108 protein-coding genes, 3 tRNA genes and 1 riboswitch (1 of these 112 only partly in view) are annotated in these 112,554 nt (G+C 63.7%); of the genes, 67 read left to right on the forward strand and 44 right to left on the reverse strand.

Annotation, left to right across the window (positions count from 1 at the left end; translation table 11 throughout):
- From ACLB6G_RS13955 to pdeM, 6 genes are all read left to right on the forward strand, one after another.
- Nucleotides 1–897, forward strand: an 897-nt coding sequence (locus ACLB6G_RS13955) for an Ig-like domain-containing protein (protein WP_410356811.1), incomplete at its 5' end; no start/stop codon positions are given.
- Nucleotides 898–992: 95 nt separating this feature from the next.
- Nucleotides 993–2,483: a TolC family protein gene (locus tag ACLB6G_RS13960; protein ID WP_410356812.1), complete on the forward strand. Its 1,491-nt coding sequence runs from the start codon at nt 993–995 to the stop codon at nt 2,481–2,483.
- An 81-nt stretch (nt 2,484–2,564) separates the two neighbouring features.
- A complete protein-coding gene (locus ACLB6G_RS13965) occupies nt 2,565–3,665 on the forward strand; it encodes a hypothetical protein (protein ID WP_410356813.1) in 1,101 nt (366 codons plus the stop codon).
- Nucleotides 3,666–3,753: 88 nt separating this feature from the next.
- Nucleotides 3,754–4,752 (forward strand): methyltransferase, encoded by a 999-nt coding sequence (locus tag ACLB6G_RS13970; protein WP_410356814.1) that lies wholly within the window; start codon nt 3,754–3,756, stop codon nt 4,750–4,752.
- Nucleotides 4,753–4,790: 38 nt separating this feature from the next.
- Nucleotides 4,791–7,316 (forward strand): ligase-associated DNA damage response DEXH box helicase, encoded by a 2,526-nt coding sequence (locus tag ACLB6G_RS13975; RefSeq protein WP_410357149.1) that lies wholly within the window; start codon nt 4,791–4,793, stop codon nt 7,314–7,316.
- A gap of 1 nt (nt 7,317) precedes the next feature.
- Complete coding sequence (pdeM, locus tag ACLB6G_RS13980) at nt 7,318–8,040, forward strand: ligase-associated DNA damage response endonuclease PdeM (RefSeq protein ID WP_410357150.1); 723 nt, start codon at nt 7,318–7,320, stop codon at nt 8,038–8,040.
- Nucleotides 8,041–8,052: 12 nt separating this feature from the next.
- Here the strand turns inward: pdeM and ACLB6G_RS13985 are convergent, their stop codons facing one another.
- From ACLB6G_RS13985 to ACLB6G_RS14000, 4 genes are all read right to left on the reverse strand, one after another.
- Nucleotides 8,053–8,526 carry a DUF3429 domain-containing protein gene (locus ACLB6G_RS13985; protein ID WP_410356815.1) on the reverse strand — a complete coding sequence of 158 codons (474 nt, stop codon included), beginning with the start codon at nt 8,524–8,526 and terminating at the stop codon, nt 8,053–8,055.
- A gap of 7 nt (nt 8,527–8,533) precedes the next feature.
- Complete coding sequence (locus tag ACLB6G_RS13990) at nt 8,534–9,328, reverse strand: TIGR02186 family protein (RefSeq protein ID WP_410356816.1); 795 nt, start codon at nt 9,326–9,328, stop codon at nt 8,534–8,536.
- Complete coding sequence (locus ACLB6G_RS13995) at nt 9,328–10,251, reverse strand: sulfite exporter TauE/SafE family protein (RefSeq protein WP_410356817.1); 924 nt, start codon at nt 10,249–10,251, stop codon at nt 9,328–9,330. Before ACLB6G_RS13995 ends, ACLB6G_RS13990 begins: the two co-directional genes overlap by 1 nt.
- Nucleotides 10,252–10,402: 151 nt before the next feature.
- Complete coding sequence (locus tag ACLB6G_RS14000; protein ID WP_410356818.1) at nt 10,403–14,245, reverse strand: peptidoglycan-binding protein; 3,843 nt, start codon at nt 14,243–14,245, stop codon at nt 10,403–10,405.
- Nucleotides 14,246–14,665: 420 nt separating this feature from the next.
- Here ACLB6G_RS14000 and ACLB6G_RS14005 point away from each other — a divergent pair, with 420 nt between their 5' ends.
- The 10 genes from ACLB6G_RS14005 (at nt 14,666) to ACLB6G_RS14050 (ending at nt 24,917) form a co-directional block, all read left to right on the forward strand.
- Nucleotides 14,666–15,124, forward strand: coding sequence for a MerR family transcriptional regulator (locus ACLB6G_RS14005; protein WP_410356819.1), 459 nt, complete (start codon nt 14,666–14,668; stop codon nt 15,122–15,124).
- A gap of 211 nt (nt 15,125–15,335) precedes the next feature.
- Nucleotides 15,336–17,132 carry an acyl-CoA dehydrogenase C-terminal domain-containing protein gene (locus tag ACLB6G_RS14010; RefSeq protein WP_410356820.1) on the forward strand — a complete coding sequence of 599 codons (1,797 nt, stop codon included), beginning with the start codon at nt 15,336–15,338 and terminating at the stop codon, nt 17,130–17,132.
- An 81-nt stretch (nt 17,133–17,213) separates the two neighbouring features.
- Complete coding sequence (locus ACLB6G_RS14015; RefSeq protein ID WP_410356821.1) at nt 17,214–18,386, forward strand: acyl-CoA dehydrogenase family protein; 1,173 nt, start codon at nt 17,214–17,216, stop codon at nt 18,384–18,386.
- Nucleotides 18,387–18,412: 26 nt separating this feature from the next.
- On the forward strand, nt 18,413–19,621 hold the full coding sequence (locus ACLB6G_RS14020) for an acetyl-CoA C-acetyltransferase (RefSeq protein ID WP_410356822.1): 1,209 nt from the start codon (nt 18,413–18,415) through the stop codon (nt 19,619–19,621).
- Between the two features lie 20 nt (nt 19,622–19,641).
- Entirely contained in the window at nt 19,642–21,861 is a 2,220-nt protein-coding gene (locus ACLB6G_RS14025; RefSeq protein ID WP_410356823.1) for a 3-hydroxyacyl-CoA dehydrogenase NAD-binding domain-containing protein, read from the forward strand.
- A gap of 21 nt (nt 21,862–21,882) precedes the next feature.
- A complete protein-coding gene (locus tag ACLB6G_RS14030; protein WP_410356824.1) occupies nt 21,883–22,437 on the forward strand; it encodes a thioesterase family protein in 555 nt (184 codons plus the stop codon).
- An 83-nt stretch (nt 22,438–22,520) separates the two neighbouring features.
- A complete protein-coding gene (locus ACLB6G_RS14035; protein WP_410356825.1) occupies nt 22,521–23,147 on the forward strand; it encodes a 2-hydroxychromene-2-carboxylate isomerase in 627 nt (208 codons plus the stop codon).
- 69 nt (nt 23,148–23,216) lie between these two features.
- Complete coding sequence (locus ACLB6G_RS14040) at nt 23,217–23,855, forward strand: S24 family peptidase (RefSeq protein WP_410356826.1); 639 nt, start codon at nt 23,217–23,219, stop codon at nt 23,853–23,855.
- Between the two features lie 8 nt (nt 23,856–23,863).
- Entirely contained in the window at nt 23,864–24,562 is a 699-nt protein-coding gene (locus ACLB6G_RS14045; RefSeq protein ID WP_410356827.1) for a thermonuclease family protein, read from the forward strand.
- A gap of 46 nt (nt 24,563–24,608) precedes the next feature.
- Nucleotides 24,609–24,917, forward strand: coding sequence for a polyhydroxyalkanoic acid system family protein (locus ACLB6G_RS14050; RefSeq protein ID WP_410356828.1), 309 nt, complete (start codon nt 24,609–24,611; stop codon nt 24,915–24,917).
- 9 nt (nt 24,918–24,926) lie between these two features.
- Here ACLB6G_RS14050 and ACLB6G_RS14055 read toward each other — a convergent pair whose 3' ends face one another.
- A complete protein-coding gene (locus ACLB6G_RS14055) occupies nt 24,927–26,582 on the reverse strand; it encodes a lysine--tRNA ligase (protein ID WP_410356829.1) in 1,656 nt (551 codons plus the stop codon).
- 164 nt (nt 26,583–26,746) lie between these two features.
- Here ACLB6G_RS14055 and ACLB6G_RS14060 point away from each other — a divergent pair, with 164 nt between their 5' ends.
- Together ACLB6G_RS14060 and ACLB6G_RS14065 are read left to right on the forward strand one after the other, a co-directional pair.
- Nucleotides 26,747–27,160, forward strand: coding sequence for a tellurite resistance TerB family protein (locus ACLB6G_RS14060; protein WP_410356830.1), 414 nt, complete (start codon nt 26,747–26,749; stop codon nt 27,158–27,160).
- Nucleotides 27,161–27,247: 87 nt separating this feature from the next.
- Entirely contained in the window at nt 27,248–28,111 is an 864-nt protein-coding gene (locus tag ACLB6G_RS14065; RefSeq protein WP_410356831.1) for a sterol desaturase family protein, read from the forward strand.
- Here ACLB6G_RS14065 and ACLB6G_RS14070 read toward each other — a convergent pair.
- Nucleotides 28,082–28,936 (reverse strand): transporter substrate-binding domain-containing protein, encoded by an 855-nt coding sequence (locus ACLB6G_RS14070; RefSeq protein WP_410356832.1) that lies wholly within the window; start codon nt 28,934–28,936, stop codon nt 28,082–28,084. The two genes, ACLB6G_RS14065 and ACLB6G_RS14070, sit on opposite strands and share 30 nt — an antisense overlap.
- Before the next feature lie 202 nt (nt 28,937–29,138).
- Between ACLB6G_RS14070 and ACLB6G_RS14075 the strand changes: the two genes are divergently transcribed.
- The 3 genes from ACLB6G_RS14075 (at nt 29,139) to ACLB6G_RS14085 (ending at nt 32,062) form a co-directional block, all read left to right on the forward strand.
- Nucleotides 29,139–29,876, forward strand: coding sequence for a helix-turn-helix transcriptional regulator (locus ACLB6G_RS14075; protein ID WP_410356833.1), 738 nt, complete (start codon nt 29,139–29,141; stop codon nt 29,874–29,876).
- Nucleotides 29,877–30,017: 141 nt separating this feature from the next.
- Complete coding sequence (locus ACLB6G_RS14080) at nt 30,018–30,155, forward strand: hypothetical protein (RefSeq protein WP_410356834.1); 138 nt, start codon at nt 30,018–30,020, stop codon at nt 30,153–30,155.
- A gap of 11 nt (nt 30,156–30,166) precedes the next feature.
- Entirely contained in the window at nt 30,167–32,062 is a 1,896-nt protein-coding gene (locus ACLB6G_RS14085; RefSeq protein WP_410356835.1) for a glycosyltransferase, read from the forward strand.
- Here ACLB6G_RS14085 and ppk2 read toward each other — a convergent pair.
- Nucleotides 32,016–32,930, reverse strand: coding sequence for a polyphosphate kinase 2 (ppk2, locus tag ACLB6G_RS14090; RefSeq protein ID WP_410357151.1), 915 nt, complete (start codon nt 32,928–32,930; stop codon nt 32,016–32,018). The two genes, ACLB6G_RS14085 and ppk2, sit on opposite strands and share 47 nt — an antisense overlap.
- 117 nt (nt 32,931–33,047) lie before the next feature.
- Between ppk2 and ACLB6G_RS14095 the strand changes: the two genes are divergently transcribed.
- Together ACLB6G_RS14095 and phoU are read left to right on the forward strand one after the other, a co-directional pair.
- On the forward strand, nt 33,048–34,271 hold the full coding sequence (locus ACLB6G_RS14095) for an ATP-binding protein (RefSeq protein WP_410356836.1): 1,224 nt from the start codon (nt 33,048–33,050) through the stop codon (nt 34,269–34,271).
- A gap of 157 nt (nt 34,272–34,428) precedes the next feature.
- A complete protein-coding gene (phoU, locus tag ACLB6G_RS14100; protein WP_410356837.1) occupies nt 34,429–35,142 on the forward strand; it encodes a phosphate signaling complex protein PhoU in 714 nt (237 codons plus the stop codon).
- Nucleotides 35,143–35,172: 30 nt separating this feature from the next.
- Here the strand turns inward: phoU and ACLB6G_RS14105 are convergent, their stop codons facing one another.
- Nucleotides 35,173–35,709, reverse strand: a complete 537-nt coding sequence (locus ACLB6G_RS14105; protein WP_410356838.1) for a GcrA family cell cycle regulator — start codon at nt 35,707–35,709, stop codon at nt 35,173–35,175.
- 405 nt (nt 35,710–36,114) lie between these two features.
- Here ACLB6G_RS14105 and ACLB6G_RS14110 point away from each other — a divergent pair, with 405 nt between their 5' ends.
- Genes ACLB6G_RS14110 through ACLB6G_RS14120 form a run of 3 tightly spaced genes read left to right on the forward strand, consistent with a single transcriptional unit; the run spans nt 36,115 to nt 39,229 of the window.
- Nucleotides 36,115–37,293 (forward strand): aspartate aminotransferase family protein, encoded by a 1,179-nt coding sequence (locus ACLB6G_RS14110; protein ID WP_410356839.1) that lies wholly within the window; start codon nt 36,115–36,117, stop codon nt 37,291–37,293.
- Nucleotides 37,294–37,325: 32 nt separating this feature from the next.
- Nucleotides 37,326–38,249 (forward strand): ornithine carbamoyltransferase, encoded by a 924-nt coding sequence (argF, locus tag ACLB6G_RS14115; protein WP_410356840.1) that lies wholly within the window; start codon nt 37,326–37,328, stop codon nt 38,247–38,249.
- Nucleotides 38,250–38,251: 2 nt separating this feature from the next.
- On the forward strand, nt 38,252–39,229 hold the full coding sequence (locus ACLB6G_RS14120) for an Hsp33 family molecular chaperone (protein WP_410356841.1): 978 nt from the start codon (nt 38,252–38,254) through the stop codon (nt 39,227–39,229).
- A gap of 15 nt (nt 39,230–39,244) precedes the next feature.
- Here the strand turns inward: ACLB6G_RS14120 and apaG are convergent, their stop codons facing one another.
- Nucleotides 39,245–39,637 (reverse strand): Co2+/Mg2+ efflux protein ApaG, encoded by a 393-nt coding sequence (gene apaG / locus ACLB6G_RS14125; RefSeq protein ID WP_410356842.1) that lies wholly within the window; start codon nt 39,635–39,637, stop codon nt 39,245–39,247.
- Between the two features lie 123 nt (nt 39,638–39,760).
- Between apaG and ACLB6G_RS14130 the strand changes: the two genes are divergently transcribed.
- On the forward strand, nt 39,761–40,375 hold the full coding sequence (locus ACLB6G_RS14130) for a CDP-alcohol phosphatidyltransferase family protein (RefSeq protein WP_410356843.1): 615 nt from the start codon (nt 39,761–39,763) through the stop codon (nt 40,373–40,375).
- A 5-nt stretch (nt 40,376–40,380) separates the two neighbouring features.
- Here the strand turns inward: ACLB6G_RS14130 and ACLB6G_RS14135 are convergent, their stop codons facing one another.
- The gene (locus ACLB6G_RS14135; protein ID WP_410356844.1) at nt 40,381–41,571 is read right to left on the reverse strand and encodes an O-succinylhomoserine sulfhydrylase; all 1,191 of its coding nucleotides are present in this window, start codon (nt 41,569–41,571) and stop codon (nt 40,381–40,383) included.
- 42 nt (nt 41,572–41,613) lie between these two features.
- Nucleotides 41,614–41,692: riboswitch (SAM riboswitch) on the reverse strand.
- 78 nt (nt 41,693–41,770) lie between these two features.
- Here ACLB6G_RS14135 and ACLB6G_RS14140 point away from each other — a divergent pair.
- Nucleotides 41,771–42,856: a 2'-deoxycytidine 5'-triphosphate deaminase gene (locus ACLB6G_RS14140; protein WP_410356845.1), complete on the forward strand. Its 1,086-nt coding sequence runs from the start codon at nt 41,771–41,773 to the stop codon at nt 42,854–42,856.
- Nucleotides 42,857–42,937: 81 nt separating this feature from the next.
- Nucleotides 42,938–43,516, forward strand: coding sequence for a hypothetical protein (locus ACLB6G_RS14145; RefSeq protein ID WP_410356846.1), 579 nt, complete (start codon nt 42,938–42,940; stop codon nt 43,514–43,516).
- Nucleotides 43,517–43,565: 49 nt separating this feature from the next.
- Here ACLB6G_RS14145 and ACLB6G_RS14150 read toward each other — a convergent pair whose 3' ends face one another.
- The 7 genes from ACLB6G_RS14150 to ACLB6G_RS14180 form a co-directional block, all read right to left on the reverse strand.
- Complete coding sequence (locus tag ACLB6G_RS14150; protein ID WP_410356847.1) at nt 43,566–45,482, reverse strand: GtrA family protein; 1,917 nt, start codon at nt 45,480–45,482, stop codon at nt 43,566–43,568.
- Nucleotides 45,479–46,246, reverse strand: a complete 768-nt coding sequence (locus ACLB6G_RS14155) for a class I SAM-dependent methyltransferase (RefSeq protein WP_410356848.1) — start codon at nt 46,244–46,246, stop codon at nt 45,479–45,481. Before ACLB6G_RS14155 ends, ACLB6G_RS14150 begins: the two co-directional genes overlap by 4 nt.
- On the reverse strand, nt 46,218–47,207 hold the full coding sequence (locus tag ACLB6G_RS14160) for a glycosyltransferase family 2 protein (RefSeq protein WP_410356849.1): 990 nt from the start codon (nt 47,205–47,207) through the stop codon (nt 46,218–46,220). Before ACLB6G_RS14160 ends, ACLB6G_RS14155 begins: the two co-directional genes overlap by 29 nt.
- 337 nt (nt 47,208–47,544) lie before the next feature.
- Complete coding sequence (locus tag ACLB6G_RS14165; RefSeq protein WP_410356850.1) at nt 47,545–48,660, reverse strand: hypothetical protein; 1,116 nt, start codon at nt 48,658–48,660, stop codon at nt 47,545–47,547.
- A 4-nt stretch (nt 48,661–48,664) separates the two neighbouring features.
- Nucleotides 48,665–48,913: an acyl carrier protein gene (locus ACLB6G_RS14170; RefSeq protein ID WP_410356851.1), complete on the reverse strand. Its 249-nt coding sequence runs from the start codon at nt 48,911–48,913 to the stop codon at nt 48,665–48,667.
- Entirely contained in the window at nt 48,903–49,394 is a 492-nt protein-coding gene (locus ACLB6G_RS14175; RefSeq protein ID WP_410356852.1) for a GNAT family N-acetyltransferase, read from the reverse strand. The genes ACLB6G_RS14170 and ACLB6G_RS14175 overlap by 11 nt, the downstream gene beginning before the upstream one ends.
- Nucleotides 49,384–50,889 (reverse strand): AMP-binding protein, encoded by a 1,506-nt coding sequence (locus ACLB6G_RS14180; RefSeq protein WP_410356853.1) that lies wholly within the window; start codon nt 50,887–50,889, stop codon nt 49,384–49,386. Before ACLB6G_RS14180 ends, ACLB6G_RS14175 begins: the two co-directional genes overlap by 11 nt.
- A 254-nt stretch (nt 50,890–51,143) precedes the next feature.
- Here ACLB6G_RS14180 and ACLB6G_RS14185 point away from each other — a divergent pair.
- Nucleotides 51,144–51,218: transfer RNA gene (locus ACLB6G_RS14185), tRNA-Gly, on the forward strand.
- A gap of 145 nt (nt 51,219–51,363) precedes the next feature.
- Here the strand turns inward: ACLB6G_RS14185 and ACLB6G_RS14190 are convergent.
- Nucleotides 51,364–51,858 (reverse strand): hypothetical protein, encoded by a 495-nt coding sequence (locus ACLB6G_RS14190; RefSeq protein WP_410356854.1) that lies wholly within the window; start codon nt 51,856–51,858, stop codon nt 51,364–51,366.
- Nucleotides 51,859–51,958: 100 nt separating this feature from the next.
- Here ACLB6G_RS14190 and ACLB6G_RS14195 point away from each other — a divergent pair, with 100 nt between their 5' ends.
- Both ACLB6G_RS14195 and ACLB6G_RS14200 read left to right on the forward strand, forming a co-directional pair.
- The gene (locus ACLB6G_RS14195; RefSeq protein ID WP_410356855.1) at nt 51,959–53,470 is read left to right on the forward strand and encodes an alginate export family protein; all 1,512 of its coding nucleotides are present in this window, start codon (nt 51,959–51,961) and stop codon (nt 53,468–53,470) included.
- Nucleotides 53,451–54,791, forward strand: coding sequence for a serine hydrolase domain-containing protein (locus ACLB6G_RS14200; protein ID WP_410356856.1), 1,341 nt, complete (start codon nt 53,451–53,453; stop codon nt 54,789–54,791). The genes ACLB6G_RS14195 and ACLB6G_RS14200 overlap by 20 nt, the downstream gene beginning before the upstream one ends.
- Nucleotides 54,792–54,885: 94 nt before the next feature.
- Here the strand turns inward: ACLB6G_RS14200 and ACLB6G_RS14205 are convergent, their stop codons facing one another.
- On the reverse strand, nt 54,886–55,395 hold the full coding sequence (locus tag ACLB6G_RS14205) for a hypothetical protein (RefSeq protein ID WP_410356857.1): 510 nt from the start codon (nt 55,393–55,395) through the stop codon (nt 54,886–54,888).
- 72 nt (nt 55,396–55,467) lie between these two features.
- Here ACLB6G_RS14205 and ACLB6G_RS14210 point away from each other — a divergent pair, with 72 nt between their 5' ends.
- Nucleotides 55,468–55,737, forward strand: coding sequence for a DUF6460 domain-containing protein (locus ACLB6G_RS14210; protein WP_410356858.1), 270 nt, complete (start codon nt 55,468–55,470; stop codon nt 55,735–55,737).
- 12 nt (nt 55,738–55,749) lie between these two features.
- Here ACLB6G_RS14210 and ACLB6G_RS14215 read toward each other — a convergent pair whose 3' ends face one another.
- Nucleotides 55,750–56,658 (reverse strand): histone deacetylase family protein, encoded by a 909-nt coding sequence (locus ACLB6G_RS14215; protein ID WP_410356859.1) that lies wholly within the window; start codon nt 56,656–56,658, stop codon nt 55,750–55,752.
- 79 nt (nt 56,659–56,737) lie between these two features.
- On the opposite strand from ACLB6G_RS14215, the gene ACLB6G_RS14220 reads away from it, so the two are divergent.
- Complete coding sequence (locus tag ACLB6G_RS14220; RefSeq protein ID WP_410356860.1) at nt 56,738–58,084, forward strand: MATE family efflux transporter; 1,347 nt, start codon at nt 56,738–56,740, stop codon at nt 58,082–58,084.
- Between the two features lie 4 nt (nt 58,085–58,088).
- Here the strand turns inward: ACLB6G_RS14220 and ACLB6G_RS14225 are convergent, their stop codons facing one another.
- Together ACLB6G_RS14225 and ACLB6G_RS14230 are read right to left on the reverse strand one after the other, a co-directional pair.
- The gene (locus ACLB6G_RS14225) at nt 58,089–59,174 is read right to left on the reverse strand and encodes a quinone-dependent dihydroorotate dehydrogenase (RefSeq protein ID WP_410356861.1); all 1,086 of its coding nucleotides are present in this window, start codon (nt 59,172–59,174) and stop codon (nt 58,089–58,091) included.
- 3 nt (nt 59,175–59,177) lie between these two features.
- Nucleotides 59,178–59,528, reverse strand: a complete 351-nt coding sequence (locus ACLB6G_RS14230) for a DUF952 domain-containing protein (protein ID WP_410356862.1) — start codon at nt 59,526–59,528, stop codon at nt 59,178–59,180.
- A gap of 128 nt (nt 59,529–59,656) precedes the next feature.
- Between ACLB6G_RS14230 and ACLB6G_RS14235 the strand changes: the two genes are divergently transcribed.
- Nucleotides 59,657–60,085: a hypothetical protein gene (locus ACLB6G_RS14235; protein ID WP_410356863.1), complete on the forward strand. Its 429-nt coding sequence runs from the start codon at nt 59,657–59,659 to the stop codon at nt 60,083–60,085.
- Nucleotides 60,086–60,090: 5 nt separating this feature from the next.
- Here the strand turns inward: ACLB6G_RS14235 and ACLB6G_RS14240 are convergent, their stop codons facing one another.
- Genes ACLB6G_RS14240 through ACLB6G_RS14250 form a run of 3 tightly spaced genes read right to left on the reverse strand, consistent with a single transcriptional unit; the run spans nt 60,091 to nt 63,697 of the window.
- Entirely contained in the window at nt 60,091–60,900 is an 810-nt protein-coding gene (locus ACLB6G_RS14240) for a thioesterase family protein (RefSeq protein ID WP_410357152.1), read from the reverse strand.
- Between the two features lie 5 nt (nt 60,901–60,905).
- Nucleotides 60,906–61,892, reverse strand: a complete 987-nt coding sequence (locus tag ACLB6G_RS14245) for an alpha/beta hydrolase (protein WP_410356864.1) — start codon at nt 61,890–61,892, stop codon at nt 60,906–60,908.
- Nucleotides 61,889–63,697 carry a hypothetical protein gene (locus tag ACLB6G_RS14250; protein ID WP_410356865.1) on the reverse strand — a complete coding sequence of 603 codons (1,809 nt, stop codon included), beginning with the start codon at nt 63,695–63,697 and terminating at the stop codon, nt 61,889–61,891. The genes ACLB6G_RS14245 and ACLB6G_RS14250 overlap by 4 nt, the downstream gene beginning before the upstream one ends.
- A 189-nt stretch (nt 63,698–63,886) precedes the next feature.
- Between ACLB6G_RS14250 and ACLB6G_RS14255 the strand changes: the two genes are divergently transcribed.
- Entirely contained in the window at nt 63,887–64,546 is a 660-nt protein-coding gene (locus ACLB6G_RS14255) for a response regulator (RefSeq protein ID WP_410356866.1), read from the forward strand.
- Nucleotides 64,547–64,561: 15 nt separating this feature from the next.
- Here the strand turns inward: ACLB6G_RS14255 and ACLB6G_RS14260 are convergent, their stop codons facing one another.
- Nucleotides 64,562–68,053: a PAS domain-containing hybrid sensor histidine kinase/response regulator gene (locus tag ACLB6G_RS14260; protein WP_410356867.1), complete on the reverse strand. Its 3,492-nt coding sequence runs from the start codon at nt 68,051–68,053 to the stop codon at nt 64,562–64,564.
- A gap of 239 nt (nt 68,054–68,292) precedes the next feature.
- On the opposite strand from ACLB6G_RS14260, the gene mscL reads away from it, so the two are divergent.
- From mscL to ACLB6G_RS14275, 3 genes are all read left to right on the forward strand, one after another.
- Nucleotides 68,293–68,721 (forward strand): large conductance mechanosensitive channel protein MscL, encoded by a 429-nt coding sequence (mscL, locus tag ACLB6G_RS14265; RefSeq protein WP_410356868.1) that lies wholly within the window; start codon nt 68,293–68,295, stop codon nt 68,719–68,721.
- A 201-nt stretch (nt 68,722–68,922) separates the two neighbouring features.
- Nucleotides 68,923–69,987, forward strand: a complete 1,065-nt coding sequence (gene galE, locus ACLB6G_RS14270) for a UDP-glucose 4-epimerase GalE (RefSeq protein WP_410356869.1) — start codon at nt 68,923–68,925, stop codon at nt 69,985–69,987.
- Nucleotides 69,988–70,237: 250 nt separating this feature from the next.
- Nucleotides 70,238–71,440 (forward strand): mandelate racemase/muconate lactonizing enzyme family protein, encoded by a 1,203-nt coding sequence (locus ACLB6G_RS14275; RefSeq protein ID WP_410356870.1) that lies wholly within the window; start codon nt 70,238–70,240, stop codon nt 71,438–71,440.
- A 30-nt stretch (nt 71,441–71,470) separates the two neighbouring features.
- Here ACLB6G_RS14275 and ACLB6G_RS14280 read toward each other — a convergent pair whose 3' ends face one another.
- Together ACLB6G_RS14280 and ACLB6G_RS14285 are read right to left on the reverse strand one after the other, a co-directional pair.
- Nucleotides 71,471–72,172, reverse strand: coding sequence for a 5-formyltetrahydrofolate cyclo-ligase (locus ACLB6G_RS14280; RefSeq protein WP_410356871.1), 702 nt, complete (start codon nt 72,170–72,172; stop codon nt 71,471–71,473).
- A gap of 28 nt (nt 72,173–72,200) precedes the next feature.
- Nucleotides 72,201–72,644: a group III truncated hemoglobin gene (locus ACLB6G_RS14285; RefSeq protein ID WP_410356872.1), complete on the reverse strand. Its 444-nt coding sequence runs from the start codon at nt 72,642–72,644 to the stop codon at nt 72,201–72,203.
- Nucleotides 72,645–72,731: 87 nt separating this feature from the next.
- On the opposite strand from ACLB6G_RS14285, the gene ACLB6G_RS14290 reads away from it, so the two are divergent.
- The 3 genes from ACLB6G_RS14290 to ACLB6G_RS14300 all read left to right on the forward strand — a co-directional run bounded on the left by ACLB6G_RS14290 (nt 72,732) and on the right by ACLB6G_RS14300 (nt 73,750).
- Entirely contained in the window at nt 72,732–73,148 is a 417-nt protein-coding gene (locus tag ACLB6G_RS14290) for an RrF2 family transcriptional regulator (RefSeq protein ID WP_410356873.1), read from the forward strand.
- An 81-nt stretch (nt 73,149–73,229) separates the two neighbouring features.
- Nucleotides 73,230–73,463: a hexameric tyrosine-coordinated heme protein gene (locus ACLB6G_RS14295; protein ID WP_410356874.1), complete on the forward strand. Its 234-nt coding sequence runs from the start codon at nt 73,230–73,232 to the stop codon at nt 73,461–73,463.
- Nucleotides 73,460–73,750 (forward strand): DUF6522 family protein, encoded by a 291-nt coding sequence (locus ACLB6G_RS14300; protein WP_410356875.1) that lies wholly within the window; start codon nt 73,460–73,462, stop codon nt 73,748–73,750. Before ACLB6G_RS14295 ends, ACLB6G_RS14300 begins: the two co-directional genes overlap by 4 nt.
- A gap of 73 nt (nt 73,751–73,823) precedes the next feature.
- On the opposite strand, the gene ACLB6G_RS14305 is transcribed toward ACLB6G_RS14300, so the two are convergent.
- Nucleotides 73,824–74,666 (reverse strand): LysR family transcriptional regulator, encoded by an 843-nt coding sequence (locus ACLB6G_RS14305; RefSeq protein ID WP_410356876.1) that lies wholly within the window; start codon nt 74,664–74,666, stop codon nt 73,824–73,826.
- Between the two features lie 119 nt (nt 74,667–74,785).
- Between ACLB6G_RS14305 and ACLB6G_RS14310 the strand changes: the two genes are divergently transcribed.
- Both ACLB6G_RS14310 and ACLB6G_RS14315 read left to right on the forward strand, forming a co-directional pair.
- Nucleotides 74,786–75,019, forward strand: a complete 234-nt coding sequence (locus ACLB6G_RS14310) for a hypothetical protein (RefSeq protein ID WP_410356877.1) — start codon at nt 74,786–74,788, stop codon at nt 75,017–75,019.
- A gap of 78 nt (nt 75,020–75,097) precedes the next feature.
- A complete protein-coding gene (locus tag ACLB6G_RS14315; RefSeq protein WP_410356878.1) occupies nt 75,098–75,406 on the forward strand; it encodes a hypothetical protein in 309 nt (102 codons plus the stop codon).
- Nucleotides 75,407–75,723: 317 nt separating this feature from the next.
- Here ACLB6G_RS14315 and ACLB6G_RS14320 read toward each other — a convergent pair whose 3' ends face one another.
- A complete protein-coding gene (locus ACLB6G_RS14320; protein WP_410356879.1) occupies nt 75,724–76,785 on the reverse strand; it encodes an MBL fold metallo-hydrolase in 1,062 nt (353 codons plus the stop codon).
- Nucleotides 76,786–77,172: 387 nt separating this feature from the next.
- Here ACLB6G_RS14320 and ACLB6G_RS14325 point away from each other — a divergent pair, with 387 nt between their 5' ends.
- From ACLB6G_RS14325 to ACLB6G_RS14355, 7 genes are all read left to right on the forward strand, one after another.
- Nucleotides 77,173–78,300, forward strand: a complete 1,128-nt coding sequence (locus tag ACLB6G_RS14325) for a TRAP transporter substrate-binding protein (protein WP_410356880.1) — start codon at nt 77,173–77,175, stop codon at nt 78,298–78,300.
- A gap of 75 nt (nt 78,301–78,375) precedes the next feature.
- Nucleotides 78,376–78,960, forward strand: a complete 585-nt coding sequence (locus tag ACLB6G_RS14330; protein ID WP_410356881.1) for a TRAP transporter small permease subunit — start codon at nt 78,376–78,378, stop codon at nt 78,958–78,960.
- Nucleotides 78,957–80,372: a TRAP transporter large permease gene (locus ACLB6G_RS14335; RefSeq protein WP_410356882.1), complete on the forward strand. Its 1,416-nt coding sequence runs from the start codon at nt 78,957–78,959 to the stop codon at nt 80,370–80,372. Before ACLB6G_RS14330 ends, ACLB6G_RS14335 begins: the two co-directional genes overlap by 4 nt.
- A complete protein-coding gene (locus tag ACLB6G_RS14340; protein ID WP_410356883.1) occupies nt 80,365–81,711 on the forward strand; it encodes an amidase in 1,347 nt (448 codons plus the stop codon). The genes ACLB6G_RS14335 and ACLB6G_RS14340 overlap by 8 nt, the downstream gene beginning before the upstream one ends.
- A 17-nt stretch (nt 81,712–81,728) precedes the next feature.
- Nucleotides 81,729–81,890, forward strand: coding sequence for a hypothetical protein (locus ACLB6G_RS14345; RefSeq protein ID WP_410356884.1), 162 nt, complete (start codon nt 81,729–81,731; stop codon nt 81,888–81,890).
- A gap of 4 nt (nt 81,891–81,894) precedes the next feature.
- The gene (locus ACLB6G_RS14350) at nt 81,895–82,854 is read left to right on the forward strand and encodes a 2-hydroxyacid dehydrogenase (protein ID WP_410356885.1); all 960 of its coding nucleotides are present in this window, start codon (nt 81,895–81,897) and stop codon (nt 82,852–82,854) included.
- 12 nt (nt 82,855–82,866) lie between these two features.
- Nucleotides 82,867–83,091: a hypothetical protein gene (locus ACLB6G_RS14355; protein WP_410356886.1), complete on the forward strand. Its 225-nt coding sequence runs from the start codon at nt 82,867–82,869 to the stop codon at nt 83,089–83,091.
- Nucleotides 83,092–83,846: 755 nt separating this feature from the next.
- Here the strand turns inward: ACLB6G_RS14355 and ACLB6G_RS14360 are convergent.
- From ACLB6G_RS14360 to ACLB6G_RS14420, 13 genes are all read right to left on the reverse strand, one after another.
- Nucleotides 83,847–84,599, reverse strand: coding sequence for a hypothetical protein (locus ACLB6G_RS14360; RefSeq protein WP_458543558.1), 753 nt, complete (start codon nt 84,597–84,599; stop codon nt 83,847–83,849).
- Nucleotides 84,600–84,826: 227 nt separating this feature from the next.
- On the reverse strand, nt 84,827–85,561 hold the full coding sequence (gene istB / locus ACLB6G_RS14365; protein WP_410356887.1) for an IS21-like element helper ATPase IstB: 735 nt from the start codon (nt 85,559–85,561) through the stop codon (nt 84,827–84,829).
- Nucleotides 85,561–87,060, reverse strand: a complete 1,500-nt coding sequence (istA, locus tag ACLB6G_RS14370; RefSeq protein WP_410356888.1) for an IS21 family transposase — start codon at nt 87,058–87,060, stop codon at nt 85,561–85,563. The genes istB and istA overlap by 1 nt, the downstream gene beginning before the upstream one ends.
- Before the next feature lie 170 nt (nt 87,061–87,230).
- The gene (rnhA, locus tag ACLB6G_RS14375; protein WP_410356889.1) at nt 87,231–87,680 is read right to left on the reverse strand and encodes a ribonuclease HI; all 450 of its coding nucleotides are present in this window, start codon (nt 87,678–87,680) and stop codon (nt 87,231–87,233) included.
- Nucleotides 87,681–87,992: 312 nt separating this feature from the next.
- The gene (locus ACLB6G_RS14380; protein ID WP_410356890.1) at nt 87,993–88,553 is read right to left on the reverse strand and encodes a recombinase family protein; all 561 of its coding nucleotides are present in this window, start codon (nt 88,551–88,553) and stop codon (nt 87,993–87,995) included.
- Nucleotides 88,554–88,812: 259 nt separating this feature from the next.
- Nucleotides 88,813–89,742 carry a restriction endonuclease gene (locus ACLB6G_RS14385; protein ID WP_410356891.1) on the reverse strand — a complete coding sequence of 310 codons (930 nt, stop codon included), beginning with the start codon at nt 89,740–89,742 and terminating at the stop codon, nt 88,813–88,815.
- Nucleotides 89,739–90,623 carry a GIY-YIG nuclease family protein gene (locus ACLB6G_RS14390; RefSeq protein ID WP_410356892.1) on the reverse strand — a complete coding sequence of 295 codons (885 nt, stop codon included), beginning with the start codon at nt 90,621–90,623 and terminating at the stop codon, nt 89,739–89,741. Before ACLB6G_RS14390 ends, ACLB6G_RS14385 begins: the two co-directional genes overlap by 4 nt.
- Nucleotides 90,624–90,662: 39 nt before the next feature.
- The gene (locus tag ACLB6G_RS14395; RefSeq protein WP_410356893.1) at nt 90,663–90,911 is read right to left on the reverse strand and encodes a winged helix-turn-helix domain-containing protein; all 249 of its coding nucleotides are present in this window, start codon (nt 90,909–90,911) and stop codon (nt 90,663–90,665) included.
- Nucleotides 90,911–92,332, reverse strand: coding sequence for a restriction endonuclease subunit S (locus ACLB6G_RS14400; protein ID WP_410356894.1), 1,422 nt, complete (start codon nt 92,330–92,332; stop codon nt 90,911–90,913). Before ACLB6G_RS14400 ends, ACLB6G_RS14395 begins: the two co-directional genes overlap by 1 nt.
- Nucleotides 92,329–93,780: a class I SAM-dependent DNA methyltransferase gene (locus ACLB6G_RS14405; protein WP_410356895.1), complete on the reverse strand. Its 1,452-nt coding sequence runs from the start codon at nt 93,778–93,780 to the stop codon at nt 92,329–92,331. Before ACLB6G_RS14405 ends, ACLB6G_RS14400 begins: the two co-directional genes overlap by 4 nt.
- A gap of 63 nt (nt 93,781–93,843) precedes the next feature.
- Entirely contained in the window at nt 93,844–97,257 is a 3,414-nt protein-coding gene (gene hsdR, locus ACLB6G_RS14410; protein ID WP_410356896.1) for a type I restriction-modification system endonuclease, read from the reverse strand.
- Nucleotides 97,258–97,326: 69 nt separating this feature from the next.
- Nucleotides 97,327–99,024, reverse strand: a complete 1,698-nt coding sequence (locus ACLB6G_RS14415) for a DUF6538 domain-containing protein (protein ID WP_410356897.1) — start codon at nt 99,022–99,024, stop codon at nt 97,327–97,329.
- A gap of 84 nt (nt 99,025–99,108) precedes the next feature.
- Nucleotides 99,109–99,183 (reverse strand) — tRNA-Thr (locus ACLB6G_RS14420).
- A gap of 143 nt (nt 99,184–99,326) precedes the next feature.
- Here ACLB6G_RS14420 and ACLB6G_RS14425 point away from each other — a divergent pair.
- The 12 genes from ACLB6G_RS14425 (at nt 99,327) to ACLB6G_RS14480 (ending at nt 107,351) form a co-directional block, all read left to right on the forward strand.
- Nucleotides 99,327–99,515 (forward strand): hypothetical protein, encoded by a 189-nt coding sequence (locus tag ACLB6G_RS14425; protein WP_410356898.1) that lies wholly within the window; start codon nt 99,327–99,329, stop codon nt 99,513–99,515.
- A gap of 136 nt (nt 99,516–99,651) precedes the next feature.
- A complete protein-coding gene (murA, locus tag ACLB6G_RS14430; protein WP_410356899.1) occupies nt 99,652–100,944 on the forward strand; it encodes a UDP-N-acetylglucosamine 1-carboxyvinyltransferase in 1,293 nt (430 codons plus the stop codon).
- A 112-nt stretch (nt 100,945–101,056) separates the two neighbouring features.
- Nucleotides 101,057–101,506, forward strand: coding sequence for a DUF2948 family protein (locus ACLB6G_RS14435; RefSeq protein WP_410356900.1), 450 nt, complete (start codon nt 101,057–101,059; stop codon nt 101,504–101,506).
- Nucleotides 101,507–101,520: 14 nt separating this feature from the next.
- A complete protein-coding gene (hisD, locus tag ACLB6G_RS14440) occupies nt 101,521–102,825 on the forward strand; it encodes a histidinol dehydrogenase (RefSeq protein ID WP_410356901.1) in 1,305 nt (434 codons plus the stop codon).
- Entirely contained in the window at nt 102,825–103,307 is a 483-nt protein-coding gene (locus ACLB6G_RS14445) for a UPF0262 family protein (protein WP_410356902.1), read from the forward strand. Before hisD ends, ACLB6G_RS14445 begins: the two co-directional genes overlap by 1 nt.
- A gap of 12 nt (nt 103,308–103,319) precedes the next feature.
- Nucleotides 103,320–103,769, forward strand: coding sequence for an arsenate-mycothiol transferase ArsC (locus ACLB6G_RS14450; RefSeq protein WP_410356903.1), 450 nt, complete (start codon nt 103,320–103,322; stop codon nt 103,767–103,769).
- Between the two features lie 82 nt (nt 103,770–103,851).
- Nucleotides 103,852–104,070, forward strand: a complete 219-nt coding sequence (infA, locus tag ACLB6G_RS14455) for a translation initiation factor IF-1 (protein ID WP_094075588.1) — start codon at nt 103,852–103,854, stop codon at nt 104,068–104,070.
- Between the two features lie 47 nt (nt 104,071–104,117).
- Entirely contained in the window at nt 104,118–104,750 is a 633-nt protein-coding gene (locus tag ACLB6G_RS14460) for a Maf-like protein (protein ID WP_410356904.1), read from the forward strand.
- Nucleotides 104,747–104,959: a DNA gyrase inhibitor YacG gene (gene yacG, locus ACLB6G_RS14465; protein WP_410356905.1), complete on the forward strand. Its 213-nt coding sequence runs from the start codon at nt 104,747–104,749 to the stop codon at nt 104,957–104,959. The genes ACLB6G_RS14460 and yacG overlap by 4 nt, the downstream gene beginning before the upstream one ends.
- The gene (locus ACLB6G_RS14470; protein ID WP_410356906.1) at nt 104,949–105,122 is read left to right on the forward strand and encodes a hypothetical protein; all 174 of its coding nucleotides are present in this window, start codon (nt 104,949–104,951) and stop codon (nt 105,120–105,122) included. Before yacG ends, ACLB6G_RS14470 begins: the two co-directional genes overlap by 11 nt.
- A gap of 71 nt (nt 105,123–105,193) precedes the next feature.
- A tRNA-Phe gene (locus ACLB6G_RS14475) sits at nt 105,194–105,269 on the forward strand.
- Nucleotides 105,270–106,025: 756 nt separating this feature from the next.
- On the forward strand, nt 106,026–107,351 hold the full coding sequence (locus tag ACLB6G_RS14480) for a calcium-binding protein (RefSeq protein ID WP_410356907.1): 1,326 nt from the start codon (nt 106,026–106,028) through the stop codon (nt 107,349–107,351).
- A 118-nt stretch (nt 107,352–107,469) separates the two neighbouring features.
- Here the strand turns inward: ACLB6G_RS14480 and ACLB6G_RS14485 are convergent, their stop codons facing one another.
- A complete protein-coding gene (locus ACLB6G_RS14485) occupies nt 107,470–109,791 on the reverse strand; it encodes a cytochrome P450/oxidoreductase (RefSeq protein WP_410356908.1) in 2,322 nt (773 codons plus the stop codon).
- Nucleotides 109,792–109,897: 106 nt separating this feature from the next.
- Here ACLB6G_RS14485 and ACLB6G_RS14490 point away from each other — a divergent pair, with 106 nt between their 5' ends.
- From ACLB6G_RS14490 to ACLB6G_RS14505, 4 genes are all read left to right on the forward strand, one after another.
- Nucleotides 109,898–110,596: an IclR family transcriptional regulator gene (locus tag ACLB6G_RS14490; RefSeq protein ID WP_410356909.1), complete on the forward strand. Its 699-nt coding sequence runs from the start codon at nt 109,898–109,900 to the stop codon at nt 110,594–110,596.
- 317 nt (nt 110,597–110,913) lie between these two features.
- Nucleotides 110,914–111,216, forward strand: coding sequence for a hypothetical protein (locus tag ACLB6G_RS14495; protein ID WP_410356910.1), 303 nt, complete (start codon nt 110,914–110,916; stop codon nt 111,214–111,216).
- A gap of 111 nt (nt 111,217–111,327) precedes the next feature.
- Entirely contained in the window at nt 111,328–112,059 is a 732-nt protein-coding gene (locus ACLB6G_RS14500; protein WP_410356911.1) for a hypothetical protein, read from the forward strand.
- 75 nt (nt 112,060–112,134) lie between these two features.
- Nucleotides 112,135–112,554, forward strand: the beginning of a protein-coding gene (locus ACLB6G_RS14505; RefSeq protein ID WP_410356912.1) for a hypothetical protein. It continues 735 nt past the right edge of the window; 420 of the gene's 1,155 nt are visible here — the first part of the coding sequence; the start codon lies at nt 112,135–112,137; the stop codon falls past the right edge of the window.

The raw sequence follows: 112,554 nt of genomic DNA on the forward strand, positions 1-112,554 counted from the left end.
GCGCCGCTGGAGCCGACCGGCGTCACCGCGACACCCAACGATGACGGCACGCTGTCGGTGACGGGTTCCGGCGAGCCGGGCTCCGAGGTCACCGTGACCTTCCCGGACGGTTCGACGGGCACCGCGACGGTGAACCCGGACGGGACCTGGGGCCCGGTCACCTCGACCGCGCCGCAGACCTCCGGTGACGTCACGGCGAGCCAGGAGGACGAGGCGGGCAACGTGTCGGGCGAGACTGGCTTCTTTGTCCTGGTGCCGCCTCTTGGTTCCGGGCCCGGCTCGAGCCTTCCGGAACTGCCCTCCGGTGAACAATCGGGCGGGACCGGGACGGCCGGCACCGGGGCTGGCGAGGATGTAAGACGCGCCTTCAGCAATGAAGGGACGATCGCCGGCACACTGCGCTGGATCGACAACCTTGGTTCGGACGAGCGCGGCACCGGGCATCCGGCCGGTTTCGAAGCATCCGGATTGAGCGGGGGCGGTCTTTCGATATCCCTCGGCGATGGATCCCAAGGCGCGGAAATCACCACCTTCGGCAGGGATGGACGCACCTATCTGACGGTCGGTCTCGACGGATCCGGCTCGGTGGAATGGAGCGTGACCGGACCCGGCGGCGGGGGGCTTCCGGCGTGGGTTGTCCGCCAGTCGGATGAGCAGGTCCTCATTCTCTGGCCGGCTGACGAGGCCGATGTGGCGCTGGAGATCAGGATCCGCAAGGGAGACGGCACGGAAGCGGTCATTCCGGTGAGTGTCGACAGGGTCTCCGGAGAGGTGATCCAGACCGGCGCAACGCAACTCGTGCTCGATGCATCCGCCGCAGTCGAGGACCGGTTGACGTTCCTGTCAAACCGCGCGGCGAATGAAACAGCCAGGCTTCTCCAGGCACTGAAGGAATAACGATGGCAGGCGTCATCAGAAATCGGCTTGGCCGGATATGCAACCTTGAGGGGATTAAGATGGAAAATGCACATAAAGCGAGTGGAGCCCGTTCTTTGCCGGGCCGCCGGCTTGCCCTGGCAGCGGTGGCGGTATCCGGCCTGCTGTCGGGTTGCGCCGTGACGGCCGTACCATTGACGCAAGCCGAGATCGCCAGCAAGGCGGCGGCGAACATGGACAGCCTTGACCGGGGCCAGGAACCGGTCACCAAGCCCATCGGTCTCTACGAGGCCATGGCAAGGGCGGTGAAGTACAATCTCGATCATCGCGTCGAGATGATGCGGGTGACGCTGTCCCAGAAACAGTTGCGCAATGCATCCGCGCAGATGCTGCCGCAACTCGTGGCCAATGCAGGCTATGCCGGGCGTGACCGCTTCGACGCCAGCTACTCGCGCACCCTGTTTTCCGGCACGCGTTCGGCCGAACCGAGCACGTCGTCCGAAAAACAGACCCTGGCCGCGGACCTGACTTTCTCCTGGCATGTGCTGGATTTCGGCCTGTCCTATGTCCGCGCGCAGCAGGCCGCCGACAAGGCGCTGGTTGCCGAGGAGCAGAAGCGCAAGGTGGCCAACCAGATCATGGAGGACGTTCGCACCGCCTACTGGCGTGCGATCAGCGCCGAGCGCCTGCTCAATGGCCTCAATGCCCTTGAGGCCCGTGTCCATGAGACCCAGCGCAAGAACCGTGCCCTGCGCAGCGCCGGGCAGACCTCGCCGCTGGTATCGCTCACCTACGAGCGGGAACTCGTCGATATCAAGCGCAAGATCCAGAAGCTGGAACGCGAACTGACCACTGCGCGCCACAAGCTGGCGGCGCTGATGAACCTGAAGCCGGGCACGAAGTTCACGCTTGTCGTCCCCAGGCGCGAGATGGTGGACCTGAAGCTAGCGGCATCGCCGGATGAAATGATGACGGTGGCCCTGCGCAACCGTCCGGAATTCCGCGAGGCTCTCTATCACGGCCGCATCAACCAGAAGGAAGCCCGCGCCGCGCTTCTTGAAGTCCTGCCCGGTGCGCAGCTCTATGCCGGTCTGAACATCGATACCAACGACCTGCTGTTCAGCACCGACTGGGTGAACTGGGGCGCCAAGGTCGGCTGGAACCTGATGCGGGTCATGCAGTATCCGGCGGCCAAGGCGTCCATCGAGGCAGACGGCAAGCTGCTCGACGCACAGGCAAAGGCCTTGACCATGGCCATCATGACGCAGGTCTTCGTGGCAAGGACGCGTTACGAGCACCTGCGCAGGGAAGCGGCCACCGCGGCCGAATACTACAATGTTCAGCGCAAGATCCTCGGACAGCTCAAGGCGCAGGCGAATGCCAACGCAACCAGCGAACAGAACCTCATCCGCGAGGAAATGAACACGCTGATTGCGGCTGTCGAGTTCGACATCGCCTATGCCGACATGCAAAACGCATTCGGCGCCGTCTATACATCGCTTGGCGCCGACCCGGTCGACACGCCGATCGACACCGGCGCGCCGGTCGACAATATCGCCTCCGTCCTGCGCGATACCTGGCGCAAGCGGGGCGACATGGAGGGCTGACAGCCATCCGGTCCGCAAGCCGGTTGATCCTGTCAGGCCCCGCAGCTAACGTCTGGACAGGATCAACCGGGGGACTCGCTGTTGGACCCGATCGAGAAGGCGATTCGCGCCGCGCTGGAAAAGGGCGATGCTTCCGACCCGAAGCATCGCGAGCGCGTTTACCTGTCGGCGTTGTCGGCGCTCGAACGGTCGCTGAAATCCGGTCCGGACATCCCGGCGGAAACCGCCGCCAGAAGGCGCGACGCCCTGCGTCAGCGCATCCGGGCCATCGAGACGGAATTCCGCCCCGCCATCGAACCGGAACCGGAACCGGTACCCGAACCCGAAGCCGGTCCGCCCGTGGAGCCCGCCGTTCCGCCCGTGCGGGAACCGGGCGCCGGCGTGCACGCGGCGGCGCCGCCTGTCGGGATTGACACACCGCAGGGCACGGCGCGCGAAACGGATTTCGTGTCGCAATTGCGGGTGGACCGCCGGGATGACGGGCTGGAGTCCGCGCCTGGCGACGATCCGGGCAGCGTGGAACGCCGGCCGCGCCGGCGCCGCCCCTTCGCCCGACTCCTGACGGTGAGCCTGCTGCTTGTCTTCGTTGGCATCGGCGCCTGGTGGCTCTATTCCAGCCAGGCCCTGGTACCCTTGTCTGTGCGCGATGGCGCGGTGCCCAACCCGCCGGCCCGTCTGAACGAGGACGAGTTCAGTCCCGCTGCGCCAGACGGCGGCCGGCTTGGCGAGGTGCCGCAGGGCGGAAGCTGGATCACGATCTTCACGCCCGACGACCCGACGACCGTGAGCGCCCCCTCTGGGACGACGGTCGACATCGCCGGAGAAGGGCGCGACAAGGCATTGCGCATCACGCCCAGCGCGCCCGATTCGGCCGCCGTCTTCGATCTGGGCGAAGGCGTGCTGGCACAGCTTGCCGGCCGGCGCGTCACCTTCGATGTCAATGCCGCCGCGCCGGAAGGCGAATCCACCCAGATGTCGATCCGCTGCAACCTTGCCGAACTCGGCGATTGCGGGCGCAAGCGGTTCGACGTGGAGGCCTCGCGGCGGGATTTCCTTTTCGAGGTCGAACTTCCGGACCGGCAACCGGGCTCCTTCGGCTCGATCAGCCTGACGCCGGACATCTCGCAGGGCCGGGTGCCCGTGGACATCTTCGGCATCAGGGTCTTCATCCCCGATTCCTGATCCCGGGGCGCTGGCGTGAAAAGGCAGTTGATTTCGCCCGCGTTCGGCGCCATTAGCGCTTGTCCGTCCTTTCCGGGTCCCGTCCTTCATGAAACCTGTCCTGTTATCGTCCGGCGACGTGCTTGCCGACCGGCGCGCCGAATATGGCGAAATGCTCCTGCAAGCCGGCGATGCCCCCGCCGCTGCCGATCTCTTCCGGCAGGCCCTCGAACGCGCTCCCGGCTGGGCGGCCGGCTGGTTCCGGCTGGGCGAAATCGAGGAAGCGGCGGGCAACCTCCCGGCTGCGTTCGAAAGCTGGCGGCGCGCGCTCGGCCTCGATCCGGCCGATCCCTTCGGCGTGACGCTGAAGCTGAAACTCGCCGGACAGGCCGGCGATGCCGCCGTCATGCCGTCCGCCTTCGTCGAAACACTGTTCGATGCCTATGCCGATGATTTCGACCATGCGCTGGTCGAGCGTCTCGGCTACGCCGCGCCGGACCGCCTTGTCGAAGCCATTTCGGAGGTGCATGGCACCGGTTTTGCCAAGGCGCTGGATCTGGGTTGCGGTACCGGCCTGATGGGCGCGCGCCTGAGAGCCATCACCAGCCACCTGGAAGGCGTGGACATCTCCGCGGAAATGCTGCGCAAGGCAGCGGCGAAGGGCATTTACGACCGGCTCGAACAGGCGGACCTGACCTTGCTTGAACCATGGCCGGGCATCGCACCCGATCTCGTCACGGCGGCCGATGTCTTCATGTATCTCGGCGAGCTCGAGCGCGTCTTCCAATGGATCGCCGCGACGTTGGCGCCGGGCGGCTTGTTCGGCTTCACCGTCGAGGCGGCACCCGCCGAAGAGGATATCGTGCTGCGGCCGTCGCTGCGCTATGCCCATGGCAAGGCCTATGTCTGCAAGCGGCTTGAATCCTGCGGGCTCGACCCCGTGTCGATGACGCGGCACACGATCCGCATGGATCGCGGCGAACCGGTCGAGGGCCTCGTCGTGGTGGCAATGAAGCCGGCAATGCGCCCGTCCGCACTTCCGGGCTGGACTTCCGCGGTGCTGCCCGACGAGGAGGCCGCGAAGGAACGCCTGCCTGCAATGCATTGACGCTTGGCCGGACGCTTGCCGGACCCTATCTTGCCGGCGTGACAGAGCAATCCGATCATGAGCCGGACGATCCGGGACAGCCGGTTCTGCCCCCGGCCTTTCAGGCATGGTTCGACAGCCGTGGCTGGACGCCGCGTCCCCATCAGCGTGCGATCCTGTCCCTGGCGAGGGCCGGACGATCCGCGCTCCTGATCGCGCCGACCGGCGCGGGAAAGACGCTGGCCGGTTTCCTGCCAAGCCTGATCGCGCTGGCAAGTCGCAAGCCGTCCCGTCCCGGCGCGCCCAAGCGCGGCATCCACACCCTCTACATCTCGCCGCTCAAGGCGCTGGCTGTCGACATCGAGCGCAACCTGGCCCGTCCGGTCGCCGAAATGCGGCTCGGCATTGCCGTCGAGACGCGCACCGGAGACACGCCGGGCCACAAGCGCCAGCGCCAGAAACTCGCGCCGCCCGACATCCTGCTGACGACGCCGGAACAGCTCGCGCTCCTGCTCGCCTCGAAGGATGCCGCGCGCTTCTTCGCCGATCTGGAAACGGTGGTGCTGGACGAGTTGCATTCGCTGGTCACCTCCAAGCGCGGCCATCTTCTCGCCCTCGGTCTGGCGCGCCTGCACCGCCTGCGTCCGGGTCTGGTGACCATCGGCCTGTCGGCTACCGTGGCCGATCCGGACGGGCTGCGGCGCTGGCTGGTACCCCAGTCGCCCCCCGGCGCCATGGCCGGCATCGTCGAGGTCGAGGGTGGGGCGAGGCCCGTCATCCGCATCCTGGAATCCGAGGAGCGCATTCCCTGGTCAGGGCATTCCGCCCGCTATGCCATCGCGGATATCTACAACGAAATCCGACGGAACCGGACAACCCTGATCTTCGTCAACACCCGCAGCCAGGCCGAGATGGTCTTCCAGGAATTGTGGACCATCAACGAGGACAGCCTGCCGATCGCGCTTCACCACGGTTCGCTGGATGTCAGCCGCCGCCGCAAGGTGGAGAAGGCGATGGAGACCAACAGCCTGCGTGCCATCGTGGCCACCTCCACGCTCGATCTCGGCATCGACTGGGGCGACGTCGACCTGGTCATCCATGTCGGTGCCCCGAAGGGCGCCAGCCGGCTTGCCCAGCGCATCGGCCGGTCGAACCATCGCATGGACGAGCCGAGCCGCGCCATCCTGGTGCCCGCCAACCGCTTCGAGGTGCTGGAATGCCGCGCCGCGCTCGATGCCAATTACCTGGGCGCGCAGGACACGCCGCCGCTGGGGGAGGGCGCGCTCGACGTGCTGGCCCAGCATGTGCTCGGCATGGCCTGCGCCGCGCCCTTTCGCGCGGACGAACTCTACGACGAGGTCCGGCTGGCCGAACCCTATGCCCGGCTGGCGCGGGAGGATTTCGACCGGGTGGTCGCCTTCGTGGCGACCGGGGGCTATGCCTTGCGCAGCTATGAGCGCTTCGCCCGCATCCGCCAGACGGCTGACGGGACATGGCGCATCTCGCATCCCTCGGTCGCCCAGCAATACCGCCTCAATGTCGGGACGATCATCGAGTCGCCCATGCTCACCGTGCGCCTGGCGCGATCCGGCGGGCGCGGCGGGCCGTTGCGCGGCGGGGCGGTTCTCGGCCAGGTGGAGGAATATTTCCTCGAACAGCTTGCCCCCGGCGACACGTTCCTGTTCGCCGGCAAGGTGCTGCGCTTCGAGGGCATCCGCGAGAACGAGTGCTTCGTCTCCCCGGCCGCCGATACGGAGGCCCGCATTCCCGCCTATGCCGGCGGCAAGTTTCCCCTGTCCACCTATCTCGCCAGCCAGGTCCGCGCCATGCTCGCAGACCCGGATAGCTGGTCGAAACTGCCCGGCCAGGTGGCCGGCTGGCTGCGCCTGCAACGCGAGAAGTCCCTTCTGCCGGATCGCGACAACCTGCTCATCGAGACCTTCCCCCGCGCCGGCCGGCATTACATGGTCTGCTATCCCTTCGAGGGGCGGCTGGCCCACCAGACGCTTGGCATGCTGCTGACCCGGCGGCTGGAGCGGATCGGCGCGCGCCCGCTCGGCTTCGTGGCGACGGACTATGCGCTGGCGGTCTGGTCGCTCGGCGACATGGGCGCCATGGCGGGCAATGGCCGCCTCTCCTGGGCTGCCCTGTTCGAGGAGGACATGCTGGGCGACGACCTGGAGGCCTGGCTGGACGAGAGCTTCATGCTCAAGCGCACCTTCCGTTATTGCGCGGTCATTGCCGGCCTGATCGAGCGCCGCCATCCGGGAAAGGAAAAGACCGGCCGCCAGGTCACCGTGTCCGCCGACCTGATCTATGACGTGCTGCGCACCCACGAGCCCGACCACATCCTGCTCAAGGCGACCCGCGCCGATGCGGCGGCGGGCTTGCTTGATGTGCGAAGGCTGGGTGAAATGCTGCAGCGAATCAGGGGACGGATCGTCCACCGCGCGCTGGACCGCATTTCGCCGCTTGCCGTTCCGATCATGCTGGAGATCGGACGCGAACGGGTCGAGGGCAGTGCCAGCGACGCGCTTCTGGCGGAGATTGCCGATGAACTGGTACATGAGGCCGCCAATGGCTGACATGGCCACGCCCCCAGCGGCGCGCGGGCCGCGTGCGCCGGCCTGCCTGGAAATGCCGGTCGCCGGAGAAACCATGCTCCTCGATCCGTCCGGCGTGGCTGTCCTGCCGGAAAGCCGCGCGCTGCTTGTCGCCGACCTGCACCTTGAGAAGGGATCGGCCTTCGCCGGTCGGCGGCAATACTTGCCGCCCTACGATACCCGCGCGACCCTGCTTCGCCTTGCCGCGGCCATCGCCCGCCACGATCCGGCCGTCGTCGTCTGCCTCGGCGACAGTTTCCACGACGCAAGGGCGGCGGCGCGCCTGCCCGGCGAGGACCTCGTGCTGCTGTCCTCGCTGATGACGGGTCGCGACTGGATCTGGATTTCCGGCAATCACGATCCCGATGCTCCGGCAGGGCTGGCCGGCGAAACGGTGAGCGAGATCTGCATGGGATCGTTGACCCTGCGCCACGAACCGGCTGCCGCCGGTGGCTCGGAAGGCGAGGTGGCCGGTCACCTGCACCCTGGCGCACGCGTCGTCCATCGTGGCCGCTCGGTGCGCCGCGCCTGTTTCGCCACTGACGGGCGGCGGATGATCCTGCCTGCCTTCGGCGCCTATACCGGCTGCCTCAACATCCTCGACGGCGCGTTTTCGGCCCTCTTCGAAAAATCGTCCCTGCGCGCCTGCATGCTGGGCGGGGAGCGGCTCTTTCCCGTTGCCGCCAGCCGCCTGCGGCGCGGCTGACGCGGGCCTGCCCTACCGGGTCAGCCACAAGGCGGCGACCATGACCGGGACGACGAGCAGGCTGAGGCGCATGCGCAACCGTCCGAACCAGGCCGGGGCCTGCCCGGAATGGACCGCGAACTGGTCCCATGCGCCCTGTGCTGCGAAGGCCATGGCGAGCAGCGCGAAAGCGTAGACATCCGGCAATGCCATGGCCGCCCAGCCGGCCAGTGACGGAACGGTGGACAGCACCAGGTCGCGCCGCGCGCGTTCGTCATCGCGCGCCGTCGCCAGTCCCCAGCGGATTCCGCCGAGAAAAGACAGGATGACGGCGCCATAGCCCTTGAGCAGCGCAATGGTGGCGTCGCGCCAGGGATGATCCTCGCTGATCCCGGCCAGCCACAGCGTCAGCGCGAGAAACGGCAGGAAACCCGCCAGCGCCAGCGCCATGGCCCACTTTCCGTTCGATATCGAGACCGTGTCGTCCATGCTGCCCCCGGTTGCCATGCCGGCCTCAGTCGCGCCGGAACAGGAAACGCCCGAGCCATCCGGTGAAGACGGCCAGCGCCACGGCGAGAATCCCGTAGGTCAGGCCCTGGGTCTTCGCCATCGTGTATATGGTGGCCTCGAATCCGGATTTGACAATGACCAGCGGGGCGGACATCTCGTCGATGAACACGCCGTTGCGGAACAGGAAGGCGCGCGCGCGATGGGTGCCGACGGGAACGTTGGCGGGAATTGCGACAGACGCGCGAAACAGGTTCTGCGAAAGGAAGCGGACGCCGCCGATCCGCTCGGTATAAAGCCCGGTGCGGCGCTTGATGGCCCGCAGCGCCTCGGAGAATTCCGCAATGCGGGCATTCCCGGCTGATCCCTGGTTGAAGGCGAGATTGGGCGCGCCCAGTGCAAGCTGCCGGTAGCTCGTTTCCGTGGTGATGTCCTGGATCGCCCGCGTCGTGGAAATCGAGTAGGAGGCCGGCACGTTCTGGAATTCCTCGGCTTCGCGGTTGATCCACAAGCCGAAGAAGCTGTCCTTGCGCCGCACGGTCGCCGTGCGCGGCGGACCTTCCAGCACCACCACCACATCGTAGCGCCCGGTCCGCCGGACTTCCGGATCGGCGTTTTCGAGCGCCCCGAACACCGTCAGGTCGGCGCCTGAAAAGCTGGACGTGATGCCGATCTTGTCGGTGGAAAGACCGATCTGGATGGATTCCCGCAGCGGTTCCTGTGCCAGGCTTGGCGGGATGGCGCAGGCCGCAAGGGCCAGCGCCAGCCAGGCCCGGGCCAGCCAAGCGCAACCCGCGCCCATCAGATGCCTCCCGCCGCGGCGATCGAGTAGACGTCGGATGGCTGCAGGAAAAGGTCGACGGCAAGGCGCAGGCCGACCAGCAGCACAAGCCCGGCGAGCAGGGCGCGCAACTGTTCGCCGCGCAGCCGCTGCCCGACCTTGGCTCCGTATTGCGCGCCGATCACGCCGCCGATCATCAGCAGGAAGGCTAGAACCACATCGACCGTCTGGTTCGTCATCGCGTGGACGATGGTCGTGAAGGCGGCGACGAAGACGATCTGGAACAGCGATGTGCCGATGACGACATTCGTCGGCACCTTGAGCAGGTAGATCATCGCCGGGACCATGATGAAGCCGCCGCCCACGCCCATGATGGAGGCCAGGAAGCCGATGAAGGCGCCCAGCCCGAGCACCGGGATCACGGAGACGAACAGCTTGGAGGAGCGGAAGCGCATCTTCAGCGGCAGCTTGTGGATCCAGTTGTGCTGGCCCGGCTTGCGCAGGCTGGGCGCGGGCCCGCCCTTCGCGCGCGCCATGGCGCCCAGGCTTTCCCACAGCATCAGGCCGCCGATCGTGCCGAGGAACACGACGTAGAGCAGCGAGACGATCAGGTCGAGCTGGCCCAGTTCCCTGAGCTTTGCGAAGACGAAGACACCGGCGAGAGACCCCGCAATGCCGCCGATCAGAAGCATGGTGCCGAGTTTGAAGTCGAGGGTCTTGCGCTTGAAATGGACGAGCGCGCCGGAGACGGAGGAAGCGACGACCTGGTTGGCGCCCGTGGCGACCGCAACGGCGGGCGGAATGTTGTAGAAGATCAGCAGCGGCGTGATGAGAAATCCGCCGCCCACGCCGAACATGCCGGAAAGGAAACCCACCGCCGCTCCCATCGCCAGCAGAACGGCCATGTTGACAGACAATTCGGCAATCGGGAGATAGATACTCACCCGCCAGTCCCGCGTGTTCTGGAACCCTGGGGCACCCCGTCCCCGTTGCGCCCGTTCTTGCGCCTTCCCCGCGCGCCTGTCAAATCCTCAATGCCGCGATGGTTCACGAAGTCCGGCGGACCGCGAGGGCGGCCGCGCCTTCCCCTGCGCCCTACTTCTTCTCCAGCAGCCGCGTGATGAGCGCGTTGTCGACCTCGCCGGTGGCCGGCAGGCCGTTGGCTGCCTGGAAGTCACGGATGGCCTGCTTGGTCTTCTCGCCCATGATGCCGTCCGCCGCGCCCGCGTCGAAACCGTTCTTGTTCAGGATGAGCTGGATGTTGCGGACGGCCTTGGTCATGTCGACGCTGGCCGTTGTCTCGCCGGAAACCGTCCAGGCTTCGGGAATGGTTGGCGTGTTGGCTTCCAGGTCGGGCGTGCGCGGCTTCCAAAGGTCGGCCTTGGCGCGCGCCCTGTCGAGCTGTTCGGGACGCATGGCCTTGGCGACCTCGTCGCGCTTCTTGGCGGCATCCTTGTCGCCGTTGCGGGCGGCGACGGCGAACCACTTGTAGGATTCCTCCAGGTCCTGGCTCATCCCCACGCCCTTCGCCGCGAGTATGCCCAGGTTGAACTGGCTGTCCTTGATGCCGAGTTCAGCCGCTTCGATGAACCAGCGCACCGCCGAGGCATTGTCGGTGACGCCATCGGCGCCGGTGGCGAAGAGAACGGCCAGGTTGTGCATGGCGCTGGCATTGCCCTGCTGCGCGGCCAGCTGATACCAGGTCTTGGCGGCTTCGAGGTCGCGCTCGACGCCGATCCCCTTTTCCAGCATGTTGCCGTAGCGGTATTGCCCGGCGGCGAAGCCGGCTTCGGCTGACCTGGCATACCATGCCGCCGCGTCCTCCGGGGAGGCTTCGACGCCGCGTCCCTCGGTGTAGCGGTTAGCCACCTCGAAGAACGCCTTGGGATCGTTCGCGGCCACGGCCTCCTTGAGCGCGGCCGGCCCGAAAGGCAGCGACAGGGCGGGCTCCTCGCCGCTCGCGGCATCGGTCATTTCGTCCGCGGTGACGGCGCCCTGCGCGTCCTCCTCCGCCATTGCCTCGTCTGCCGGCAGGTCGGCGGTCATTTCCATGCCGGCGTCCGGCGCATCCGAAGTCCCGGTTCCGGTTTCGGCCAGGTCGGTCATTTCCCCGGTGCTGTCACCGGCCGCTGCCGGTTCAGCCGGCAATTCAGGTACCGCCTGGCGGACGGGGATCTCCGCCGTCGTCTCGGTGTCCGGCGCGATCGGTGCGCTCTGCATGGCCGTCGCCGGCACGTCCTCGTTGCCGCCGAGCACCATGCGGCCCACCTGCAAGCCGGCCAGCAGGATCATGACGGCCCCTGCCGCCATCAGGATCGGCTTGCGCTTTTCCTGCAGCAGGTGTCCCATCCCGAGCCTGGAACCGCTCCCGGCAAGGGTGCTCCGTCCCTTGAGCATCTCTGCTTCCGCCGCAGCGGCCTGGGCGGCGCGCCGCGCCGCGGCGATGAAGTCGGCCTTGGCGGCATCCGGGTCGCTGGCACGCTCGGTTTCCCGGTCGGCGCGGACCTTTTCCATGATCGCGGTCAGGTCCGGCGTGCCGTTTCCGGGCGCCAGCGGCGCATCGTCATCCTCGTCGTCGAGGATGGGCGCGCCATCCATGGAAGGCTCCTTCGGCGCGGCGTCCTTCTTGCCGCGGAAGGCGCGGGTCAGTCCGTTCAGCACCGAAGGCCGCTTTGCCGTTTCCGGAACGTCGGCCGGCATGTCTTCCGCCAGGGCGGCGACAGCGGCGGCAGCCGCCGCCTGCGAGGGCGAGACGGCTCCCGCCATGCGGCCCGTATCGGCCGGCGCGACAGCCAGTTCGGCATCGGCCAGGGCATCCGCGGTATCGATGGAGGGCGTTTCGTGGATGGTGCGCTTCGCAGCCTTCGGCGCGGGCCGTGCCGCGCTTGTGCCGGACGGCGTGCCCGGCTCAGCCTGCTCCCCCCTGGGACCCGATGCCTCCAGCATCGCAAGGCGGTCGACGATCTTCAGGAGGGTTTCGTGGATCGCCTCGAACGTCTTGGTGTTGCGTTCCTCCGAGCGCCGCGCGAGCTTGTCGAGCGACTTCAGGTCGTTGGCCAGTGCCGCCACGGCGTCCTGGTGCACGCTGTTGCTGACCGAGGCCGAGCGCAGCGCGTCCTCGGCGGCCCGCTGCGCTGTCTGGAGAATGGTCTCGTGATTGGCGTGCAGCGCCCGCTCGATCTCTTCCAGCCGCGGCGCCAGGTTTTCCAGTTCCGGCAGCGTGGAGCCGGGCTTGGACATGAAGCGGGCCATGTCGGCCACCTGGGCTTCGAGGTGTTCGATCAGGTTCCGGTCGGCCGCTTCCGCATTGCGGCTGGTTTCGTCGAGGCGGCTGGCGATCTCGTCGAGCCGGTTGCCGAGTGACGCGACGAGCGAGGCGTCGGCTTCCGGCAGGATGGCGCGGCTGGCCTCGTCGAGCCGGGCGGAAATCGCTTCGAGGCGGGACTCGATGTTCTCGATCGCCTTCGTGTCGGTTCCGGCCGGCATCCGGCGGTTCTCAAGTTCCTTCTGGAATCCGCGCAGCCGTTCGTCCAGCGTGTTCAGCAGCGCCGCCTCCGTGCGCGACTGCTGCTTCGTGCTTTCGTCGAGGCGCGTCGCCAGGTCCTGGAAGCGGGCTTCGATGTCGCGGGCATGACCGGTCCCGCCATCGCGCGGCATGGCCTCGATCTTCCCTGCCAGGTCGGCGATGCGCCCTTCAAGGTCCTTGAAGAGCGTCAGGCTCTGGCGCGAGGCGTCATGGGTGCGGTTTTCGACCAGCGAGCCGAGTGCGTTGATGCGGGTTTCCACGCCGTCGAGGATCACGGCCATGTCCGGCGGGGCAGGCGAATCAGAAAGGATGCGGGTGATCGAGCCCAGTTGCGATGCGATGCGCTCCAGGTCCTCCGACGGCAGTTCCCGGTCGCGCGCAAGGTCGTCGACGCGCTGGGTCAGCGTGTGAAGCTGGTCGACGAGCGCGGCGTTGTCATGGCTGGCCACTTCGTTGATCTGGCTTGCCAGCGACGCGATCCGCGCCTCGATCCGCTCCAGTGGCGCCGGGTCGAACTGCAGCGGCTGGCTCGACACCGAGGACGCCACGATGGCGCGCGAGATTTCGTCCAGCCGGTCTTCCACCATGTTGAACATGTCGGGCGAGACGCGCGCCTGCACGTCGGCGATCTGGGCGACGGCTTCGGTCAGCGTGCGGACCTTGTCTTCCAGCGAGGCCATGGCACTGCGCGATGGCACCTGTGCCAGCGCGTCATAGATGGCTTCCATGCGGTCCGAAAGCCGGTCGAACATGGCGTCGGCGCGGCCATGGGCTTCCATGCCGCCCTCGATATGGTCGGCAATCCGGTCCCAGCGCCGGTCGAAATCGTCCCAGCGGTTGTTGACCGACTGCAAGGTTTCCTCGCGCGCCAGCGCAGCCACCGTTTCGCGCAGGTCTTCCACGTCATGGCGCAGGGCCAGCACGTCGCGGTTCCCGCTGCGCTCCGAAAGGGAGGAGACGCCGGCGGCGATGCGTTCCAGTTCCGGCACAAGTTCCCGGCTGCTCAATCCCGATTGCACATCCTGGTAGAAATCGGCCATCTGCCGGCGCAGGCTGTCGAACTCCTGGCGGATGCCGTGGCTCATCTCCTGCCGCAATTCCTCGCGCAACGCCTGCAAGTCGTGGGAGATCCGGCTGATCGATCCGAATTCGTCACTGCGCTCGCGGGCGCGCTCGAGATCGCGGGCAATGTTGTCATAGATGTTTGTACGCGCCATGCGGCGCGGCGACGGCGCCGTGGCGGCGCTTTCGGGCAGTGACCTGGGCGCCGGTCTTGCCGGCTTTGCGGTCCGCTCGCCTGCGATCCGCCGCTCAAGGGCGTCGAGCTTCTCGGTAATGTCATCCAGGATTGCGCCCGAACGGCGTTCGCGGCCTGCATTCAGGGAGCCGATATAGGATTTCTTGTCGTTCATCGAAACGCCCGCTCGCAAGTTGATGGCACCGTGCCGGATGCCCGCTTTGTCTTGCCTGGCGGTCCGGCTGGCGTGAGTCGGCAGGGATGCTGCCGTCCTGGCCAGGTTCGTCCGCCTGGGTGGTGGGCCATGAAACGCGAAACAGGTGGCGCAAATCACCGACGGCCCACATTCATCCGATCATGGTAAACAAGGCGTTAACCGCACGCCGGATGGCGGGGTGCTTGCACAATCCCGACCAATTGGTAAAAAATCCGGGTCGAGCCTGGCAGGTCCCTCTTGAAAGCGCGCCTTACCCGGCGTATATGGCGCTTACGTAAACGTCATATAGCCACAAGCCGCCACCGGACTGCATGTCCGGGCGTCCGCGTCGATTTGCGGATCGGGCCAGGCGCGTCGTGGATACGGAAAGATGAAGACATGATGGACATGAGCACAGCCGCGGCATCGGGTGCCGCGAATACGCGGCCGGACGGAGAGGCGGTTGCCGGTTACAAGCGCATCGGCGAGATGGCCGAGGCGTTCGGTGTGACGCTGCGCACCTTGCGCTTCTACGAGGACAAGGGCCTGCTGACCCCGCTGCGCGAAGGCAACATGCGCCTTTACGATCGCCGCGACCAGACGCGTCTGAAACTCATCCTGCTGGGGCGCAAGGTCGGCTTCTCGCTGCGCGAGGTGAAGCAGATGATGGATCTCTATGAACCGGAAGGATCCAACGTCCGGCAATTGAAGGTGACGCTGGAGAAGTCCGAGCGGCAGATGGCCAGGCTGAACGCACAGCGCGAGGCCCTTGACGAGGCGATCAGCGAACTGTCGGGCGCCGTGACCACCGTGAAGCGGCTCTTGAAGGAAAGAACGGGCGCAGCCGGCCTCCTGTGAGGCTGGAAACGCCCCGAAAGCCCCTCCGCCAGACCGGCGCGAGGGGCTTTTTCATGAACGGTATCAAGGTGTGCCCGATCTTTGACGCACATGCCAAACTGAAACGGCCCGATCGCTATTGACGTTTGCGTAAACGTCAATATTCTTGCGGACGAAATGGACACGCCGGAAAAGACGGCGCTGTGCCCGGATCATCTCATTGGAGGAACCCATGCCGACCTATTCCGCGCCGGTGAAGGATACGCTTTTCGTCCTCAGGGACGTGCTCGGTTACGAACGCTTCAGCAACCTGCCCGGCTTTTCCGACGCCTCGCTCGATGTCGTCGAGGCCATTCTGGAAGAAGGTGCCAAGCTGGCCGAGAACGTGATGTTCCCGCTCAACCAGGTGGGCGACCAGCAGGGCTGCACCCGCCAAGACGACGGTTCGGTCACGACGCCGGAAGGGTTCAGGGACGCCTACGAGGAATATCGCGCCGGCGGCTGGATGGGCCTTGCCCTGCCGGAGGAGTTCGGCGGCCAGAACCTGCCCTATACGCTGCATACCGCGGTCGGCGAGTACATGTCGTCGGCCAATATGGCCTTCATGATGTATCCGGGCCTCACCCAGGGTGCCATGGCGGCCATCCTTGCGCATGGCACGGATGAGCAGAAGCACGCCTACATCCCGAAGATGGCCGAGGGTGTGTGGACCGGCACGATGAACCTGACCGAGCCCCATTGCGGAACCGACCTCGGCCTGTTGCGCACCAAGGCCGTGCCGCAGGAGGATGGCAGCTACCGCATTTCCGGCCAGAAGATCTTCATCTCCGCCGGCGAGCATGACCTGTCGGAGAACATCATCCATCTCGTGCTCGCCCGCATTGAGGGCGCGCCGGAAGGCGTCAAGGGCATCTCGCTGTTCATCGTGCCCAAGTTCGTGCTCGATGCCGATGGCAATCCGGGCGCCCGCAACGGCGTGTCTTGCGGCTCCATCGAGGAGAAGATGGGCATTCACGGCAACGCCACCTGCGTCATGAACTATGACGATGCCACCGGCTATCTCATCGGCGAGGCGCACAAGGGCCTGAAGGCCATGTTCACGATGATGAACGAGGCCCGTCTCGGCGTCGGCCTGCAGGGCCTCTCGGTCTCCGAGATCGCCTACCAGAACGCCGTCGCCTATGCCCGCGAGCGCATCCAGGGCCGCGCGCTGACCGGACCGAAGGCGCCCGACAAGAAGGCCGATCCGATCATCGTCCATCCGGATGTCCGCCGCACGCTGATGACCATCAGGGCCTTCAACGAGGGCGGCCGTGCCTTCATCCTGTGGAGCGCGCTGAAGTCCGACGTCGCCCACCGTTCCGGCGACGAGAAGGAGCGCCAGGAGGCCGACGATGTCATGGGCCTGCTCACCCCGATCATCAAGGGCGTGCTGACCGACAAGGGCTTCGAGAACGCGGTCAACGCCCAGCAGATGTATGGCGGCCACGGCTACATCGAGGAATGGGGCATGAGCCAGTTCGTGCGCGATGCCCGCATCGCCATGATCTACGAGGGCGCCAACGGCATCCAGGCGCTCGACCTCGTCGGCCGCAAGCTGCCGGCCAATGGCGGGCGCGCCGTGCAGGCCTTCTTCCGGGAGGTCGGCGAATTCTGCGAGGCTCACCGCGAAGACGAGCGCATGAAGGGCTTCACCAAGGCACTCAAGAAGGGTCTCAACGACCTTCAGGCCGCCACCATGTGGTTTGTCCAGAACGCCATGGCCAAGCCCGACAATGCCGGCGCCGGCTCCACCGACTACATGCACCTCTTCGGCCTCGTGGCGCTGGGCTACATGTGGGCGATGACCGCCAAGGCCGCCCATGAGCAACTCGACAGCGGCGCCAGCGATTCGAAGGAATTCCTTGACGCCAAGCTCGTCACCGCCACGTTCTTCATGGAGCGGCTCATGCCCGAGACCGGGATGCGCCTGGCCCGCATCCAGGCGGGCGCCGATTCCATGATGGCATTGCCCGCCGAGGCGTTCTAAGTTCGTCTCGAAGGAAAGGGAACGGGCCGGTCAGACCGGCCCGCTCCGGTTTTCTGGAACCGCAGATCCGGGAGGATACCGATGGCTGCAAACCCGGCCGACATACTGGGCGTCACCCGCCCGTCCTGGGAGACGGAGGACGTCTCCATGCTCAAGGACATGGCGACGAAATGGCTCGATGCCGAGATCGCGCCCCATTACGAGGACTTCGAGAAGAACGAGATCGTCGGCCGCGACTATTGGCTGAAAGCCGGCGAGGCGGGCCTGCTCTGTCCGGCCGTGCCCGAGGAATATGGCGGCGCCGGCGGCACCTATGCCCATGAGACCGCCATCATCGAGGCCATCAGCCATGTCGGCGTCGACGGCTTCGGCATCGGCCTGCACAATTCCATCGTCGCGCCCTACATCGTCCATTACGGATCGGAGGAGCAGAAGCGCAAGTGGCTCCCCCGCATGGTCTCCGGCGAGCTGATCGGCGCCATCGCCATGACGGAGCCGGCCGCCGGCTCCGACCTGCAGGGCATCAAGACCACCGCCCGGCGCGATGGCAACCACTATGCCATCAACGGCTCCAAGACCTTCATCACCAACGGCCAGAACGCCAACCTGATCATCGTCGTCACCAAGACCGACCCGTCGGCCGGTGCGAAGGGCACGTCGCTGATCGTGGTTGAAACCGACGAGGTCGAGGGCTTCGAGCGCGGCCGCAACCTCGACAAGGTCGGCCTGAAGTCCAACGACACGTCGGAACTCTTCTTCAACGACGTTCGCGTGCCCACCTCCAACCTGCTCGGCGCGGAAGAGGGCCACGGCTTCGTCCAGCTCATGCAGCAATTGCCGCAGGAGCGCCTGATGATCGGCGCGACGGCCATTGCCATGACTGAACGCGCGCTGGCCCTGACCATCGACTACGTCAAGGAGCGCAAGGCCTTCGGCAAGGCCGTGCTGGAATTCCAGAACACCCAGTTCAAGCTGGCCGAGGCCAAGACCGAGGCGACCGTCGGCCGCGCCTTCTACAATCACTGCGTGGCCGAGCATCTGGAAGGCCGCCTGACCGCGGAACTCGCCTCCATGGCGAAGTATTGGCTCAGCGACCTGCAGAACAAGATCATCGACGAGTGCCTGCAACTGCATGGCGGCTACGGTTACATGAACGAATATCCCATTGCCCGCATGTTCCGCGATGCCCGCGTGCAGCGCATCTATGGCGGCACCAACGAAATCATGAAGCTTTTGATTGCCCGCAGCCTCTGATCTGCGGCACAGGAAGGAGACATCCCATGGCAGATGCATATGTATATGACGCCGTGCGCACGCCTCGCGGACGCGGCAAGAAGGACGGCAGCCTGCACGAGGTGCCGGCCGTGCGCCTCGGCGCGAAGGTGCTGGAAGCCGTGCGCGACCGCAACGGGCTGGACACCGGCACGGTCGACGACATCATTTTCGGCTGTGTCGATCCGGTCGGCGAGGCCGGGTCGGTCATTCCGCGCGCCTCCGCCTTCGAGGCCGGCTACGACAACAAGGCGCCCGGCATGCAGATCTCGCGTTTCTGCGCGTCTGGCCTCGACGCCATCAATTTCGGCGCGGCAAAGATCGCCCAGGGCGCCGATGACATCGTCATCGCCGGCGGCGTGGAAAGCATGTCGCGCGTCGGCATGGGCATGTCCGGCGGCGCCTGGTTCATGGACCCCTCGGTCGGCCTGCCGTCCTACTTTATGCCCCAGGGCGTCTCGGCGGACCTGATCGCCACCAAGCACGGCTTCTCGCGCGACGATGTGGACGCCTATGCCGTGGAAAGCCAGAAGCGCGCCGCCCACGCCTGGGAACAGGGCTGGTTCAGGAACTCCGTCATCCCGATCAAGGACCAGAACGGCCTGACGATCCTGGACCATGACGAGCACATGCGCCCGGGCACCAACATGCAGTCCCTGGCGTCCCTCAATCCCTCCTTCGTCATGCCCGGCGAGATGGGCGGCTTCGAGGCCGTCGCCGTCCAGCGCTATCCCGAGATCGAGGGCCTCAACTACGTTCACCATGCCGGCAATTCGTCGGGCATCGTGGATGGCGCGGCAGCCGTCCTGCTCGGCTCGAAGAAGGCCGGCAAGACCATGGGGCTGAAGCCGCGCGCGCGCATCCGCGCCTTCACCAACATCGGTTCCGAACCGGCCATCATGCTGACCGGCCCGGTGGACGTGACGGAAAAGCTCTTGAAGCGCGCAAAGATGAAGATCTCGGACATCGACCTGTTCGAGCTCAACGAGGCCTTTGCCTCCGTCGTGCTGCGCTACATGCAGGCCTTCGAAATCCCCCACGACCGGATCAACGTGAATGGCGGCGCCATCGCGATGGGCCATCCGCTGGGCGCCACCGGCGCCATGATTTTCGGCACCGTTCTGGACGAACTGGAACGCCGCGACCTGAACACCGCGCTTGTCACGCTGTGCATCGGCGCGGGCATGGGCACTGCCACCATCATCGAACGCGTCTGACCGGGAGAGAGAGAAAGAAAATGGCTGAATACAGGAATTTCACGGTCGACGTGGACGCCGACGGCATCGCGCTTGTCACGTGGGACATGCCGGACAAGTCGATGAACGTTTTCACCCAGGAGGTGATGGACGAGATCGACGCCATCATCGACCAGGTGGTCGCCGACGAGGCGGTCAAGGGCGCGGTCTTCACCTCCGGCAAGAAGGACAGCTTCTCCGGCGGTGCCGACCTGACCATGCTGCGCGGCATCTTCGACACGATCCGCGACGCCAAGGCGAAGGATCCGGCCAAGGCCGCCGAACTCGTCTTCGCGGCGGCTGGACGCATGAACTGGCTCTGGCGCAAGCTGGAGACCTGCGGCAAGCCATGGGTGTCCGCCATCAACGGCACCTGCATGGGCGGGGCGTTCGAGCTGTCGCTGGCCTGCCATGCCCGCGTGGTCGCTGACAGCGACGCGGTGAAGATCGCCCTGCCGGAAGTCAAGGTCGGCATCTTTCCGGGCGCCGGCGGCACCCAGCGCGTGCCGCGCCTGACCGACACCCAGTCGGCCATGCAGATGATGACGACGGGCCAGACCCTGTCGCCTGCCAAGGCGGTCAAGATGGGCCTGGTGACATCCGTCGTGCCGGGCAGGAAGCTCGTCGAAGAGGCGAAGAAGCTGATAAGGGATGGCCTTGAGCCGGTCCAGCCCTGGGACAAGAAGGGCTTCAAGCTGCCCGGCGGACCGGTCTATTCGGCGGCCGGCGCCAATCTCTTCCCGCCGGCCATCGCCCATCTGCGCAAGCAGACCTATGGCAACTATCCGGCCGCGACCGCCATCCTGAAGTGCATCTATGAGGGGCTCCTGGTGCCCTTCGACACGGCACTGCGGATCGAGCAGCGCTATTTCGCCGAAATCCTGCAGACCACCGAGGCGGGCATGATGATCCGCTCGCTCTTCGTCTCGTTGCAGGAACTCAACAAGGGCGCGCGCCGGCCGGAAGGCGTCAAGCCGACGAAGTTCAAAAAGGTCGGCGTCCTCGGCGCCGGCTTCATGGGCGCGGGCATCGCCTATGTCACCGCCAAGGCCGGGATCCCGGTCGTCCTGGTCGACCGTGACCAGGAAGCCGCCGACAAGGGCAAGGCCCATTCCGCCAGCCTGATGGACGGCCTCATCAAGAAGGGCCGCGCCACGGCGGAGGACAAGGAGAAGCTGCTCTCGCTGATCACGGCCACGCCGGACTATGCTGAACTGGACGGCGCCGATCTCGTCATCGAGGCGGTGTTCGAGGATTCGGAAGTCAAGAAGGGCGTAACGGAGAAGGCCGAGGCCGTGCTCAAGTCCTCCGGCATTTTCGCCTCCAACACCTCCACCATCCCGATCACCGGACTGGCGAAGAACTCGAAGCGTCCGAAGAACTTCATCGGCATCCACTTCTTCTCGCCCGTCGACAAGATGATGCTGGTGGAAATCATCATGGGCAAGAAGACCGGCGACAAGGCCCTGGCAACCGCCATCGACTATGTCCGCGCCATCAAGAAGACGCCGATCGTTGTCAATGACACGCGCGGCTTCTACGTCAACCGTTGCGTGCTGCGCTACATGTCGGAAGCATACAACATGCTCATCGAGGGCGTGCCGCCGGCCATGATCGAGAATGCCGCCAAGATGGCCGGCATGCCGGTCGGGCCGCTGGCGCTCAACGACGAGACCGCCATCGACCTGTCGCAGAAGATCCTCAAGCAGACCATCCGCGACATGGGCGAGAAGGCCGTCGACATGCGCCATGTCGAACTGGTCGACACCCTGGTCGACACCCATGGCCGTCTGGGCCGCAAGAACGGCAAGGGCTTCTACGACTATCCGGCGAAGCCCGCCAAGAAGCACCTGTGGCCCGGCCTCAAGGATCTCTATCCGCAGCAGGACCCGGACAAGGTGGATGTGGAGGAACTCAAGCAGCGCTTCCTCGTCACCATCGCGCTGGAAGCGGCCCGCGTCATGGAAGAGGGCATCGTCACCGATCCGCGCGAGGCCGATGTCGGCTCCATCCTGGCCTTCGGCTTCGCGCCCTACACCGGCGGCGCGCTGTCCTATATCGACGGCATGGGCGTGGCCGAATTCGTCGACCTGGCGAAGAAGCTGCAGAAGAAATACGGCAAGCAGTTCAAGGCGCCGAAGGGCCTCGTCGAGATGGCCGAAAAGGACGAGACCTTCTACGAGCGTTACGGCGCGAAGGCGGAAGAGAGGCAGGCCGCCTGAGGCCGGAAGGGCTCCGATCCCATGTATGTATGGGCCCGCATGATCCGGATCGCGGCGACCTACCGCCGCCGCGGTCCCTTCCGGGCCGGTGACGAAAGCCGGCTCACCTTCCGTTGCCTGCCGACGGATATCGACCCGAACCTGCATCTCAACAATGCCCGCTACATGATGCTGGCCGATTGCGGCCGGCTCGACATCTTCTTCCGTTCCGGGCTTCTCAAGCTCACCCGATCGCGCAACTGGGGCCCGCTCATGGGCGGCGTGCAGGCCGTCTATGTGCGCGAGATCCGGCTCTGGAAGCGTTTCGATGTGGTCTCCACCATCGAGACCTGGGAGGAAAGCCAGATCATCGGCCGGCACCGCTTCCTGCTGGAGGATGGCACCACGGCTGCCGTGGTCATGACGACGGCCGGCATCTACGATTTCGCCAATCGCCATTTCATCCGCGCAGGCGAAGTGGTCGAGGCGCTGGGCTACGAGGACCGGCCGCGTCCGCCGACCGCTGCCGAGCGGGCCTTCATGGCTTCGCATGCCAATATCCGCGCCTTTGCCAGGCAGGCCGCGCCGGGCAACTGACCGCGGCAGGGGCCTGTCTTTTTTCCTGTCATGTCCTAAGCTGTTGACCGGAGCGCCGGAAACCGGCGAAGCGAGGCGATCCCATGACCGCACATATCGATTATTACTTCACCTGCATCTCGCCTTTCAGCTATTTCGGCCATCAGGCCATCGGCGCGGTGGCCCGCCGTCACGGTGCGGTGCTGAACCTGCGTCCGTTCCGGCTGGGCACGGTGTTCCAGAGCTCCGGCGCGGTGCCGCTTGCCCAGCGCCCGGTTCCGCGCCAGCGCTACCGCATGCTGGAACTGCAGCGGATCGCCGCCATGCGGGACCTGCCGGTCAACCTGAAACCGGCGCATTTCCCCACCGATCCCGCGCTGGCTGACGCCACGGTCGCGGCGCTGGTGGACGACGGGGCGGATGCCTTCGCCTATCTCGACAGCCTCTATCGCGCCGTCTGGGTGGACGAGGTGGACGTCGCCGACGACGCGGTGCTGGCCGAACGGCTGGAACGAGCCGGTTTCGATGCCGCCGGCATCATCGCCAGGGCGCGCAGCGAAGCGGTCAGCGCGCTTGTCGATGCCAATACCGAAGCGGCAATCGCGGCCGGCGCGCTGGGAAGCCCGACCTATGTGCTCAATGGCGAGGTCTTCTGGGGGCAGGACCGGGTGGAGTACCTCGAACACGCGCTGGCGACCGGGCGCGGACCGTTTTTCGCCGACATGGCCTGACAGCGCTCTGGACAGGCCTGCGCCTGCACCCTTAAGGTAAATATTCCTTCGAGCGGAAAGGCTGGACCCATGCTTTCCCATTCCGGCGTCTGGGCGGCCATCGATGCCCTTGCCGAACGCCACGGCCTGTCGGCCTCCGGACTGGCGCGCCGGGCGGGGCTTGATTCCACGGCCTTCAACCGCTCAAAGCGCCTGTCCGGCGACGGACGTCCGCGCTGGCCTTCCACCGAATCGATCGCCAAGATCCTCTCGGCCACCGGAACGTCGCTCGGCGAGTTCATGAAGCTCCTCGACGCCGGTCCGGCAGGCGGCTATGGCGCGCCGGCGCGCGTGCCGCTGCTTGGCGTCGCCCAGGCCGGTGCCGGCGGCTTCTTCGATGATGCGGGCTTTCCGGCGGGGCAGGGCCTCGACATCGTGGATTTCCCCGTCCAGCCGGGCGAGGGCGTCTACGCGCTGGAAGTGCAGGGCGATTCCATGCTTCCGGTCTACCGTGACGGCGACCGCCTGATCGTGCAGCCGGGCGCGCAATGCCGAAAGGGCGACCGCGTGGTCGTGCGCACGCGCGGCGGCGAGGTGATGGCCAAGGTGCTGGCCCGCCAGGGCCGCACGGAACTGGAACTGGCTTCCCTCAATCCGGACCATCCTCCCCGTGTGCTCGATCAAGGCGATGTGGACTGGATGGCCCGCATCCTCTGGGCGAGCCAGTAGGCGGTTTCATGCGGCTGCGCTGGCTGGCCCTGCCGCTATTACTCCTGGCCGCGCTGCTGGCTGCCATGGAGTTCTGGCCCCGCGACCCGGCCGGAACGACCGTGAAGCTTGCGCCGCAATCGGAACGTCAGACGCCGGCCATGGCCCCGCGGCAGGACGGCCGTCCCGAGGCGGGAGAGACAGCCGCCGCGCTGCCGGGCTACGAACGTGTCGCGCCGCGTCCGCCGCTCAGTCCCCTTGCCGCCCCGGCAGTACCCGCGCCGCCGCCCGATCCGTCCGGTACCACCGGCTGGCAGGAGCGCCTGCTTCACCGTCCGGTGGCGCTGGAGGCCAATCTGCTGGAGGCGGAGGGCCACCGCCTGCGTCTCGACGGCATCGAGACGCCGCCGCTGGAGACCACCTGCCGCGACGGCGACGGCCAGGACCAGCCCTGCGGCATGATGGCGCGAACGGCGTTGCGCCAATGGATCCGCGCGCGTGCCATTTCCTGCCGCGCACCGGAGAAGCCCAACCCGGCCGTCATCACCACGTCCTGCGCGCTGGCCGGTGACGACATGGCGGCATGGATGGCGCGGAACGGCTGGGCCTTGGAAGTGAACGGTCCCGGCCTTGAAGCGCGCCTTGCCGAGGCGCGCGAAAAGGGCAGGGGATTGTATGCCTTCAAGGCGGTCAATCCGCTGCCAGCGTCTTCACAAGGCGGGCGCTGAGGCCCATATGCGGGCTGAAGATGCCTGACAGCAAACAGGAGCCGACATGGCCAAACCCGTCACCATCACCGTCTCTCACGAACTGGGCCGGGAAAAGGCACTCGAACGTGTGCGCGACCGTTTCGACCAGGTGGAGAAAGCCATCGGCATGGGTGTTCGCCTCGACAAGGAATGGCGCGAAGAGCAGTTGCACTTTTCCGCCGGCGCCTTCGGCCAGACCGTGACCGGCACCGTGGATGTGAGCGAAACGGACATGACGATCCAGCTCATGCTGCCCGCCCTTCTCGCCGGCATGGCCGGAAAGCTGTCCGACACGCTCGGCAAGCAGAGCCGCCTGCTCCTGTCGAAGGAATAGGCGAAAGGCTCAGGCGAGTTCGCCGCTCAGCGCCTTCCGGATCAGCGCCCGCATTTCCGCGATTCCGTAGAGCGCCGTGAACGAGCCGAAGCGCGGGCCCCGCTCCTGGCCGAGCAGCACCTCGTAGATCATCTGGAAAAAGGCGACCGAGACGCCCGGCCCGCCATCCGGGCTGGTCTTCTTGTGGTCCTGGTAGCGCTCGATGCCGCGCGCCACGTCCAGCGCCGCATCCTGGATCGCCGCGCCATCGGCATCGGCAGGCAGGGCGCCGAGCGAGGCTTCGAGTGCCTCGAGCGCCGCGCGCTCCACGTCGTCGGGCGCCCGGAACGTCTTGGCCGGCAGCACGAAATCGTCGAAGTAGCGGATCGCGTAGCCGACCAGCTCGTCGAGCTTGGGATGCGTCTGCGCGGTCACGCCGGGGGCATAGCGCGAGATGAAGCCCCACAGCACGTTTTTGTCGTGGGCGTTGGAGGCGCTCACGAGATTGAGCAGCATGGCGAAGCTGACCGGCATGTCACCGGCCGGCGGGTTGCCGCCGTGGATGTGCCAGACCGGGTTGGCAAGCCGGTTGGCCGTATCCTGCCGCTCATAGGCCGACAGGAAGGTGAAATACTCGTCCACCGCGCGCGGGATCACGTCGAAGTAGAGCCGCTTGGCCGTGCGCGGCTTCTGGAACATGTAGAGCGCCAGGCTTTCCGTCGGCGCATAGGCCAGCCACTCGTCGATGGTCAGGCCGTTGCCCTTGGACTTGGATATCTTCTCGCCCTTGTCGTCGAGGAACAGTTCGTAGACGAAATGCTCCGGCGGCCGCCCGCCCAGCGCCTTGCAGATGGAATCGTAGACCATCATGTTCGGCCCGTGATCCTTGCCGAACATCTCGAAATCGACGTTGAGCGCTGCCCAGCGGGCCCCGAAATCGGGCTTCCACTGCAGTTTCACCTGCCCGCCGGTGACCCGCTGCGTGATCTCGTCCCCCTCGTCGTCGACATAGGTGATGGTGCCGTTGTCCGCGTCCACCGCCTTCATCGGCACGTAGAGCACCCGGCCGGTCTTGGGCGAGATCGGCAGGAAGGGGGAATAGGTCGCGCGCCGCTCCTCGCCCAGCGTCGGCAGCATGATGTCCATGATGGCGTCGTAGCGTTCCGCGACGCGCAGCAGGATGTCGTCGAACCTGCCGGACTTGTAGTACTCGGTCGCGCTGGCAAATTCGTAGTCGAAGCCGAACGTGTCGAGGAAACGCCGCAGCATGGCGTTGTTGTGATGGCCGAAGCTCGGATAGTCGCCGCCGAAGGGATTTGGCACCACGGTCAGCGGCATGTGCAGATAGGGCTCCAGCGCCTTGCGGTCCGGGACATTGTCCGGGATCTTGCGCATGCCGTCCATGTCGTCGGAGAAACACAGCAGGCGCGTCGGCACCTTGTCGCCCGTCAGCACGCGGAATGCGTTGCGCACCATGGTCGTGCGCGCCACCTCTCCGAAGGTGCCGATATGCGGCAGGCCGGACGGGCCGTATCCCGTTTCGAACAGGATCTCGGCGGGAAAGCCGGTCTTCTCGTGGCGTTTGATGATCTTGCGTGCTTCCTCGAAAGGCCATGCCTTGCTGCTCTGCGCAGCGTCTGTGAGGGCCGGGGTCAGGCCGGACAGGATGTTCGAGGACGCGGTCATGGGATGGTGGCGCTCCGGTTGCGGTGCGATGCTATGCGCGACGATGCGCGGACCCTGATATTCAAGTGCCGGGCGGGGGTCAATCGGCGGACCCCTTAATTTGCTTGCGTCTGCCCGCGCCACACCATACCTATGCGGCCAACGGGATTGATCTGGAGTTGAAGATGAGCCTGCTCGCGACACAGGATGCGCTGGTTTACGTCATGGTGGTGATGTCCGCGGTGGACCGATCCATGTCCGACGAGGAGATGCGGCGCATCGGCAATGTCATCGAGACGCTGCCGGTCTTCCGCGGCTACGGTGAGGACCGGCTGATTTCGGCGACGCGGGTGTGCCGGGAACTGCTTCAGGCCGATGACGGTCTGGACCGGATCTTCGACATCGTGTCGGAATCGGTGCCGCATCGCCTGCGCGACACCGCCTATGCCCTGGCGGTCGAGGTGGCCGCGGCCGACCTGCATGTCGAGCAGGAGGAGCTGCGCTTCCTGCAGATGCTGCGTGACCGCCTCGGCCTCGACAAGCTGACCGTTGCGGCCATCGAGCGCGGCGCCCAGGCGCGGTTCCGTACCGCGGAGTGAACGCGCCGCGCCTCACCCGAACGTGACTTGCCCGTGCGCGCCGGATTTCCCATGGCAGAAGGCACCGGACATCGAGGGTGAAACACCATGCTTCAGTCGCTTCCCGAGCCCGTCATCCGCTTCGGCGCCTTCGCCTCCGTCTTCGCGGTGATGGCGCTGTTCGAACTCTGGTCGCCGCGCCTGGCGCGCCCGGAAATGGCGGGGGCCTGGAAGGGCAGGCGCTGGTTCACCAACCTGTCCATGGCGGTGCTTTCGACGATCCTGCTGCGGCTCGTTTTCCCTGCCGCTGCCGTGGGCACCGCGCTCTGGGCGGAATCGAGGGGCTGGGGCCTGTTCCCCGCGCTGGGCGTGCCGCCGCTGGTCGCCGGCATCCTTGCCTTCGTCATCCTCGATTTCGCCGTCTGGCTGGAGCATTGGGCCAGCCACAAGATCCCGCTCTTGTGGCGGTTCCACCGCATGCACCATGCTGACACCGGCTTCGACCTGACCACGGCGCTGCGTTTCCACCCGGCCGAGATTCTCGTCTCCATGGTCTGGAAGGCGGCGATCGTCGTGCTGCTGGGCCCGCCCGTGGTCGCGGTTCTCGTCTTCGAGATCGTGCTCAACGCGACCGCCATGTTCAACCACGCCAATGCCCGCCTGCCGCTGAAGCTCGACCGTGTGCTGCGGCTGTTTCTGGTCACACCCGACATGCATCGCGTGCACCATTCGTCATGGCAGCCGGAGACCGATTCGAACTACGGTTTCAACCTTCCCGTCTGGGACAGGCTTTTCGGCACCTATCGCGACCAGCCCCGGGCCGGTCATGACGGCATGACCATCGGGCTCGACGAGTTTCGCGGGCCCGCCACCGCCAGCCTGCCCTGGTCGCTCTTGCTGCCCTTCCGGCGGTCCGGATACCATGTCGGCGCCGCCGCGCGGTCAGAAGAAGCCGACCGGGAAATAGCGTAGGTAAAGCTCGTTCATCACGCCCTTGGCAGACAGTTGTTTCAACGCCTGCTCCAGCGCCGGCGCCAGTTTTTCCTGGCGTGCATCGACGGCGATGCGGTGGCCCGCCCCGAGCAGTTCCGGGGCGTAATAGGCGCCGCCGGAAAACATGCAGCAGGCATCGGCATTGGTGCCGCCCAGCCAGAAGGACAGGCGCATGCCGTCGGCGAAGACGGCGTCCGTCTTGCCATCCTTGAGATCCTGCAGCATCCAGCTTTCGCGCGAATAGACCACCGCCTGCGCCTCGGGGAACCATGCGCGCAGCATCTGCTCATGCCTTGAGCCGCCCATGACCCCCACCCGCTTTTCCGCGAGTGCCTGTGAGAGCGGTTCCTCAAGGCTGGCCTGGCGGCGGGTCGCGAAGCGCGCGGGAAGGGGGAAATAGGCGCGCGTCAGCGCGATGCCCTGCATGCCGGCATCGTCCGGCAGGCCGCTGAGCACGGCATCGCCCTGGTCGGACCGCAAGGCGCCCGGCAGTTCTTCCCATGGCAGGCCCTGGATCTGGCATTTGTCGAGCAGATCCAGTTCCCGGCAGATGGCCTGCGCCAGGTCCACATGAAAACCTGTCAGCCGGCCATTGGAATCGAGGAAGCTGAACGGTGGAAAATCGGTCATGACCAGGAAGCGCAGCCGGCTCGTCTCGGCAAGGCTCACCGCCGGCAGGCGTTCGCCGCTGTCCCAGAGCACCGGGAAGCGGCTTGCAGCCTGCGCCACGGGCGCCTGCATGACGACGGCCATGGCGAGCGCAGCGGCCAAGCGGACCAGCGATGATGTGCCGTATGGCGCCACGGGACGCGTCTCCTGCCTGCCTTTGGAAATGCGGCTGCTGCGCGAGCAACCGCGCCCGCCGCGTTCCATAGCACGGCGCAGGCCGGCTTGCGACCGGTCATGATCGCGTTCTTCTTGCAACCACTGATCTATGGAAACGCGCATCGCACCTTGGTCTAATGCGCGTGTGTGCGGATACAGGAATGCAATCAGTGGGGGCGGAATGACAAGTCGTCAGCTTTTCGATGAGACGCTGGAGCATATCAGCCAGATCAACCGGGCGAATTCGGCCCAGGAGGTCTGCAACCGCTTGCTGGCCATGACGGGCCGCTTCGGGCTCGACCGCATGATCATCGGATCCCAGCAGGACCCGGCGGCCGAGCCCGAGATCAGGCGCGAACACATCCTGCTCGGCGGCTGGTCCGCGGAATGGATAGAGCGGTATATCGGCTGCAACTATGTCGCGGCCGATCCCGTGGTGCACTTTGCCAAGCACAACATGCAGCCATTCACCTGGGACGATGCGGCCCGCGTGACGCGCGGCAACAAGGCCGCGGACCGGGTCATGGCGGAGGCCGGCGAGTTCGGCATGCGCCGGGGCATGTCCATACCGCTCGTCACGACGGACGGCACGCTGGCATTGCTGTCGCTCGGCGGCGAGCACATGGACCTTCCGCCCGCGCATTTCGGGATGGTGTCTCTCGTTTCAACCTATGCGATAGAGCGCGCGCTGCATCTGTCCCGCGGTTTCACGGGCGAACGGGCCGGGCGCCTGACACGGCGCGAGGCCGAATGCATCCGCTGGGCGGCGGCGGGCAAGAGCGAGTGGGAGATTTCCCGCATCCTCGGGATCTCCGAACATACGTCGGAAAAGCACCTTCTCAGCGCAAAGACGAAACTCGGCGCCGCCAACCGGACCCAGGCCGTCGCCGAGGCGATCCGGCAGGGCTACATTACGTGATCGCGCCATATCCTTCCCGTTCAGGGCGCCTATGTTCCCGGCAAGTGTCAGGGGGCGGCCTTGCGAAGGAATGCGAACAAGGGAAGCGGGTCGGAAACCAGATTCCGGCTTAAGCCTGGTCCGGAAAGGCCGGAAGATCATGTGGATGTGGGGCGCGGGAAAGGCGGCGATCCTTCCTCCGGCGGAATCTGGCAGGACGCCGGCCTGGAAGGCCAGGGCGAGAAGCGCAAGCCCGGACGCCTTGAAAGGCTCATGCGCCTGTTCGCGCCGGTCATCTGACCGCTCCGCCGATGCAGGTTCCCGCCTCCGCTTCGGCCAGAACGATCCATCACCCCGAAACTGTCCGGCTTGTCCGCATCCTGGCGCGCGCCGGCGTCGCGCCGCGCGAAACAGTGGCGCTCATGCGCCGGGCTGCCCTCAATGGCACAACGGTCCAGCGTGAATTGCTGGCCTCGCCGGGCTTCGACGAAACGCGCTATTTCAGGGCGGTGGCGAGCGAACTCGGCCTGGCGTTTCGCGACACGATCGATCCCGGCAGGCTGATCGGGACGCTTCGGACTGCCCCCGGCATGTCTTCTGCGCAGTCGCATCAGGCTGTCTTGTATGCATGCGATGGCGCGCCGCCCGAGACCCTGTTGTCGCCCGATGTCACCGATCTTTCGGCCCTGAGGGCGTCATTGAAAGGTGCGGCGGGGTCCGGGCAGCAGGCGACGGTCGTTGCGCCCTCCCGCCTTCGCGAGGCGCTCTTGCTGCGCCACGGGCGGGCGATCCGGGCCGAAAGCACGGACCGGTTGTTCGCGGCGCGGCCGGACCTGTCGGCGCGGCTTGTCGCGAACGGTTGGCAGAGCTTCGCCGCGGGCGCCCTTCTGGTCGCCATACCCGCCGGTCTTTTTGCGGTCCCGCAACTGACCCTGGCCGCCGTGCACGCGGCGGCAAGTCTCTTCTTCCTCGCCTGTCTCCTGCTGCGCGCATTGGCGGTACCCTCAGCCGGGACGCGGCGGCCTGCGGCCCTCCGGCCCGTCCGGGCCGATGCCCTGCCGGCCTATTGCGTTCTGGTGGCTGCCTACCGCGAAGAGGCGGTGATTGGCGAACTGCTCGTCAATCTCAACCAGTTGCGCTGGCCGCGATCAAAACTGCATATCGCCATCGCTTGCGAAGCCGACGACCATGGCACGATCGCGGCCATACGGGATCACCCCCTGGCCCCCACGGTGGAGGTCATCGTGGTTCCGCCGGGCGGACCGCGCACCAAGCCGAATGCGCTTGCCTATGCCCTCAGGATTACGCGCGGCGATCTCGTTGTGCTTTACGATGCGGAGGACCGGCCGCATCCCGAGCAATTGCTGGAGGCCTGGCAGGCATTCAGCATGGGGGACGGGAATCTGGCCTGCGTCCAGGCGCCGCTGTTCATCCGCAACGCTCCGCATTCCTGGCTGACATCCATGTTCGCCCTCGATTACGCCGCCCTGTTTCGCGGGCTTTTGCCAAGGCTGGCCCGCAGCAGGCTCTTCCTGCCGCTGGGCGGCACCTCCAATCATTTCCGCCGCGACATCCTTGAAGAAGTGCTCGCCTGGGACCCTTACAACGTGACGGAGGATGCCGACCTCGGCGTCCGGCTTGTGCGCAGCGGCTATCGCGCTGCAATGATCGAGAGGCCGACCCTCGAGGATGCACCCGATACCCTGTCCGACTGGCTGGGGCAGCGCACGCGCTGGCTGAAGGGCTGGATGCAGTGCTGGCTGGTCCACACCCGCCATCCCCGCAGTCTGGCCGCGGAATGCGGTCTGGCGGATCTCCTCGTCATCCAGGTTTTCCTGCTGGGGATCGTCTTCTGCGCGCTGGTGCATCCGCTGTTTCACCTGACGGTCCTGCTCCATCTGGCCGGCGTTCTGGATACCCCGTCCGGTCCCGCCTTCATCCTCTGGTGCCTGGACCTGGGCCTCATGCTCTGCGCCTATGCGGTGCATTTCGCGCTGGGATGGAAGGCGATGTCGCCGCCGGAACGCCGGCGGCTGTCATGGTGGCCGCTCGGCCTGCCGCTCTATTGGCTCATGCAGTCATGGGCTGCCTGGCGCGCCCTTCTGGAACTGGTCCGCGCGCCGCACCGCTGGAACAAGACGCCGCACCGGCCCGCCTCGCTCAGTCCGCGCCGTCCCGCTCCAGGAAGTCCGCGCCGGAACAGATGATGGCCGCGTCGGGCTCGCCGATCCGTTCCTCGTCGCGCTCCGGAAAATCGATCGACCGCAGGACATGACGGATGATCTCGATGCGCAGGCGCCGCTTGTCGTTGGCGCGCACGACGGTCCATGGCGCGTGATCCGTGTGGGTTTTCTCCAGCATGGCGTCCCGATGCCGGGTATAGGCATCCCACTTGGAGATTCCGGCAATGTCGATGGGCGAGAATTTCCAGTATTTCAGGCGGCTGTGCACCCGGTCATGGAAGCGCTTGAGCTGCGTTTCCTGGCCGATGTTCAGCCAGAACTTGAACAGGTGGATGCCTTCCTCTGAGATCATGCGCTCGAAATCAGGCACGTCGTCCAGGAATTTCAGATACTCCGCCGTCGTGCAGAACCCCATTACCGGCTCCACCACCGCGCGGTTGTACCATGAGCGGTCGAACGTCACGATTTCGCCGGCCGTCGGGAAATGGGCGACATAGCGCTGGAAGTACCATTGCTGGCGCTCCGTCTCCGTCGGCTTGGAAAGCGCGACATTGCGCGTGTGGCGGGGATTGAGGAACTGGCGGAATGCAGCGATCGACCCGCCCTTGCCTGCCGCGTCCCGACCCTCGAAGAGGATGATCACGCGGTGGCCGGATTTCTGCAGCCAGGTCTGCAGCTTCACCAGTTCCTCCTGAAGCGTTTCAAGCGTCCGGTCGTAATCCTTGCGGTTCAGCTTGTCGTCATAGGGGTAGCCGCCCGCCGTCATGACGTTGTCGCTGATCCAGTCCGGCAGGTCCGGATCGCCGATGTCGAACACCCGCTGATGGCCGTCCACCTCGATGGAGACAGGTTTCAGTTCGGTATCGCCGGCATGGCTGAGACGCTTTCCCATTGTCATCAAACCTTCATTCAAACAAAACAAGGAAGCTGATCATTGCCCCAAACCGCCATCGAAGGGAACCGGGGCTGAACACGGGCGCCATGCGGGCGCCTGGCCGGAAAGGAAACCATGCGAGCGCCTGAAGATCCCGGACGCGCCCTGACTGTTCTGGCCCTTGCGGGGTTGGCGTCCCTTGGCCTGGCCCTTTTCGGCGGGGGACTTGCATGGACGGGCGTCGTGTTCCTGCTGCTTGTCGCGGTCTTGCAGGTTGTCCGGATCGCCGGGCGCGGGCGGGGCGAGGCGCGTCCGGCGGCCGCCCTCCAGACGGCGGGCGACGGCGCCGTGCGCCGGTTTGCCGATGCCATGCCCGACCCGCTGGTTGTCTTCGGGAGCAGCGCGGAGGTGATCTTCGCCAACCAGCCGGCCCGCGAGATGTTCGGCGAATTGCGCCAGGGCGCATCGTTCCGGCTCCGTTTTCGGAGTGCGGAGATGATCGACCTGGTCGACAGCGTGATCCGCGATGCCAGGCCGCAATCGGCCGATTATGTCGAACGGCTGCCCCTTGAACGCCGCTTCCGCGTCACGGTGAGCCCGCTGGGCGGCACGCCGGAAACCTTCCTGGCCACGTTCTCCGACCGAACCGAGGTCTGGCGCATGGAGCGGATGCGGTCCGATTTCATCGCCAATGCCAGCCACGAACTGCGCACGCCGCTCGCCTCGGTTTCCGGGTTCATCGAGACTCTGCGTGGCCCGGCCAAGGACGATCCGAAGGCGCGAGAGCGTTTTCTTGGCATCATGCAGGAGCAGACCGGGCGCATGGCGCGCCTGATCGACGACCTGCTGTCATTGTCGCGTCTTGAAATGAAGCCAGTCTTGCGCGGCCGCAAGCCGGTCGACCTGACCGCGCTCATCGAGCGCCTGATCGGCTCGATGGCGCATCTGGCAAGCGAAAGCGGTGTGGCGATCCGCAGCGAATGGGACGAGGCGCCCAGGGTGGTCCCGGGCGAGGAGGACGAGTTGTTCCAGGTCTTCGAGAACCTTCTGGCAAACGCCTGCAAGTACGGCAACGCCGGCGGCCGCATCGATGTGACGGCGAGCCCGGCCCGTGTTGATGGAATGCCTGCCGTTGCGGTATCGGTGCGCGACTATGGCAGGGGCATCGCCAGGGAGCACTTGCCGCGCATAACGGAACGCTTCTACCGTGTCGATGCCGATGAAAGCCGGATGCGCAAGGGAACCGGGCTGGGGCTTGCCATCGTCAAGCACATCGTCGCCCGCCATGGCGGCCAGTTGAAGGTCGAATCCGTCCCCGGCGAGGGGTCGACATTCACGGTGGTCCTGCCGTCGGCATGAGTGGGCGTGACAGCATTGCCGCGCGATGTGCCGGGGTTTTTCCGCGATGAATGAATGCACGGCGGGACACGACAACGCCGGCAATCTATGTTAGCCGGTTATGCAAACGGACCGGCGCCCACGTCGACGCGCCGCCTGGGAGGACAAGGAACCGGAAATGGCGGAATCAAATCACACCGTGCGCGGCTTTGACGCCGATCTTCACATGCTGGCTGACCGCATCGCGCAGATGGGCGGCATGGCGGAGTCCATGGTCTATGACGCCGTTTCGGCCCTGGTCCGGTCCGACGAAAGCCTCGCCGGGGACATCCGCGCGCGCGACATCGTGCTGGACCGCCTCCAGCGTGAGATCGATGACAAGGCTGTGCGGATCATCGCCCTGCGCCAGCCGATGGCCCAGGACCTGCGCGAAGTGGTCGGCGCCATGCGCATCGCCGCCGACCTCGAGCGGGTGGGCGACCTGGGCAAGAGTATCGCAAAGCGGATCGCCGTGATCAGCCGCGAAAGCCAGCCGCGCAGTTTCTACCGCGGACTGGAATCCCTGGCCGATCTCGCGCTTGGACAGTTGAAGGATGTCCTCGATGCCTATGCCACACGCTCGGTCGAGCGCATTCCCGACATGCGCGACCGCGACGAGGCCATCGACAGCATGTATACGTCGCTCTTTCGCGAGCTTCTGACCTACATGATGGAAGATCCGCGCAATATCTCGCCCTGCACGCATCTGCTGTTCTGCGCCAAGAATATCGAGCGCATCGGCGATCACGCGACGAATGTGGCCGAAACCGTCTATTACATCGCGACCGGACGCCAGCTCGAAGCGGATCGGCCCAAGGACGACGACAGCCACAAGGTCATGGTCAGGGAGTGAGGCGCCGGACGCGCCTCGTCCGCCACCGGTTCAGCGGTTGCGCCGCCGGTCGGAAGCAGGCTGGAAAGCCAGCCGGGCGTGATACTTGCAGTAGGGGCCGCTTTCGCCGGACTCGTGGCCGCAGAAATGGAAATCCTCGGCCAGCGGGTCGCCGATGGGCCATTTGCAGGTCCGCTCGGTCAATTCCGTGAGTGCCAGGTGGCGTGAAATCGGCACGACGATTTCCTGGCTGCGCGCGACCGGCACCGGTTCGGCGATCACGTCTTCCTCGTAATCCGCTTGGAGTGCGTTGGCTCCCGACGTCATCGGCGCCATGCGCGGCGCGGGACCGGCCGGGCGCGCCGCCGGTTTTGCGTTCGAGGGCGCGGCTGCGGCGGGCCGGGCCGCCTTCTTCTGCCGTTGCGGGCTGGCCGCCGGCCTTCCGCGCCCCGAAAGCTTGAGCCGGTGAACCTTGCCGATCACCGCGTTGCGGCTCACCCCGCCAAGCTGGGCCGCGATCTGGCTGGCGCTCAGGCCTTCGGCCCAAAGTTTCTTGAGGAGTTCAACCCGCTCGTCGGTCCAGTTCATCGTCATTGCTCCGGTCGCCGCATTTCAATGAATCCGCCGGCGTTCGCCCGGATCACCGGACGCCCTGTCTTTCAACATTTTGGGTTCGCCGCACGAGATGTAGTCTCTGATTGACCGATAACTACAATACGCGGTGACTCGGTGACAAGAGTCCGGCCCCCCGGCTGCCGGGCTTTTCGCCGTTTTCCCCAAATTTGCTTCCGGGGTGAGTCCGAAATGCGACAGATGGGCCTGGCGGGGTTGCCTGGGGCCCGTTTCGCCGCCTGCCGCGGCCGCAAAGATTGACTTGAAGGCTTGAAACGGGAATAGTGCGAGCAAGCCGCCCGGAGAGGCGGCTTTTTTGATTGTCCTTGCCCCGTGCCGGTGCGTTCCGGCAGCCCGGGGCTGCTCTGGAGATGACTAGCAATGCCCGGCTCCGCCTTGTTCGATACCTATGCGCGCATTCCGGTTTCGCCGGAACGCGGCGAGGGGTGTTGGCTCATCATGAACGATGGCGACCGATACCTGGATTTCTCCGGCGGCATCGCGGTGAACTCGCTCGGTCATTGCCATCCGCACCTGGTCGCAGCCCTCACCGAACAGGCCGGAAAGCTGTGGCACACCTCCAACCTGTTCGAGATCCCGGGCCAGCGCCGGCTTGCCGATCGGCTGGCGGAGCATACCTTCGCCGACCGCGTCTTCTTCACCAATTCAGGCGCCGAGGCCCTGGAATGCGCGATCAAGACGGCGCGGCGTTATCATTACCAGAAGGGCCATCCCGAGCGCATCGACATCATCACCTTCGAGGGCGCGTTCCACGGACGCACGCTGGCCACCATCGCGGCCGGCGGCCAGGCGAAATACCTCGAAGGCTTCGGCCCCAAGGCGCCGGGCTTCATCCAGGTTCCGTTCGGCGACCGCGAGGCGCTGCTGGCGGCCATCGGCGAGACGACCGCCGCCATCCTCATCGAGCCCGTCCAGGGCGAGGGCGGCATCCGTCCGGTGTCCAGCGAGACGATGCGCGACCTGCGCGAATTGTGCGACAGCAACGGCGCGCTGCTGATCCTCGACGAGGTGCAGAGCGGCGTCGGGCGCACCGGCAAGCTGTTTGCCCATGAATGGTCGGGCGTGGCGCCGGACATCATGGCCATCGCCAAGGGCATCGGCGGCGGCTTCCCCGTCGGCGCCTGCCTTGCCACCGAAGAGGCGGCCGCCGGCATGGTCGCGGGAACGCATGGCACGACCTTCGGCGGCAACCCGCTCGCCATGGCGGTCGCCAACGCCGTCCTCGACGTCGTGCTGGAGGATGGCTTCCTTGACGAGGTGTCGCGCAAGGCGCTGCTGTTCAAGCAGGGCCTGGCCTCGGTGGTCGACGAATTCCCCGACGTGCTGGCTGAAGTGCGCGGATCGGGCCTGATGCTGGGCGTGAAATGCGTCATGCCGAACGCAACGGTCAATGCCGCCCTGCGCACGGCCAGGCTGCTGGCCGTTCCCGCCGGCGACAACGTGCTGCGCTTCCTGCCGCCGCTCACCGCCTCAGACGACGAGATCCGCCAGGCCGTCGAGCGGGTGCGCGAGGCCGCCGCCAGCCTTTCGGCGGCTTAGCCAATGACAAGAAACACGGATGGAGCCTAGCCATGGCCGGAACCATGCGCCATTTCCTCGACCTTTCCGCCGTCACCGCGTCCGAATTGCGCGGCCTGCTCGATAGCGCCCGCGAGATCAAGGCCGCCACCAAGGCCGGTCATGGTCCGCGCCCGCTGGAAGGCAAGGTCATGGCCATGATCTTCGAGAAACCGTCGACGCGCACCCGCGTCTCCTTCGATGTCGGCATGCGCCAGCTTGGCGGTGAAACCATCATGCTGACCGGCGCCGAGATGCAGCTTGGCCGCTCCGAGACCATCGCCGACACCGCGCGCGTGCTGTCGCGCTATGTCGATGCCATCATGATCCGCACCACCGAGCATTCCCGCCTGCTGGAACTCGCCGACGCGGCGACCGTGCCCGTCATCAACGGGCTGACCGATGACACCCATCCCTGCCAGATCATGGCCGACCTGCTGACATTCGAGGAGCATCGCGGCCCCGTGGCGGGCAAGCGCTTCGCCTGGACGGGCGACGGCAACAACGTGCTCCATTCGCTGATGGAAGCCTCGGCGCGGTTCCGGTTCGAACTGGCCATCGCCTATCCCGAGGGCAGCGAGCCCGCGCCGGCCTTCGTCGACTGGGCCCGCGAGAATGGCGGGACCATCACGCTCACCCGCGATCCGGTCGAGGCGGTTACCGGCGCCGACTGCGTCGTCACCGATACCTGGGTTTCCATGGGACAGGAGCATCGCGCCCGTGGCCACAACGTCTTCCTGCCCTATCAGGTGAACGCCGAACTCATGGCCCATGCCAGGCCCGATGCCCTCTTCATGCATTGCCTTCCCGCCCACCGGGGCGAGGAAGTGACCGACGATGTCATCGACGGCCCCCATTCGGTTGTCTTCGACGAGGCGGAAAATCGCCTTCATGCGCAGAAGGCCATTATCAACTGGTGCTTTGCGGCGGGGCTCTGACCGTGACGAACAATGACAAGGAGCTTGGCGAGATCGGACACGCCGGCGACGATGCCGTCGTGCCGTTTCAGGTTTCGGCCCTCGATGTGCGCGGGCGCATCGTTCAGCTGGGGCCGGAACTGGATTCCATCCTGGCCCGCCATGCCTATCCGCCGGAGGTCAGCCTGCTGCTCGCCGAGGCGGTCACGCTGGCCGTTCTGCTTGGCACATCGCTGAAGTTTAGCGGCAAGTTCATCTTCCAGACCCAGTCCGACGGTCCCGTCGACATGCTGGTTGCCGACTTCACCACACCCGACGGCGTGCGCGCCTATGCCCGCTATGACGGGGACAGGCTGGCCGAGGCGGTCGCGGCCGGCCGCACGGCGCCCGAGGAACTGCTCGGGACAGGCATCCTGGCGCTGACCATCGACCAGGGCGTCCACATGCAGCGTTACCAGGGCATCGTGGAACTGGACGGGTCCAGCCTCGAGGTCGTGGCGCAGAAATATTTCCGCCAGTCCGAACAGATCCCGACAGCCGTGCGCCTTGCTGCCGGCCAGCAGATCCTGTCCGGCAACCGCACGCAGTGGCGCGCCGGCGGTATCGTCGCGCAGTTCCTGCCCGATGCCCCGGAGCGCATGCGCATGCCGGACCTGCATGGGGGCGATGGCGACGACGGCAGCGGCCATGCGCCCGTGGACAATGCCTGGCGCGAGACCGAAGCGCTGCTGGCCACGATCGAGCCCACGGAACTCTGGGACCCCAGTGTCGGCGCCGAGCGCCTGCTCTACCGCCTTTTCCATGAGCACGGCGCGATCGTCTACGAACCGGCTGCGGTCCACGACAAATGCTCCTGCACGCGCGAGAAGATCGGCGCGATCCTGGACGGTTTCACCGCCGACGAGATCGAGGAAAGCATCGAGGACGGCAAGATCAGCGTCACCTGCGAGTTCTGCTCGACCAGCTATACCTTCGATCCCGGCGATTTCCGCGACAAGTAAACCGGATGCACCCGGTCAGTTGACCATGCGTGCCACGCCGGGAATGTCGAGCGAGAAGGCGGGAATGTCGACATCGAACTGCCGGCCATCGGCGTCGCTCATCGTGTAGCTGCCCTGCATGATGCCCGACGGTGTCGGCAACGGACAGCCGGACGTGTATTCATACTGCCCGCCCGGCGCGATGACCGGCTGCTCGCCGACGACGCCGGGACCGCGCACTTCCTCCACCCGTCCGAACCCGTCCGTGATCCGCCAGTAGCGGGACATCAGCTTGACCGCGACGGTCCCCCTGTTGGCGATCTGGACCTGGTAGGCCCAGAAATAGCGGTTCTCCTCCGGCGCGGATTCCTCGTCCAGATAGATCGGTTCGACGCTGACTTCGATGTTTTCCGTATTCGCGCGATACATGGCAAACTCCACATCCCGATCATACACCCGCCCCGCGCCCTGCCGTCAACGGTCTGCTCGCAAGCACTTGATTGGCAACGCGCGGGCGCATTTGCTACCCCTTCCCGCGAAAGGAGAGGGCACATGCTGGATGGCTGGGTGCGCAGGCGCATCGATCCGGGGCTGAGAGCCATGGCGCGGCGCATCGCCGCGGCGGGCATGAGCGCCAATCAGGTCACATGGGCCGGCTGGCTTGTCGGCATGGCCGCCGCCGCCGCCATTGCGAGCGGATGGCTTTGGACCGGGCTTGTCCTGCTGCTGGCAAGCCGGCTGGCCGACGGCCTTGATGGCGCCGTCGCGGCCATCAATGGCAAGACCGGCTATGGCGGCTATCTGGACATCGTGCTCGACTTCATCTTCTACGGTGCCATTCCGCTGGCTTTTGCCGCGCTCGACCCGCAGGCCAATGCGCTGGCCGCGGCGGCGCTCCTGTTCAGCTTCTACGCCAACGGCGCCAGCTTCCTCGCCTATGCCGTGCTGGCCGAACGCCATGCCATGGAGACGGTGGCGCGGGGCGACAAGTCGATCTATTTCACAACCGGCCTGGCCGAGGCCACCGAGACCATCGCGGTCTTCGCCGCCATGTGCCTGTTCCCGTCCTGGTTTGCCGTCATCGCATGGGGCTTTGCCGCCGTCTGCCTCTACACGGCAGCCATGCGCATCCTTCTGGCCCGGCGCACTTTCGCCGGGCGCGGCTGAGCGTTTCACACCCGCGCCAGCGCCTGTTCGATGTCGGCGATCAGGTCGTCGCCGTGTTCCAGTCCGACAGACAGGCGCACCGTGCCGGGCCGGATGCCCTGTTCCAGCCGCGCCTCTTCGCTCAGGTTCTTGTGCGTCGTCGTGGTGGGATGGGTCACGAGGCTCTTGGCGTCGCCCAGGTTGTTGGAGATGGCGAAGATCGAAAGCGCGTTCTCGAAGGCGAAGGCCGCTTTCTTTCCGCCCTTCAGCTCCATGCAGACCATGGTCGAGCCGCCCGTCATCTGCCGCGCCACGATGCCCGCCTGCGGATGGTCGGCCCGGCCGGGATAGATGACCTGCGCCACCTTGCCGTGGCCGGCCAGGAAATCGGCGATGCGCGCGGCCGACGCGGTCTGTTGCGCCACGCGCAGCGGCAGGGTTTCGAGCCCCTTGAGCAGGGTCCACGCGTTGAACGGCGAAAGGCTGGGGCCGGTGTGGCGGAAATAGTCGTGCAGGTTCTCGTCGATCCAGTCCTTCGACGACAGGACGATGCCGCCGAGGCACCGGCCCTGCCCGTCGATATGCTTGGTCGCCGAATAGACGATGACATGCGCGCCAAGCTCCAGCGGCTTCTGGTAGAGCGGTGTGGCGAAGACATTGTCCACGACGACCGTGATGCCGTTGGCATTGGCGATGTCCGCGACCGCGGCAATGTCGATGACCGCCAGCGTCGGATTGGTCGGGCTTTCCAGGAAGAACACCTTCGTGTTGGGCCGGCGCGCCGCTTCCCATTCCTCAAGCTTCGTCCCGTCGATGATGGTCGCCTCGATGCCGAATTTCGGGCACAGCGTCTCTGCCACCCAGCGGCATGAACCGAAAAGCTGCTTGGCGGCGACGAGATGGTCGCCGGCCTTCAACTGGCAGAGCAGGGCGGCCGACACGGCGGCCATGCCGGAAGCCATCGCGCGCGCATCCTCCGCGCCCTCCAACGCCGCCATGCGCTTCTCGAACATGTCGACGGTCGGGTTCGCATAGCGCGAATAGATGAAGCCGGGTTCCTCGCCCTTGAAACGGGCTTCCGCGGCTTCCGCGCTGTCATAGACAAAGCCCTGCGTCAGGTACATCGCTTCCGACGTCTCGCCAAACTGCGAACGCAGCGTGCCGCCATGAACGAGGGTGGTCTGCGGGTGGAGGGGGCGCTTCGTGTCGACCATCATGTCTGCCTTCACAAACAAAAAACCGGCCGCGAAAGTCGCAAAGCCGGTGTCATGCGGCCCCTTTTAGCGACTTGTTTAACGTGGCTGCAAGCCGGCCGGCCAAATCACCACGGGATAAACCGGCTTATATGGCCGCGCGCGCCTTGCGTCAACGAAGTTGCGCGCTAAAGCTGTCCGGTCAGACAGGGGAGTGGGCAAAGTGCGCCAGACAGGCATCCTGCCGGACCGGGACATAGCGGAACTGTTCAGCAAGGGCGGGCTGAAGAGCAGCCGTCCGCTGGACGACGACCAGATCCAGCCGGCGAGCCTGGACTTGCGCCTCGGCCACACGGCCTATCGCGTGCGCGCCTCCTTCCTGCCCGGCCCGGTGGCGACCGTGGAAAGCAAGCTGGACCGCCTCAAGCTGCACGAGATCGACCTGTCGGAAGGCGCCGTGCTGGAAACCGGCTGCGTCTACATCATCCCGCTGCTTGAAAGCCTCGCCCTGCCCGACACCGTCTCGGCCTCGGCCAATCCGAAAAGCTCCACCGGACGGCTCGACATCTTCACCCGCATCATGACCGACCATGGCCGCGAGTTCGACAAGATCGCGCGCGGCTATGCCGGTCCGCTCTTCATCGAGGTCAGCCCGCGAACCTTTCCGATTGTCGTGCGCACGGGATCGCGGCTGAGCCAGATCCGTTTCCGCACCGGTCATTCGCTGCTGTCCGAAGGCGAACTGATGCTCCTGCATCGCTCCGAGGCGCTGGTCGACGAGGGCGAGCCGCACATTTCCGGGGGTGGCCTGGCCGTGTCGATCGACCTGATGGGCGGCGAAGGCGGCCTCATCGGCTATCGCGGCAAGCACCACACCGGCCTTGTCGACGTGGACCGGCGCGCCGCCCACGACGTGCTCGACTTCTGGGAACCGCTGCAGGGCAGGGGGCTCGGCGAACTGGTGCTCGATCCGGACGAGTTCTACATCCTTGTCAGCCGCGAGGCTGTGCACGTGCCGCCCGACTTTGCTGCCGAGATGACGCCCTTCGATCCGCTCGTCGGCGAATTCCGCGTCCACTATGCCGGTTTTTTCGATCCCGGTTTCGGCCATGCCTCGGCCGGCGGTCAGGGTGCGCGCGCCGTGCTGGAAGTGCGCAGCCACGAAGTGCCCTTCATCCTCGAACACGGCCAGATCGTCGGCCGGCTGGTCTATGAGCACATGCTGGCCCGGCCGGACATGCTCTACGGCGCCGACCTGAAATCCAACTACCAGGCGCAGGGCCTGAAACTGTCCAAGCATTTCCGCTGAGCGTTTGCGCCTTGACGCCGGGCGGGCCGCATGGCTCGCTGGTCTGTGCAACACGTGCTTCACCGGAGCGGGGATACGGCAATGGCGATCTACCCGGAACTGGCCGAGAAATTCGAGAAGCTTCAGGACGATCTGGAAAAGGCGATTGCCGAGCAGCGCCAGGCCTTCAACTACCGCATCGAGCGTGGCCGTGTGGTCTTCGAGAAGGAGGTCCTGCGCCTGCACAGGCAGATGCGCACGCGCTTGCTGAGCTATGTCGCGGGCGCCCGGCTTCGCGTGGTCCTGACGGCGCCCTTCATCTATTCCGTCTTCGTTCCGCTCGTCCTGCTTGACCTCTTCGTCACGATCTACCAGGCCGTCTGTTTCCCCGCCTACGGCCTGCAAAAGGTGCGCCGGGGCGACTATATCGTCTTCGACCGCTACAAGCTGGCCTATCTGAACGGGCTGGAAAAGCTCAATTGCTGGTATTGTTCCTATGCCAACGGCCTGCTTGCCTATGTGCGCGAGATCGCCGCGCGCACGGAAACACGCTGGTGCCCGATCAAGCATGCAAGGCCAGCCAAGGGGGTTCATCCCTACCATGCCGGTTTCGCGGATTTCGGCGATGCCGAGGCCTATCAGGCGCGCAGTGTCGCCGCCGCCACGGACAGCCAGGGCTGAAATGTCCATGTCCGCTGGCCGGGCGGCATGAATCCTGGCAGGCCGTTCGCTATTCTCCGGCCCTGCGCCAGATCGCGTAGCCCGGGATTTCCGTGTCGAGACGGTAGTCGCGCCAGGCGCCGGCGAAGTCCGGATCGGCCTTGAGGAAGGCCAGCCAGTCGAACGGGATGTCGCCGAAGCCGGTCTTTTCCTCGCGCATGTCGACGATCACGATGTCCGGCCGGTTCTTGACGAAGTCCTCCGCGGCGGTCTGGCGGGCATGGGCGGCCATGTCCTCCAGCGCCTTGCGCCGCTCCACGTCGGTCTCCGGCGTGGATGCAAGCCCGGCAATCGCGCCGGGAACAAGCCACTGGCTCGGATAGCGGCTGGTCCAGCGCATGTCCGTCATGTTCACCATCGGGAACGCGGCCCAGACATTGCTGGCAAAGACCATGACGCCCTTGCCTTCCGAACCGCTGCCGATGGCGTCCGCCATCGCATGGGCAACGGGGTTCTGATGCGGTCCGCGCATCAGCGGTATCACGACGCAGGGATAGACGATCAGCATGGCGATCGCGAGCGGCACGATGCGTTGCGCGCGCAGGAGGAGCGCCCCTGTCCATGCGCTGGCGATCAGCGCCATGCCCAGCGCCGGAAGCAACTGGTAATGCCACCCCTTGAACTGGATGACATAGATGGCCGTGAGCGCCAGCGTGGCCGCCAGCAGTCCCGCGCCGAAACGGCCTTCGGCGGTTCGCGGCAGGTACGGAAGCAGCAGCGCCGCAACCAGCAGCGCAATGTAGTCTTCCACGAGCCAGGGCAGGAAATCGGCAAGCCCGCCGCCATAGCCGCCATAGACGAGACGGCCGATCGGCACGACCAGTTCAAGGTAATCGGGAAAGAAGGCAAGGATGGCGGCGAGGTAGAGAAGCGCCGCGCCGCCGAAGACGAGGTTGTCCGCGGCGAAGGCCGGCCGCAGGCTGCGCGTGGCGACGATCTGCATGAGGGTAAAGGTCGCCGGCAGGATCAGGAAATGCGGCTTCAGAAGCAGGCCCGGCACCGCGTAGAGGGCAAGCGCCGCCATGGCTGCCGCAGGCAGCGTCCAGCCGGCAAGGCGCATCGCCGAGGCCACGATCCAGGGCAGGGCAAGGATGAGGAAGATGTGCTCGCGCTGGCCGAAATCGAGCAACGACGTGATCAGCAGCGCCCCCGCCGATGCGGCCACGAGCAGCGTGCGCGGAACATTGCCGGCCGGGATCTGCCGGGCAAGCCGGTCCACCAGGAACACCGTGACGGCAATGGCCATGAACAGGGCGGCTAGCAGGGCCGTGCCATCCTGCAGGCCGGACCAGTCGCCGAAGACCAGCACCGCGCGGGTGATCAGGAACGCCATGGGCGGATTGATTTCCATGACGTCGGAATAGAGCGAAGCGCCATCCATCCACATGCGCGTGGCGACCAGATACCAGCTTGTGTCGCCGTTGAAGGGCCGCCCGTGGAGCATGGTCCAGGCCACCGCGCCGGCAAGCGCGGCCACGGCCAGCCCGGCATGGCCGTGCCAGGCTCCGGTCCCGGACGCCGGACGGTCCGGCGCTTGGGCCGCAACGGGCGCAAAGGCCCAGAAGCGGCTGGCGAGATAGGTCGAGGCGGGCACCACCGCCACGATGGCCAGCAGCGCGAGGCCATAGTCGAGCCCGAGCCAGCCGGTCACCGCAAGCGTGATCGCATGGCTCGTCAGGAAGGCGACCAGCGAGACCACGAGGAAGCGCCGCAGGTGGATGTCATGGTTGCCCTGCCGCCGGAAGCTCCAGTGGTGGTGCCCGAAATAGGACGCCAGGAAGGCGGAAACGAACCCGGCAGCGTTCGCAGCCGCGGGCTCGAATGCCAGGCCGCGATAGGCGAGCCATGCCACCGCGACATGAATGCCGGTGGCCAGCAGGCCCACCATGGAAAAGCGGGCCAGTTGCCTTATGGACGCGATGGTCATCGCCGCTCGGCCACCGCATAGAGGGAAAGCCCGACCGGAAAGCGGATGCTCGATCCCAGCGCGTGGCGCTCAAGGGAAAAGACCTTGTAGAGAAGGCGGTTGACCGGCCCGGCGGGCATCTCCTCGCCCGGCTTGCCCGGTCCGAACAGCCGCGCCTTGATCCGCGCCGCGACGGCCAGCGGAAACAGCAGGACGTTGAAATAGCTCATGCGCGAAACGCTGAGGCCGGCCGCCTCGATGGTCTCCCGCAAGGCGGTAGCTGTGTAGCGGCGCTTGTGATGGTGGCGCTCGTCATGCTCGGACCACAGCCAGGGCATGGCGGGAACCGTGATGAGGATGCGCCCGTCCGGCCGCAGCTTCGCGCCGAGCGCGCTGAGCGATGCCCGGTCCTCCTCCACATGCTCCAGCACGTCGAACAGCGCCACGAGATCGTAGGTCCCGTCCGGCTGCGTGATGCGCGAGGGCAGTTCACCGGGTTCCACGGCCGTGATGCCGCGCGCATTGGCAAGGCGCCGGGCGTCCTCGTCGAACTCGAAGGCGTCCACATGGCCGAAGCGGGCCAGCATTTCCAGGTTGCCGCCGGAGCCGCAGCCGGCCTCCAGGATCGCCAGTTTCCTGGACCCGGCCGGGAAATTCGCCTCGATCAGCCGCTCGATGATGGCGCGGCGTCCGGCGAACCACCAATGGTCCCTCTCGTTTTCGGCCATGGATTCATAGGCGCCGCGCTGCATGGCTTCAGAACCCTTCCATTTCGTCGATGACATAGAGCGGCCGGCGGCGCACAGCATTGGCCGTGCGCCCGACATATTCGCCCATCACGCCGAGGCCGAGCAGGTTCAGCCCGCCCAGGAACAGCACCGCGACGATGGTGGAGGTGTAGCCGGGCACGTCATTGCCGGAGATCATCCACGAGGCGACCAGGAACAGCGCGTAGAACATGGCGGCCAGGGCGATGGCGCCGCCAATCGCCGTCCAGACCCGCAAGGGCAGGATCGAGAACGACACGATGCCGTCCACGGCCAGTTGCAGCAGCTTCCAGTAGCGCCACTTGCTTTCCCCGTCATTGCGCGCGGGGCGCACGTAATGGACTTCCTCGGTACGGTAGCCGACCCAGGACACCAGCCCCTTGTTGAAGCGGAATCCCTCTTCCAGCGTGTTGAGCGTATCCACCACCTTGCGGTCCAGCAGTCGGAAATCGCCGACATTGTCGGGGATCGGATGTTCCGACAGGTAGTTGAAGAGACGGTAGAAGCCGTTCGCCGTGCGCCGCTTGACGGCGGTGTCGGACGTGCGGTCGATGCGGCGCGCATTGACCACGTGGGCGCCCGCGCGCCACTTGGCGACCATCTCGGCAACCAGGTCGGGCGGATCCTGCAGGTCGACATCCATCGGGATCACGGCGGCGCCTGCGGCATGCCGGATGCCGGCGGCAAGCGCGGCCTCCTTGCCGAAATTGCGCGACAGGCGGATGACGCGGATATCGCCGCATTCGGCGGCCATCCGGCTGAGCAGCGCAAAGGTGTTGTCGCTCGATCCGTCATCCACGAAGACGAATTCGGCCCCGGCGTCGCTGTCTGCGGCCTCGAGGGCCCGCGCGACGGCCGGCCGTGTGACCGAGAGGAACCGGCGGATGCTGTCCTGCTCGTTGAGAACCGGGACGACGATGGAAAGGCATGGAGCCGGCCGTTCGGCCATCGTGGCGTGCATGCGCGAGACTGTCTGCATCTCGGAAATCTCTCGAACGGGTGGCCAGACCGGACCAGAAGCAACCGGCCGGCGGAATGCATCGGCAGCCTCATTCCTAGGCCCGGTACTGTAAAAATTCTGATAATTGCCGGCCTGGATGGTCTTTGCCGCAGGGCCTGCCCGATCCGGTCAAGGCCGGTTTCCGCGATCCGGGATCGATGCATTCAGCGGTGAGATCAACGGTGGTCGTTATAGCGGTGGACTTGATGGCGGTTGGCAACGCCGACAGATTTTGATTGCCAGAGTCGCAATCCGTTCCCGTCCGCCGCTGCCATCGCAATACTCGTCGCTTTCTGGGTATGATAGGGTCTGAACCCTAATTCCGAGTAATAAAATCAAAAAATTTAATATTCGGATACATAATACGGTATTTAACAGCTATATTTAACGCCCATTCATTCAGCTTCAATGCATTTACAACAGAAGAAAGACGAAAAAAATGTTCAAATAGAAAGCGATCAGTCAATTCATCGATTTCCGAAAATATCATTTCTAAATAAGTACGATCTTTTGCTGCAATTGAGGAGCGTATTGCCAGCTCTATTGCAGCCGGATGATAATTAAGAAATTTCAAGGATTTATATGAAAGTTCAAGGCTACTAGAGTAATGCCCCGCTCGAAAAAGTACACGCGCTAAGTCTAGTTTGAAATGGGACAAAATATATCTATTCAAACTGGATTGTTCAGAGTCTTGTGATTCCAAACCGCGCTCAACAATAAGTTTATTATGATGTGAATTTTCGGAAACCAGGTCTCGCCATAGGTAATATAATGGAGTATTCGCCCAATTTATCTCCAAAGTATCAGCCGCCATTAAATCAATCGGATGTAAATTTAAGAAAAAAATTCCAGGGCTATTTTTTAAATTATTAATAAGGTTATTTACATCCAAAAAATTATTAATACAATTCCAATTATCAAACGACAATTCAATTATACTGGAAAGCATTTCACCGGTAACATGACCGGGATGAAAAAAATTGCAATTCTCCTTCTGTGACTTCCAAAAACGGTTATGATCAAATGATCCCACCCCGCACTTTTCTATTGTATTTCTAAACTCGATTTTTTCAAACTCAAGCGAGCGAGCTATAGAGCGTTCTGTCACTACCCTTTCACGAACAGCCATGAACTGCGGCCAGGGCGCTCGATAATGTAAGTATGGGAAATTAATGATATGATCAGCATAGCTCTCATACTTCGAAGATATCTTTACAAAGCGATCAAGGCTTGACTGTTGTACGATAAAAATAACTAAACCATCGTATCGGTCAAGAAAAGATTGGAGAAAAGATTCGTCTATATAAGAAATCCCATCAACAGGTTCAATACCATCGAACTTCTCCCCAAATACCAATAAATCGATATCTGAAGATACAAGAAACTTGGCAAAATATTGAACCTGACAGTTTCCAAACAGTACGATCAACATACTGTTACCCATTTTTGCGCAACATTTCAGCTTCTTTAATCAATTCACCGACATTCTCGAGACTACCTATTTTTTCAATATCGAATTCAAAATTCAACGCATCTTCAATTGCCATCAATAAAGCGACATTTTCTACGGAATCCCAACCCGGAATATCAAGGGCAGTAGTTTCAGCATTTATTTTCTCAATCGGGTAATCAAAATGAAGGGAAATTATGCTCTTAATTGATTCAGAAATGTTTTCATATTTCATCGGTATTTACTCCGTTTTTCCTCATCGATATCATCTCCTGTTCGAAGTTATTAAAACTCCAGAACCTCAAAGCTAGATCATTCCCTCTTACGACTTGTAGTTCAACCGAATTAACTCCGTTGTCTCGAAACCATTTTTCCAAAGTTTGATAGAGCTCCCTGGCCAATCCGCTGCGGCGGAATTCTGGAGTTACATATATAAGATTGACAAAGCCAACCAGTTCAGGAGGAGCTGTCGATGGTGAATTCTTCAAAGATCCCTCGATGAAGCCAACAAATTTACCATTAGAAAATGCACCATATATTATTCGTGACTTATTTCGGCTCTTGCCATAGTTTCTGACCCAAAAATCGAATGCATCATTTCTAATCAGGGGCCTATTGATAAGACCATGAAAAACGCTATAGCACTCGAAATACAGATCGCGTATATTCGAGTTTAGCAACTGGGATTCATTAATCGCTATAACTTCATAAATCATGGTTTTTACCAACCAATTCCTTTAGATAAACATAATCAATTTTATCATTAGTGTTTTTTGGCATACTTTCTAAGAAAATAATTCGATCTGGAATCATATATGTTGGCAATATTTCACGTAGTCTAAATATGATTTCTTGCTCACGGAATGTTGCTCCCGAAACAAACCCAAAGAGGCGAGTATATGATGAAGGTGCATCTGGACTCCCTGCTACGGCAGCAACGAGGTCTGTATTTGCTGATTGGCGCAATGCTCCCTCGACTTCGCCCAATTCGACGCGATAGCCTCTAAGTTTGATCTGGCTGTCTAGCCGTCCGCGGAAAAGAAAGCCCGATTCTTGATCATATGTGCCGAGATCCCCCGTTAAATACCAACGCGTTCCATCTTCAATTACAAATTTTTCTTTTGTCTTCTGATTATCATTGAGATAACCTGGAGAAAGCTGCAGGCCAGAGAGCATTATTTCTCCGTCGACAGACAATTTCATTTGCTGGTTGCCTATTGGTTCCCCTAGAGGGACTGTTTCGTTGTTATTCGGTGATATGCCCCATTCATATGAGCTGAACGCGATTGTTGCTTCGGTGGGACCATACAGATTGACAATTCTTGCGTTTGGGGCGGCCTGTGCGCAAGTGATTGCCAAGCTTTCTGGGAGTGCTTCACCACAGAAAAATAAGGTCTTCAGACTCTGTAATGTTTTCGGCTTCAATAGGCCGAGAGTTTTGGCTTGTGCAGCTGCCGAAGGAACTGTTAACCAATGATTTGCATTTGAATTCTTAATCATTCGAGGCGCCATTTGTGCGGCTCCGGCAGGGATGGATAAAAGCTTGCCGCCCTGCATCCATGTTAGAACCATATCATGAACAGACAGATCGAATGTCATCTCAACGGCTTGTGCAATAATTTCCATGTTGGAAAAGGGATAGATATCAATCATGCTATCTGCATAAGATAATAAATTATCATATGTAATAGGTACGCCTTTCGGCATCCCAGTAGAGCCGGACGTAAACATTATATATGCTAAATTATTTAAATTATGTGATTGAAAAATAATGTTATCAGTAACACTAAATTCGATTGGATCCCTATCCAGGGACATATGGATAATTGGGATTTGGACAGCACGAACACATTCCATAGCATGTTTGTTTTTGTCCGGGGAGCTACAATATACAAGTGAAGGTTTAGCCTGCGCGAATACATTTAATATTCTATCATTAGGCCAATTTGGATTAATGGGTATGTAACAATATCCGTTAGCGAGGCATGTATAAATCGCGGAATAAGTCGCGACATCGCGATTAGTAAAAATTGCGATTCGAATTTGAGTGTTGTTATTCGACAAAATTTGTAAGGTGCGGTCTAAAGTATTGGCCATGCTTATAAGTGCACCATACGAAATCTCATGCCCTTGAGCGCGGATCGCTGGTTGTTCAGCGTATCTCTCCGCAACATTTCGAAGCCGTGACGGAAGCGAATTTGCAGCCAACATGTGACACCCCATTTGCCTTTTTTGGTAATCACTGAAGTTTCACATTTCAACTCCCTAGCTCAGCAGAATAACAAAAAGAATGATAATTTCCATTATCCATCCCGCCCACCACCCCCCCCCAAAAAATCCGCCACTCGCGGCACCCAACCGCCCCACATTTCTTCCGAGGCGCTCGCCGCGGTCCGGTCCCTCTTTCCCGCCCGTCTGCGTGCTTGACTTCCGTTTCGCACCGGTCAATCTAGGCGCCTGGCCCGGCGGGTGTAGTTCAGTGGTAGAACGCAAGCTTCCCAAGCTTGATGTCGTGGGTTCGATCCCCATCGCCCGCTCCAGCCCTTTTCCGGGTATCCGGCAGTCGCTTTCGTCCGGGCTGCGCTGGCAAGGCGGGTAAGGGCGGCGCACACGGTCTCGCGCTTTCCCTTTCGTCGGTCCCCCGGCATCCCGTCCGTTTCGCCGGCATGCCGCAAGCCTCCCGTGCTATCCGCGCGGCGCCCGCGCGCGGTCGAACGCCGCCAGCATGGCCGCCAGGTATGCAATCGAATCGCCGGTCGAATCCTCCAGGTCCGATGCCGCCGTCCGCGAGACCGAGAGCCGCCCGTCCGCATCCCGGATAATCCAGCCCTTTTCCTGGAGCACGGCGACCTTGCGGCGGACGGTTTCGCGCGGAATGCCGGAATAATCGGCGATCGACTGGATGTTGATCGGCTGCTGAAGATGCTCGTCATCGCCCGGATGGGTCATCTGGCGATGGGTGAGCAGTTCGGGCGACCAGTTCTCCGGCCGTGTCCTGTCGCCGATGACCGCCAGGACAAGCAGCAGGTCGAGATCGCCGTCGAAACGGGCGCGCAACTGGGTCAGCAGGCGGATGAAGGCTGCCAGGTGGACTGGCCAGACGATGCCGAAGTGCTTTCTCACAAATGCTTCGGGCTTTTCGTCGTCCAGTGCCGCGCGCGCGGTTTGCTGCTTGTCCATCCGGTCCGCCCATTTTGGGTGTCGATCAGCTTGAGCTTCTTACGAAGCTTAATACTATCCGTGGCTGGTTGGAAATCCGTTAGGGTGTCGAGGAATGCCAGTGAAGAAACCGCGCAGACCCGCTGCCCTTCCGATCCGCGCAGCGGCACGGTCCGGTTTGCAGGCGATCGGTGGCAAGCGCCGCGCCGTTCATGGCGCGCTGGCCCTGGTCTTCCAGGCAGCGCTCGCAGTCGCCGCGCAGGCGCAGGCCGCTGACCCGATGCTGCTTTACGACGAGAACGGGACCACGGTGCGCGGCCACCTGCAGTTCGGCATGAATGCGGTCGCCGAGCGAAACCTGTTCTGGAACCTGTCGAACACGTTCGCTCCGGCGTCCGGTTTCGATCCCGACGCGAACTGGCTTGAGAGCTTTGTCAAGGCCGGACTGAGCTTCGAGCGATCGCTTGATGGCGGGCCGGTGCTTTATGGCAAGGCGTCCGCGATCGCGTCCTACACGCTGGGAACCGACGCTTATGATTTCCGCAATACCGGCCGGGTGACACTGGAGGAAGCCTATCTCGGTCTGCGCATGCAGGGGGACGGGCGGACCGGTTTCGACATCTCGGCCGGACCGCGGGAACTCAAGCTCGGCACGGGCATGCTCATCGCCAATGGCGGTTCGAGCGGCTTTGAGCGCGGCGCGCTGAAAACCGGCCCGCGCAAGGCGTGGGAAATGGCTGCCATCGGACGGATTTTCAGTGACGGCCTCACCGGAACCGCCTTCTACATCGATCCGAACGAACGGCCCGCCAATGACGGCAGGAACGCGCTTGCGGGGCTGGACCTGCGCTTCGATGCCGAAGAGGGCGGCTTCCTCGGGATCACCTATCTCAACGTCCTGAAGTCCCTTTCACCCTACATCCAGGCTGCACCCGGCGGCACCGGGGCGCCGGCAGTCCTGCCGGGGGCGCGTGAGGGCACCCAGGCGCTGAATTTCTACGCCAGGACGAGCCCCTTCTCCGGAGCCCTGGAAAACTGGACATTCGCAACCGATTTTGCCTACCAGTGGAACGACCGGATAGACCTGAATGCCTGGGCCGGGCGGGTGCAGGTCGGCTATGCATTCCCCGGCCTGCCATGGTCGCCGAGCCTGACCTACTCCTACCAGGCGTTCTCCGGCGACAATCCCAATACCCCGGCGCTCGAACGCTTCGACCCGCTTTATTACGAGGGATCGCCCAGCGCCTGGGCGACCGGCTCGAAGTCGTCGATGGTCTTCATCAACTCCAATGTCCAGGCGCATGGACTGGCGTTGCGCATGCAGCCGACGGCCCGCGACACGATTACCCTGCGCTATGCCCATATCCGGGCCATGCGGCTCAACAGCCCCTTGCAATTCGGGCAGGCGACGCGTGTCGATACGACAGGCGGGACCGCCAATGTCATCGCCGGGGTCACCCATCCCCATCTGGCGGACGATCTGTTCCTTGAATACAGCCGCATCATCAATCCCAACACGTTCCTGACGGCGGGCTTGAGCGTTTCCTTTCCCGGGAAAGGCATCCGCAATGTAGTCGGAGGCCGGGCTCCGAACTGGACGGGAGGATTCCTGAATGTCTTTGTCAATTTCTAGGCTTGCCGCCGCCTGCGCGGCGTTCTGGCTCGCGGTCGCGATGCCGTCCGCTGCTGCGGCACAAGCCGCGCCGCTTTCCGCGCAGGAGTCCGACCCGCAGGTCATGGGCTGGATGGAGGGCTTTCCGCCGCCGGCGGACAAGCTGATCACGCAACCCGATTCCAACTACTTCAGTTTTCCCAAGCTGCGGTGGTCGGTCTGTCATCTTCGCGAGTTTCTGCCCACCGAGGAGATCAGCCGTGGCATTGCTGCGCCGGTTCCGCTTGATTACCTGCCGCCGGCAGCGTTCAGCGACATGGCGCGCCGGATCGACGCGGTGACCTTCACGCCGCTCAATGGCGACAGGCCGATGACCTTCGAGGAATCGCTCTACGCCAACTATACCGACGGGATGCTGATCATCCACAATGGCAAGGTGGTCTACGAGCGTTACTTCGGCTGTCTGGAGGAAGACGGCAAGCATGCCATCATGTCAATGACGAAGTCGATCACCGGTCTTCTTGCGCAGATGCTGGTCAGCGAAGGCGTGCTGGACGATACGCGGCTGGTGCGTGACGTCATTCCCGAGATCGGAAACAGTGCTTTCGCCACCGCGACCGTGCGCCAGGTCATGGACATGACGACAGGCGTCAAATACTCGGAAGACTATTCGGATCCGAACGCCGACATCTGGCTCTATTCGCGCGCCGCCAGCCCGCTCCCGAAGCCCGAAGGTTACAATGGTCCTGACGGCTACTGGGAGTATCTGCAGCAGGTTGAGCCCGAAGGCGGGCATGGAGAGGCATTCCACTACAAGACCATCAACTCCGACATGCTGGGATGGATCATCAGCCGCGTGACCGGCAAGGCGGTGACCGACCTTGCCTCCGAGCGGCTGTGGCGGCCCATGGGCGCAGAGCAGGACGCCTACCAGACGGTTGACGGCAAGGGCGTTCCGTTTGCGGGCGGTGGCGTGACGGCCGGCCTGCGGGACCTTGGACGGCTCGGCCTGCTGATGCTGAACGAGGGCGAGATCAACGGCAGGCGTCTCTTCCCGGCCGAGGTGGCGCGGACCATCGCTGCGGGTGGGGACCAGTCCAGGTTCGCCGGTTTCCCCACCATCCCGAATGGCAGCTATACGAGCCAGTGGTGGGTTTTCCATAACGCCCACGGCGCCTATGCCGCACGCGGGGTACACGGCCAGACCATCTATGTCGATCCCGCGGCCGACATGGTGCTGGTCCGGCTGGCTTCATACCCGCGCGCCCAGAACGGGTTCATCGATCCGACCTCGCTGCCGGCCTACCAGGCGGTCGCCGAGTTCCTGATGCAGCACAACTGACCGCGGCGGTGCGCTGGAATGGGGCGCACTCCTGGTCTGACTCGCAGGCTCGATGCCATGGGCTCGATCCCCATCGCCCGCTCCAGACCCGTCCTCAGTGCGTCTTCAGTGCCGGGTTCGGCGTGTAGCCCGGCCCGATTGTCAGCGGCTTTTCGGCGATCATGCCGGAGCCGACCTGGCTGCGGAACGTCATCGACGTGCGCCAGAGTTCCCGCGTCCCGTCACGCGACAGCAGCCGCACCTCCACCGCGTAAGGCCTGCCCTTCTCCACGCCCTTGAGGGCCGGCGTGCGCAGCATGATGCGCGGCGCCCGCACCCGGAACCGGTCGCTGACGCGGATCGGCGGCCCGCCTGCCGGGTTCTCGAACGTGGCCTGCAGGATCGCGCCGGTCTCGACCGGCCTGACCGCGATGGCGGTGAAACCGGCAAAGATCTCCGACACCCGGTAATTGGCGATGAAGCCGCCGCCGGCGATTTTCACCGGGGCCTGTGCCCCCTTGTCCTCGCGCAGCAGCCACAGCGCGCCAAACAGCAGACCCGCCACGGCAAGCGCCGCCAGGCCCGCCGCCGTCAGGGAAATCTCGTGTCGCGCGGCTGCTGCCATGGCTCACCGTCCCTTGAAGTCGCCATCATGAGACCGTATCTGACGGGCGTCAATCACAGCCGGGATGAGCAAATGGGCAACGCACTGGTCAGGTTTCTGGGAGACACCCCGGCGCGCGTCGCGCTGAAGCTCATCGTCGTCTCCTTTCTGGTCGGCCTTGTCATGGCCGCGCTGGACTGGACGCCTTGGGACGTGCTCTTCGCCATCCGCGAGTTTTTCCATTCGCTCTGGGCCATGGGCTTCGAGGCCATCGAACGCTTCTTCGGCTATTTCCTGCTCGGCGCCGTCATCGTCGTTCCGGCCTTTTTCATCCTGCGTCTCATTAACTACCGCAAGGGCTGAGGCGCGCGACCGTCATCCGCCGGAAAATTCGGCTGCCACCTCGAACAGGATGGCATGGCGCTCGCCAAGACCCGCCATGTCGCGCGCATAGCCGCCGCCGATCACGCCGCATACCGGAATGCCACGCTCGCGGAAATGGTAGAGCACCATGCGGTCGCGCGCCCGCAAGCCCTCGTCGGTGAGCGCCAGGCGGCCCAGCCGGTCGCCGTGATGCGCGTCGACACCGCCATTGTAGAAGACGAGGTCGGGCAGGAATCGCTGCCCGATCTGCCCCAGCGCCTCGGCGAGCGCCGCCAGGTAGGCCGCGTCGCCGGTTCCGTCGGGCAGTTCCATGTCAAGGTCGCCGGGAATCTTGCGCGCCGGGTAATTGCGCGCGCCGTGCAGCGAGAACGTGAAGACACGGGGCTCCTCGCGAAAGATGTCCGCCGTCCCGTCGCCCTGGTGCACGTCGCAGTCGACGACGAGAATGCGTGCGGCCTCGCCCGTGGCCAGCAGCACGTTCGCCGCCACGCCCACATCGTTGAAGGTGCAGAATCCCGCGCCCTGGGCACGCCTGGCGTGGTGGCTGCCGCCTGCCGCATTGCAGGCCACGCCGTGTTCCAGTGCCAGCCGCGCGGCAAGCACCGTGCCCGCACCGGCCAGCCGGGCGCGCCGCGAGACCGCCGCATCGACCGCAAAGCCGATTTCCTTCTCGATTTGAGTCGGAACCGCGCAGCCGATCACCTGGTCCACATAGGCCGCGTCATGGGCCAGCGTCAGCCATGGCCGCGGCGCCTCGCCCGGTTCGTGCAGATGGCCGGGCCGGACCAGTCCGCGCTGCCTGAGCGCCGTCATGAGCAGCGTGTACTTGCTCATCGGAAAGCGGTGGACAGGCGAGAACCGCGCGTCGTAATCGGGGTGGTGAACGATATGCAGTGCCATGCCCGTTCAATAGGGCGGGACCGGGCGCACCGGAAGCCCGCAAAGCGGCAATGACGTGCAAAACACGAGGGAGACCAGCTTGGCCGTCGACGATCCGGATCCGGCCGCCATCCGGCCCTTCGCGGTGACCAACCGGCTGGTGCTGGCCATCGCCGTGCCGATGACGCTGGCCTATCTCTCCACGCCGCTGCTCGGCCTGACCGACACCGCCGTGGTCGGCCGGTTCGGCGATCCCGGGCTGCAAGGTGGCCTCGCCGCCGGCGCCATCGTCTTCGACGTGGTCTTCACCACCTTCAATTTCCTGCGTGCCGCGACGACCGGCCTGGTGGCGCAGGCCAATGGGCGCGGCGATGCCATGCAGGAACGCCTCGTCCTGTACCGGGCGCTGGTGGTCGCCCTGATCGCGGGCCTTGCCGTCACGCTGGCCGGACCGCTGATCGCCGCCGGCGGCCAGGCCTTCGTCGATCCCGGTCCGCGCGCGGCCGATGCCATGGCCCTCTACATCCTCATCCGTGTCATTTCCGCGCCCGCCGCGCTCGCCAATTTCGTCATCCTTGGTTATGTGCTGGGCCGGGGCGAGGGACGCACCGGCCTCGCCCTGCAATTCCTCCTGAACGGCATCAACATCGCCCTGTCCGTCTGGCTCGGCCTTGCGCTCGGCTGGGGACTCGAAGGCGTGGCATGGGGAACGGTCATCGGGGAGTTCGTCACGCTTGCCGCCGGGCTTGCCCTGCTGTCGCGCCGCTTTGGCCGGCATTGGCGCGTGCCCTGGGTGTCCGTGCTCGACGCCACGGCCCTGACGCGCCTGTTCGCGCTGAGCGGCGACATCATGATCCGCTCCTTCGCGCTGCTGGCGGCCTTTGCCTGGATGACCCGCGCCGGCGCACAGCTTGGCACCGTGACGCTTGCCGCCAATGCCATCCTGCTCAACTTCTTCATGGTGGCCGGCTATTTCCTCGATGGTTTCGCCACCGCCGCCGAACAGCTTGTCGGCCGCGCCGTGGGCGCGCGCTTCCGCCCCGCCTTCGACCGCGCTGTGAAGCTGACCCTGTGGTGGGGCCTGGGACTTGCGCTCATCCTGCTGGCCGTTTTCCTGGCGGGCGGCGAACGCCTGATCGACGTCATGACCACGGCGCCGCAGGTGCGCGAAATGGCCGTGGATCACCTGTTTCTGGCCTCGCTCTGCGCGCTGACCGGCGTCGTCGCGTTCCAGATGGACGGCATCTTCATCGGCGCCACCTGGTCGCGCGACATGCGCAACATGATGCTTGCCTCGCTGGCGCTCTACTTCGCATCCCTGTGGGCGCTGGTGCCGGCCTTCGGCAATGCCGGGCTCTGGGCGGCGCTGCACGTGTTCCTCGTTGCCCGCGGCATCAGCCTCGGCGCCATCCTGCTCGTCCGCCGCCGCCAGGCCTTCCAGCCATGACCGGTCAGAGCGGCGTGGAGGCCCATTGCTCCAGGCCCGTATCGCGCAGGGCGCCCGGATGGTCGATGCCTTCGCGGTCGAGGAAGGCGGAAAGCCCTTGCAGGATGCGCCGGGGCAGGCCGGGGCCGCCATAGATCATGCAGGAATAGAGCTGCACGAGGTCCGCGCCCGCCCGGATCTTCTCCAGCGCCGTCGCCGCGTCCTCCACGCCGCCGACCCCGATGATCGGCAACGAAGGGCCCACGCGCTTGCGCAGTTTCGCCAGCACCGCCGTGGAGCGCCGGAACACCGGCCGACCGCTCAAACCGCCGGCCTCGCGGGCCGCGGCCGTATCCGCCAGGCGGTCACGCGCAAGCGTTGTGTTGGAAACGATCAGCCCGTCGGTGCCCTTGTCCAGCACCTCTTCGGCAATGTCGTCCAGTTCCGCTTCGGAAAGGTCGGGCGCGACCTTGAGAAAGACGGGCGGCGCCTTGCCGGTCGCCGTGGCGCTGGCATCGCGCGCCACCTTCACGCGGGCCAGAAGGTCGCCCAGGCTTTCCCGGCTTTGCAGGTTGCGCAGTCCCGGCGTGTTGGGTGAGGACACGTTGACGGTGAGATAGGAGGCCAGCGGCGCGAAGACCTCCACGCCCTTCACGTAATCGGCCACGCGGTCCGCGCTGTCCTTGTTGGCCCCGATATTGACACCGACGATGCCGCCCCGGTCTGCCCGCGCCTTCAGCCGCGCCAGGCAGGCGGCATGGCCTTCATTGTTGAAGCCCAGCCGGTTGATGACGCCCCGGTCCTGCGGCAGGCGGAAGATGCGCGGCTTCGGATTGCCCGGCTGCGCCAGCGGCGTGACCGTGCCCACTTCCGCGAAGCCAAAGCCCAGACGCAGCAGCGCGTCGGGCACCTCGCCGTTCTTGTCATAACCTGCGGCCATGCCGAGCGGATTGGGAAAGGTCAGGCCGCAGACGGTCGTCGCAAGGCGCGGATCGAAGCCCGCGTCAAAACGGCCGCCAAGCCCGGCCTTCAGCGCGGTGATGGAAAGCCCGTGCGCGGTTTCCGGCGAAAAGCGGAACAGGAGTGCCAGGCCGAGCCTTTCGCCGATCATGGCTCACTCCGCTTCCAGCGGGGGGAAATCGTGCCGGCCGTCCGCCCGCAGCGGCAGCGGGCGGACCGCGCGAACGGCGGAAAGGTCGAGCGGTGCGTAGAGATGGGGAAACAGCGCGCCGCCGCGCGATACCTCGTAGGTCAGCGCGTCGCCCAGCGCTGCCGCTTCAACCGACACAAGCAGCAGGTCGTCCTGTCCGGCGAAGTGCTTTGCGGCGGTTTCCCTGACCTGCGCGGCCGTGGAAAAGTGGATGAAGCCATCGGCCAGGTCCACCGGCGCGCCATCGAAACGCCCGGCTGCCTCGGCCGCCTGCCATTGTTCGCGAGTCGCGATCTTGTAAATGATCCGGTCCATGGCATGCGCTATAGTCCGTTCCGGCCCGTTGCGAAAGCGCGCTGCCGGGGTTTGGGCACGCTTTCCCCATTTCCGGCCATTTCGGCGCGCATGCTGCGCAATCCGCGAAACCGACAAGGACAGGGATCATGATTTCTTGGAAGACAGCCGCGACCGGCCTGGCGCTTGCTTTTCTTGCCGCAGGCCCTGTTTCCGGCGCCGAGATGCGCTTCGACATGCACAAGGACGGCGACCGCTGGGTGCGCCTCGACCGCCAGACCGGCGCGATTTCGGTCTGCCGCGAGGAACGCGGCGAACTCGTCTGCCGCATGAGCGCCGACGACCGGACCGCCTGGGACACCGAGGTCGCCGATCTTCGCAGCCGCATCGACAGCCTGGAAGCCCGTGTCGCGCAACTGGAAGGCCTGCCTCCGGCGCCGGGAGACAACGGTCTTCCAAGCGACGAGGAATTCGAGAAGACGCTTGGTTTCATGGAGAAATTCATGCGCCGCTTCATGGGCATCGTGAAGGATCTCGAAAGCGAGCAGCGGCAGGGCCTTCCGCCGGACCGGACCTGATCGCCTCAGCCGGCCGCCTGCAGTTCCAGCTTCACCGACTTTCGCGTCGCCAGATCCATGACCAGGCCCACCACCTCGCCGCTGGCGACAGGCATGCCGTCGGTGGCGCGGAAGAGTTCATGGTGTAGCCGGATCGTCTTGCTGGCGCCCGTTTCCGCGCGTGACACGAGGATGAGGGCGTCGCCCGCCATGGCCGGATTGTGATGGCGGATCTGCATCTCGACGGCGACGCGGCCGAGCCCGTTGTCATTGAGCCATCGTGTGCTGATGCCCGCATGGTCCCAGACATGCGGCGCGCCATCGGTAAACCGCGAGATATGGAACTGCTGGGTCAGCCGTCCCTTCGCGTCGCATTCCGCCGGGGTCACGATGCAGCGATGGGCAATGACACCGCCCGCCGCCAGCATGGCGGCCTTGTCCAGGCCAGGCCGCGGCGAAGGATCGATGCTGCGCGGCAGCGCCGGGGCGGCTTCCGCCTCATCGGCGATGGCGCCGGATTCGGGCGCTCCCGGTCCGTCCAGCGCGGTGGCGCAGAGGCGGCCGGTGGCGTTTTCCTCCATCCGGTGCACCACGCGCCCGGCAAGCGGCCCGCTGGCGATGACGCCGGAGCGGACCACCGCCGATTGCGCGGCCGCCAGTTCCGAATGGTAGCGCACGTGACGCACCGGCGGCAGGCCGGCCATGTGGTCGCCGCCATGGGCAAGCGCGAAGAACCGCGCCGCCTCGTCGAAGCGCTTCATGTAGAACTGCACGTTCATGTGCGCATTCTCGTCGCATTCCCACGTGTTGACGAAGGAACGGTGGGTCTCGATCATCTGGCTCACGCTTTGGCACCCGTTGCAGTGGTGAGGAAGGTTTCGATTTCGCTGAGACTGCGGTCGGCCTGCCCGGTGGCAAAGGCCTGGAAGACGTGACATCCGCCGGGCCAGATCGAGACCTGCGCCCGGTTGCCCGCTTCGCGCCAGCGCGCAGCCATCATGAGCGTGTCGTCGAGCAGCAGGTCGCGCGTGCCGCAGGTGAACAGGGCAGGCGGCAGCCCGGCCAGGTCGCCATGGAGCGGGGAGACCGAAGGCGACGTCCTGTCCGTGTCCTCCGGCAGGAACCGGGCGAGGAACTGGTCGATGTCGCCGGTGTTCAGGACAAGCTTTTCCGTGCCCCAGTTGCGCACGCTCGGCGTGCCGGAAAGGTCGTAACAGCCGGCATTGAGATTGGCGGCAACAAACGGCGAAAGCCCGTGCCGGTCGCGCAGCCGCATGAGCGTCAGGACGGCGAGGTGCGCGCCGGCGCTTTCGCCGCCAATGGCCAGCACACCGGCGGGGAGATCATGGCCGCCGCCGGCAAGCCAGAGTGCCGCTGCCTCGCAGTCGTCCGGCCCGGCGGGGAAGGGCTGTTCCGGTGCAAGCCGGTAGTCCAGCGAGATGACGGTGAGACCGGTGGCCTCCGCAAGCCTCCGGTTTCGCGCGTCGTTCTCGCGCGCGCTTCCGAGGACCCAGCCGCCGCCGTGCAAATGCAGGTAGGTTCCGTGTGACCGTCCGCCCGACGGCCGGTGGAGCCGCGCCGGCATGGCACCTGCGGGTCCGGGAATGGTGATTGTCTGCGCTGCCGTGTCTTCCGCACAGATCGGGAATGGGCCGCGCCCGTCGAGGCGCAATTGCCGCAGCACGGGCGGCGGAAACTGCCACATGTCCGGCGCCGCGCTGAGTCGCTCCACGATTTGTGCGTTCAGCGCGCGCGTTTCGGCGGGAACGCTGTCCGGGTCGAGAAGTGCGGCATCAAGACCGAGCGCCGCAAGGTATTCAGCGCTCATTGCGCAATCTCCTCCGTCTGTCGTCTTGTCCCGTCGCGGACCATCAGCGAGCCCAGGACAAGGGTGCAAAGATTCGCGACGGCGCCGAGCAGCACCGCATCGGGCAAGCGCATGGCGGCAAGCCATTCGATGCTCGTGGTATCGCTCAGCACCGCGTCCGGGAATGCCATGAGCGCGCGTGCCGCCAGCACCAGCGCGGGGACCATGGCCCCGGCAAACATCGCCGCCATTACGGGCGCGGCATGCAGCTTTTTCCGCCAGCCCATAGCCAGGAAGGGAATTGCCAATGCCGAAATCGTCAGGCTGCCGGGCCAGATCGCGTGGTCGAACGGCCGCACGCCCCCGTTCGTGCCGAGCCATGCCGCGCCGGCGCCGGCTGCCAGCATCCCGGCGCGCGCCATCGCCAGACGCCGCGAAGCCGGACGGGGCGACCGTCCGGCCCGGGGGACGGCCCCGCCTTCCGCCATGAGCCTGCCGATGGCCGCCAGCATGGCGGCCGCCGTTCCCGCCGACGCCAGGACCACGGCCAGCAGGATGGCCGGCCACATCACCGCCGGCATCCCGAAGGCGGCAGCGGGAAGCAGGAAGGCGGTCACGGGATTGAGCCGGATGTCGGCGGCCGTCAGCACATGGTCCGCTGCGCCGCAGGCGGCCCGGACGCTGCCGGGACTCGTGGCGGGCACGCCGCAGATGTCCACGAAACCCGCCAGGGCGTTCATGCCGTCCCTGAACAGCCAGCCGGCTTCCTCGCCGATCAGTCCGGCCGGAATGTCGGTCAGAGATCCGCCGGCGATCATGCCGGCGGTGCGGGCATTGACAACCAGCGCCATGACGGCAAGGAGCACGAGGCCGGCCGCCAGGAGCGGCACGGATCTCCGGCGGCCTTGGCGCTTCCCGCCGTTGGCTGCCGGCAGCAGCAGGGCAAGAACCATCCCGGTCAGCACCATGGTGGCGAACAGCGCCAGACCCGCGGACCAGCCGGATGCCGGCTCGATGCCCCACTCCCAGGTGGAAACGGCCAGGGGCAGGACAGGGAGGCCGCCCTGCACGACCCCTGTTTCCGGCACGCCCGCGAAGAACTCCGCCCAGGTCAGGTCTCCCGCCGCATGGGTCAGGACAGCCAGCGGCGCGGCCAGCCCGATGAAAACGATCGCGAAGGAAAAGGGCAGGCTGCGCGACGCGCTGCTGAACCCGCCGGTCCAGGCGCCGGCCAGCCCGATCCCGGCGGCAACCAGCCAGTGTGCGGGCGCCATTGCGGGAAAAAGGACGTCCAGCATCAACACAAGGATCCGGAACTGGGCGGCCAGCACGCCGAGCGCCAGCAGTGCCAGGAACAGGCCGGCCACCAGCCGGACCTGCCGGTTGCCGGTCGCGCGCGACAACTGCCAGGCAGGGCTCCCGACCGGGCTTCCTTCCGTGCCCGGTGGTGCAATGAATCCGTGCAATCCGATACCCGTCGCCACTCCGGCGACCAGGATCAGGCCCAGGGCGGGATCGCTGACCGCAAGCCGGGAGGCGAGGAACATCATTCCGCCCGTGATGACGGCGCCCGCCAGGCCGGCGGCATCGTGGACAAGACCGCCTTGCAGCCCTTTGCCGGCGAAACTGCCCGTCTGCATCGTGCCGGAAAGCAGGCCGAGCAGCAGGAACGGCGCGAGGGCGCCGGCGATGACGAACCACTGGATGATGGCGGCCGGCACGCCGAGCCGTTCCAGGATCATCCCGGCGACGAGGACGCCGCAATAGCCGGCCGCGAGGATGCCTGTCAGGACGGGCGCCGGAATGTCGCTTTCACTGGATTGCAAGGTGGTCTGTCCTGCCGTCTTTCCATCGCTCGTGCTGCCGGCACGGGTCAATTGGTCCTCCGCCCATCTGCCCCCGATGCGCGGATTGCGAAAACTTCGCCTTGAAAACAACTCGTAACATCGGATAATTCAAACGCAAGCATCGCGCACGCGTTTGCCGTGTGCGTCTGCCGCGTCGGGGAGGGTGATGTGACGGCTGGAACGAAATTTCTCGTGGCGGACGATCACCCGTTGTTTCGCGGCGCACTCAAACAGGCCATCGGCGGCGCGGCCGGGGACATCGAGATCGTCGAGGCAGGGGATTTCGAGACGGCCAAGGCCATTGCCGCGACCCATGACGATCTCGACCTGATCCTGCTCGACCTGTCCATGCCCGGAGCCTCCGGCCTGTCCGCGCTTGTCGGGATGCGCGGCCTGCAGGCGGCCGTGCCGGTCATCGTGGTGTCGGCGAGCGACGATCCGGAGACCATCCGCCGGTCGCTGGAACTCGGCGCGTCCGGCTTCATTTCCAAGTCCTCCAGCATGGAAGACATCCGCAACGCGGTCGACGCCGTCCTCCAGGGCGAAATCGTGACACCGGCCAACATCGACCTTGGCGAGGAGCACGACCCCGAGATTTCCGACCTGATCGCCCGCATCCAGACCTTGACGCCGCAGCAGACGCGCGTCCTTTCCATGCTTGCCGAAGGCCTGCTCAACAAGCAGATCGCCTATGAACTCAACGTTTCGGAAGCCACGATCAAGGCGCATGTCTCCGCCGTCCTGCAAAAACTGGGCGTGGACAGCCGCACCCAGGCGGTCATTCGCCTGTCGAGGATCGGCACCGAGCCCTTTTCGGTGACAGGCTGACCGCCACCCCGCCGCCTATTCGGCCGCCTTGGGCAGCATCTTGCGGCTGCGGTTGAGAGCGGTGCGCAGCGCCGCCGGCTTCACCGGCTTGTAGAGCAGCGGGATCTGGCGTTCCTCCGCCGCCGCCTTCACCTCGTCGGACCGGTTCGCGGTCAGCATGATGGCCGGTACATTGCGGCCGAGCCGCTCATGAATGCTGGTGATGGCGTCGAAACCCGTCGCGCCGTCCAGATGGAAATCGGCCACGATGACGTCGGGGACCAGGCCATTCCGGTCGAATGCCGCCTCGAACTCGGCCGCGCCGGCATGGGCGATCACCTCGCAGCCCCAGTTCTCCAGCAACATGCGCATGCCGTCGAGAATGCGCATGTCATTGTCGATGCACAGCACCCGGGTCCCGGTCAGCGAGCCGCGCGCGGCCTGTGCCGTGGCGGCCGGGGCGGCCACCGCGTCCTGTTCGGCTTGCGTCACGGGGATCAGGACCGAGAAGCGCGTCCCCTTGCCGGGCTCCGACCAGATGCGGATCTCCAGCCGCAGCACGCGCGCGATCCTGTCGACGATGGAAAGCCCGAGCCCTAGCCCCTCGGCCTCGCGCGCGCCTTCGTCGAGGCGTGTGAACTCGCGGAAGACCGTATTGAGCTTGTCGGCGCGGATGCCGATGCCGGTGTCGATCACCTGGATCTCGCAAAGCCGGCCGCGCCGCCGTACGCCGACGAGCACCTTGCCGCTGCGCGTGTACTTGATGGCATTGGACACGAGGTTCTGGAGAACGCGCCGCAACAGGTTGCGGTCGGTCTCGACATTCAGGCTGGACGGCACGATCGTCAGCTCCAGTGCCTTTTCTCTCGCCGCCGGCGTGAAGTCGTTGCGCAACTGTTCCAGCATTGAATCGAGGCGGAAAATGCTCTCCTTGGGCTTCATTGCGCCCGTGTCGAGCCGCGAGATGTCGAGAACGGCGCCGAGGATGGTCTCCACCGAATCCAGCGAGGAATCGATGTTGGAAAGCGCCGAGCGCGTTGCCTGGTCGGCGATCGATTCCTTGAGCGCCGAACAATAGAGGCGCGCGGCGTTGAGCGGTTGCAGGATGTCGTGGCCGGCACCGGCAAGGAAACGCGTCTTGCCGAGATTGGCCTCTTCCGCGAGACGCTGCGCCTGCGCCAGTTCCTCGTTCAGTTCCAGCAGTTCGGCTGTGCGCGCCGCCACCCGCTGCTCCAGCGTCTCGTTGGCGCGCTTGAGCGCGAGGTCGGCCTTGACCCGGTCGGTGATGTCGGCATAGCTGGCCACGACTCCCCCGTTCGGCATCGGATTGGAACGCACCTCGATGATGCGCCCGGTGCTCAGGAGTTCCATCTGCCAGGTCGCGTGGGTCACGGTCAGCCGTTCAAGGATCGTTTCCTCGTCGTTCTTGGCGATGTCGCCGCGCCGCACGAGATAGTCGATCACCTTGGAAATGGACGTGCCGACCTGGCCCAGTTCGTCGGGCAGGTCGAACAGCGTGCGGAACTGCCGGTTCCAGCACGACAGGCCGAAATCCTGGTCGTAGACGGTGATGCCGTCCTCCATCTGGTCCAGGGCGATCTGCAGCAGGTCGCGGTTTTGCTGCAGCGCTTCCGAGGCGTCGTCGAGCAGCCGGTAGGCGTTGCGCGAATTGGCGTCGACGCGCTGGAAGAGCAGCGACAGGATCAGCCGCGCCGAGGACGATCCGACCGCGCTGGCCAGCAATTGCTCGGCAAAGCGGATCGTCCCGGCATCGGCGATCTGCGAGGCCATGTACTTGCGCCCCTCGTTCTGTTCGAACGTCTGGAAGGAGCGCTCCGTGCGCTCCGCGCCAAGGTAGCGCGAGATGGTGTCCTTCAGTTCGCTGTTCGTCACCGCCGTGCGGAAACGGCGCAGGCCGGGGATCTGGGCGCTTTCGCGCGGCACGAAGATCGCCGCCTGGATGCGCTCGCGCGGGGTCGCCGCGCGCGACAGGCATCCCATGATGAAGAACAGCGTATTGGCCGCAAGGCTCCAGAGAACGCCATGGTTCAGCGGTTCCGCCTCCACGCCGAAAAGGGCTTCCGGCCGCAGGGCGGTGAAGCCCCACAGTCCGTCGGTGATGATGTGCGCGTCGTCGGGCAGGAAGGACGGCAGCAGCAGCGTGTAGCCCCATACCAGGATGCCCGCGCTCATCCCCATGACCGCGCCGCGCGCATTGGCACCGCGCCACAGCAGCGCGCCGAAGAAGGCGGGTGCGAACTGTGCCAGCGCGGCGAACGACAGCAGCCCGATGGATGCCAGGCGGATGTTGTTGGCGATCTCGCGATAGTAGAGCAGCGCCGCCACGAGGATGAGGCAGATGGCCGCCCGCCGCACGTTCAGGATGATGCGCGACCAGTCTTCCTTCTCGCCCGCCGTCGGGATCTGCGCGCGCTTCAGCAGGACCGGAATGACGAGGTCGTTGGAGATCATGATCGAAAGCGCCACGCTGGCGACGATGACCATGGCGGTGGCTGCCGACAGGCCGCCGATCAGCGAGACCAGGGCGAGGACATCGCTGCCATGCACCAGCGGAATGGCCAGCACGTAGAGATCGGCGCTTGCCTGGTTTCCGATCGTGGTGATGCCGGCGAAGGCGATGGGCAGCACGAAGATGTTGATGAGGACCAGATAGAGCGGAAACAGCCATGTCGCCGTGTCCAGTTCGCGCTCGGACCGGTTCTCCACCACCGAGATGTAGAACTGGCGCGGCAGCATCAGGATGGCCATGCCGCTGAGCATGGTCATGACGATCCAGGTCGTCGGACTGGTCTCATAGGTCAGCGCCGCCTGCACCCGTTCGTTGGCCTGCATGGCGTCCAGCAGCGTCTTCGGCGTGTCGAACATGAAGAAGGTGACGGCCACGCCAATGGCCAGGAAGGCGACCAGCTTGATGACCGATTCCACCGCGATCGCCAGCACCATGCCGTCCTGGTGCTCGGTCGCGTCGGCATGGCGCGTGCCGAACAGGATCGCGAACAGGGCCAGCAGAGCCGCGACGGTCAGTGCCATGTCGCCTGGGATCGGTATGCTTGCCCCGGCGCTTTCATGCGCGATCATCAGTTCGATGGAACCGGAGACCGCCTTGAGTTGCAGCGCGATGTAGGGAACGGTGCCGACCGTGGCGATGACCGTGGCCAGCGCCGCCACGGAGAAGCTCTTGCCGTAGCGCGCGGCCAGAAAGTCGGCGATCGAGGTGATGCGTTCGGCCTTCGACACCCGCAGGATGCGGCGCAGCATGCGATGGCCGAAAAGGTAGACGAGGATCGGACCGATATAGATGGTCAGGAATTCCAGCCCGCGCTCGGAAGCAAGCCCGACCGAGCCGAAGAAGGTCCAGGAGGTGCAATAGACCGCCAGGCTGAGCGAATAGATCATCGGACGGTATTCGCCCGCGCTCCGCTTGCGCCGCTTGTCGCCCCAGCTTGCAATGGCGAACAGCAGTGACAGGTAGGCGAGCGCCGTGAAAATGATCACCCAGCTGTTCATCCGGCCCCGCTCCTCCACTTCCAAGGACCATGCGTCACCGTCCAGTCATAGAAGATAGCGGCGTTCTGCGCGAGTCGCGTCGAGCCGGATTGTGGCTCACGGCTTCAAGCGCCCGGCGCTGGCGCATCCTGCCACTGCAAAAAACGGTGGCGTTCTCCGAAGGCCGTGCTACCGGTATGACTGCCGGCCAGCAAGTACACATCGGCCTGATTGGAATGAAGAACGGAGAGGGAAAGCATATGTTGAAGGAATTCAGGGAATTCATTGCCAGGGGCAATGTCATGGACCTGGCTGTCGGCGTCATCATCGGCGGCGCGTTCGGCCTTATCGTCAAGTCGCTGACCGACGACATCATCATGCCGGTCGTCGGCGCCATTTTCGGCGGGTTCGACTTTTCCAATTATTTCATTCCGCTCGCATCGGGCGTGACGGCCGACACGCTGGAGGCCGCGCGCGAACAGGGCGCGGTGCTGGCCTATGGCAACTTCGTCACCGTCGCGATCAACTTCCTGATCCTCGCCTTCATCATCTTCATGATGGTTCGCACGGTCAACAGGATCCGCCGCTCGATGGAAGAGCCGGAGGCGCCGGCCCCCGAGGCGCCGCCGCCGGCCGATATCGTGCTCCTCACCGAGATCCGCGACGCGCTGGTGAACAGGAAGGCCTGATCTGGCCGCCATGGCCGCCGGACAGCCGGTCCGGCGGCAAGCCTGCCCATGGTAAACACTTGCTTTCCCCGACGGCTAAAAGGCGGATGCGCCTGATCGGGGGATTTCAACGCCATGCCGCTATCCTGCGCGCCAACGGGATGACAAGTCCGGGCCGCATGGGGCGGTCCGCGGCCTGGTCTGCGCGACGGAGGCACGGCAATGGCGGTTCTGGTGACGGGCGGCGCCGGATATATCGGCTCTCACATGGTCTGGCGCCTGGTGGATGCGGGCGAAAGGGTTGTCGTCATAGACCGCCTGTCGACGGGACATGCCTGGGCCGTTGCCCCGGCAGCCCGCCTGGTCGTCGGCGACATTGCCGACACGATGATGGTCCGCCGCATCCTTCGCGAGGAGAAGGTGGACGCCATTCTCCATTTCGCCGGTTCCGTCGTGGTGCCGGATTCGGTTGCCGACCCGCTCGGCTACTATGACAACAATACCTGCGCCACGCGCGGCCTTCTGGAAGCGGCGATCGATACCGGGGTTGGCTGCCTGGTATTTTCATCCACGGCCGCCGTCTATGCGCAGGGCGACGGAACCCCGCTGACCGAAGACGCCCCGCTGGAGCCCGCCAGCCCCTATGGCAGGTCCAAGCTGATGAGCGAGATGATGCTGCGCGATACCGCCGCGGCACATGACTTCCGCTACGCGGCCCTGCGCTATTTCAATGTCTCGGGCGCCGATCCCGAGGGGCGGACCGGTCAATCGACGCCGGGCGCCACGCACCTGTTGAAGGTGGCCTGCGAGACCGCCGTGGGAAAGCGCGCCTTCATGAGCATCTACGGCACCGATTATCCGACACGCGACGGCACCTGCATCCGCGATTTCATCCACGTTGCCGACCTCGTCGAGGCGCACTGGCTGGCGCTCGCCCACCTGCGGGCCGGCGGCGAAAGCCTCGTGGCCAATCTCGGCTATGGTGACGGCTTTACCGTGCGGGAAGTCATCGAATGCGTGCAGCGGGTGTCGGGCCGCGATTTCGAACTGCGCCGGGAAGGCCGCCGCCCCGGCGACCTCCATGCCGTGGTCGCCAATGCCGCTCGCGCCCGCAGCGTGCTCGGCTGGCACCCGCGCCATGCTTCGCTGGAAGGAATCGTCACCAGTGCGCTGGCCTGGGAAGAACGCCTTCGCCGCCGCCGCACGGTTGCGGCCGGACCGGCCATCGAATCGCCGGAACCGGAGCACTGGCCCATGCCGGCCGAGCCGGCTCTGGCCCGGCGCTGACCCACCGGCGAGGATGTCGCCCGTCAGGGCCTTCCCGCTGGCCCCGGCCCGCGCCATGCATTCCCGGACACGGACCAGATCTGCCCGCCTGCGCATCGAAGCCCGCTATGCCGCCCAGCACCGATCGATTGAAGGAGTCCGCTCGCTTCGGATGCTTTTGCTGTCCTGCCGAGACATGAAGAACCCTGGCATCTATGATTGCTCGAATCGGGGCTGGGCCTTCGGACAGCCAGCATGGGAGGAAGACCGAATGCGAATCACAGCGGTGGAAACGATCTGTCCGGCCGACATGCCGAACCTCCTCTGGGTCCGGGTGCACGGGGAGGACGGGCTGACTGGCCTGGGCGAGCTTTTCTTCGGTGCGACCGCCGTTGAGGAGGACATCCACACCCGCATCGCACCGATGATCCTTGGTCAGGATTCGCGGCGGATCGAATACCTGAACAGGAGGATGCAGCCCTATGCCGGCTTTTCCGGAACAGGCGCGGAAATGCGTGCCCTGTCCGCGGTCGACGTGGCGCTCTGGGACCTGCTTGGCAAGGAAGCCGGCATGCCCTTGTGCGATCTGCTCGGCGGTCGCATGCGCGAGCGCATCCAGGTCTACAATACCTGTGCCGGTCCGCGGTATCTGTCAGCCTCTTCCGCTGTCCGGCCGGAGAATTTCGGCAACAGCGGGGGCGAGTTGTCGCGCGGCCGCCACGAGGATCTCGAAGGTTTCATGCACTACCCGGACGAGCTTGCCGCTTCGCTGCTCGAAATGGGTATCGAATCGATGAAGATCTGGCCGTTCGACTTCGCGGCAGGTGCAGCCGACGGGGCCGACATTTCTCCCTCCGATCTGGCGAAAGGACTGGCACCCTTCCAGAAGATCCGCTCGGTCCACGGGTCCCGCATGCGGCTGAAGGCGGAGTTGCACGGCCTTTGGTCGCTGAACGCCGCCCGCAAGATATGCGCCGCGCTGGACGAACTGGACATCGACTGGATCGAAGACCCGATCTGGATGGATCGCACCCCCGAACTCGCGACCCTCGCGAGCGAAACCCGCACACCGATTGCCGGCGGCGAAACGCTGGCAGGCATCGGCGCCTTCACCAACCTGATCGAAAGCGGTGCTGTGGCAACACCGATCATCGACATCACCTGGGGCGGAGGGCTGACCCTGGCGCGCAAGGTCGCGGCCCTGGCAGAAGCACATGCCAGCAACGTCGCCTTTCACGACTGCATGGGCCCGGTCACCCTTGCGGTGTCGACGCACATTGCGCTGGCGGCACCGAATGTCCGCGAACAGGAGATTTCGCGCGGATTCTACTATGGCTGGTACGGGGACTACGTCGATGCCTTGCCGCCGGTCGAGGGAGGTTTCGTAACTGTCCCGGAAGGCCCCGGCCTCGGGATGCAACTGTTGCCCGGCATCGAGAAGCGGGCAGGGACACGCCACAGGATCAGCCGGTGACAAGTGGTCCGCGGGCAGTCAAACCTTCAATCACGGTCGTTCGTATTTCGTACCCGCCTCGGTAAGGACAAGGTCCATGGCGATGTCGTGGGGCTGTGGAAATATCGTGTCCAGGCGTGCGGCAGCATATCCTATCCCGATCGTGAAGGGCCGGGGAGTCAATGCCGCCAGCGTCCGGTCGAAATAGCCGCCGCCATAGCCGAGGCGATAGCCGTCACCTGTCCAGCCGACGACGGGTGCCAGGGTGATCGAAGGAATGACTTCCGGTGCGTCCGGCGGCGGAACCGGGATGCCCCAGTCGCCCTTCACCATCTTGGTGCCGGGTGTCCAGCGGCGGAAGACCAGCGGGGCCTGTTTCACCTCGACCAGGGGCAGCGCGATAACGACACCAGCCTTGTGCAGTTCATCCATCAGGGGGCGCAGGTCCGGCTCGCCCTTGATGGGCCAGTATGCGGAAAAGACCTGCCCGTGCATGTCGCCGAACCGTTCCCGGAGATATGTTCGCAAGTGGGCTGCAAGCGCCGCGCCGGCGGATTTCCGTTCCGCCACCGACAGGGCGATGCGATCGCCTCGAAGGCGCATTCGTTCCGCCTTTCGCCAACGCGCGACGTCGCGGGCCTGTTCGGGATCGACGGCCAGCGGATCGAAGTAGTCGGTTGCGACTTGCGCGGCGTAGCAAGGCGGCGAGGCATAGGCACGGGCGGCGGGTGTGTTGTCGAACTTGTCCCTCATGATGCCACCTCTTGTCGGCATTCCGGTTTCACGGCATTGACAGGATGGTTCCGGTCTTCGCATCCTCGACCGCCCTGTGCAGCGCGCGCGCGATCCGCTCGGCCCGTTCGATGACATGGGCCGCACCCTCCGGCGGGCAGGTTTCGCGGGCGGTCTGACGAAACAGCGCCAGCCAGCGCTCGAAATGCTCCCACTGGACCGGCAGGCCGGCATGGGCGGGAACCGGCGCGCCCTGGTATCGTCCGGTCATCAGCGCGACCGAGGACCAGAAAGCCACCATTTTCTCCAGATGGGGTTCCCATTCGGAAATCCGGGCCGCGAAGATCGGCCCGAGAACCGCATCGGCGCGCACCTTTTCGTAGAAACGATGCACCAGCCGGGTCAGGATTTCCTCGTCCAGCCCGGTCCGCGCCATGATCTCGGCGGTCATCTGCGGGCGGGCGGAAACGATCTCGGTGTTGATGGAGGCCATGGCTGGCTCCCGTGTTCGGGGTTGCATCTGTGTCTATATCTGATAAGTGGTATTGTAAATACCTATTCAAGCGGATGGCAACCCGGAATGCGACTGACCTCCTTCGCCGACTACGGACTGCGCATGCTGATGCGCATGGCGAGCGCCCCGGACCGGGCGTTTTCCACCGCTGAACTGGCCGTCGAGTTCGGGCTCTCGCGAAACCATCTGATCAAGATCATGCAGCAGCTGGCCCGTGGCGGAATCGTCGAGACCCGGCGCGGCGGCAGCGGCGGGGCCATCCTGCGCCGTGATCCAGCCGATATCCGGCTGGGAGAGATTGTGCGGTTGCTGGAACAGGGCCAGGCGCTGGTGGAGTGTTTCCAGGAGCGCGGAAGCGGCTGTACCATCGATGGCTGCTGCCGTCTCAAGGCGAGGCTGCGGCGAGCCGAAGCGGCATTCATCGACGATCTGAACACGTCCACGCTCGCCGATATCGCCCTGCCGGAACCGGCGGCGGCGTGAAATGGCAGGGCGGAACCGGGCCATGGTCCTGCGGTCCGGCAGGTTGTCCTGTACGCCAACGCGAAGAGAAAGGAATGCATCATGACGGACTGGCTACCGACGCTGCGCACGAAAACACCGCAGGAAGGCTATGACCTTGCCGTGAAACTGGCGCGGGTCGCGGTCAAGGCAACCCAGCCGGATGCCGGCGTGCGCGACAGGCTCCGCCCCGACTATGCCGAGGACGCCAATGCGTTGATTGCGGTCAGCCATGTGGTCGCGACCCATTTCGCGACCGTGGCCGCGGCAAACGATTATTGGCGAGGGCAATCATGAGCGGCATCGAACGCGACGATGACGGCTTCGTGGTCGACGCGGCCGTGCTGGCATCCGGGTTCAGACTGCCGGTCGAGGAAATCCGGAGCCTGATGCGCGACGGGCGCATCACCTCGAAGACCGAAGCCGGCGAAGGCGAGGACCAGGGCCGCTGGCGGATTACATTCTACCATGGGGAACGCGCGTTCCGTCTGGTCCTGAACCCTGACCACACGATCCGGTCCCGGGGGACATTCCCGGTTCCCGGACGCAGTTCGCCGACCAGGTCTGTCCGGACAGACACATGACGTCCGGTCCGCTGGCCGCTGCTGAAATCCTGCCATGTGGATCCATCCGCTGACGGCCCTGATCCACAGGCCGTCATCGTGACCGGACAAGGTCCAGCAGGCTTTCCACCATCGGATCGACGAGCGAGCGGTCCCGGTCGTCACGCAGGACCAGTGAAGACGGAAGATCGAAAGCAGGGGCGTCGTCCACGACATGAAAGACCCCGGCATCGAGTTCGCGGCGCACGAACTGTTCCGGAAAATAGGCGCAGGCCGGCGCCGTCTTGAGAAACCGGACGCCGAGCCAGCCGATGTTGAACGACAAGCGGGTCCGGAAGAACTCCGGGAAACTGCTGGCCAGCTGGGCATCGAACTCGGGTCCCCACTCGATATGGATGTAGCTGTCGGGCGTGAGCGAGGCATTGCGCTCCGAGGACACCAGCCGAAGCCGCTCCGTCATGAATGGCCGGATTTCCAGTTTCGGCCGGTGCTGCGGCGTGTACATGATCCCGATGTCGAGATGGCCGTCGATCAGGCCCTGCATCAATTCTGGCTCGAACGCGATCTCGGCATGGAACGAGACGTCGGGGCGATCCTTTCGCTGCTGCGCCAGCCATTGCACGGCGAGGCTGTCCCAGAGCCCGAAACGCGCTCCGATAGCGACCTGGGCGCGGATCGTGTCCGGCAGGCCGGTTTCTCGCCTCGCCCTTTCGAATGCCCTGACCATCTGCAAGGCATGGGTCTGGAACCGGACGCCCGCACCGGTCAATGACGCACCGGTCTTGTTGCGCACGAAAAGGACGCAGCCAAGCGTTTCCTCCAACGCACGGATTCGCGCGCTGATCGTTGACTGCGTGACATGCAGGCGTTCGCCGGCCGCGACGAAGCTGCCGGTGTCGGCCACGGTGAGGAAGCTGCGGGCCTGTTCAATGTTCATGGGCTATCCAGCGATATTTTCGATATCATCCTGCATTTATATTCGTTTTACAAATCTCATCCGGCGCGTAACCTGTAAGAAAAATCAAAACGGGATCATCGCAAACGGAGGGACGGGTCTTGGCACGCTTCAAGGCAATCGGGACAGGCGGTCAGCAGCAGCTTTTCGCAGGGCTCGTCATGTCCGTCCTGGGCATCGGATTGATCTGCATGTCCGGGATGGAATCATGGGATTCACTGGCGAATACCGGCGCGGCGCTCGTTCTGACGGGAACGTTGCTTTGGTTGTGCGGTGCGGTCCGGCACCAGAACGAACTGATGGAAGCCGCAACGGGGCAGTTGGCCGACTCGTAGGAAACGTCGTGCGCCTCCGGCCCACCCCTTTGCGAACGGATGAAACAAGGAACAACCTGGCAGAAGGTCCGTGGAGCGATGCGCGCCGATACCCCGCCTTTCGACGTCATGCGGCACAGTTTCTGGCTTGGCGATGAGCCCGAGGAATCGAGCGCGCAGATGCGGTGCATCGCCGAGTGCGTCGGCGCCGTCCGGCCGGAGATTCATCGATTGAGCGAGATCCACGGGGACCGCCGGATGATCTGGTCGCTCATGGCCATCATTGTCGACATGTCACTTGAAGCCGACGAAGCCGCCCTCACCGCCGCCTTGATGAAAACGAATGCCCGGTTGCTGGAACTCGAGGCGGGCAACGACAGTCCCGGTTGCACGGCATCGATCTTGTAGCGCAAGCGTTCGGCGATCGGACCCGGTTGCAGGCAATAATGCCAATTGGTTATTGGCGATCAACGGCATGAGATGGCGCTGCCGGAGAGATCCGAAATCTTGATCACTCCGATCGTGTGAATAAAAACATTATCTCGCATGGCATGATGATGACGTTTTTGGAACATGGGCGAAGCGGGTCTTGGAACATGAATGCCTGTCCGAAGCCACTGGCCGCGGCGGGCTGATCAACAGGCAAGCCTGGCCGCATTGTAAAACGCCCAGGAAAACCGGGACGAGCAGTTATTGCTCAACCGCAAGTCTCTTTCTGCCCCGTTTCATGCCCTGTCGATCGTTATGTTGACCAGCCTGTCACCCCGACGGGATGTCTTGATCTCACCGCGTCGCACGAGGCGGTTCACATGGGCCAACGTCTCGGTGAAAGCGAAGCTCATCTGGTGTGGATCGAGCGCGCGCGTGAACAGGATGGGCACCAGATCCGCGACCGTCTGCGGGCGCTCGGCGCAAGCCGTGCGGATGAGTTGGCACCGTTCCTCGTGATGGGCTTCCAATTCGGCGCAGCGTTCATGCAGACCAAAAAACGGGCGGCGGTGCCCGGGAAGAACCAGCACGTCGTTCGGTATCTCGGACCGCAGAAACCGCAGCGACCTCAGGTAATGACCCAGTGGATCACCGTTCGGTTCTCCGGCAAAGACGCTGACATTGGGCGAGATTTTTTCGAGAACCTGGTCGGCCGCGAACAGGAGCTTTTCGTTTTCGCAGTAAAGCAGAACCTGTTCGGGCGCATGCCCATCGCCGCTGAGGACGCGAAAGGTGCGATCGCCGATCTCCAGGATATCGGGCATCAGCAGTCGAAGGAATGACAGTGGCAGGTCGGAAACGCGGCGCAGATAGTCATTGCCCTGGATGGCGACGATCCCGGCTCCCTCCTCGCTCATGCCGTGGCTCATGTAGAAATCAAAATTGTAGCGGGTAACATCCTCATGCGACCCGTGTGAAATCACCTTGCTGCCCATGTAAGTCGAATAGCTGGTCAAAAGGGGCGCTTCGAAACGTTCGCACAACCATCCGGCCAGGCCGATATGGTCGGGGTGATGATGCGTGACGATGACTTTGGTGACTTTTCTCGATTTCAGGGGCCCCGCAAACAGGTTCTCCCAAACCGACTTCGCGGCCTCTGTCTGGATCCCGGTATCGACGACCGCCCAACCCTCTCCATCGCGGATGAGATAGATATTCACATGATCGAGACGGTAAGGAAGGGGAATCCGGGTCCAAAGCACATCTTTGAGAACTTCGACCACATCGCCAAAGGCCGGCATTTCTTCAAAAGGAAAAATCAAGGCATTTTCTGTCGTGTGAGTAAGTGTACTGACCATGAAAAATCTTTCTTCCGATTGAATGTGTGACGGTATTTTGGGTCAAAGCGCGGGCTGGCTCAACGCCGCGGGCTGGCTTCGCCATCTTTGGCTGCGCCGGGTATTGCAGACAAGCCCCTTCGAGAGCGCCGGTCGGGCCAGACGCTGTCATAAGGACCCTCGATTTCGGGGCAAGTCCAACACGGATGAAAACCGTCTGCGTGTCTTCATCGTCAATCGTCTCTCTCATCAGCCGATCCACCTTGGAGCCATGTCTCGGAAACCGGGGCCACCGCAGCTTTTCGACATGTCCAATTGGACTTGAGCAATATTTGGGATCATGCTTCATTGAAATCACGGACGAGGGCCCGGAGGGTGGCCCGCCCGAAATCGAATGGGAGGATAAAAATGACCAGTGGAAACAAGCTTAGCCGTCGCTCTTTTCTGAAGAAATCGACGATTGCCGGTGGCGCGGTTGCCGGCAGCGCGCTTGCAGCGCCCGCTGTCCTGGCGCAGGCGCCCATCGTCATGAAGATGCAGACCTCGTGGCCGGCATCCGACATCTGGGACGAGTTCGCCAAGGATTACGCAACGCGCGTCGATGAAATGTCGGGCGGCCGCCTGAAAGTCGACGTCCTGCCGGCCGGTGCGGTCGTTGGTGCCTTCCAGGTGCTCGACGCGGTCAATGACGGTGTCCTCGATGCTGCCCATTCCGTGCCGGTCTACTGGTACGGCAAGAACAAGGCAGCGTCCCTGTTCGGCACCGGCCCCGTCTTCGGCGGCTCGGCAACGACCATGTTGTCCTGGTTCTACCAGGGTGGCGGACAGGAACTCTATCGCGAGCTGACCCAGGACATCATGGGCCTCGACGTGATCGGCTATATGGGCTTCCCGATGTTCGCCCAGCCCTTCGGCTGGTTCAAGGGCGAGGTCAACTCGGTCGCCGACCTCCAGGGTTTCAAGTACCGCACCGTCGGTCTGGCCGCAGACCTCATGGCAAAGCTCGGCATGTCGGTCGCCCAGCTTCCCGGTGGCGAGATCGTTCCGGCCATGGAGCGCGGCGTGATCGATGCCTTCGAGTTCAACAACCCGACCTCCGACCGCCGCTTCGGCGCGCAGGACGTGGCCAAGAACTACTACCTGTCTTCCTATCACCAGGCATCGGAAAGCTTCGAGTTCCTGTTCTCGAAGACCTTCGTCGAGGATCTTGATCCCGATCTCCAGGCAATCCTGAAATACAGCGTCGAGGCAGCCTCCACGGCCAACACCGCCAAGGCGATGAAGCAGTATTCGGCCGACCTCCGGGATCTCGAGGCAGGTGGCGTTACCATCCACAGGACCTCGAAGGAAATCCTCGATGCCCAGTTGAAGGCATGGGACGAACTGATCCCCGAGCTGGAAGCCGATCCCTTCATGAAGAAGACGCTGGACAGCCAGCGCGCATGGGTCGAACAGGTCGCATATTACGAGCTGATGAACGCCCCCGACTATGCGCTCGCCTTCAACCACTACTTCCCGGGCAAGCTGAAACTCTGAGGCTTGTCGACCTGACATCAACTGTCCCGGCACGGGCATGATCGTGCCGGGGCATCACGTTCGGGGAGGGGCAACGTGCTGTCATTCATCAAATTTGCCGACTCGCTGTCAGCCTGGTTCGGCAAGGCTTTCGCCTGGCTGATCATCCTCATGTCGGTGGGAACCGGCTATGAGGTCTTCGTCCGTTACGTCCTCAACAAGCCGACCGCATGGGCGCTCGACGTGTCGTTCATCATGTACGGCACCATGTTCATGATGGCAGGGGCCTACACCTTGTCCCAGGGCGGGCATGTGCGCGGTGACTTTCTCTACCGCCTCTGGCAGCCCAGGACCCAGGCCAAGGTCGATCTCGTCCTCTATTTCCTCTTCTTTTTCCCCGGCGTTCTGGCGCTGATCATCGCGGGCTGGAAATATGCCGCCCGGTCCTGGCAGTTCGGCGAGGTATCGGTGAACAGCCCCGCCGGCATTCCGATCTACCAGTTCAAGACCGTGATCGTCGCAGCCGGGATCCTCCTCTTCATCCAGGGAATTGCGCAAGTCATGCGCTGCATCCGCTGCATCCAGACCAATGCATGGGAAAATGCGGATGAAGACGTCATGGAGACCGAAGACTTGTTGTTGAAGCAGGCCACCATGGCCGAGAAGGATGCGCATCCATGACCGACCCTCAAGTCGCCTTGATGATGTTGGGGCTGTTCATCCTGTTCGTTTTCCTGGGATTCCCGATCGCCTTCACACTGATGGCGATGGGCATCGGCTTCGGCTATTACGCCTATTTTGACGCAGGCCGGATGTGGCGTTCCTTCAACCGGCTCGACGAGGCTGCCTCGACCTGGGACCAATGGTCCACCTGGCTGGAAGGCTTCATCAACAACCGCGTCTTCGACCTGTTCGTGAACCAGACCTTCACGGTCATGTCGAACGAGGTGCTGACGGCAGTTCCCCTCTTCCTGTTCATGGGCTACATCGTCGAGCGCGCCAACATCGTCAACAGGCTGTTCTCGACGCTGAACATCGCGGCGAAGAACGTGCCGGGATCCATGGGCGTCGCAGCCCTCGTCACCTGTGCGCTTTTCGCAACCGCCACCGGTATCGTGGGCGCTGTCGTTACCCTGATGGGGCTGCTGGCACTGCCTGCCATGCTCAAGGCGCGCTACAATCCTTCCTTTGCCTCCGGCATCATCTGTGCCGGCGGCACGCTTGGCATCCTCATCCCGCCGTCGATCATGCTGATCGTCTATGCGGCAGCTTCGGGCGTCTCGATCGTCCGCCTCTATGCCGGCGCGCTGCTGCCGGGCCTGACCCTCGTGGGCCTCTATCTCATCTATGTCGTCGGCCGCTCGATCCTGCAGCCCTCGGTGGCGCCTCGCCCGACCAAGGACGAGGTGCCCGATGTACCGGCCGGCCAGCTGATCCTGATGTTGATTACCAGCTTCCTGCCCCTGGCCTTCCTGATCCTCGCGGTTCTGGGTTCCATCCTTTTCGGCCTTGCGACACCGACGGAAGCCGCCTCCATCGGCGCGTTGGGCGGCATGCTGCTGGCCGTGGCCTACCGGGCCATGACATGGAACCGGCTGCGTGAATCGGTCTACCTTACAGTGCGCACGACGGCGATGGTCTGCTGGCTCTTCGTCGGTTCCTACACCTTCTCGGCGGTGTTCTCCTATCTCGGTGGCGAGCACGTCATCTCGGAATTCGTGCAGGGGCTAGACCTCGAGCCGTGGCAATTCCTGATCCTGGCCCAGCTGATCATCTTTGCCCTTGGCTGGCCGCTCGAATGGTCGGAGATCATCATCATCTTCGTGCCGATCTTCCTGCCGCTCCTGCAGTTCTTCAACATCGATCCCCTGTTCTTCGGGATCCTTGTCGCGCTGAACCTGCAGACGAGTTTCCTGACGCCACCCATGGCCATGTCGGCCTATTACCTGAAGGGCATCGCACCACCCGAGGTGAAACTGACGCAGATCTTCGCCGGCGTGATGCCGTTCCTTTTCTGCGTCATCATTTCCATGGTGATGATGTATGTCTTCCCGGATATCGTCTTCTACCTGCCGGAACTGTTCTATGGCTGATACCGGTGGCGCAGGGGCTCACCAGGGCGGCACGCTCGCCCTGCGGGACCGGCTCGCGTCGGGAGCCCTGCGGGCCGAGGAACTCCTGGATACCTGCCTCAAGCGCATCAAGGCGCGTGAGGACGAGGTAAGGGCCTGGGCCTGGATCGATGCTGATTTCGCCCGCGATCAGGCACGGCGCCTGGATGCCTACCGTCTGTCCGGCAGGCCGCTCGGCCCGCTGCACGGCATGCCGGTCGGTATCAAGGACATCATCGACACTGCCCGCATCCCGACCGAAAACGGCTGTGCACTCGATGCCGGGCGCGTGCCGGCGAAGGATGCCGCCCTGGTCGAACGGTTGAAGCAGGCCGGTGCGCTGATCCTTGGCAAGACGGTGACCACCGAACTCGCCTTCATGCACCCTTCCGGGACCCGCAACCCCCACGATACCGGCCACACCCCCGGCGGCTCGTCGTCCGGTTCGGCGGCAGCCGTGGCCGATCAGATGGTGCCGCTTGCGATCGGTACCCAGACCGCCGGCTCGGTGATCCGGCCCGCTTCCTTTTGCGGCGTGACGGGTTTCAAGCCGACCTTTGGCGCCATCCCGCGGCGCGGCGTGCTGGCCCAGGCCCCGTCGCTCGACACGGTTGGCGTCTTCGCCGCCGACCCGCTTGGCGCTGCGCTGCTTGCCGACGCGCTGTTCGGCCATGATGCGGCCGACAAGGCGACCAGCCTTGCTCCCGCGCCGAGGCTTGTCGAAACCGCCGCCTCGAAGCCGCCGCTCCCGCCGGTTTTCGCCTTCCTGCGCATGCCCGGCTGGGACCAGGCGCATGCGGACGTGAAGGATGCCTTCGGTGAACTCGCCGGCGCGCTCGGGGATCAGGTCTTCGAAGTGGAACTGCCCGGAATTTTCGCCGGTGCGGCCAGTCAGTCGCAGATCATCCAGCTTGCCGAGCTGGCGCGTTGCTATCACCGTTACGAGAGGGATGGCGCGGACCAACTGGGGCCGGAAACCCGCGAAGCGCTGGAAAAGGGCAAGGCGATCCCGGCACGCGATTACCTGGCGGCCCTCGATTGGCGCGACGTGCTTTATTCAGGGCTCGAAGAGGTTTTCGAGCGTTGCGATGCCATCCTCTGTCCTGCCGCGCCCGGACCGGCGCCAGAGGGCCTGTCCTCCACCGGAACCCCGGTATTCAACAGCCTGTTCACCATGGTTGGCACACCGGCAGTGACCGTGCCGCTGCTCACCGCTTCCAACGGTCTGCCGATCGGGGTTCAACTCGCCGGTCCGCGCGGTGGCGATGGCCGGTTGCTGCGGACTGCTCAATGGCTGTACACATGGGCTGACCAGGCATGATGATGAGGGTCTCGAAGATGAACCATATGCTTGCCTTCGCTGCGTTCGCCGTACTCGCAGGTTTCCTCGGCATTCTGGCTTTCGAGGCCTTCAGCCCCGACCTGATGCTCGTAATCGCGCTGACCATTGCCTTGGCCGGTTATGATTTCTTCACGACGATCCGCAACCGGACCCATTGACGCCATGGCGAAGCCGGTTGTCTGGATCCCGCGGCGCCTGTCGACGGCGACGCTAGAACGCGCGGCGCGCGACTACGAGGTGATCCTGAAACCGCAAGATGAACCCGGAACAGCGGAAGAGATCATTGCCATGTCGGCAAGTGCCGACGCGATGATCCCGTGTCATTCGGAGCATTTTTCAGCCGATGTGGTTGCCCGGCTTTCAACGCGCCTGAAGATCGTCGCCAATCATTCCGTCGGGGTCGACCATTGTGACCTGACGGCATTGCGCGCCAGGGGGATAGCGGTCACCAACACGCCGGGCGTCCTCGCCGATGCGACCGCCGAACTCGCCTTCATGCTGATGCTGGCTGCGGCCAGAAAGGGCGTCGAAGGCGATGCGATGGTCCGCACCGGGGCATGGGATTCCTGGTCGCCAGCACTGCTTGTCGGCAAGCAGGTTACCGGAGCACGGCTCGGGATCGTCGGAATGGGCGGGGTAGGCCGCTCGCTGGCGCGCAAGGCGCGCGGCTTCGACATGGAAATCCACTACCACAATCGCACCCGGCTCGCCCCTGAAGAGGAGGCCGGTGCCCGGTTTCACGAAACCCTCGGCAGCCTGCTCGCCGTCTCTGATTTCCTTTCATTGCATTGTCCTGCAACACCGGAAACCATCGGCCTGATGAGTGCGGAGCGTTTTGCGCAGATGCCGGCGGGCAGCGTGTTCGTCAACGCTGCCCGCGGATCGCTGGTTGATGAAGACGCCTTGCTGGCCTCGATACGCTCCGGCCATCTGGCGGCTGCCGGGCTGGATTGCTTCCTCACCGAACCGGGCGGCAATCCTCGTTTTGCAGACCACCCCAACATCGTGATGATGCCGCATGTGGGTAGCGCGACCGTGCGCACCCGTGATGCCATGGGCAGTCTGGCGCTCGACAATCTCGACGCCTTCTTTGGCGGGCAGACGCCACCCAATCTTTTGTGATGAAAGAAGAGCATGCTTTGGCTCGGGTTGCTTGATCTGCCCTGCGCCACGTTCCTCGAAACGCTCCGGTGCTTCAAGTTGAACCTCGGCGAGTGTCTTGGGGAGAAGCGGACGGGGAATGTCTGGCGCCAGTCGTCGAGCAATCATGTCATGCGCGGCATGACCTATGAGAGCTTCAGCTTCCTCATGCTCGACATTTCCGGCGATCAGAAGGCGAAGTCTGTTGGCATGAATTGATCTGGAATACGCAATCTCCCGTGCAAACTCGTTCGCCATGGGGACAGCGCGTTCCTTGTCGTCGGGTTCGAGCTCGGGTCGACAATGGTCCTTTGTTGCCGTGGACAGTGTCGGTTTGGTTGTCTCGAGCTTCGCACGCTTCATCAGGCTCGGCTTCCCGACGGTTATGCAGCGCCAGCGCACGGCGTTCCGCTTCGCGCTTTTGGACGCCGATGTTTTCTCGGTACTCGAACCTGCCTGTGATCGGGCGAAGCTCCGCAGGAAGTCCCCTCCGGGCTTCGAACTGCTCGCGCTTGCTGTTCCAGAGTGCCAAAATCCGCACGACCGATCTCCGTTTTTGGAACGCCGTTGGAACAGATTCCGGAGCGGAGCACCTTGAATCACAAGGAGAATATTGTTTTTCAATGGGATATGATGGTGCTGCCGGAGAGATTTGAATTCTCCAAAGCGCATCCAAAAAGTGTTCGAATTCAATGCATTAGTACGACTGATCCGGCTTGGAACGTAACAGGTCACTGTATCACATTCAACCTGAGCAGACCAAAATTTGTGGGATCAGGGAAAGCTCCATCCACGGCAGCGCGGGCAGGGGCTGGTGCCCCGCCGTCTGAGAACGGCGAGGCGCTGGTTTGAACGGGTGAGGCTGCCTGGATCGGGCGGTTGCCTGTGCATTTTGCACAGCCTAGGGGATGCACACCCAGGCCGCTTGTGGCGTCCGAAGCCATTCAAGATGGCTCAGCGGATTCCGCTGGCGTTCAGTAGTAAGCATTTGGATCATCCCATCCGGGGCGCTCCCTGAGACCGGGTACGTATTTCGCGAGGGCAGGATCAGTCTCGCACCTTTCAATCATCTCCATGATCACCTGCGGCGTGTTCCTGCCGAGGAACTTGGTGAGTCCCCGGGCCATGATTTCGTGATGCTGCGCCCGTTGTGTGCCGAGTGATCTCGCCAGCCGGTCTGCTATTTCCTGTGCTCGTTCTTCCAATTCTTCTTCTCCAAAGGGCTGAAAGGGTTTTCCTGGTTCCTGTCGGGCAAGCGCTTCCTGGGCGGCTCGCCATGTCGTGATCTCGTCAGCGTCTTCGCCGAGGCTGTTCGCAGTTCGCCGCATGGCTGCGACCGTTCCCTGCGAAACGCTGGCTGACCTGACGATATCGCGGCGGCTGAAGAGCCACGGCGGTTGTCGCTGGGGGTCCCTGAGGACAACCAGCCGCCAAGCGAAGTTGACCCGTTGCTCAAGTGTCAGGGGGAGCGTCACGCAGCTGTTCGCCGATCCGGATCGCAGGAGGGCATCCTGGACGGTCCCCCCGAAGAACTCGACGGGAATCTCCTCGCGACCTTCCATCTGGTAGGCCTCCAACCGGTGATGCCCGTCGATGACCACAACATGGTCGTCCACAGGCAACACGAGAATTGGCGTGAGATCGTCCAGGTTCCTCAAGGCGGAACGCAGGTCGCCGACGTGTTTTTCCGACACTGCCTCCATGCGAGGCTGGAAGACCGTTGGCATGGTTCGCACCTTGTCCAGCGGCAGTGCCCGAAGATCGGTGTCAGCGAGACATGCGTTATCCCGTTGCTCTTGAAGCATTGCCAGCGTTGTCAATCGGCATTGTATCGGGACCCCCGATCGGCGTCCAAAAGGGACCCCTTTAAAGGGCACGGCGGTGAGCGCCCGACCGGGTGGAGCTGGTCGGGGTTGCGCAGCCCGGTCGGGCGCGCCTGATTGGCGTTTCGACTTTAGCTCTGAGAGCGGTTCTTGAAGCGCCAGCTATCGTTGCCGGTCTCGACGATATCGCAATGATGCGTCAGGCGGTCGAGCAGCGCGGTGGTCATCTTTGCATCGCCGAAGACGGTCGGCCATTCACCGAAGGCAAGGTTGGTGGTGACGATCACCGATGTCTGCTCGTAGAGCCGGCTGACGAGATGGAACAGCAACTGGCCGCCGGACTGGGCGAAGGGCAGATAGCCGAGTTCGTCGAGGATGACGAAGTCGAGGCGGCACAGCCTGTCATTCAATCGCCCCTGGCGACCGGCCCGGGCTTCGGCTTCGAGCTGGTTGACCAGATCGACGACATTGAAGAAGCGGCCGCGTGCACCGTCGCGGATGCAGGCGCGGGCGATGGCGACGGCGAGATGGGTCTTGCCGGTTCCGGTGCCGCCGACGAAGACGGCGTTGCGCTGATGGGTCAGGAAGTTGCCGCCGGCAAGGTCACGCACCAGGGTCTCGTTGATCGGCGTGCCGTCGAAGGCGAAGTCCTCGACCTCCTTGGCCAATGGCAGCTTGGCGATCGTCATCTGGTATTTGATCGAGCGCGCCTTCTTCTCCGATATCTCCGCATTCAGGAGATCGGCGATGATGCGCTGCGGCTCGTGCTGGCGCTTCACGGCGGTCCTGATGATCTCGTCATAGGCCGCCTTCATGCCGAAGAGCTTGAGCGTTCCCATTGCGGCGAGAATCTCGCTGCGATCCATCACACGGCCCTCCTCAGGCTGTCGTAGCGGCCGCAATCGGCCTTCGGTTCGTGGCGCAGCTTCAGGGCATCTGGCGTGGCCATGGTGAGCGGCCGCGCGATGTCGCGCCGGCGTGCAAGAATGTTGAGGATGACATCGGCCGAACATGCGCCTTCGCCAAGCGCTTCCGTGCAGGCGGCTTCGACCGCCGGGATGCCGTCGCTCAACACGGCCGACAGGATACCCACCATCTGCCGGTCGCCGTCATCGAGCCGCGAGAGCCTGCGGCGCACCCGTTCCAGGCTGGCCGGAAGAACCCAGTCCTTGAACGGCGCGCCGTTGCGCAGCGCGCCGGGCTTGCGGGCCAGAACCGGCACGTAATGCCAGGGGTCGTAGATCGTCTTGCCGCGGCCGAAGGCGCGGCGGTGTTCGCCGACGGTTCGACCATCCTGGCGGATCACGATCCTGTCGGCATAGGCGTGGATCTCCACCGGCCTGCCGAGCGCGCTGGCCATGACGGAGTATTTGTTGGTGTCGAAGCGCACCAGGCAGGTCTTCGACACCGAGGCCGGCACGGCATGGAATCCATCGAAGCGGCCGGCATAGGGCACCAGGCTCGCCCGCTCCGCCTCGAAGGCCTCCCAGACCGTCTGGTCAGGCCGCTCGGAATGGCGATACGCCTTGGCAAAGGCGATGCACTGATCCAGCAGCCAGGCGTTCAGTTCCTCGTAGTTCCTGAAGCGCAGCCGCGGCGTGAAGAAGCGCCGGCGCACCAGCCCGACCTGGTTCTCGACCTGGCCCTTCTCCCAGCCCGACGCCGGCGTGCAGGCGACCGGCTCGACCAGATAGTGGCTGCACATTTGCAGGAAGCGGCGATTGTATTGCCGGTCCTTGCCGACGAACACCGCATCCACAGCCGTCTTCATGTTGTCGTAGATGCCGCGCGTGCAGGTTCCCTTGAAGAAGGCAAACGCCCGGTCATGGGCATCGAACACCATCTCCTGCGTCTCGCGCGGATAGGCCCGCACGAACAGCATGCGGCTGTGGCACAGCCGGACATGGGCGACCTTCACCGTCGTCGTCACGCCGCCCAGCAGGATGATCTCGTGGCTCCAGTCGAACTGGTAGGCTTCACCCGGCGCGAAGCTCAGCGGGACATAGGCTGCCGGCAGCGAGGGACCACGTTCGGTCTTCCAGCGCTTCGCATAGCGCCGCACCGCGTCATAGCTGCCTTCGTAGCCCTGACCGCGCAGCGCCTCGAATATCCGCACCAGCGTCAGGCGCTCACGCGCAGGCTTGTCCTCGTTCGTTGCCAGCAGTTGGTCGAGTTCCCCCGTCCACGCTCCCAGCTTCGGGCGGGGCTGGCGATCGCGCTCGTAGCGAAACTCCGTCGCTTGCGAACGCACCACCTTGCGAACCACTTTGCGCGAGACCTTCAGCTCCCGGCAAATCGCCTTGATCGGCTTCTTCTGAATGAAATAGGCGCGACGTATCTTCCCAATCGTCTCCACAACCAGCATCCCAAATGAGGCTCTCCGTTAATCTCGAGAGCCTTTGTGAACCCCATTGTTTACGGGGCCCCTTTTGGACGCCGGTCACCCCGAAAACGGGGTCCTTATTCCACGCCGATCAACAAGCGTTTCCGGCGTCAGGGCCTCTCGCCTGACAGGCGTTGATCGAAAGAGGTTTCTCATCTGCATTGCTCCAGTTGGCGGGCTTGCTTCCATGCTTCTTCTTTGGCGAGCCTGTCCGCCATTTCGTTGAAGTGGTTGCCGGAATGGGCGCGAGTCCATGTCCAGGTGATCTCGTGTCTTTCCATCTCGACGATGAGTTGACGCCAGAGGTCAGTGTTCTTGACGTTGATGAAACCGCGTTCGCGCCATTCATCCAGGCGGTCTCGCGCACTCAGCACGAGATACTCGCTGTCCGAAATGATCTCGACCTGCGAGGGGCGTGAAAGCGCCCTCAGTGCTTCGACGGCCGCCGTCAGTTCCATGCGATTGTTGGTGGTCGCCGGAGCACCGCCAGAGAGAAGCTTGGGCGCTTTTCTGCCGGTCAGGACTGCGGCCCAGCCGCCAGGTCCGGGGTTGCCGATGCATGAGCCGTCGGTATGGATCGTGATGGGGGATGATGAGCTCATGGACTGAACTCCTCCTTGTTTGATTGTGATCGGAAGTTGGAAGGTGGGCGGAGACAAGCGGGCTCCGGACCGGCCGGAATGATCCGGCCAATCGGCCTGTCGGAGACGAGTGCTGGTTTCCGCCAGATGGCGAAGACGGGACAGGGGCCGAGGCCGTTTCGTCCGTGTCTTCAGTATGAGCCGGTTTCAAACCGCGCGGGCGTCGCCGTCTCTACCGTATGGGCGGGTTTTGGCCAGGGGCGAAGGAGCCGCTGGTACCGTATATGAGGACAAAATGCCGTTCGCTTGCCTTGGCGTTGTCGTCCGCCTTGGTCAGTCGGCGGTTCCGCTGGTGGCCTTGTGGGCGAGACCCTTGGATATCCCGAAGTGATCCGCAATCCGCTGGACTGACCACCCGTCTTCCATGCGCAGACGCCTTGCCTCGGCTTGCTGGTCGTCGGTCAGGCGCGGCTTGCGACCGAACTTGATGCCCTTGGCCTTTGCCTTGGCGATGCCGTCCATCTGCCGTTCCTTGCGGATGTCGGCTTCGAACTGGGCAAAAACCGCGAGCATCCCGAGGAAGGCCCTGCCAGCAGCGTCCCCGGTGTCGATGTTCTGGTCCAGCACCTTCAGCGTCACGCCCTTGCCTTCGAGTTGGCGAACGAGCGAGAGGAGGTGTTCAGCCGAACGCGCCAGACGGTCGATGCGGGAGATGACCAACGTGTCGCCCTTGCGGACATAGCGCAGACATTCGGCCAGCTTGGGGCGCTCCGTGTCCAGGCCGGAACGCTTCTCGGAGAAAACCTCCTCGCACCCTGCGGCTTCGAGCTTGTCCAGCTGCACCTCAAGGGACTGGCCGACCGACGAGACCCGGGCGTAACCGACGCGTGCCATGTGTTCACCTCATCCTTAGACATTACTGACCGTTCATTGTTGAACGGAAAATGACCGGCCTGTCAAGCCGATCATCAGTCGGTCACGAATGTATACCTTGATGAACAGATCAGGTGGTGCGGCAGGAGCGCAATGGCCGCGCGTATAGGAGCAAGGCACCGCGAGCCCCCCCCCACGGGGGGAACAGGCAAAAGCGAAGGTAACGAATTGCCCACACAGATTTTTCGGGAAAAACCGCGCGGTTCTCCGGTGGGACCGTTCAGTCCTCCGAGAAGAAGTCCTCATCCAACCGCTGGACCTGAATCGTCCGATGTGGCCTTGTGCCGACCCCATGCTCAATCATCAGGTCAGCGAGGCGGAAACCGTCGATCAGGATGACACGCTGCTGTAGGTTCTTCGCGTATTCAATCGCCCCGTCCGAAAATCGGGAGGCGGTCACGAAGACGCCCTTGGTTGCCCCCAGGCCCACAAGGCTGCCGACGAATTTCTGGATGTCCGGTCGGCTCACGCTGTTCTCTTCGGCATAGCGCTTGGCCTGGACATAGATGCGGTCGAGCCCGAGGCGGTCCTCATTGATGACGCCGTCAACGCCACCGTCGCCAGAGCGCCCAAGTTGCTCGGCTGCATTCCGGTGCGAGCCGCCATAGCCCATGGAGACCAGCAGGTCGACGATGAGTTTCTCGAAGAAGGCAGGGGAGTTCTCGCGTATGCGGTCAAGCAGGTCGGCCCGAAGCGCGGCGTGAAGTGCGGCATAGGCTTCCTCGATGCGCTCTTCCGGTGTGGCCTCGCGGGACGCGGCTTCTGCAAGACGCTCGTCTCCGGATGCCGCCGCATCGTCTCCCGCCTTGGTGCTTCGCGAATAGAACTCGCGGAACGCCTCGATTTCCAGCAGGCGCTCCGTGTCGATCCTCTCCGGATTGGTGGCCAGCAGCGCCCTGCCAGCCGCCGAGGCGGTGAAGCGTCCCCGGGCAGGCGACTCGATCAGCCCAGCCTTGGTCATGTAGAACTTCGCCCAGTGGATGCGATTGTGCAGCAGCCGCTGACGGCCACTCGGCAGCATTTCCTCGCGTTCCTCAAGCGTCAGCCCGAGATCATCGGCGATCCGTTCGGCCACCTCGGGCACCCGCTGCTCGCCCAGGGCGGCATGGCGCAGGACTGGCAGCATCAGCGTCTGATAATCGGGGATCAAGTTGCTCTCCTTGCAGGACGCCCCATAATCTCGACCATGGCAGACATAATGGCCGTTTCAGTCGGTCCGGCAATGATCTCACGATTGCTTTGCAGCCGGTTGCTTTCGAACCGCTTCAGCAGTTCCTGTTCGACCTGCCGCGCTTCATCTTCGGAACCGGTTGGCTGTTTCATGGCAAGTCTCCAACTGAGTCCTGTTACCTCTCCTGCCATGGGCGTCTGGTAAGCGTTGCAGCGCTGCTCGGGTTCATTCGAGTATCCGAGTTTCAAGGCAAGAAGCCGCTTGGCCCTGTCTTCCAGCGCGAGGGCATAGACATACCAGATCGCATGATCGCCAAACCGCCCGCTGAATTCGCCCTCATGCTTCGGAGCAAGCTTGCTGTCCTTCTGCGCAACAAGTCCGCGCCCGAGAAAGGTTGTGGGTTTGGCAAGTTGAACAGGCCGTCGTTTCAGGGCCAAAAGGGCTTGGCCGGTTTCTCCATCGATTTCGGCAACAGTGTTTCGAGCCGTGAGATGGTGTGTGCGTGTCAGTCGCCCGACGATATCCGAGAAGATGTTATTAGGATCGGTGATCTCCCAGACGGCAATAGGATGCATAGCGACGGGGAACTCGACGACTGCCCGCTCCTTCAGAATGCTGTCGGCAATCTGGTTGGCGTAATCCCGAGTGTTCACTTCAAGATCGGAAACCTGATAGAGGCCAAGCACCCGGCCCCGGTCTTCGGGTGCCGTAGGCTCTTGCTTCGTTCCGACGGTGAAAACGAAATCGCCCTCGGTCAGCGCTCTTCGCGCCTGTGTCCGGGCCGCCTTGGAACCGAACGTGAGCGGCCAGCAGGGATTGCCGGGATGACCCCAGACATAGGTAAAGAAAATCCTTGCCATCTTCCCCTCCCGCAAATCCGTCCGGCACACCCTCGCGTCTCAGGTCAGCGCCCAGACGCCGCGTCGGCTGCCGTCGATGACGCCCGACCTGCGAAGAGCCCATCGCGCGAAGCGTATTTCCTTCTCGTACAGCGGTTCGCCGTCCGGCGTGGAACCGTTCAAGTCGGCTGCCGGAACAGGGCGGTTGGCCTTGATCCACGCATAGACCTGTTTCGGCGTGGCCGTTCCAAGGTCCTTCAAGGCGTCAATCACCCATTGGCAATATTGATCCCGGCTTGCCGCAGCCATCACGCCTTCTCCTTCTTTCCCCGCCCCCGCCCCCGCTTCGCCTTCGGTGCAGCCGCGCGTTCGGCCTTGATCCGCTCAAGGAGGACGCTGGCGGGTTCGTCATCCGGGTCCTGGGGCACCAGTTCGCCTCGAAATGCCTTTGCTAGAATGGCCTCGTCCAGCCTGTCCGTCAGCTCCAGCGCCCGTTTCGCCTCCGCTGCCAGCCGGTCGATCTTCCCGAAGGCGCTCTCGATGCGGCGGACGATTTGTTGAGCTTCATCGAATGATGGTACAGGAATTTGCATCGCCGAAAGTTTGGACTTGCTGATGGACGCAAGGTTTGTCGTCTGTTTTCCCTGATCGAAGAAGTGGCGCTGCCCGAACGCATTTGCAAAATAGGAGACAAAGCGAGGCGGGAGGACTTCGTTTTGAAGGCGTACGCGGAATACGTGGTTCTGGTGGATACACCGGTCGATTTGGCCTTCCCAGACCCATCCACGGCCGAGCTTATCGCGGTCGCCCCCCTCGTTCATGAGAATATCGCCGGGATGAAGGAACAGCTTCTCGGCTTCTTTCTCGGTTACACCAACCGTTTTGATCTCATCGAGAGCTAACCAGCCACGTTGGACATTTGCGACCCGAAGATATGGCAGTTCGATCAAGTCAACGTCTGCTTTACGCTTCTTGCCGAGCGCGAGGCCTGACTGGATTTCTGATATTGAACCGAGTTCTTCGATCTTCCAGGCAGCTGGAAGCTGACCGCTTCTCACATAGACGGCGAAGTCATCTGGACATGGTTTCCACTTCGATTGCGCCGTCAACTCCCCGCTGAACGCCTTGCTTAGCACGGCCTGTTTGTAGCGCTTGACGAGGGTGTCGATGCGGTCGAGTTCGCCACGTGCCCGGGTGGACCGGGCGCTCAAGGCATCCAGCTTGGTGACAATGCGCTTCTGTTCGGCCAGGGGAGGGAGGGGGAAAGGAGCCTTTTGCAGCTTTGAGCCGGAGAGTTCGAGAAAAGTTGTCCCGCTGGCCATAGTTTCCAGGAATGGTTTTGACCATTTCAGATATAGCCGTGTGTACTCGGCAGAAATGCCGCCATACAGCGTGAGACTTTTGAAACCTTGGTTGGTGGCTATTGGGTTGGATGCGATTGCGCAGTAGCCTATCGGTGCGCGTGAGGTGAACAGAACCGCACCAGTAGGGAGCAGCTTCGCAGATGATTTCGCGTATCCCTGATCAGAGAGATTTCGCTTTCCGCGTGAAATATACGCCCCTTCATAACCGGTAAGGTCAGCTGGCGTTATCCAGGGTATGCCGCCATCATCGACAAAGTTTTCCGAGTTTCTTACAGAAGGGGTGCCCCCTCCAGTAACGTCTGCAATGTCACTGACCGTTACCCAATTCCATTCTTGGGGCACGGACCAACGTGGAGACGCGCTCATTCCGCCGCCTCCGGTTCACTCTCCTCCAGTTCCGCGCTGAGCGCCTCGATTTCCACCATGGCCGCCTGAAGGTGGCCGAGGATCGCCGCGGCGATATCTTCCGGCTCGGTCAGTCCCTCTTCGGCCTCGTCCTCCGCCTCGCGCAGCCAGGAAATGTCCAGGTTGTCGCCCCGCGCCTCGATCTCCTCGCGCGTGAAGCAGCGCCAGCGGCCCTGCTCGCCCTCGTCCGGGCCGCGCTCATGGCCGAGCGGATGGGTGCCGTAGGCCTTCTCGAACGCCTCGAAATGCGCATTCGTCAGCTGGTTCGTCTTGCCGAACTTCGGCATCTGGGCGCGGAGGTCATAGACCCAGACCTCGCTCGTGTTCGCGGTCTCGCCCTTGCCGCGCGTCAGGAAGATGACGTTTGTCTTCACCCCTTGCGCATAGAAGATGCCGGTCGGCAGCCGCAGGATGGTGTGCAGGTCGCACCAGTCCATCATCATCTGGCGCAGCGCCTTGCCGCGCCCGTCCTCGAACAGCACATTGTCCGGCACCACGATGGCCGCCCGTCCGCCGGGCTTCAGCGCCCGGATGCAGTGCTCCACGAAGGGCAACTGGTAGGAAGAGACCGTCGCCGTGACCGACAGGTCGTCGCGCGTCGGTGCCCCCCCGGCCGGGCCGAAGGGCGGATTGGTGAGGATCAGGTCGGCCTTGCCCAGGCCCTTGCCCTTGTCCGACAGCGTGTCGCCGAGGTCGACATGGTCGCTGTCCAGATTGTGCAGGTAGAGGTTCATCAGCAGCAGGCGGAGCGTGCCCGGCACGTTTTCCATGCCGTGGAAGGCCTGGTGCTTCTGGAAGGCCTGTTCCTTCTCGCCAAGCGCGAAATAGTCGTCCGTCCGTTCCCGCATGTAGCGGTCGGCGGCGATCAGGAAGCCGCCCGTGCCCGCCGCCGGGTCCTGGATGATCTCGCCGGGCCTGGGCTGCATCAGCCGCACCAGCACCTCGATCAGCACACGCGGCGTGAAATATTGCCCGGCGCCGCGCTTGGTTTCCTCGGCGTTCTTCTGCAGCAGCCCTTCATACAGGTCGCCGAACTGGTCGCGCTCCTCGGAAAACCAGTCGAGCTCGTCAATGGCGGTGATCAGCGTCGTCAGGTTCTGCGGCTCGCGCACGAAGGTGGACGCGTTGTCGAAGATCGCCTGGACCATGCGCGGCAGTCCGCTTTCCGGGTCGCCCAGCTTCGTCAGCGCCTCGCGGTAGAGCCGCAGCTTCTGCAACGGTTCGGCCTTGACCAGCGCCGCCCAACGATAGGCCTCGGGAATGTTGCCGTCCTCGCGGCCCCGCTCCGCCATCATCTTCAGGAACAGCAGATAGGTCAGCTCCGTGACATATTGCTGGTAGGTGATCCCGTCCTTGCGCAGGACGGCGCACAGACGCCAGAGCTTCTGGACGATGGCATTCGCGTTCATGGGCGTTTCAGTTCCTGATCCGGTGCTTCTGTCGTGGTTGTAACCTGATTCCGCCGGGAATGCTCATGCCGCCGGTGATCCCCAGATGGCTTCGTTGAACTGCTTGAGAACCGTTTCGAGTTCGCCGTCGAAGTCCTGCGAGATGCGCTTGAACCCGCCCTTGTCGGCAAAGGACCCCTGATCAAGCAGCGACGGGTCCGCCACCGGCTTGTCCTTCAGCGCCCGGCCGATCCGCCGCAGCCATTCCTTCTGTTTTTTCGTCCAGTCGCGCGAGGCCTCGATCCGGTCAATCGCCGCGTCCACCCGGGTGGCATAGGGCACCAGCGGATCGCCAAGCGCCGCCTGGCGGACGAAGCCGATGATGTGTGCCGCGATGTCGGCATTCCGCGCCTTGCCATAGGCCGCTCGGAGCATGGATTCCGAATAGTTCTTCTCATCGAGGAGCCCGGCGAGTTCGGAAAGCTCCTTGCGGGTCAGTTCGCGCGGCTTGCTGGTGACCGCGATCAGCGCCGGGACCGTGTTCATATTCTCCCGGACGAAGCGCTCGAAGCTCTCGATGTAATCCTCCGGCGTGGTGTTCTTGCCGAAGATTTCCTCGATGCGCAGCAGTTCGTCCTCATGCTTGGAGATGACAACGCCGTCGCCGCGCCCGTTGGTTTGCACCGGCTTGCGTTCGAGCAGTTCGACGGAGCGCGGATGCGCCTTGAGCCAGTCTTCCAGTTCCGCGCCGGACTTTGCCGCCAGCGACTGGATCGCCGCTTCCGGCGTCTGGCCGGTATGCCGTTCGAAGCTCTCCCGGGTCTCCTCGTCCATTCGGTTCGAAAGGCCGCGCATCCGTACGACGACCTGCCCGGCGACCCAGTCCTTGTCTTCCGCGTCCTGCGCCTGGAACAGGTCCGCGACCAGCTGTCCAAGCGAGACGTTGGGCTTCACGACGACAGGCCGCATGTCCGACATCTCCTGCAGCTCTGCATAGAGGTCCACGGCGTCGAAGATGCGGAAGAACTGCTTGCCGATCTCGGGGCACAGCCGGGTCGCCCGTCCGATCATCTGGTCATAGAGAATGCGGCTCCTGATGCGGCGCAGGAACACCAGGTTGCAGATCGACGGCACATCGACGCCCGTGGTCAGCAGGTCCACCGTCACCACGTACTTGGGATAGGTGTCATTCTTGAACTTCAGAATCCATTCCTGGCTGTTGTCGACGTTGCCGGTGATCTTCATCACCATGTTGTGGGGGATCGCATCCTTGCCGTATTCGTCCTGGAGCTCCTGCGTCAGGAGGCGCACGACATCGTCGGCATGGGTATCGCGAGCCGCGAAGATCAGCGTCTTGCCGGGGCTGTCCGGCGGGATTTCCTGCGCAATCGCCCGGCAGACGACCTGGTTGAAGGCCTCGGAATAGACGCGCTTGTTGAAGGTTGCCAGATCGTAGTCGAGGTCCACGTCGTCGGGCAGGGAGAAGAGATCGATCTGGCCCGTCTTGCGGTCGACGATCTCGACTTCCTCGCCGCCCTCGAAATGGATTCCCGCCTCTGCCAGCGCCGTGGTGATCCGTTTCGGCGGCAGGTGGTCATTGAGATAGCCTTCGACAACCGCCTGCCGGTAGCCGTAGTGAAACACGGGGTGGCCGAAGATTTCGCGCGTGTGAAGGGCAGGGGTCGCCGTCAGCGCGATCTTGACGGCATCGAAGTAGTCGAGAATCTGCCGGTAGGCCGACTGGTAGTCCTCCAGGTTTCGAAAGCCGCTCTCGCTTTCGCGCAGTTCCGCGTCCAGCGTGTAGCCCCGGTGGGCTTCGTCCACGATGATGCAGTCATAGGTCCCGGGTGTGGGCCGCTTGCCGACATCGGGCTCGTTGAGGATCCGCGCGATCAGGGATTGGACCGTTGCCACCTGCACCTGGTCTTCCGGCTCCGGCATCTTCTTGTCCAAACCGGCGACCTTGTAAATCTGGGCGAAGTTGAGGAGCCCTTCGAGTTCCGTGGTCTCAAGTGCGTCTTCCGTCTGCTTGCCCAGCGCCTTGCGGTCGACCAGGAAGAGGATGCGTTTGAAGCGCTTGTGCTTGAGCAGCCGGTACATCAGCGCGATGCTGGTCCGCGTCTTGCCGGTCCCGGTTGCCATCGAGATCAGCACGTCCCGCTGCCCGGCCTCGATTGCCTTCTCGATGGCCTCGATGGCGTCTTCCTGGTATGGGCGCAGCTTGCCCTTGCCGAAGCTCTCCTCCGCCAATCCTTGCGCTGCCGCGTCGACATCGGTGTCCAGCTTGTCCAGCAGGTCTTTGGGCGCAAACCATTGCGGCAATGCCACCGCATGATTGGTCGACCGCCGGACATCCCGGTACCAGATTCCGGACTTGGTCTGCCACTGCCGGACAAAGGGCCGCCCATTGGTAGCGAACACGAAAGGAACCCGGAAAGGGTCGTCCAGCCCGTGCTTCCAAGGCCCGTATGGGTATGCTTCCTCACTGGTCAATCTTATGGACTGCGCATAGCGTTCGGCCTGGATCAGCGTCGAGGGGACATCGACCGCTTCCCGCTTGGCCTCAACCACACCGACACAGGTCAGTCCGACGAACAGCGCATAATCGACGGGGCCGGTTTTCGTCGGCCATTCGGCGATGGCGAGATTGCGACCGGCTTCCGGCCGGACCCCTTTGGAGTATCGGAACTCACTGGTGTCCGCCTCCCAGCCCATGTCCATCAACTGGACATCGATGAGCAGCCGGGTGTCGGCCTCGTCCAGTTCCAGGCGGCTGGCGGCTTCCTTGGCTGCCTGCTTGAACTCCAGTTTGAGTTGGTCAGGTTCGGACTCGGCCTGTTTCTGCAGGTCTGCAAGTTTCCTGGCTAGTTCGGCCTGGTTGGCCTCCATCTCAAGCGCCGACTGTTCCCAGACAGCGCTTTCCTCGACCGACTGCCTGGCAAGTTCCTCCGCCGCTTCTCGGGCTTTGGCCTGTTCTTCCGCTGAGGCTTGCGCGGCGGCGAGCTCCGTTTCCCGCTCAAGGACCTTCTTGCGCAGTTGCTCCAGTTCCGCTCGTGTGGCGTCGTCGGCTTGCCCGGTGTCCCTTGGAGGAACGAATGGGCCTGGCTTGAACTTGGCGTCACGCCCGTATGTCCTGCGGTACCAGATGCCGAGGGTCCGGCAGAACTTCAGCGCCGAAAGTGCTTCCGCTGGGGTCCCTGTGAAATTGTGCGTTGCCTCATTTCCCTTTTTGCGTACGGCGTGGAAAACGTCAGCGACTTCGCGCGGGAGAACCTGTTCGGCAGACAACCGCCGAAGGAGATCATTTGTGCTTTCTTGTTTTGCGGGGTCATAGCTTCCGGAAAGCGCCGCGATTTCCTTGACCATGTATTCGGCGAATTGCCTGCTCTTGATGAGCGACGTATTCGCGTCTTCTGCGAAAAAGCGTTCAGCCAGCACACCAAGGCGGTGCAACTCGCTGCTGAGTGGTTCCAGATGATCGAAATTGGTTGAACTCATGTCGCCGTCATTCCGCAAATCATCGCACTGCAATTGCTACGGCATGAGACGCGGTCGCACAACCTGCCGCTATGTGGATCGCAGGTGGGATAAATCCAAATTCCCGTACTCCAGCTTTTCCATTTCCTCCGCCAAGCGCTTCAGGCTGAAACCGCTGCCGTATCGTGCGGCCATGCCATGCTCGGCATGTCCCTGAAGGGCGTTCATTATATCCGAAGAGATGCCGCTGTCCCTGCAGGCATCCTCGAAGCAGTGGCGGAAGCTGTGAAACGAGTTTTTCGAGTGCTTGATACCGGCTGTTTCGAGCAGTCGGCGGAACTGGCGAGAATAAGGCGAAGAGTAGTAGCCGTCGGAGCCCTTCCGCATCTCGGGAAACAGGCGCTCCTGTTTTCGCTTGCGGCACCTTTCGACGAAATCGCCAAACCCGAGGTCTTCGAGTGCCTTGTGTACGGGGATCATCCGGTGCGACCCGGCCGTCTTCAGGCGTTGATCTTCACCCTCGTCCGTCAGCTCGAACCGCAAAATCCCGTCCTGCGAGGCAATGTCCTCCATGCGCAACTGGATGATCTCCCCGGCTCTTGCACCTGTGAAGAGAGCAATCAGGGGAACCCAGTATAGGCCGCTGTCTCGCGGGATGACATTGCCCGGCGTTCTCCACGCCTGCGCCGACCGGCAACCCGTATACAGGGGTGTCCGGAAGATCGCCTCCAGTTCCGCAATGGTGAACGGATGCCGCTCGTCCCGTGCCCGGCTGTTCCTGGCTAGCTTCATACCGTCAAACGGGTTGCTGCTGATGTCATCGTAATTGACTTTTGCCCAGTTCCAGAAGGCCGCCACGAAGCCGATGATCTTGTTGATGTTGGAAACAGACATAGGCGGGAGGCCAAGTTCCTTCGACTTCTTCGCAGCCTCGTCGAACCGCAGGTCTCGCAGTTCCGGATTGTTCGTCCAGTTCGCCGGGAGGGCCATCAGGGCATCTTTGAACTCCCGCGCGTCTGCTTTGCGATAAGTCTCAATCGGCCTGTCTCCGCACACGATCAGAAAGCGGTCCGTCCAGATGCGGTGATCATCGGCGGTCTTGGAGACCCATGAGGTTCTCCGCTTCTCGGATATCCATTCCGCAAGTGCGACCGAAAGCAACGGCGTGTCACATGAAGAAACTTCCATGGCGGACGGGATCAAGGGTGTCTCGATGACTTCACCGGCATTGCGCCGCCGCTTTGCCTTGGCAGCCTGTATGGTCGCAGCTTGCAACGCGCGAATGACCTTTGGCCAACTTGGTGACTCTGGCGAGAGCGTCAGGTTGACGTTGCTCCACGAGAGAACTTCCGCTGCTTCATCGGGGAAAAAGATACCGCGCTCCCCTCGCGCGTATTCATATCGGTTGATCGCATCGAGGTCTTCGACGTCTTGCTCGTACGCGTCGAATGGCCGATCTTCGAACCCATCGAGCCGCAAGTCTTCATCTTCGTCCAGAAGGTGAGCGTAGTAGACCTGCCGAATATGCTCCAGCTGCGATTCAGACAGTTCGGCGATGGAGGGCTTGGCTGGCTCAAGCAGGCTCCGCCTGTGCATATCGAACAGTCGGTCAACCCGTGCCGCCTCGATCCGTACACGGCGAACCGCTTCACGAAAGTCCTTCGTCCTCAGCGACGAGACCTCTTCGGTCTTGGGATAGGTTTCCTTGATGTCCGCCGGTATAGCGGCCCGGTGATAGAACGTCGCACCACGGCGAAACAGGCGGGGGTGATTTGGCATCGCTTCCATGGCTCCACTGTAACAGTCGAATGGAGCAGCCGGAAGGATTTCGCCTTCGAAACCAACAGTTTGTTTGAATTCAACGCTTTGGAATGGTGCTGCCGGAGAGATTTGAACTCTCGACCTCTCCCTTACCAAGGGAGTGCTCTACCCCTGAGCTACGGCAGCGCTCTTGGATGCGGCGGACTTCTGCCACAGAGACGGCGGCTGCGCAAGCACTGCCGGCGGAGTTTTTTCGCCTTCGGGCTTGCCATGAAAACGGCGGCGGGCCATGTGCATTGCGGAACCGCTTGGAACGGAAAAACGGCGTCATGGCGATTGATAGGGAAAAGGTGCCGGGAGACCCGGCCGAGGAACGCAGGCGGCGCCTGGCGGAGGAATTGCGCGCCAACCTGCAGCGGCGCAAGGCGCAGGCCCGCGCGCGCCGGTCCGGAGAGTCCGACGGACGGCCGGAAGGCTTGCCGGCAGCCGCTCGCCCGGCTGCGGAAGGCGACGGCTGAGACCCCTATCGCCTCTGGTCCGGCGCGCCGTCGCCAGGCCTTGCTTCACCATTTCCTTGAACCCCATGTATCGATGGTCTAGAGCATCCGCTCGACCGGGTCTCCCGGCATCCACCCATTGCAACGGCGGGAGCGCATGGACAGGATACGCATCAAGGGCGGCAATGAACTGCGCGGGGTGATTCCCATCTCCGGCGCCAAGAACGCGGCCCTGCCGCTGATGATCGCCTCGCTTCTGACAGACGGCACCCTGACGCTGGAGAACGTTCCGCACCTGGCCGATGTGGAGCAGTTGACCCGCATATTGGGCAATCATGGCGTCGACTACATGGTCAACGGCCGCCGGGAGCGTCAGGGCGAGGGCTATTCTCGCACCATCCATTTCACCGCCCGAAACATCGTCGACACCACCGCGCCCTATGAACTCGTCTCGAAGATGCGCGCAAGCTTCTGGGTCATCGGCCCGCTTCTGGCCCGCATGCACGAGGCCAACGTCTCGCTTCCGGGCGGCTGCGCCATCGGCACCCGCCCCGTCGACCTGTTCATTGACGGACTGGCGGCGCTGGGTGCCGACATCAACATCGAAAACGGTTATGTCCAGGCCCGGGCGAAGGGTGGATTGCGCGGCAACCGCTACACCTTTCCCAAGGTCTCCGTCGGCGCCACCCATGTGATGCTGATGGCCGCGAGCCTGGCCCGCGGCGAGACGCTGATCGAGAACGCGGCCTGCGAGCCCGAGATCGTCAACCTGGCCGAATGCCTCAATGCGATGGGGGCGCGCATCGAGGGGGCGGGAACGCCGACCGTGCGCATCGATGGCGTCGACAGCCTTTCCGGCGCCCAGGTCTCCGTCATTCCCGACCGCATCGAGACCGGCACCTATGCCATGGCCGTGGCCATGACCGGCGGCGATGTCCTGCTCGAGGATGCGCGTGCCGACCTCCTGCAGACCGCACTCGACAGGGTCCGCGCCACAGGCGCCACCGTGGAGCAGGCCAAAGGCGGGATCCGCGTCGCGCGCGCCGCCGGGGATGTCATCCGTCCGGTGGATGTGACGACGGAGGTCTATCCGGGCTTCCCCACCGACCTGCAGGCCCAGTTCATGGGGCTGATGACGCGGGCCGGCGGTGTCTCGCACATCACCGAGACGATCTTCGAGAACCGCTTCATGCATGTGCAGGAACTGGCCCGCCTTGGCGCGCGGATCACGCTGTCCGGCCAGATCGCCCGTGTCGAAGGCGTTCCGCGTCTCAAGGGTGCGCCGGTCATGGCGACCGACCTGCGCGCCTCGTCCGCCCTGGTCATTGCCGGGCTGGCGGCGGAAGGCGTCACCGAGGTCAACCGTGTCTACCACCTCGATCGCGGGTTCGAGCGGCTGGAGGAAAAGCTCTCGCGCTGCGGCGCCGAGATCGAGCGTGTCTCGGGCTGATACCTTCTTGGCGGTTGCGCAAGGCGCGCGCCGGGCCTAACTAGGGTCGGAAGCGCGAGGCCCTCAGGGGCCGGCCAAGGACGAAGCAAAACCATCGGGGCGGGTCCGGACCATGAAGCCGTTGAAACTGATCGCCTTTGACAGGGAAGACCTGCGCATCGTCTCCGCCCACGTGCAGGATTCGGTCCTGCGCGTGGCCGACCTGACCCAGGATCCGCGCAGCGGCTCCTTCATTCTCGAGATGAACCGCTATGCCTGGGAAAGGAAGCGCGGCTTCTTCGATCGCCGCGGCGAGCGCCGCCGGTCTGTGCTGGCCATCAAGCGCGTCCGCTCCGTTCAGGCCACCGGCATCGACCGGTCAAAGGGTGAGGATGTCCTCAACCTGCTCGCCGTGACCTTTCAGCGCGGCGAGGAACCGGCCGGCACGATCGAACTGACGTTTTCCGGCGGAGCGGCCATCCGCATCGCGGTCGAATGCATTGAAGTCCAGTTGACGGATATCGGCGCGGCATGGGAAACGCTTGCCAGGCCGGACCACGACAGGGACGACGGCGAAGGGTAGGACGGGCAAAAGCGATGGCCATCACGTTGAGACAGTCGGATCCGGATTTCGAAAGCCGGTTTTCCGCCTTTCTTGCCACCAAGCGGGAAGTCTCGGCCGATGTGGATGCCGCGGTCCGCGACATCATCGCCGCCGTGCGCCGTGATGGTGACGCCGCCGTCGTGGAGTTTACCCGCCGCTTCGATCGCGCCGACCTGTCGGCCACGGGCCTTGCGGTCAGCGAGGCCGAGGTGGATGCGGCCCTTGCCGCCGTCGATGCCGAAACCATGCGGGCGCTTGAACTGGCGCGCGACAGGATCCGCTCGCATCACGCTCGCCAGATGCCGAAGGATGACCGCTATACCGATGCAATCGGCGTGGAACTCGGCTCGCGCTGGACGGCGGTCGAGGCCGTCGGCCTCTATGTGCCCGGCGGCACGGCCAGCTATCCCAGTTCCGTGCTGATGAATGCGGTGCCGGCGCAAGTGGCCGGTGTCGAGCGCATCGTCATGGTGGTGCCCGCCCCCGATGGCCGCATCAATCCGCTGGTGCTTGCCGCGGCCCGCCTCGCCGGCGTCTCCGAGATCTACCGGATCGGCGGCGCGCAGGCCGTTGCCGCGCTTGCCTATGGCACGGAAACGATCCGCCCGGTTTCCAAGATCGTCGGTCCCGGCAATGCCTATGTCGCTGCCGCCAAGCGGCAGGTCTTCGGCACGGTCGGCATCGACATGATCGCCGGCCCGTCGGAGGTCCTCGTGATCGCCGATGGCGAGAACGACCCGGACTGGATCGCCGCCGACCTGCTGGCCCAGGCCGAACACGACACCGCCGCCCAGTCGATCCTGTTGACCGATGACGCCGCCTTCGGCGCGGCCGTCGAGCAGGCCGTCGAGCGCCAGTTGACACGGCTCTCGCGCGGCGAGACCGCTGCTGCCTCCTGGCGCGATTTCGGCGCCGTCATTGTCGTCGGAAACCTGGACGATGCCGTTCCGCTGGCCAACCGCATCGCCGCCGAGCACCTGGAGATCGCAACCGCCGATCCGGAATCGCTTGCCGCCCGCATCCGCAATGCCGGCGCGATCTTCCTAGGCCGGCATACGCCCGAGGTCATCGGCGACTATGTCGGCGGAAGCAACCATGTCCTGCCGACGGCACGCTCGGCGCGCTTTTCCTCCGGCCTTTCGGTGCTCGACTTCGTCAAGCGCACATCCATTCTCAAGCTCGGGCCCGAACAGCTTGCCGAACTCGGCCCCGCCGCGATCGCGCTGGCGAAGGCGGAGGGGCTCGATGCGCATGGCCGCTCCGTGGCCATCCGCATGAACCGGGCGGGCGGCACCTGATGGCGGCCTCCGGCGACACGGCGCGGCTCATCGATGTCGTGCTCGACGAATCGATCGGCCGTTCCACGCCCGATGTCGAGCACGAGCGCGCCGTCGCGATCTTCGACCTTGTCGAGGAAAACAGCTTCAGGCCGGTGGGCGACACGGGGGATGGCCCTTACCGGCTGAAGCTGTCGCTGGTTGAATCGCGCCTCGTCTTCGAGGTCACGCGCGAGAGCGGCGATGCCGTCATCACGCACATCCTTTCGCTGACGCCCTTCCGGCGCATCGTGAAGGATTACTACATGATCTGCGAGAGCTATTACGAGGCGATCCGCACCGCCTCTCCGGCGCAGATCGAGGCCATCGACATGGGCCGGCGCGGCCTTCACAACGAAGGCTCGCAGACGCTCATGGAGCGCCTGGACGGCAAGATCGAGGTGGATTTCGATACCGCGCGGCGTCTCTTCACGCTGGTCTGCGTGCTGCATTGGCGTGGATAGGCGGAGCGGCGGATGACGGCGCGCCCCGGCTCGATCCTCTTCCTCTGCTCGTTGAACGCGATCCGTTCACCCATGGCCGAGCAACTGGCCCGCGCGATCCTGCCGTCCGGCACCTATGTGGCCTCCGCAGGCGTGCGCAAGGGCGAGCGCGACCCCTTCGTCGATGCCGTCCTTGCCGAGCGGGGGCTGGACCTCGGCAAGCGCCTGCCGCAGACGCTGGACGAACTGGAGGACGACTATTTCGACCTCGTGGTGTCGCTTTCGCCGGAAGCCCATCACAAGGCCGTCGACATGATGCGCACCCATGCCGGCGACCTCGAATTCTGGCCGCTGCATGACCCGAGCGACACCCGCGGCACCCGCGACCAGATCCTTGGCGCCTATCGCGACGTGCGCGATCTTCTGGAAGACAAGATCAGGCAGCGGTTCGCGTTGCCATCCGCCGGAACAGGCGGCAAATAAGCGTGTTCACAATCCGGCGGCAATCATATAGGTTCCGCCGGAAATTTGGCGCCGATACGAATTCGACGAGAAAAGGCTACGCATGGCGAAGGAAGAAGTCCTGGAGTTTCCCGGGGTGGTTACGGAATTGCTGCCCAACGCGATGTTCCGCGTGAAGCTTGAGAACGACCACGAGATCATTGCCCACACGGCTGGCCGGATGCGCAAGAACCGCATTCGCGTGCTCACCGGCGACAAGGTGCTTGTCGAGATGACGCCCTATGACCTGACCAAGGGGCGCATCACCTACCGCTTCAAGTAACGCGTCCGGTCGCTGACAACCGGCCGCCGACAGGAACGAAACCCGTCATGAGCGTATTCCAGAAGCTTGTCCTGGCATCAGGCTCGCCGCGGCGTGTGGAACTGCTCCAGCAGGCGGGGATCGAGCCGGACCGGTTGATGCCGGCCGACATCGACGAGGAGCCGCAGCGCGCCGAGCATCCCCGCTCGCTGGCCAAGCGGCTGTGCAGGGAAAAGGCCGAGAAGGCGCTCGCCGCGCTGAAGGCGGAACCCGAATTCGACCATCCCTACGTCCTAGCCGCCGATACGGTGGTCTCGGTCGGCCGTCGCATCCTGCCCAAGACCGAGATGCTGGACGAGGCGGCCAACAGCCTGCGGCTCCTCTCGGGCCGTTCGCATCGCGTCTACACGGGCATCTGCCTTGTCACCCCGCAGGAGAAGTTTCGCACCCGTCTCGTGGAGACGCGCGTGCGCTTCAAGCGTCTTTCGCGCGAGGAACTGGAAAGCTACCTGGCCTCCGGCGAATGGCGCGGCAAGGCTGGCGGCTATGCCATCCAGGGCCTCGCGGGGACCTTCGTCGTCAAGCTGGTCGGCTCCTACAGCAACGTCGTCGGCCTGCCTCTCTACGAGACGGTCGGCCTGCTGACCGGCGAGGGCTTCAAGGTGCACTTCAACTGGCTGTCCGGCAGCCAGCCGGTATGACCATGGCCGGTGGCGACAGCAAGGTCACGCCGCTGCGGCCGAAACGCGCCTGCCCGGAATGTGGAAGGCCCTCGGCCCGCGACACATATCCGTTCTGCTCGGCCCGCTGCAAGGACGTCGATCTCAATCGCTGGCTTTCCGGCTCCTACGCCATTCCGGTGACGGAGGCGGAGGAAAACACCGATCCCGGTTCCGGCGATGGCGATTGAGACCCGTGAAACCCGCCAATCGGCGCGCTCGGTCAACGCATGGCGGCGCGAAAAAACCAGAAAATGCAGGGCTTTGACAACCCTGGCCCATCGCGTCGCATCCTGTCTGGACGAGGCGCTGGAAAAATGCGCGGCAGGCGCTTGCCAGCGGCAAAACTCATGATATAACGCCCGCCAACGCCGACGGAATGCCAACGCCGCCGGCCGCCGGAACCGGAAAGGTTCGGCAGACGTGCCCAGGTAGCTCAGTTGGTAGAGCAGCGGATTGAAAATCCGCGTGTCGGTGGTTCGATTCCGCCCCTGGGCACCATCTATTTCAATTTCCTGGCACGCGTGCGGCTTCCCTTGTCGGTCTGGGAAACTGCGAACGGAACAGGATTTATATCCACCTTGGTCTCCCGAATCCGAAGAAGCCATTGCAAATTGATTGCTTCAAACGTGGCGCTGTAAGGTGTCCCTGTGCAGTCATCGCATCTTCGGGAGAACGGTGAATTCCGCTGCAGGATGCCGACGTATTGCAACATCCGCCCCGCACAGACCTCTCAGCTCCAGTGTGTCGCTAGCCTGATACAATATTGCGGTCGCGTGAACATGTTCAGCATCAACACAGTCTTTGAACGCGAAGGCAGACGGCGAAACTCTTTACTTGACGCAATATCTATTTTAAAAAGATCTGGCAAAGGAGTCCAAAATGTCAAGTCGGCTCATCTTCGTAGCAATATTCTCCGCTGCTGTTGCCGCGCTTTTGGGGACCCCGGTTCTGGCGGCTGGTCCTCAAAACACGACATGCACAGCCAATTTTCCCGGATATGGCTCTGGAACGCTCACGTTCAGAAACGGGAACCCGATCGCCTATCGAACGCCATCATATCGAGCAAGATCAGTAGGGCGATCAGGAAATACGATCCGCATTGATAGAGCGACTTTTCGGATAAGAAGCGAAAGTCCAAAGATGGTCGTTGGAACTTGGCGTTTGAACGGATACGTTCAAAACAATCTGCAATTCCGATGTAAATGAAATATTTAAACGGTGCATATAAAAATATGTTGAAAAATATGGTGTTATATGACTGAAAATATAATTGATGGTCAGATCGTTATTAATTCGGATCAGGTGCTCGAATTAACCGGAGATATATTCATACAATACGGAGCAGGAATTGAATTTCATGTAGCATCAGATGGTTCGTCATGCGGTTTCGTGCAACATTCATCTGGAGTCTTGACCGGGCCTGAGTTTGACGTAACTATTGTCGCAGATGGCAACTATTCTTTCATTAATGGTGATAGGTATACAATTTTCCAAACCGATGGTACATTTTTATTGGACTTTGGAGAATTTGACAGCGAGGTGAGAGTAACAGGTCAAGATTCGGGGTTTGGATTTTATATACAGCAATCAAATAATAATATTGATTTTGTTGCTTTAAATAACGGGGATGGCACAGGAATTGCTGATGTAGATATGGGATCAACATCGCAAAATGGTGGATATATTTATTATAACACAACAACAGAAATAGGTGGTATATCGGGCGGTGATTTGGAATATTGTTGGGTGTTCAACATACAGTCAGTGCACGGCACGGATGCAAACGATACATTCATAATAATTGGAGCAGAATATTTTGCCGGTTACGGACGCGGCGGAACTGACAGCATGGTAGGAAATAGCGGCGGAAACTATTTTGATGGTGGTGACGGAAATGACCTCATTTTTGGAGGTGCCGGAAATGATGCCCTACTTGGTGGCGACGGTAATGATCTTGTAATCGGTGGAACGGGCGCGGATACCCTTTCGGGCGGATCCGGGTATGACACGTTGGGCTACAATGGTTCCAGTGGTGCCGTATATGTCTTCCTCGGCGGCAACGCCGCGACAGGTGGCGACGCTACGGGGGATACGATTTCCGGTTTTGAAAATGTAATCGGATCGGCCTTCGATGACCGTCTGTTCGGCTCCGCGCAGGTCAATCTGCTTGACGGCGGTGCCGGTAGTGACATCATGCTTGGCAATAACGGCAACGACACTTTGCGAGGCCGTGAAGGCCGTGACATCCTCTATGGTGGCAATCAAAACGACCGGTTTGTCTATTTTGACATCTCGGATACCGGCCTGCTGTTCGCGGATCGGGACCGTATCCAGGATTTCGGCAATGGTGAAGACGTGATCGACCTTTCCGCGCTCGATGCCGACACAAATACAGGTGGCGATCAGGCCTTCATCTATGTCGGTAGCACGTTTACCGGTTCAGCGGGTCAGTTGCGGTCTTGGGAATTGGGTGGCCTGACCTTCATAGAAGGCGATGTGAATGGCGATGGCATGGCTGACTTCCGGATCGAGCTTCTCGGTACCGGTTTTGGAATCGATGCCACGGACTTCGTTCTCTAGATCGTTCGGAAATGCGCTGCGTTGAGCGGGCGCACCACGGCTGCTGGCGCCATGTTTTCCATCGCCAGGCAATCGGTGAGACGTCCGCATCCGGCCGGTACCTGCCGGCGCCGCCGCGTCACAGCGCCAGGACCAGTTTCCCGCCGTCGGCGGCACGCGAACAGCACGCCATCATGCGCCGGTTGTCTGCCCGCTCCGGCCTGGAGAGCACCCGGTCGCGATGGTCGATCGACCCCTCCAGCACCTCCACTTCGCACGAACCGCACAGCCCCTCGCAGCAATCAGAGGCAATGTCGATGCCCGCCGCGCGCAGCGTGTCGAGCAGCGTCGTGTCGGCGGCCACGGTCAGCGTCAGTCCGGAATCGCGCAGGCTCACGTCGAAGGCGCTTTCCTTCTCCGGGTCGAGCGTGCCGAGCGAGGTTGCGAAATGCTCGAAGCACAGCGTGCCGGCGGGAAGCCGGGCGGTCAGGTCCTCCAGTGCCGCGATCATCCGGTCCGGGCCGCAGGCATAGACCTTTCCGCCGGCAGGCAAACCGGCGATCAGCGCGGCCAGGTCGGCCCGGTTTCCCTCGTCGCCGGCATGGATGGAAAGCATGGCGCCATGATCCGCAACCAGCCGGTCGAGAAACGCCATCGATGCGCGCGAGCGGCCGCAATAATGGAGTGCATAGGGCTTGCCCAGCGCCTTGAGCCGGTCGGCCATCGCGATGATCGGCGTGATGCCGATGCCGCCGGTCACCAGGAGATGGAATGGCGCATCCTCGTCCAGGCGGAACAGGTTGTGCGGCCCCCGGAGCTTGCAGGTCATGCCCGGGCGCACCGTATCGTGGATATGGCGGGAGCCGCCGCGCCCGTCCGCCTCGCGCAGGATCGCCAGGTCGTAGGTGCCGCTGTCGGGGCGCCCGCACAGCGAATACTTGCGGTCATAGCCGTCGATGACGAGTTCGACATGCGCCCCGGCGCTCCATCTGGGAAGCGGGAGGCCCCTGGCATCGGCGAGCGTCAGGCCGATCACGCCGTCGGCCTCGCGGCGCACGGAGGCGATGGTCACCTGCCGGGCGATTGCCTTGCGCTCCGGCGCGCCAACGGGGAAATGCCGCCGGCTCTCCCGCAGGGACGGATCGGCCCGCTCCGGGTTGGCCGTAGGATCCCATTCCACCCAGACATGGTCCGGCCCCCGGAAGGATGTGTTCGGCAGATAGGTGAAATCCTGTTCGGCGAGCTTCATGTGCGGGAGGCGCCGGGTCATCTCCTCCAGGAAGATGCGCATTTCCATGCGCCCGATATTCTTGCCCATGCATTGGTGGCTGCCATAGCCGAAGCTCAGGTGCTCCACCGCGTTGTCGCGATAGATGTCGAAGCGGTCGCCATCCTCGAAATGGCGTTCGTCCTGGTTGCCCGATGCCATCACGATCAGCAGCTTGGCGCCTTCCGGCAGATCGATCCCGCCAACACGCGCCGGCCCCGTCGTCTCGCGCCGCCAGGCGATGATGGAGCCGCAATAGCGCAGGCATTCCTCCACCGCATTCGGGATCAACGACGGGTCGGCGCAGATGTCCCGCCAGGCATCGCGATGGCTGAGCAGGGTCCGGAACATGTTGGCCGAAGCCAGCGCCGTGGTCTCGTGTGCCGCCACGATGATCGCCATCATCATCGAATGGACATAGCTGTCGGTGACGATGTCGGGCATCATTGCGTTCTTGCGGATCGTGTCATGCATCCAGCCCTTGCCGTCGGGCTCGGCGCGCATGCGCTCGATCACGTCGCCGGCATATTGCCAGAACCTGCCCACCGAATGGGCCACGGCGACCTGCTGTTCGGGCGTCGGCCGTCCCCATGTGTTCACCGCATGGGCAACCGAGAAGCGGCGAAGCGTTGCGACGTCGTCCTCCGGAACGCCAAGGAAGTTCAGCGCCACCGTCAGCGGCACCTCGTAGAGCATGGCGTCGACCAGGTCCACGCGGCCCGAATCGACAAAGGCATCCACCTTTTCCCGCGTCAGGCGGCGGATCATCGCCTGCTTGGTTTCCAGGTTCTCCGGCAGGAAGTGGTCCATCAGCACGCGCCGGCGCGCCATGTGGGCCGGTTCGTCCTCGTTTACCATGGTCCTGTTCATCGCATAGCCATAGGAGGCCAGCACATCCATGGCCTCCTGGCTGACCGGCGTGATCTTTTCCAGCGCGTTGCGCGGCGAGAACAGGATGTTGTCGCGAAACACCGCCTTGATGTCGTCGTAGCGGGTGACGATCCAGTAGCCGAGCTTCGGGCTGAAGAAGACCGGCAACTGCTCGCGTGACCAGCGCAGCGCCTGGCCAGGATCGGCCAGGTACGGATCCCCGAAGAAATCGAACTGCGCCGCCATGGCCTCCACCGGACACCCCGCCGCCGGACCATGCGCAACGGGACATGCGGTGCCGCTTTCATGCTGCCGGTCGTTCATCGCGGGCTTCCTTGACTTTGTGCGATTATCGAACTTAGTGTTCATTATCAGTGAAGGTTACGAAGACCCGCCCTGCGCGTCAAGCACCGGCGGCCGGAGCAATGACATGAATGACACGGCTGACCGCAAGGCGCGGCTGCAGACACTAGACCGGGGGTTGGTGGCGTTGCGCCTTCTGTCGCAGGCCAATGGCGGCATGAGGATTGCGGACTTGGCCGGGGCGCTGGGCGTCCATCGCGCCATTGCCTACCGCATTGTCGCCACGCTGGAGGATCACGCCATGGTTTGGCGCCTGCCCGATGGCCGCGTCACGCTCGGCAGTGCGGTCATCCCTCTGGCTGCAAAGGCGGAGGGCAATCTGCGCCTTGTCGCCCGGCCGCTGGTGGAGGCCCTGGCGCGCCGTGTTGACGCCGCGGCGTTCCTGTCGATCGCCGATGGCGGGGAGGGCGTGGCTATCGTCACCGCCGCGCCGCCGGGCGGCTTCCTGGATATCAGTTACCGGGTCGGCAGCCGCCATCCACTGACGGTCGGGGCGGCCGGCATCGCGATTCTCGCAGGCCGTCCGGAGCAGCCCGGGGAAGACGAGGCCGTACGCGCGGCCCGCCGGGATGGCTACAGCCTGACGCGGGGCCAGTTGCAGAAGGGAGCTGTCGGTCTGGCAAGTCCGGTCCGCGCGCCAGGCGCGCATGCCCCCGCGCTCGACTGCGCCGTTGGCGTTGTCGGACTGGAAGGGCTCGACATCGACCTGGCGCGCCGTGCCGTGCTTGGCTGCGCGAACGAACTTTCGGCTCGTCTTGCGGGCTGATGCAGCTGCTGGAACTAGTTGGACACCCGCAAGTCAGGGCACCGCATCCGCCTTTCTGGCAGGCGGATTTCCAAACGCTGCCAAATTGGCAGTGACTAAACAAATGATTTTTATGAAGAAATTTTCCGGCAGCCTGAAAGGCCTGCCAACTTGTCATGGTTTTTGCTGGTGCGATCAGCCCGCGTGAACACGCGCTCCCGAAAAGCGATTGATTAACAGAAGGTTGGCGCCGTGCTGTCAATTGGCGCGCTTCTTGCTGACCTTTTTCCTGCCGGCCGCCGGATGATCGGGGGGCGGTGGAAAAAGGGGGCTTTCGCATGTCGTTCAACGGAAAAATCCCGCTGCTTGCGTGCGCCGCTATGTTGGCATCCTTGCATTGTTCGGTTGCGCAAGATGTCTTCATTGCCGGTGTCGAGCCGGATCGCCGGCCCGTCGATGCGCCGAGCATCGAAACGTTCAACAAGCCCGCGGATTGGTCCGACCGGATGATGCACGGCATCGCCGAACCCGTCCCGTCCGGTCTCGCAAGTCTGGACGCGTCGGGGGCTTGGTACACGCCGTTCAATCACCCTGGAATGACGGGTCACTACGACATCCGCAATTGGCATCAGGACGACTGACCCGGTTCGCGGAGGGGGACACCCTCGGTTTCCGGCCGGGATTTCCCGGCTGACCCAACACAGAGCCAGGCGCACATGCCGGCCGTGTCTTCAAGCAAAGAGGAGAGTGAAATGAAGTCGAGCAACATCAGGAAAGCCGTTCTGGCCGCAATGTGCAGCGCTTCATTGCTGGCGGTCGCTCCGGCCATTGGTGCCGGCATGAGCGGAATGTCCGGCATGGGCGGCATGTCCGGCATGGGTGGCATGGGCGGCATGTCCGGCATGGGTGGCATGGGTGGCATGTCCGGCATGGGTGGCATGGGTGGCATGTCTGGCATGTCCGGCATGGCCGGTAACAATTCGGGCTGGACCTGCACGCAGTGGACCTATGCTGGCATGGGTGGAATGAGCGGCATGTCCGGTATGGGCGGAATGAGCGGCATGTCCGGCATGGGCGGAATGTCCGGTATGGGCGGCATGTCCGGCATGGGCGGCATGAGCGGCATGGGCGGCATGTCCGGCATGGGTGGCATGGGCGGCATGTCCGGCATGGGTGGCATGGGCGGAATGTCCGGTATGGGTGGCATGGGCGGCATGTCCGGTATGGGCGGCATGAGCGGCATGTCTGGAATGGCCGGCAACAATCCGGGCTGGACCTGCACGCAGTGGACCTATGCTGGCATGGGTGGCATGAGCGGCATGTCCGGCATGGGTGGCATGGGTGGCATGAGCGGCATGTCCGGCATGGGTGGCATGGGTGGCATGTCCGGCATGGGTGGCATGTCCGGCATGGGCGGCATGGGTGGAATGAGCGGTATGTCTGGCATGGGGGGCATGTCCGGCATGGGTGGCGACAAGAAGTGATCGCCACAACCGCTTGAACGGGGAGGCGGGCGACCGCCTCCCCAATCTGCCACTCTGGAAAATGAAGCAGCTGTCATGAAACCACGCCGTATCGTCCATGGCCTTGCAATCCTGTCGTCAAGTGCATTTGCCGTTGCCGTTCTGGCTGCGTTGAGCATTCCCGGCCCGGAAGAGGACAAGGGATCCAGGCAGCAGGCTTCCCTTGTCCAGGCTGGGACGAACACGGCCGTCGAAAGGCGCGAACCGGTTACCGGTCCCGCGACAGCCTCGGCCGAATCCGGAATGCCGGATGCAAACAGGGGGCTATCCGGCATTGATGGCGCCGGCCGGTCCGACGCGTCACCTAGCTCCGAAAGTCCGGGCGCGACGGTGCTGGCCGGCGTCAAGTCCCCTGCTGCCGGCGGGCAGGCCATGTCCCCCGGGAAGAAGATGGAGATCGCTGAACGGGTCGCAGCGCTGACGGAGGAAGTGAAGACGCTGGACCACCAGCGCGCC

Source organism: Zhengella sedimenti, from assembly GCF_046506625.1.
GTDB lineage: Bacteria > Pseudomonadota > Alphaproteobacteria > Rhizobiales > Rhizobiaceae > Zhengella > Zhengella sedimenti.

Bases quoted from the DNA above. Each gene is read 5' to 3' on its own strand.
- istB (WP_410356887.1), bottom strand. From the start codon at position 85,561: ATGGATCGCAGCGAGATTCTCGCCGCAATGGGAACGCTCAAGCTCTTC.
- ACLB6G_RS14320 (WP_410356879.1), bottom strand. From the start codon at position 76,785: ATGGTCAGTACACTTACTCACACGACAGAAAATGCCTTGATTTTTCCT.
- argF (WP_410356840.1), top strand. From the start codon at position 37,326: ATGGCCGGAACCATGCGCCATTTCCTCGACCTTTCCGCCGTCACCGCG.
- ACLB6G_RS14260 (WP_410356867.1), bottom strand. From the start codon at position 68,053: ATGAACAGCTGGGTGATCATTTTCACGGCGCTCGCCTACCTGTCACTG.
- ACLB6G_RS14035 (WP_410356825.1), top strand. From the start codon at position 22,521: ATGACCGCACATATCGATTATTACTTCACCTGCATCTCGCCTTTCAGC.
- ACLB6G_RS14335 (WP_410356882.1), top strand. From the start codon at position 78,957: ATGACCGACCCTCAAGTCGCCTTGATGATGTTGGGGCTGTTCATCCTG.
- ACLB6G_RS14490 (WP_410356909.1), top strand. From the start codon at position 109,898: ATGAATGACACGGCTGACCGCAAGGCGCGGCTGCAGACACTAGACCGG.
- yacG (WP_410356905.1), top strand. From the start codon at position 104,747: ATGACCATGGCCGGTGGCGACAGCAAGGTCACGCCGCTGCGGCCGAAA.
- ACLB6G_RS14290 (WP_410356873.1), top strand. From the start codon at position 72,732: ATGCGACTGACCTCCTTCGCCGACTACGGACTGCGCATGCTGATGCGC.
- ACLB6G_RS14205 (WP_410356857.1), bottom strand. From the start codon at position 55,395: ATGGCAGCAGCCGCGCGACACGAGATTTCCCTGACGGCGGCGGGCCTG.
- ACLB6G_RS14230 (WP_410356862.1), bottom strand. From the start codon at position 59,528: ATGGACCGGATCATTTACAAGATCGCGACTCGCGAACAATGGCAGGCG.
- ACLB6G_RS14010 (WP_410356820.1), top strand. From the start codon at position 15,336: ATGCCGACCTATTCCGCGCCGGTGAAGGATACGCTTTTCGTCCTCAGG.
- ACLB6G_RS14235 (WP_410356863.1), top strand. From the start codon at position 59,657: ATGATTTCTTGGAAGACAGCCGCGACCGGCCTGGCGCTTGCTTTTCTT.
- galE (WP_410356869.1), top strand. From the start codon at position 68,923: ATGGCGGTTCTGGTGACGGGCGGCGCCGGATATATCGGCTCTCACATG.
- ACLB6G_RS14210 (WP_410356858.1), top strand. From the start codon at position 55,468: ATGGGCAACGCACTGGTCAGGTTTCTGGGAGACACCCCGGCGCGCGTC.
- ACLB6G_RS14175 (WP_410356852.1), bottom strand. From the start codon at position 49,394: ATGATTTATGAAGTTATAGCGATTAATGAATCCCAGTTGCTAAACTCG.
- ACLB6G_RS14050 (WP_410356828.1), top strand. From the start codon at position 24,609: ATGGCCAAACCCGTCACCATCACCGTCTCTCACGAACTGGGCCGGGAA.
- ACLB6G_RS14295 (WP_410356874.1), top strand. From the start codon at position 73,230: ATGACGGACTGGCTACCGACGCTGCGCACGAAAACACCGCAGGAAGGC.
- ACLB6G_RS14145 (WP_410356846.1), top strand. From the start codon at position 42,938: ATGGCGATCTACCCGGAACTGGCCGAGAAATTCGAGAAGCTTCAGGAC.
- ACLB6G_RS14165 (WP_410356850.1), bottom strand. From the start codon at position 48,660: ATGTTGATCGTACTGTTTGGAAACTGTCAGGTTCAATATTTTGCCAAG.
- ACLB6G_RS13985 (WP_410356815.1), bottom strand. From the start codon at position 8,526: ATGGCAACCGGGGGCAGCATGGACGACACGGTCTCGATATCGAACGGA.
- ACLB6G_RS14485 (WP_410356908.1), bottom strand. From the start codon at position 109,791: ATGAACGACCGGCAGCATGAAAGCGGCACCGCATGTCCCGTTGCGCAT.
- ACLB6G_RS14470 (WP_410356906.1), top strand. From the start codon at position 104,949: ATGGCGATTGAGACCCGTGAAACCCGCCAATCGGCGCGCTCGGTCAAC.
- ACLB6G_RS14200 (WP_410356856.1), top strand. From the start codon at position 53,451: ATGTCTTTGTCAATTTCTAGGCTTGCCGCCGCCTGCGCGGCGTTCTGG.
- ACLB6G_RS14425 (WP_410356898.1), top strand. From the start codon at position 99,327: ATGGCGATTGATAGGGAAAAGGTGCCGGGAGACCCGGCCGAGGAACGC.
- ACLB6G_RS14075 (WP_410356833.1), top strand. From the start codon at position 29,139: ATGACAAGTCGTCAGCTTTTCGATGAGACGCTGGAGCATATCAGCCAG.
- ACLB6G_RS14390 (WP_410356892.1), bottom strand. From the start codon at position 90,623: ATGGCAAGGATTTTCTTTACCTATGTCTGGGGTCATCCCGGCAATCCC.
- ACLB6G_RS14005 (WP_410356819.1), top strand. From the start codon at position 14,666: ATGATGGACATGAGCACAGCCGCGGCATCGGGTGCCGCGAATACGCGG.
- ACLB6G_RS14285 (WP_410356872.1), bottom strand. From the start codon at position 72,644: ATGGCCTCCATCAACACCGAGATCGTTTCCGCCCGCCCGCAGATGACC.
- ACLB6G_RS14395 (WP_410356893.1), bottom strand. From the start codon at position 90,911: ATGGCTGCGGCAAGCCGGGATCAATATTGCCAATGGGTGATTGACGCC.
- ACLB6G_RS14160 (WP_410356849.1), bottom strand. From the start codon at position 47,207: ATGCAGACAGTCTCGCGCATGCACGCCACGATGGCCGAACGGCCGGCT.
- apaG (WP_410356842.1), bottom strand. From the start codon at position 39,637: ATGTATCGCGCGAATACGGAAAACATCGAAGTCAGCGTCGAACCGATC.
- ppk2 (WP_410357151.1), bottom strand. From the start codon at position 32,930: ATGGGAAAGCGTCTCAGCCATGCCGGCGATACCGAACTGAAACCTGTC.
- ACLB6G_RS14240 (WP_410357152.1), bottom strand. From the start codon at position 60,900: ATGATCGAGACCCACCGTTCCTTCGTCAACACGTGGGAATGCGACGAG.
- ACLB6G_RS14110 (WP_410356839.1), top strand. From the start codon at position 36,115: ATGCCCGGCTCCGCCTTGTTCGATACCTATGCGCGCATTCCGGTTTCG.
- ACLB6G_RS14480 (WP_410356907.1), top strand. From the start codon at position 106,026: ATGACTGAAAATATAATTGATGGTCAGATCGTTATTAATTCGGATCAG.
- ACLB6G_RS14345 (WP_410356884.1), top strand. From the start codon at position 81,729: ATGAACCATATGCTTGCCTTCGCTGCGTTCGCCGTACTCGCAGGTTTC.
- ACLB6G_RS14045 (WP_410356827.1), top strand. From the start codon at position 23,864: ATGCGGCTGCGCTGGCTGGCCCTGCCGCTATTACTCCTGGCCGCGCTG.
- ACLB6G_RS14060 (WP_410356830.1), top strand. From the start codon at position 26,747: ATGAGCCTGCTCGCGACACAGGATGCGCTGGTTTACGTCATGGTGGTG.
- ACLB6G_RS14215 (WP_410356859.1), bottom strand. From the start codon at position 56,658: ATGGCACTGCATATCGTTCACCACCCCGATTACGACGCGCGGTTCTCG.
- ACLB6G_RS14180 (WP_410356853.1), bottom strand. From the start codon at position 50,889: ATGTTGGCTGCAAATTCGCTTCCGTCACGGCTTCGAAATGTTGCGGAG.
- ACLB6G_RS14435 (WP_410356900.1), top strand. From the start codon at position 101,057: ATGAAGCCGTTGAAACTGATCGCCTTTGACAGGGAAGACCTGCGCATC.
- ACLB6G_RS14000 (WP_410356818.1), bottom strand. From the start codon at position 14,245: ATGAACGACAAGAAATCCTATATCGGCTCCCTGAATGCAGGCCGCGAA.
- hsdR (WP_410356896.1), bottom strand. From the start codon at position 97,257: ATGAGTTCAACCAATTTCGATCATCTGGAACCACTCAGCAGCGAGTTG.
- ACLB6G_RS14065 (WP_410356831.1), top strand. From the start codon at position 27,248: ATGCTTCAGTCGCTTCCCGAGCCCGTCATCCGCTTCGGCGCCTTCGCC.
- ACLB6G_RS14300 (WP_410356875.1), top strand. From the start codon at position 73,460: ATGAGCGGCATCGAACGCGACGATGACGGCTTCGTGGTCGACGCGGCC.
- ACLB6G_RS13970 (WP_410356814.1), top strand. From the start codon at position 3,754: ATGAAACCTGTCCTGTTATCGTCCGGCGACGTGCTTGCCGACCGGCGC.
- ACLB6G_RS14225 (WP_410356861.1), bottom strand. From the start codon at position 59,174: ATGATCGGCGAAAGGCTCGGCCTGGCACTCCTGTTCCGCTTTTCGCCG.
- pdeM (WP_410357150.1), top strand. From the start codon at position 7,318: ATGGCCACGCCCCCAGCGGCGCGCGGGCCGCGTGCGCCGGCCTGCCTG.
- ACLB6G_RS14325 (WP_410356880.1), top strand. From the start codon at position 77,173: ATGACCAGTGGAAACAAGCTTAGCCGTCGCTCTTTTCTGAAGAAATCG.
- ACLB6G_RS14315 (WP_410356878.1), top strand. From the start codon at position 75,098: ATGCGCGCCGATACCCCGCCTTTCGACGTCATGCGGCACAGTTTCTGG.
- ACLB6G_RS14495 (WP_410356910.1), top strand. From the start codon at position 110,914: ATGTCGTTCAACGGAAAAATCCCGCTGCTTGCGTGCGCCGCTATGTTG.
- ACLB6G_RS14040 (WP_410356826.1), top strand. From the start codon at position 23,217: ATGCTTTCCCATTCCGGCGTCTGGGCGGCCATCGATGCCCTTGCCGAA.
- ACLB6G_RS14055 (WP_410356829.1), bottom strand. From the start codon at position 26,582: ATGACCGCGTCCTCGAACATCCTGTCCGGCCTGACCCCGGCCCTCACA.
- ACLB6G_RS14460 (WP_410356904.1), top strand. From the start codon at position 104,118: ATGAGCGTATTCCAGAAGCTTGTCCTGGCATCAGGCTCGCCGCGGCGT.
- rnhA (WP_410356889.1), bottom strand. From the start codon at position 87,680: ATGAGCTCATCATCCCCCATCACGATCCATACCGACGGCTCATGCATC.
- ACLB6G_RS14095 (WP_410356836.1), top strand. From the start codon at position 33,048: ATGCGAGCGCCTGAAGATCCCGGACGCGCCCTGACTGTTCTGGCCCTT.
- ACLB6G_RS14025 (WP_410356823.1), top strand. From the start codon at position 19,642: ATGGCTGAATACAGGAATTTCACGGTCGACGTGGACGCCGACGGCATC.
- ACLB6G_RS14030 (WP_410356824.1), top strand. From the start codon at position 21,883: ATGTATGTATGGGCCCGCATGATCCGGATCGCGGCGACCTACCGCCGC.
- ACLB6G_RS14400 (WP_410356894.1), bottom strand. From the start codon at position 92,332: ATGAGCGCGTCTCCACGTTGGTCCGTGCCCCAAGAATGGAATTGGGTA.
- phoU (WP_410356837.1), top strand. From the start codon at position 34,429: ATGGCGGAATCAAATCACACCGTGCGCGGCTTTGACGCCGATCTTCAC.
- ACLB6G_RS14170 (WP_410356851.1), bottom strand. From the start codon at position 48,913: ATGAAATATGAAAACATTTCTGAATCAATTAAGAGCATAATTTCCCTT.
- ACLB6G_RS14350 (WP_410356885.1), top strand. From the start codon at position 81,895: ATGGCGAAGCCGGTTGTCTGGATCCCGCGGCGCCTGTCGACGGCGACG.
- istA (WP_410356888.1), bottom strand. From the start codon at position 87,060: ATGCTGGTTGTGGAGACGATTGGGAAGATACGTCGCGCCTATTTCATT.
- ACLB6G_RS14020 (WP_410356822.1), top strand. From the start codon at position 18,413: ATGGCAGATGCATATGTATATGACGCCGTGCGCACGCCTCGCGGACGC.
- ACLB6G_RS14105 (WP_410356838.1), bottom strand. From the start codon at position 35,709: ATGAACTGGACCGACGAGCGGGTTGAACTCCTCAAGAAACTTTGGGCC.
- ACLB6G_RS14360 (WP_458543558.1), bottom strand. From the start codon at position 84,599: ATGCCAACGGTCTTCCAGCCTCGCATGGAGGCAGTGTCGGAAAAACAC.
- ACLB6G_RS14245 (WP_410356864.1), bottom strand. From the start codon at position 61,892: ATGAGCGCTGAATACCTTGCGGCGCTCGGTCTTGATGCCGCACTTCTC.
- ACLB6G_RS14280 (WP_410356871.1), bottom strand. From the start codon at position 72,172: ATGAGGGACAAGTTCGACAACACACCCGCCGCCCGTGCCTATGCCTCG.
- ACLB6G_RS14405 (WP_410356895.1), bottom strand. From the start codon at position 93,780: ATGAACGCGAATGCCATCGTCCAGAAGCTCTGGCGTCTGTGCGCCGTC.
- ACLB6G_RS14415 (WP_410356897.1), bottom strand. From the start codon at position 99,024: ATGGAAGCGATGCCAAATCACCCCCGCCTGTTTCGCCGTGGTGCGACG.
- infA (WP_094075588.1), top strand. From the start codon at position 103,852: ATGGCGAAGGAAGAAGTCCTGGAGTTTCCCGGGGTGGTTACGGAATTG.
- ACLB6G_RS14190 (WP_410356854.1), bottom strand. From the start codon at position 51,858: ATGGACAAGCAGCAAACCGCGCGCGCGGCACTGGACGACGAAAAGCCC.
- ACLB6G_RS14500 (WP_410356911.1), top strand. From the start codon at position 111,328: ATGAAGTCGAGCAACATCAGGAAAGCCGTTCTGGCCGCAATGTGCAGC.
- ACLB6G_RS14150 (WP_410356847.1), bottom strand. From the start codon at position 45,482: ATGACCATCGCGTCCATAAGGCAACTGGCCCGCTTTTCCATGGTGGGC.
- ACLB6G_RS14340 (WP_410356883.1), top strand. From the start codon at position 80,365: ATGGCTGATACCGGTGGCGCAGGGGCTCACCAGGGCGGCACGCTCGCC.
- ACLB6G_RS14135 (WP_410356844.1), bottom strand. From the start codon at position 41,571: ATGATGGTCGACACGAAGCGCCCCCTCCACCCGCAGACCACCCTCGTT.
- ACLB6G_RS14305 (WP_410356876.1), bottom strand. From the start codon at position 74,666: ATGAACATTGAACAGGCCCGCAGCTTCCTCACCGTGGCCGACACCGGC.
- ACLB6G_RS14015 (WP_410356821.1), top strand. From the start codon at position 17,214: ATGGCTGCAAACCCGGCCGACATACTGGGCGTCACCCGCCCGTCCTGG.
- mscL (WP_410356868.1), top strand. From the start codon at position 68,293: ATGTTGAAGGAATTCAGGGAATTCATTGCCAGGGGCAATGTCATGGAC.
- ACLB6G_RS14355 (WP_410356886.1), top strand. From the start codon at position 82,867: ATGCTTTGGCTCGGGTTGCTTGATCTGCCCTGCGCCACGTTCCTCGAA.
- ACLB6G_RS14380 (WP_410356890.1), bottom strand. From the start codon at position 88,553: ATGGCACGCGTCGGTTACGCCCGGGTCTCGTCGGTCGGCCAGTCCCTT.
- ACLB6G_RS14085 (WP_410356835.1), top strand. From the start codon at position 30,167: ATGCAGGTTCCCGCCTCCGCTTCGGCCAGAACGATCCATCACCCCGAA.
- ACLB6G_RS14130 (WP_410356843.1), top strand. From the start codon at position 39,761: ATGCTGGATGGCTGGGTGCGCAGGCGCATCGATCCGGGGCTGAGAGCC.
- ACLB6G_RS14155 (WP_410356848.1), bottom strand. From the start codon at position 46,246: ATGTCATCGACGAAATGGAAGGGTTCTGAAGCCATGCAGCGCGGCGCC.
- murA (WP_410356899.1), top strand. From the start codon at position 99,652: ATGGACAGGATACGCATCAAGGGCGGCAATGAACTGCGCGGGGTGATT.
- ACLB6G_RS13990 (WP_410356816.1), bottom strand. From the start codon at position 9,328: ATGGGCGCGGGTTGCGCTTGGCTGGCCCGGGCCTGGCTGGCGCTGGCC.
- hisD (WP_410356901.1), top strand. From the start codon at position 101,521: ATGGCCATCACGTTGAGACAGTCGGATCCGGATTTCGAAAGCCGGTTT.
- ACLB6G_RS14445 (WP_410356902.1), top strand. From the start codon at position 102,825: ATGGCGGCCTCCGGCGACACGGCGCGGCTCATCGATGTCGTGCTCGAC.
- ACLB6G_RS14275 (WP_410356870.1), top strand. From the start codon at position 70,238: ATGCGAATCACAGCGGTGGAAACGATCTGTCCGGCCGACATGCCGAAC.
- ACLB6G_RS14450 (WP_410356903.1), top strand. From the start codon at position 103,320: ATGACGGCGCGCCCCGGCTCGATCCTCTTCCTCTGCTCGTTGAACGCG.